Origin of the sequence: Veillonella parvula (genome assembly GCF_032550495.1) — a bacterium.
In the GTDB taxonomy this organism is placed as follows: domain Bacteria; phylum Bacillota; class Negativicutes; order Veillonellales; family Veillonellaceae; genus Veillonella; species Veillonella parvula_G.
On the sequence record NZ_JAWFZJ010000003.1, the window covers coordinates 1 to 115,343 of the forward strand.

Here is a 115,343-nt window from a genome sequence, read left to right on the forward strand (position 1 = left end):
TTAAGCCTTTCAATTCTTTCGCCAAGCGCAATTTCAATGTATCGGAACCGTCGGAAACAACACCGATGTTGTCTTCAGTCGCTAATTTGCTTTCATCGGAGATACCGCCCTTAACATTCACTTGATTGTTAAGTTTCTTTTTAATCACATTACCTGTATCGCCACCGTACAGCATACCGTCATTTAGGTTCGCCACTTCTTCGTTCGTGCCGTCCGGTTTTTGATACACAATGCGCGTAGTGGTCGTGCCGGCGGCACCGTCGACGCCCGGCTTGCCGTCACGGGTTACGGAAATATTCGTCGTAACACCGTCTTTACCGTTGATGCCGATCTTGCCGTCCTTGCCGTCTTTACCGGTAGCGGTAATCGTTTCGGTCTTAAGGTCTTTGCCGAGTTTCACATCAATGGTGCTGTCACCGTTCGCATCTTGGGAGATACTTGTAATGATGTTGGAATTATCCCCTTTCACGGATACCTTGGACCCCAATTTATTCGTTTTTTCGCCGCCTGTATTGGCATCGAATTTCAAGCCGTCATTGATAACTTTATCTAATTTAGATTTAGAGGCAACATCCTTAATCTTAACTGTTTCTTTACTACCTGCATGGTTTTTATCCTCTACAGTTAAGTCAACATCGCCGTTAGAATCAACTGTATAAGCACCGTCTGCAGCAGCTGCATTTTTCACCAAACGATAATCTGTAGCAGCAGCACCTTGACTCTTAACAACATCACTGATTTTTTTCAATTGATCTTCTGTAGCTGCGCGACCGCTTACAGGATTAGATGTATTTACATCCCAATCTTTATTATCAAGACCAGTCACATAGTTCTTAGTATCAGCGTGTTTACCCATTGTTACACCACCGGCTTTCACTGTATCTGTAGCTGTCAATGTTTGAACATTAAGATTTTTGTTCAATTTAACGCCGATTGTAGTATCATCGCCGGTTTGCGTAATTTCAGTAGTGATATTGTTATCACCATTGACTGTTACTTTAGAACCAAGTTTATTCGTTTTTTCAGCGTTATTATCAGCGTTAAAACGAAGGCCCTTGTTGATAAGTTCAGTTTTAGCATTACTGATATTAGTATTTAATTCGTTTTTAGCATCGTGTAATTGTCCGCCGTTTACAGCGTCTTTGCTACCTGCACCTACAGTACCATCAGCAACATTGGTAATTTTTTGATCGTTCGCATTGAGACCTGTTGAAGATACATAGGTCTTACCACCTACAGTCAAACCGCCGTTATTAATGCTCGTATTGCCGGCTGTTACGCTGTCCAAGCCGGTCAATGTTTTCGCCAATTTTACGTTCAATGTGCCATTGCCGTCGGATTCAACACCGATATTTCCATCGGACAATGCACCTGTGGCACCGCCTTTAACGGTGACGGTATCGCCTAATTTTCTGTTGCTCACAGCACCGGTATCACCGGCAAAGTTCAAGCCTTTATCAAGAGTTGTATTGATTATAGTAATACTTGATGTATTATTATCTTGTTGCGCCTTCGATGCAATATCTGTCAATGTAACTTGTTTTTTGTCGCCTTTATCATTTGCTACAGTCAATACCATATTTCCATTGCTATCAACCTTATATTTACCCTGGCTACCCGCTTCAGGATTTTCTACCAAACGGTAATCTCCCTTTGCTACCTCAGTAAATATATTACTCAAATCAACATTAACTTTGCCCGTATCGTTACGTTCCAGTGTCAACACTTTGCCGTCATTAGAAATACTGCCACTCGTAACATAGTTATTTTTCAATCCACTCACGTTCGCAGTCAATCCGTTTGTGCCGATTAAATTTGCGGCACCCTCACCATTTGCTTGATAAGTCGCTGCACCGCCAGTCACATACTTATCCTTCGCCGTAATGATACGGTTAATATCGCCAATATTGGCACCATTCGTCGTTACGTCTCCGCCACTAGCCACATTAACGATTTGTTTGTTTCCTGCATCAATGCCGGTTTTTACAATTTTAGGGCCTCCAGTGATCGTCACACCATCCGTGTTCATCACTGTATCACCAGCAGTCACACTAGTTAGGTCTTTCAGTTCTTTAGCCAATTTCACGTTCAATGTATCTGTGCCATTAGATACCACTCCAATATTGTTATCACTCAATTTGGATGTATCGGCTACGCCACCAACGATATTAGTTTGTGCCCCCAGTCTTTGGATAAACTTATTATCTGTAGCCCCCGTACCTTTTACATCTCCTGCATAAACTGTGCCCTTATTCACTTCCGTAGTCACTGCATACAGTTGACTGCCGTTAATAGCATCTGTAGATGTAGCGGAAATACGGCCGGCTGCTACATTGGTAACCGTCCGTTCCATACCTGTCTTACCTACGCTAACTGTGGAACCAGGATTTATACCTGCAAAGTTATGTACTACTCCATTAACTGACTCAGAGGCTGTTGCTACCGCTGCAGCAGTTTCAGAACCGGTGCCGAGAGCCACTGCATTTTCATTGGTTGCTTTCGCCCCAGTACCGATAGCGACGCTGTCTTTCGCACTGACCGAAGCACTTTTACCTATAGCTGTACCGTTTTCAGCAGTAGAAGAAGATCCAGATCCTATAGCAGTTGCATCTACTGCACTAGCATTCGTCTGTCTGCCAAGTGCCGTTGCCCCTAATTGTTTCGCGTTAGCTAGATAACCGACAGCCACGGACTGTCCAGTAGTAGCTTTTGACCAGGTACCGATAGACACGCTGGCATCATCTTCGGCCACTGCATTTGTCCCCATGGCGATACTCCATCTGCCCTTAGCCTCCGCACTCCCACCGATTGCATAAGCATAAGTATTAGTAGCTTTTGAATTATTTCCCATTGCTAACGAGGATACCTCAGTAGCGTGAGAAAGGCTGCCGATGGCTATAGCATAGGTTTTATCCGCTTTTGCACCTGCACCGATAGTGGTAGCATACTCTCCATTAGCTTCGGCTTTTGCCCCAATAGAGGTAGCATTTTTCCCTTGTGCCTTGGCTACACCACCAATAGCTGTCGCATTTTCCGCAGTAGATTGTGTTCCTCCACCGATAGCGGTTGAATATGAAGCAGAAGAATTACTATGCGCACCTAATGCCAAGGAAACCGGTCCAAGGGCCTGCGCATAACCGCCAATAGCTACATTATTTTGATCTGTGCCACTATTCGTGCCATTTCCCCATGATACCCCTGCACCAGTCCCCGCAGGATTTACTGCATTAGCAGTATTCAGTGGCAATAATGTACCACCTACTAGTGCCAAAATACATAAAAGTGTACCAACGCATGTTGTGCTTCTTCCATTAATTTTCCCGCGATTATTAGCAATTTCGGACACAACTACATAACAGTTTTTCACCCGATTCCAAATGACTTTATAAATTCGATTCATAATGTTCCTTTCGTACTACATTTTCGTTGCGTAATACCTATCTAACCTTATATAAAACTATAATAAAAATAAGAAGTAATAGATATAAAAATTATCTATACTTCTAATACAAACCAACAATATTCAGCATAACAAGTCAAATATTACACTTATTACAGATTGTTATCATATACTCATCTACTCGTATACCATATCAAAAAAAATCTATATTGTAAACAAATTTTTCATGTTTCATTCATTTTTATGGTTTATTTAACAAAATTAATAATTAGGAAATAAAATCTTCATCTTTTCGATACATTTATGCCATTAAATTTACATATTTGCATGTAACAATTTCAATTTATACATAACAAAAGCCGAGGCAATCTATGCCCCGGCTTTTATAAACACCATACATTCTAAATATTATTTAGTTATCAGTGTATTATCACAGAATCTAATGAAACTGTCCCTGATTCAATTACAATATTTAATTAAATTAGCGGTTTATTACTTACACCAGATCTTACTGAATTGTTGGTGCATTAATCGCTTTACGAAGATCCACTGTATGAAGTTCGTCCATTGCAGGAGCTGCTTTTTCATCCACAGTTTTCACGCGATTATTGCCGTCTTTCATAGCTTCGTTCAAGCTGAAGATAACCATTTCGTTCATGTAGAAACGCAATTCATCATCATGTACATTGGCTGTATTGCGATCCAAGATATCGATGATTTGTTGCGCATAGTCCAATTTAGCATCTTCAGATACAGTCACATGTTCTGTAAAGAACTGTTTGTAATCGTTGTACAAACGATCTAACGCCATGCGCGCATAGCTGTCATTTTTATAACGATGGCTCACGATGTACCAGCTACGACGAACGTTCATATAATACAATACATTATTGCGGTACCGTTCTTGCCCCTTCATAACGCGAGAGTCGTCCATGATATATTTGCCTTTTTGATCCAATTGGAATTGTGTAAAAGCATTCACTACGTCACGAACTTCTTCGCTAGGTACAGGAATGGCCACTTCTGCTTCAATTACGTTTAATGGTTCAGCTGGTTGTTCCGGCATCATCAATCGATCTTGAGCCGCATCCGCTTGACCTACCGCGCATACATAAGCCAGTGCCAATACAGGCATAAATGTTTTGAATTTCATACTTCCTCCTTATGATGAGCCGCCCCGGAAAGGGCGGCTTTCACAATCCTTACATGAGTGGTTAAGAACTCGAATATTCAGATTCGATTATTTTGTAAGACCTGCTTGTTGCATCAGCAATGCGATTTGAGCTTTCATTTCTTCATTATCGCGTTGTACTTGATCGTATTTAGCAGTTAACTCTAGATCATGTTGTTTCATACGTTCATTTTCAGCTTTCAATGCAGTCACTTCATCCTGCAATACATACGCGGAGCTGATAGGGCCGGCCTTATAACGTGCAGGAACCGCTTTCTTCGCATCGGAAGTACCGAATTTGTAGGATACGCCCGCATTAATCATGTTGTCATGACCGCCAAGAGATACGCCCATATGGAACATTGTAGATTCATTAGTATAGTGCGCCACGCCTACAGCTGCAGCGGTGCTGCCTTTATAATGACCTACAGCAGCCAATACTTGAGTTGGTTCCAATGGATCATATTGTAATGGTTTGAGGCCAGAAATAGCTGCACTAGTAGCACCTACATCAGCGATTTTACCATCCACGCTACGCATAGCACTGCTCAATTGATTTACGTTAACCGCATCAGTACCATCTACACCAGGGCCTACATTAGTAATTCTATTACCACCGTTATTGAGGCCGTCTTTAGTAAGACTTACAGCATTACCTTGAGCAGGTGTAATTGTCATACCGCCACCGTTCATAACAGTTGTATTACCAGCAGCATCCGTAGTCGTTACGGACTCAAGACCTTTCAAGTCTTTAGCCAACTTGATGTTATAGCCATCACCAGCAGCGTTTTTCACAACACCGATATTATTATCTGCCAAACGGTTCACATCAGCACCACCAGTAAGGTTCATAGTATCTCCCAATCCACGAACCACTTTACCGCTATCGCCAAGTTGGTCACCTTGGAATACACGGCCTGTTCTAGCCTTGTTGTTGAAGTCATCATTAACAGCTTTCAATTGATCTTCTGTCGCCGCACGACCAGGAACAGCTACAGGGTTTTCAGGATCCCAAGTTTTGTTATCCAAACCTGTTACGAAGTTGCCTTCTTTACCGTCGGAAGTTTGCTTACCTACAACTACGTCACCGGCTTTCACAGTATTTGCCGTTACAGAACCGTTGTTGCCGTCGATTTTAACTTGATTATCACCTTTACCGGCTGTAATCGTTCCTGCAGAGCCATCCAACTTAACTTCTTTATCGCCATTGCCGGCTGTAACAGTACCTTCGGAACCGTCAATCTTAACTTGTTTTGCTGGGTCTTGACCAAGAGTGATCTTATCGTTCAAGGCCATCTTGATAGCACCGTTATCAACAGAAGTTTTGATATTACCGTCACCTTTTAGGTCAATTGTTTCGCCAAGAGGTTTCTTCACGGAGTTACCGTCTTCTGCTTTAAGACCGAAGCCTGTGGATTTGATGTCTTCAATAGCTGTATGCAATTGACCGCCATTTACAGCGTCCTTGCTACCAGCGCCAATAGTACCATCAGCTACATTAGTGATCTTCTTATCAGCCGCATCGATACCCTCTTTTGTTACCTTAGGACCGTTTTCGATTGTTAAGCCATCTTTGTTGATAGTAACAGCTTTATTACCACCATCATTGATTTGCAAGCCGTCTTTAGTCAACTTAGTTGCTTCATTAGCGCCGTCCTTGATAGTAACGCCGTTTGTATCCATCTTAGTGTCGCCTGTTGTTACAGTGGTAGCTGTTACAGTGTCTACAGTGATGTCTTTTTTCAATTCTACCTTAACAGCGCCGTCGTCTACGGATGTTTTGATATTCGTGTCATCACCTTTAACTTTAACAGTTTCACCAAGAGCTTTTTTCACAGATTGGCCGTCTTCTGCTTCTAGACCGAAGCCTTTGGATTTAAGGCTTTCTACAGCATCATGCAATTGGCCACCGTTTACAGCGTCTTTGCTATCTTTTGCAACATTACCGTCTTGAACGTTTGTAATTTTATTACCAGCTGCATCGATGCCATCTTTCGTCATGGATGGACCATCAGTAATCTTCACGCCGTCTTTTGTAACAGCTATCAATGGATTACCTGCTGCATCATTAATAGTCATGCCTTCGCCGTTTACAACGGTTTTACCATTTGCACCATTAGCTCCGTTGTTGAAAGTAATGGAGTTCAAGTCTTTAAGGTCTTTTGCCAAACGAACATTGAGAATATTATTTTTGCTGATAACGCCAATATTGTTTTCAGTCAAATCAGCTTCGTTTGTTACGCCGCCCTTAATGTCCAATTGTTCATTAAGTTTTTTCTTGATAACGTCGCCGTTGTCACCACCATATGCCATACCGTCATCTTTGGTTGCCACTTGATGTGTCTTACCCTTTTCATCAGTGTATTTGATACGAGTGATTTCGTTACCGTTGAGGTCTGGATCACCTTTTTCAACAGAAATGTCAGCGCTATGGCCGTCTTTACCGTTAAGACCGATGTGACCTACGCCGTCTTTACCAGAAATAGATACAGCTTCTTTACCGTCCTTACCAGTCACAGCTACCTTGCCGTCTGTACCGTTATCAGGACCTGTAATGGACACGCCGTTCTTACCGTCTTTGCCAACTTTCACGGATTCAGCTTTAAGGTTTTTATTCATCTTTACGTTGATAGTTGTATCACCAGATGTTTGGTCTTGTGTGATGAAAGTTTTAAGGTTTTCGCCGCTGTAATCTTCGTCAGCTGCCGTGCCTTCACCTTTAATAGTCACTTTAGAGCCAAGCTTATTAGTTTTTTCTCCGCCTTGATTAGCATCGAATTTCAAACCTTTATTAGTCAATGCGTCTGCACTATCTTTGATTTTGTCATTTAAGTAGTCTACATTAACCGCTTCGCTACCATCGTTGCCTGTAGCATATGCCACATTCGTTACGTGAGTACCGCCTTGCTTATTGTTATATGCAGGACCTTCGTAAGTTACCTTGGATTTATCAGGATTACCAGTAGGATCCAAATCATACTTAACAGCGCGGTCATTCAATTTATCAAGTTTGGATTTAGAAGCAACGTCTTTGATGGTAACGGTTTCTGTTTTATCTGGATGATTCTTATCTTGTACAGTCAACGCTACATCGCCGTTCGCATCCACAGTGTAGTCTCCATTGGAGCCTGCTGCTTGATTTCTGATCAAACGATAATCAGTGGAGTTAGCACTTTGAGCATCCAACGCTTTTTTCAACTGATCTTCTGTTGCCGCACGACCGGATACAATCTTATCTGCATCCCAATCTTTATTATCAAGACCTGTTACATAGTTGCCTGTTTCGCTGTCGCCGGCCGCGTTGTTAACAGTTTGACTACCCATAGTAGCACCGCCTGCTTTCACAGTCTTAGCAGCCGTTACGGAATCAAGATTTTTAAGGTCTTTCGCCAATTGAAGTTCCAATTTGTTAGTGCCATCAGCTTTTACGTTGATATTGCCGGCTGCGCTCTTGAACGCTGCAGATTCAGCTTCAGTTACGCCTTCACCTTGTACTTTCACCAAGGAATTCAATTTTTGTTTATTCACAGTACCAGAATTGTTACCAGTGAATTGTAAACCGTCCTCCATAGTCGCAACTTGGTGTTCGCCGTTGCCGTCTTTGTAAACGATACGTGTAAGACCGTTTGTACCGTCTACACCTTTTTCGCCTTTAACGCCAGTAGCAGGATCATCGTAACCAGGTTTTACGGACAAGTCGATACCATTAGTACCGTTCACGCCGTTTGTTCCGGCAGGGCCTGTCAAGCCGATGTGGCCTACGCCATCCTTACCGGAAATAGAAACTGCTTCTTTACCATTTTTGTCAGTAACAGCTACCTTGCCATCTGTACCGTTCGCTGTGTCAGGACCTGTAATAGATACGCCATCCTTACCATTTTTGCCAACCTTCACAGATTCAGCTTTAAGGTTTTTATTCATCTTCACGTCGATAGTCGTATTGCCTGTCGCCGCATCTTGTTTGATAAAAGTTTTAAGGTTTTCACCACTGTAATCAGCGTCAGCTGCAGTGCCTTCACCTTGAATTGTAACAGTAGATCCTAATTTGTTAGTTTGTACGCCACCTACATTGGCATCGAATTTGAGACCTGTGTTAATCAAGTCATTCTTGGTATTCGTAATTTGATCGCCAAGGTCTTGTTTAACTTGATGTAATTGACCGCCGTTTACAGCATCTTTGGAGCCAGCCGCTACGTTACCATCTTTCAAGTTAGTAATTTTTGTACCGTTAGGACCTTCCAAAGTTACCGTATCTTTATCAGTTTCACCGTCATATTTCACGGAACGATCTTTTACTTTATCAAGTTCAGTTTTGGACGCAATATCCTTAATCGTTACAGTTTTAACATCACTGGATTTTTCGTCTTTTACCTTCAAGTCAACTTGATTGTTTTCAACTTTATAAGAGCCGTCTACCGCGTTGTTCGGATTAGCAATTAAGCGGTAATCTGTAGCACTTGCATTAGACGCTTTCAAAGCATCGCTAACCTTCTTAAGTTGGTCTTCTGTCGCTGCGCGTCCCTCTACATACGTAGGATCTGAAATGTCCCAAGTTCTATTATCTAAACCTGTTACAAAGTTACCAGTTTGGTTGCCACCTTTTTTATCCGCTACCGTATGATTACCTACAGTCGCAGTGCCTGCTTTCACAGTGTCGGATGCCGTTACAGATTGCAAACCAGTCAAGTTTTTCGCCAATTGCAATTGTAATTTTGTATTACCGTCAGCGCCGACAGCCGCAGAAGTAACACCGATATTATTACCTGTAGCAAGATCGGAAGCACTTGTTACACCACCATTGATGTCCACTTGTTTGTTAAGTTTTACATTAGATGTAGCACCCATGTCACCTTTGAATTTAAGGCCGTCGTTTAAGGTTGCCACTTCTTCGTTAGAGCCATCAGGTTTTTGGTATGTAATACGTGTTGTAGTTGTGCCAGGAGCGCCGTCTACACCAGGTTGACCGTCACGAGTAACGGAAATATTAGTTGTTACACCATCTTTACCGTTGATGCCGATTTTACCGTCCTTACCGTTTGCACCAGTAGCAGTAATTGTCTCTACATTAAGGTTTTTACCGAGTTTTACATCAATTGTGCTATCGCCGTTAGCGTCTTGAGAGATTTCCGTAATGATATTAGAGTTATCCCCTTTAATTGCTACTTTGGAGCCCAATTTATTTGTTTTTTCACCGCCTGTATTAGCGTCGAATTTCAAGCCTTTATCAATAAGATCTTGTTTAGTTGTATCAATTTTATTGTTTAATTCATTCTTAGTATTTGTGATTTGGTCACCAAGATCTTGCTTAACTTGATGTAATTGACCGCCATTTACAGCATCTTTAGAGCCAGCTGCTACATTACCGTCCTTCAAGTTAGTGATTTTTGTACCGTTAGCACCTTCCAAAGTTACTGTATCTTTGTCAGTTTCACCGTCGTATTTCACGGAACGATCTTTTACTTTATCAAGTTCAGTTTTGGACGCAATATCCTTAATTGTCACAGTATTAACTGTACCAGATTTATCGTCCTTCACTTGTAAATCAACTTTATTGTTATCAACCTTATAAGAGCCGTCTGCCGCATTGTTCGGATTAGCGATTAAACGGTAGTCAGAAGCACTTGCATTAGCCGCTTTCACAGCATCGCTCACAACCTTAAGTTGATCTTCTGTTGCCGCACGACCAGATACAAAGGCAGGATCAGTTAATGTCCAATTTTTATTGTCCAAACCGGACACAAAGTTACCATTCTGAGCAGCACTTTTGTTATCTGTTACAGATTGGGTACCCATAGTAGCCGTACCAGCTTTTACAGTTTTTGTAGCAGTTACCGTATTAACATTGATGTCTTGACCCAATGCAACCTTAATTGTTGTATCGTCGCCAGTTTGTGTAATTGTAGTGTTGATATTAGTGCTATCACCAGCTACTGTTACCTTGGAACCTAATTTATTTGTTTTTTCGCCACCATTATCAGCATCGAATTTCAAACCTTTATTAATAAGCTCTGTTTTTGTATTATCGAGTTCTGTTTTAGATGCGATATCCTTAATCGTTACAGTTTTCTTATTCGCAGGATTTTTAGCATCTTGTACAGTTAAGTCAACTTTATTGCCAGATACAGTGTAAGCTTTATCAGCAGCACCGCTGTTTTCAGTCAATTGATAATCTGGAGCGTCTACGTCAACTTTATATGTTTTATATGTACCGTCCGTACCTTCTGTAATCGTTGTGTTTTTACCAGCTACAACCTTTACTGCTTTTTGCGCTTCATCACGAATAACGGATTTACCATTGTCAGTAATATTGGACAAGTCTTTATTTGCCGCATTGTCGATTTTATTCTTAGTAGCATCAGTCAACGCCACATCGATTGTTTGGTTGTTAACAGATGTCGTAACATAAGAACCGTCGCCTTTTACAGTCAATGTTTGGTTATCCAATAAAACGTCGTTTTTACCAGTATTGCCAGCTACTTTCAAATTAACATTGCGCAATTGTGCCACGTTAACAGCGTCAGTATCCGCAGTACCTGCAGCCACGTTTGTGATTTGACGAGTTTTTGTACCGCCATCACCTACGGACACCGCACCCATAGTGGATGTCAACGCAGCGCCAGTCAATCCGCTATATCCGTTTGTACGGCTGTCTGCAGTTTTAACATTATAGCCTGCTTTGCCGGCCGCAACGGAAGCAACGGAATTCGCACCCAATGCAACGCCGTCATCTACGCTGGATTTAGCTTTATAACCGATTGCAGTGCTGTTCGCATTAGCTGCAGTCGCATCAGCACCGACAGCTGTCGCGAAGTTACCTGCTGCAGAAGTACGTACACCAGCTGCTGTCGCATTATTGCCTGTAGCACCTGTGTTATCGTAGTTCACATCAGCAGATGTGCCTTTAGCACTGAAGAAATTCGTTTGCGCCGCTTCAACAGCTTCTTTTACCGTATGGTACGTACTGTTCTTGATATTGAAATCAGGCGCTTTATATGTAGAACCATTCGCTTCATAGCCCATATATGTAGGACCTGCGATGGATTTTGCCAAGTTACTGTTTACAAATTTTAATTGTTTTACATTTGTTGCGTCAGTATCGTTTTCACCACCTGCCACGTTGATGATACGGCGTTCAGAACCTACGTTACCTACCGCAACTACACCATTTGCAACATTGTTGTTTTGTTGATTAGTGAAAGCAGAGTAACCATTAACCAAGGCACCTCTTACTTCCGTACCAGTACCCAATGCCAAGGAATTATTGGATTCTGCAACGGCATTTGTACCGATAGCCATGGAGTTAGTACCTGTAACAGTAGCACCAAGACCGATAGCTGTCGTATTAGTATTGTTTGCTTTCGCTTCTTTACCGATTGCAATGGCACCATCTTTAGATGCATTAGCCGCACCGCCAAGTGCAAGCGCATCAGCACCCAAGGATTTTGCATTACCACCTAATGCGATAGAGTTGGATAATTTGGCTTGGGAAGAACTACCCATAGCGATAGCATCAGCACCAGCAGCATTAGAGCTACTACCCATGGCAAAGCTGCTTACACCACTTGCATTGGCACTTTTACCCATCGCTACCGCATTTTGTGCGGATGATTGCGCCGTATTACCGATAGCAAAGGCATTCTCTGCACTAGCATTAGCACTATAACCCATAGCTACCGCATTAGCGCCACCAGTACTGGATGAAGAACCGAATGCCATAGAATCAGCTGCAGCAGTAGATGTTCTCGCCTTTGTACCAAATGCAAGAGAACGAACACCTTCTGTTACGGTATTACCATTGGCATTATATTGTGCACTAGGAGTACCATGTTGTTGACCAGGTAATTTTATAGTTTCTGCTGCACCGATTGCAATGGATTGATCCGCTTTTGCTGTAGCAGAATAACCCATGGCGAAACTACCATTACCCTTTGCCCAAGATGCAGTACCTAATGCTGCGGAGAACTCACCTTCTGCAGCGGATTGACGCATCATAGCCAAGGAGTTAAATCCGCTCGCCTTTGTAGCTGTACCAAGAGCCATAGCAGATGGTGATAAAGCCTGAGCATAATGACCTAAAGCAAAAGAAATACCACCTGTGGCCTGAGCATAGTTACCGATAGCTAAACCGGAATAATAAGTTGGATTACCAGCTTCCTGAATATTTGTATTTTTACCGATAGCAATGCCAGCAAAACTATTTTCTGTATAGTTACCTCTATCTGTACCATTGTACAAATGACTGTTATCAAATGGTGTCAGGTTCCCAGGGTTTTGATAATTGTATAAATAACTACCTTCACTATAAACTACATTACCAGTAGCATAACCAGCGCCATTTACATCATTAATCGTCATAGCAGTATATGTAGCAGCATTAACTGTAGTAATATTACCACCCATTAATAATGCAGCCACCGCCATAACTGCACTCATACGAGCCCAGGTTGTACCGCTTTGTACGGATTTCACCTTGCCGCCACCTGTTTTTACAATTTCAGATACTACTACGTAGCATTTTTTTGTCTTACTCCAAATAACATTATAAATTCGATTCATAATTATCCTTTCTTACCGAAAACTCAGTAAAACACACCACTTGTGTTGCATAATATTGCAAAGATAATAAAAAGAAGAAGTATAAAGATTAATTATCATCTACACTTCTTACGCCAAATATTAGTATTCCAAATTACGAACTGAATACTATAATTATTCATGATTCTTCATCATATACTCATCCACGGCAATACAATATCAAAAAATTTCTATCTTGTAAACAACTTTTTTCATCTTTTCTTCATTTTTGTCGTTTATTTATTTATAATTTAATACTTTTTAATTTTAAGAAAAAGAATCTTCATCTTTCCTATCATTTATTACGATAAATCCACATATCAGGATATAACGATTATTGTACTTACGTAATCAATTTCATATTTTTAGACGTTTCAATTTAACGCTTTCATAAATAAGATAATTTTATATACAGAAGAATTATCATCTACAGGTACACGAAAAAGCCGAGGCCCTAAAGCCTCGGCTTTCATAATATAAATCATATATATAAGTATTCTATTTTTTATTGACCCTTACACGTTCAATAGTTGGTTGTCCTTCATGATTCTTGGCAATAGTATCCACACGGAATAACGCCATTTCAGGACCAAATTCAGATACGAGGCGATCATCGACAGCAACACCGTTTTGAATAGCTCGGTACACAATTTGAGCAAATTCATAGCGGGTCAACATACGATCTCCTCCGAATGTACCATCAGGATATCCTTCTACAAGACCACGTCGAGATAGATCGCTAACCGCCGCATATGCCCAGTGATTATTCGGCACATCAGGGAATAATGTGCTGCGGTCTGCTTTCATATTCGTTCCGGCCAATCCATTCAAAAGAGCAGTCAACTTTTGAATCTGCGCATTTTGTACCGCTACAGTTTTCTTAAGTTCCAAAACTTCCTTACCGATGGCTACACGAGAACGAGATACATTACTGTGAGCACCTACTTTCACAGACATACCGGCATTCACAACGGTTTCGCCATTACCGACAGTGGATCCTACACTAAATTGCAAGTCCTCATTCGGTCTGTAGAAAGCCCCCAATGCAGCGGCATTACCGTCATGGTAATGGCCATACCCAGCAGCAAAGTCCCATTTTGCATCAGGATCGAAATCCAATGGATGCAAGGCGGCAAGTGCAGCCGCTCCGGCCACAGATTTGTTAACCTTTTTATCGAGACGAGCCACATTCCGCCCCATATTGGTTACATCCTGCTTGATATTAGTAATGTCACCCTGAATATTAGTTACATTCTGTTTAATGTTTGTCACATCACCTTGTATATTGTTAATATTTGTTGTGTTATTTGTAATCTGGTTCGTTATATCGTCAGATAGGCTTACCTTATAATCTTTGGTCGTTCCGTTCGTCGTAGTTGTCACATTAATATGCTTACCTGCACTGACGGTAGTGGAACCGTTCGCATTCACTTGATTTTGCAACTTTTTGAGCTGTGCCACATTCACCGCATCCGTATCCTTTGTGCCGGCTGCTACGGATGTAATCTGACGCGTAATATTATTATTTGCATCACCGACAGATACGGCCGATTTAGTCGCCTTCCACGTAGAATCCGTATTCGTGGATTGTGCTTTTGTGCTCGGATCATACCCAACAGATCCAGCCGCCACAGTAGCCTTCGATTCGCTGCCCAATGCAACGCCACCCTCTACGGTTACATTCGTATTATGTCCGACAGCGACAGCATTATTAACAGATGTCGTAGTCTTGCTGTCTGTGGAACCGATGAGAACTGCATGATTGGCATCTTTCACCTCACGATTATCCCCCATTACAAGACTATTCTTAGAATTAGTCACCGTATTTTCAGACCCTATTACGGTCGTATTAAACACCTTATCCGCCGTATTGTGAAAGCCCGTCAACATGGTATTCGTACTTTCATTGCCTTTAGAGCCAGTCAATGTATTATTGACACCCATAAGTGCGGAGCGAAATGTATAATCCGCCTTATTACCGCTACCAAATGCCATAGTAGAACCGCCACCATTAGAATTTTTGACAGCAGAACGTAATTTCTCAGCTAGTTCTTTAGCGGAATTACCTCCCGAACTTGGCGCTGAAATATCGGCTACAGAATTCGTTATTTCATTCCCAGCACCAAAAACGAGAGATCCATTGGAGTTAAAGGTTCGATTGGCAGTGCCTACGATACTATTTGCAACCCCAGAGTATTGAGAGCTAGCACTTGCCGATTCAATACTATTTAAAGACCCTGTAATAGTAGCACCAAAATTCTTAGTGGCATCAGCGGTAGTGGTAGGATAACCTGAAGAGGCAATCGAATAAGCCCCTACAATAGAAGAAAACAAACCATTAGAATAACTATTCGCTCCTATAGTTGTGGAAAATAAATGTCCATTATTATTTTTGGTATTAGAACTATCTACATCCACATCACCTAATTTTCCTTTATAATTATGGGTCCCCAACATAATACTGCCAGAACGAGCATAGGTGTTTTGACCAATAGCCATTCCGGTTACCATCTTTTCAGGATTTTTTGGGAGCCCGAAAGGTATACCAAAAAGATTTTTGTATCCAGCCTGATTAAAATCAAACGCTCTTTCCATTCCGCCTACCATATTTTCGACGAATGAATTCGCACCTATGGCAATGCCGCCACCTTGATCAATATAATTATTAATATGTGCCTTTCCACCAATTACAATATCACCTGTGGACGGCTGTCCGACACCACCCGAATACTCTATAGTAGCCCCTTTACCAATGGCTACGTTTTCCGCCTTTGGTGCATTGCTACCCGTACCGATGGCTACACCGTTACCGCTACCCGGTGCCACATCCACCGCTCCGGCCACATATAGGCTCGATAACAACACACCATTAATCAACACCGATAATATAAGTTTACGCTTGCTCATTTTATCCTCTCCAATCCCTAATGAATTCCACGTGTAACTTATTCTTCATTATATTTTCATGAATATTGTGCCACTCTTTTTCTATTTTGTAAACAAAATAAATTTTTATGAATTAATGTATAAAAAAAGGAACTGTCTTTTCATATCAGATGACAATCATCTGATATGATAAAACAGCTCCCTATGTTGCTTTTATCTAAAAAATAAATATGGATTCTTATGCTACTTTTATCAAAATAATAAATATATATATATCAATCTATCAATCAACGTGCACCGTATGTTGGCGGCGCACATTTTCTAGCATATTCGCACGAACCGATGCTTTTGCATCCGATCGATGGTTACCACCAAACCATGCCGTATCAACCCCGGCTAGACGGAACATGATTTTTCCGTACGGACTGCCATGCTCATGCTCGGGCTTATTATAGCCCATGTCCACGGAAATCCTCGGCGTGAGCTGCAACTCCGTACCGATACGCAAGCCATGCTTATCCTCACTACGCCGCAACTGCCAACGATAGGCTTCCATGTACACGCGCGCCCAACGGGCATTCTTAAAGCTAGTCCCATATTCCGCAGTATATCCGTTAGACACGCTCTCCAAGCGTGTCGCACCGTCAAGGGAACGCTCGCTGGACACACCGCGATACCAGTTCATGCGAAATGCACCGATACCCGATACATACTCCAGCCCGACACTCATGCGACTGTGATTACCTCTGAACCGATGGTCATAAAACAGATTACCACCGTAATAATGGTCATCGTTCGCTGCGATTCGGCGATAGCCGATACCCACATTCGCCGTCGTTCCTGTATCCGCTGCATTCGCCAACCTCTCCTGTGTAAACCACACATGACGAGATGTCTCATCATAGTAACCTAGTGGTTGCAATGTTTCCACACCGTACAAGGGCTTCCAGTTTTTCTGAAAGCGCAATGACACGACGGTTCTCTGCATCCACGGTTTTGCCTTCGATCCGTGCATTGCGGAATGAACACCAGTCATAACCACCGCCTGCAACGCAGAGTTGACTGCATCCGTATCGGAATAACGAGTCGTCTTTTTATCTGTGGAGTCCGGCATCTCCAATCCGCCCTGACCGATGACATGATCTGGAGTATGAGACGAATTAACATGGAATGTATCTGAGTCGTCAGATAAGGCGACCGTACTTTCACTATGAACTTGTTTTACCCTAGTCCCCTGTATAGGCTGCTCTGCTTTACTTACCTGCTCCCCCGATACAGGCATGACAAACATATAAAGGGCACTCATCAACACGATTATATATTTCATTACACACTCTTACGTACAAACACACTTTTCATTACGCACATAATTATTTATTTAATTATGTACTTAATACGTCATTACACACGCCGATGACTCATGATTTTATCATGAACAAAACATGAAATTATTTCTATTTTATATAAATATATAGAGGCTTGTCAATGCATATAGAATGCAATGTATACATATAAAATGCTAGAATACAATTTATAGAATAAATAAATATTTAAATTTTATAAATATGTGTCAAAGGTTTCTTATTAACTATAAATACCTATAGAATATATTGTATATTTATTGGAATTATGTGAATATTCTATTTACAATATACCTTTTTGGTATTATAGTAGCCATGTAAGTCTTTTTATGAAAGTTTTGTGAAAGTTTGTTTGTACACAAAGGAGTGTATACGATGAGTAAGAAACGTTTTGTATTAGCAAGTGTTGTAATGGTAGCTTTGTCCGCCTCAGTTTATGCGGCGCCGGTCAATATCGTTGATAACAACGGTAACATCGGCAAGGAAGGTCAAACTTTCACCGCAGGAACAGGCGGCAACATCACCCTCGGTGAGAATGCCGGTGCGGCGAACGGCAAGGGTAAGAATGTTAATGCGCAAGGTAATAACATAGCCTTAGGTGCAGCTGCTGGGGCCGGCTCATCAGGCGGCGGCAATATCAACCTTGGGGCGAAGTCCTTCCGAGGCAGTACTGGCGATTTTAACGTAACCGTCGGTTTCGCCGCAGGTAATGCAAGCCAGTTGACGAACTCCATTGTCATGGGGACTCAATCAGGGGAAAACTCCGCAGGTGATAAAAACGTGTGGATTGGTAATTTTCAAGGTGCTAACAGTAAGGCCAGCAATTCTGTAGCCATCGGCTCGAATTCAACAGTAAACGGTCAGTTCGACCTTGCCGTAGGGCATTATGTGAATGTAAAAGCCGCAAAAGGTTTGGCTGTAGGCTCTTATAATACACTATCAGAGAAAGCGACCGCATCCGGTGTATTCGGCCAGGGCGAATACGGTAAAACAGCTATTGATGCAGCCAATTCTTACAGTATAGGTAATTACAACCACATTTCTGGAGAGAACACCTTTGTTCTCGGCAATAATGTGACTACCTCTCTAAAAAATGGCGTTGTCCTTGGCAATGATTCCGCTGACGGCGATGTAGTCGGTACAGCAAGTCATACCTTTGAAAATGGTACTACCGTCAACTATGCCGGCACCGCCCCTGTATCAACAGTATCCGTAGGGGCTAAGGGCAAGGAACGGACGATCACCAATCTCGCAGCAGGTCGCGTGAGTGCTACCTCTACAGATGCGGTCAACGGATCCCAACTCTACGGCGTTCATCAAATGATTGATACCCTTGGTAAAAGTACAAGTCAACAGCTTAATAATTCTATTAGCACTATTGAAAAATCTGTACAACATGTATCTCAAGAGGTACAACGTGTTGAGTCGGAATCCAATAAAGGTGATGCTCGTGCCGCTGCATTAGCTGCATTACATCCATTACCATATGATCCGGATAATCGCGTTCAATACATGGCGGGCTACGGTCATTATAAAAATGCAAATGCAGTAGCTCTAGGTGTAGGCTATTATCACAAAGATAATCTTTTACTCACCACAGGGTTTACGATGAACAATCACGTTATGGCCAATGTAGGTATCACCTATAGACCAGGAAAGTCTTTGTCTACTGCTATGTCCCCTGCCTCTTATAACGCACTAGAACAACGCGTACAAGCATTAGAAACTCAAAATAAAGATCTACAAGAAACAGTAAAACGCTTGGTAGACAAACTTGAAAAATAATAAGATCCCTTTATGGTAGTCCTATAACTACTTTCACACAAGCACACTAAAACCAAAACACAAAAAGCTGTACACACAGTCGATTTTGAACTACCTTTGATGTTACATTGGTTTTAACATCAAAGCCGTTCAATCAAATCTATGTATGTACAGCTTTTATGATTATTTATATGTAGTTATTATAATACTGTATTTCATCTCAATTTGACGATATATATTTTTATCCCTATAATATAGGTAGATAGCCAAGCGAGTAGTCACGTCGGGCTCATCTCGAAACTTAATAGAAATTAGGAAATGGCCTTTTCGTTTTATCTAGCTACCAAGCGGTAACGAAGGGCTATTTGCTTTTTTTAAAACAAATAAGTGCTACTAGTGCTCCGAAAGCGATGACAACAGCCATTACTTGAAGCAGGAGCATGATTAGTTCATAATCACTCATAGACACCCCTCCCTTCATTAACGAAGAGAGGCCCAACCTCGCTGACTATCCTAATCCAATTATATATAGAACATATAAGCGAGTCCATAAGAATCTATAAATAGAAATATACAAAAATATATAATAAAAAGCAAAAGAAAAGGCAGAGATTATATAACATGTCCTCCATTACTAGATGTTCAGTAATGGAGGACATAGCAATAATTCCTGCCTTTTTTGTTTATCTACGAGCCACGCGCATGGCCGCCATCATGCCTGGCGACTTCCAAACAGATTGGCCATTATCTGATACGAGTTTATTATTATCGTAAAACACGTCTGCATTGTAATAGTTGTCATCACTAGATGTTACTTTATAGCTAAGACCTGCTGTAGTGTACACTGTAAAGTTGAGTATATCCCCCACTCGTTTTACAGAGTCTTGATCCACATACCAGCTATTACCAAGATACGTCGTAGCATACACATCTTGACGAGCTTCTACATCGTTTGTGCTAATGCCAATTAATACAAGCAACGCCGCTAACATATATAAGAATTTACGCATTATAATTACCTCCCGTTTTATGGTAAGAATACTTATATATTATACCAAAAAACACCGATAATCGCATTATAATGGCAGTACTTTCTCAACCCTTAACTGAATTCGCTCGAGGCTCGGCGTGATTGCTTTCATCACAGGTTTTTCTATGAAAGCTAACCGCACATAGTCTACAATCATACCGATGACAAAAATAAGCACTACTACAAGAATAGCATACAGAGGTAATAGTATTGAATCATAGTACTGATACGTTGCCAATACATTGTCCCACATGTAATGAAGGAATAGCTTATTATCATGCAATAGGTATATGCCAAAGGTAGTAGATGCTACCGCATTAATCCAAGGACGATAAGTGATCTTTGCTTTCAAAAAAATAATAAATAAGCCAATGCCTAATATCAATTGAAAGAAGCCATAATCATTTTGCGTAAAGTAGAAAATTTGTTTCATATATGCTGGATTCGTCATGGCTAGTACATCGACGAGGATGTCCCCTAAAAAGGCCCCTACAAAGCCTATGGCGGTAAAAATAATACCTATTTTCTTTGTTATATGTGAGCCGTGCAGCTTGATGTACGCCCCCATCGAATAGAATACAATAAAGGAAAAAATATGTTTAAATCCAAAGGTAGTATGCGGTACATTAGGCCACAGATTCAGCACCGTCGGTATTAAGAACCAAATTACTGTGGAAACCACTAGGAGCATAACGTAGTATGTATGCTGCAGCCAATGAAGTACTCGATTAATAATAGGCGTTAATAAATAGAGTACTAAAAAGTTCTGGGCGAACCAACTCATGGCACCAATAGGCAATAGCGCAAGCATCATATTCCTTGACGTCACCGTATCGAGTCCTAAACCCATAGCTACGCCCAGCATGGCAATGCTGTAAATCCAAATCTGCCCTACTAACTTCGCAAACTTGTGCAGCTTAAAACTACTAGAAACCATAAAATAGCCTGTTATCATAACAAAGGCGACTACACCAGCCTTACCTCCAAGTCCAAATACTTGGAGAAACACCTTATTAAACGTTAAATCTGGCGTAAAGGGGAAACAACCGTGCACGCTGAAATGGTGCATAATAATTAGTATCATCGAAATGATACGCAACAATTCAATATTGCTCGCTCTCATTCTCTATACCTCATATTCTTCCTCTTAAACTATATGAATACTACGCCAACTAGTAACTACCTAGATGACTTGTATACATCATAAAATACATGAAATATATGAGAATGTTGTGACAATTTTTACACATAAAAAAGACAGCTGATATAATCAACTGTCCTTACAAATTATATATTACCAAGTTACTCTAATATACTTGTTTTTAACATATACGATTCGGTACGACTATTTTTACCCTTATGAGATGTTCTTCTCATATTTTATATAATCAATTAAATTTCTATATCCTGTTACCATGTTAATCTTGGGTTTCCACCCTAACGACTGGATTTTTTCACTATTTAGAATAAATTTTACATCATGTGCATATCCATATTGATTGGCATTATCTGGTATATCAAATACCACGTCTATTTTACCCCTAGCGACTTCTTTTGCTACTAAATTTGCAATATCTTTGATGCTTCTTGTTTCATTACTATTACATATATTGTATGCTTCTCCACATTCTCCTTTAATCAGTAATAGTACCAAAGCGGAAAGTACATCAGTTATATAACAAAAGTTTGATACAGATTGTCCTTTGGTATGTAAAATAATATTTTCATTATGTATAACACTTTTAGCAAACTGCATAGATACACGATTATCTAAAAGTGAAAGACCTGGGCCAAAACATTGTGCAACACGAGCAATACAAACGGGTACATTATATTCATGAAAATACGCACTACAATAACATTCACAAATACGTTTACCTTCAGAATACGAACTTCTAATATCTAAATGATCAATATAACCTAAATCATCTTCAGTCATATTTTGATAATCTACCTGCTGAATACCATATTGCTCCATAGAAGATAAATATACAATTTTTTTAACTTTATTCTTTGTTGCATATTGCAAGACATCTAATGTTGTACTGATACTACCATTTAACGTTTCAACTGGTTGTGTAACAAAAAACTTAGATGTAGTAGGTGCCGCTGTGTGAAATATATAATCAACAGAATCATTACATGCAGCAAGGCCATTAGTAATATAGACTAACTGTTCTGAATTCTTAAGGTTAGAGAACAAAGCCTCTGCCTTTTCTATGTTTCTCACGGAACAAATAATATTAATATCTGTTCCATATTTCACATTACTAACTAAAAACAATTGGGTGAGCATAGATCCTATGAATCCGGTCGCTCCCGTTATCAAAATAGTTTTCCCTGAAAGTTTAGATAATAAAATATGAATATCTTTAACAGTGCGTTCCAACTCATAAGATAAAATATCATTCATAAACATTAGCCCTCTACTGTTTTAAAATATTCATATGTTTTTATCAACCCATCATGTAAATTATATTTTGCTGTAAATAAAAGTTTTTTTTCTGATTTATCAGTTGCTAAAACAGAATCTCTAATATCGCCTAATCTAGGTTTATCATAAACTACCTCTATATCTTTACCGCTAATATTTCTAAACTCATCCACTAGCAAATTGACGGAACTTGAGATGCCAGTACTTACATTATAAATACCTGTAACCTGGTGTTGTATACCTAAAATATTAGCTTCAACTACATCATCCACATATATAAAGTCCCTTGTTTGTTTTCCATCACCATAAATAATAATAGGAGAGCCTTGTACAATCGCTTTAGCAAAAATACTAATAACGCCACCCTCTCCACCATTACCTTGTCGTGGACCAAACACATTAGAATAGCGATAACATATATATGGTAATCCAAAAGCTTCATGATAAATACGAAGATAATGTTCTGTAGTTAACTTTGTTAATCCATAAAATGAAGATGGATTTCCAATCATTTCCTCATTTAATGGTAATGTATCCAAATTACCATAAACCGCTGCAGAAGATGGCATCAAAAACTTTTTAACATCTAGTTTTACTGCTGCATTAAGTAAATTAATTAACCCCATCAAATTAATATCACAATCTAACATTGGATTGCTCATAGATGTGGAAACTTCAGTTTGTGCAGCCTCATGAAATATATAGTCTGGACGAAATTCTTCAAGGACAGAGTATAACTTTGGATCTCTAATATCCAATTCTATGAATTGTGCTTTCGAATGAACAAATTCTTTATTTCCTGTATATAAGTTATCAATAACCTGTACAGTATGACCATCCTCTATTAAACGATCAACTAAATGGGAGCCAATAAACCCAGCCCCACCAGTTACAGTTATTCTCATTATTATCCCCTTCTTATAGCCTACTTTTTATTAAATCAAGATAAAACTTTAATTCTTTACTTCTAATAAATAATATTCCCCATGCCACTATTATAAAGATGCTATTACATACAACCCCCAGTAAAAGCCCAAACCAACCACTATCCAAAGCAATAAACTGTGATAAGTATTTACTGAAATAAACTAATATAAATGTAATTAGAGTATAACGGAAATAAAGTTTAAAATAACTAACCAAAGACCAACGTAATCCATATTTAAACAAAACATATGGTTCAACTATAAAAGGCATACAAATCGTACTAATAAACATAGCCAATAACACGCCCCAAACATCAAAATATTGAACCAAAACAATGGAAGATCCTAAATTTATTAAGGCCTCTATTAAGGACATATATCGATTTTGCCAAAAGAGCCCCATAGCATCTTTAAATACTAAGACGCCTTTACGCATAAACATTAGATAGAAGTTGATGACCATCCAAAGCACTATACTTTCATCAAAACGATAGTTATTTCCTAGCCAAATGGTAATAAATGGATTTAACAAAAGGTACAAGTTACTACAGATAAAACAAGCCAAATAGGCTGTCATAAATTCTAATCTCTTGAAAATGACTAATTTATGAGCATCATCATGAGACTCATTCAAATTTCCTACAGATGCCTTTAGTGCATTAAATACTTGATCAGACAACTTATCGATACCATTAATAATCAAATAATAATTCGTATATAACGCAACAGCACTTAAACCTACAAATTTTGATAAAATAATATTTGATGTTCCAAAAACAGTAACACCACCAATTTTATGAAGTATTAAAGCCTTTATATTTCTAATAATACTTTGGTATATATCTTTATTTAAAGGCTGAATATTTTTTTCATTTAAGAACGAATATAAGTGATCGGCTTTTCTAGCTATTAAAAAATTCTCAGAAAAGGTCATACATATACGTAGGATAATATATACCCAAAAACTATGAGTTAAAATGACTAAGGCAATTTGGAATAAACTTCCTATCAGTTGAGTAATCCCTCTGTAATAGTTAGCTATATATTGTTTTTGGTCAGCTATAAGCAAGCATTTTTTATAAGAGTAAAAATAACTAATACCCGTATCAACAACAAAGAGTAAAAAGAAAATATTTAAATACGCAATATTAGGAGGTACCTTTATAAGATGTTGAACAAAAGGCGATATACATAATCCTAAGAATAGAATAAGTGTACCAATATAAATATATGCTTTTTTAAATATTCTCATGATTGATTTTGCTGTTTCTAAATCATGATTAGCTAAAGGAGCATATAAACTAAATATAATAGCTGGACCAATGCCCAATTCAGTAAGAGATAACACCGTCAAAATATTATCAAATAAACCATTTAAGCCTAAATATTCAATAGATAAATAATATAGTAATACAAAACGGATAATGAACTGTAATACCATATTAAATCCATATACAATTAACGTGGAATTTATGTTCTTAATTGCACTAACTGTCCGCATAATATCAGCCTACAATCCCATAATATTGAGGCTATTTTTTACTTCTAAATAAGCCTTAAATGTATAAAAATCAATAGGTGTTGTAATCTTAATATTCTCAGCTGGTCCTATTACTGTAAACAGTTCAGTCCCATAAAACTGCATCATAGATGCCGAATCTATGAACTCCAAGTTTTCAGATCTTGCTTTTTCATGTGCCTTATAAATATCTTTTAAATAGAAGCATTGTGGAGCTTTAGCAAGTAAACATTCATCTCGAGAAATTATTTTCCCTACATGAGAAAGCTCATTATCTTTTAAAACAATAGTTTCTATAGCTTGTGAAACAGTAATGGCATTGCCATATGTTTTTGTGGACGATATACACGTATTAATTAGCTCATCAGAAATAATAGGTCTAACCCCATCATGTAGTAAAACTATACTATCTTGATCATATATTCTTGAAGACTCTTGAATTCCAAGATAAATTGACTCTTGCCCTGTTTTTCCACCTGGAATAATCGATTTGACTTTATCCAAACTATACTTTTGTACTAATTTACTAACCTCTCCAATAATAGACTCTAATACTACCAAAACAATTCCATCAATATTATCATTATTTTGAAAGTGTTCTAGCGTATACACTAATATTGGTTTCCCATTAACTTCTAGCAATTGTTTCGGTGTGCCAGTTGAACTCATGCGTTGTCCAGTTCCTCCAGCAAAAATAATACCTATATTCATGCTATACCCCTATACATTAAATCTCATATGCTCTAATACTTGATATTTTACGTTTACCTTCTGGCGGTATTTCCATATAGTTACGACCATATAAATTACTTAAATATGCATCGTAACATGAAAAAACATCTAATTTTAAATCTCTAAACTCTATAGGGACACGTTTTTCAAAAGCATCCTTTACCATACATTCAGCTTCACCATAAACGCCCCCAGTAATAGCGCCTACATAATCAGAAGTATTATAATCATACTGTTTTGCTAATTGATCTAATTTATGAGCCCAATATTTATATCCCACACATTTAGCAAAAATAATTAATATAGACTTGATAAATGCTCTACTAAATGATTTACCATGACCTAATTTAGCATCGCACAATTCGAGCATTTTACTATAAACTTTACGTTTTTTATAGATACTAACAACTTCATTTTTATCATTTGGTAATCCATCAACAGGCATAATATCCATAAATAAAAACTGATTAGCATTACTGTACTCATCTTCAATCTTGATATCAAGCTTTTCTAATCGCGCAAAAGGATATTTTGAGTTATTACGTTCAATAGATCTAAGCAGGTAATTGCTATGAAAAACCTTTGGAAATATAGTAATTAATTTTTCATAATCTGGTCGACTTAAACAAATGTCTATATCATCATCCCAAGGAATAAAACCTTTATGCCTAATGGCCCCCAATAATGATCCTCCTGATAGCGAATATTTAATATCATTCTCTTTACAAAAGGAATCAAACTCTTTAAGCATTATATATAAATGATCTTGAATTTCAGATATAGTCAACATTATAAAAATCCCCTAATTTTCAAACCATACTAACTTCATTTGTCGTATAAATTCATCTTCTGACCAGTCTTCAATGCCGAATCTAGGTATAGAAAATGGATTAGTATTAGAATGAAGCTGTGCTCTTTTAGTACTAACTGAATATGTGAATCCTAGATCTTGAACAATTTGTTCTGTCACTTGATCAAAACTTTCTTTATGACCAAAAGGATACGCAAAAATATCTATATCCGTGTGTAACAAGTTCTCTAAAAAAAGCTTAGAAGATTGTATTTCATGTATTTGTTCTTCTCTACTAATTTGTTTCAACGCTGGATGATGACTAGTATGCGCTCCTAATGTGATTAACTGACTTTGATATAACTCTATTAACTCCGATGAGGTCATAGTCCTATTATTAGGATTAACTTTTAATCCATAAGATTCATACCATCTGTCTAACATCATATCTCTTTCATTAGGATGTAGAGAAAAAAGCATATGATGTAACGTATAAAAACTATGTAATCGCTTTTTATCATCAGATACATCAAATATATATCTTTGATTTAATATATCTAACTCAATTGATTCTCGTAGATTTTTATTTTCGAATAAAACAGTTTCTAATCGGTCCCACCAAAACTCTTTACCCGTATCTACACCGCCAGATGTTATAAAAATCGTCGCTGGGACTTGATACTTTTTTAAAATTGGAAAGGCATATTTGTAATTATCATAATATCCATCGTCAAAGGTAATAATAACAGATGGTTCCTTTATATCATTACGTTTTAAATCATTAAAAGTTATTACATTGTAGTGATTTTTTAAGATTCGAATATGTCTTTCAAAATTATCAGGAGTTACATTAATATTAAATAAATCACGATTCAAATGATTAACTCTATGATAAAGTAAAACAACTACTGGCTTATCAAAAATATTATGGATTAAATTGATTGGAGCCAATCTTTTTCTATAGATAGATCGAATCCATGGTAGATTCTCTTTTATATAGCCTTTAAAACTCATTGTTTTCCCTTGTATATATTTTCAATCTTCTTTATAGCAACACTGGAGTCATAACCTAACTCTTTAATTCTAGCTCTATAATCAATATATTTATTCTTACCAAATTTAGATATAATCTCATAAGCCCATAGTTTAGGATTATCAATTGGTAGAGTACTACATAAATCAGTTAACACAGCCTCTTGTGTAATCGTATCAGATACTAATATTGGTATACCTAATGCTTGAGACTCAATAGCAATTAGGGGTAGCCCTTCAAATAAAGAAGGTAATATCATAATATCTATAGCTTGCATAATATCCACAGTGTTATTTACATACCCCATAAAAATAACCTTGTCAGATATAGCTGCTGATTTTACAAGACTTTCAATCTTATGACGTTCTACACCATCCCCCAAGAGAAATAAATAACTATTAGGATTTTGTTTTAATACCTCTTTAAATATATCGATAATAAAAGGATGATTTTTAACAGGCGTAAAACGACCAATATGTCCTACTACCAATGCATCCTTAGGAATGTTGAATTTTTGTCTAACCTCCAACCCTAGATTTATATTTCTATCATATAAATCTAAATCAATCGCATTATGTAATAAATAATATGAATCACTATCTATACACTTTCTAGGAAACATCCATTCTGAGGCCTTAGTAGAGCAACCTATATAAGTATCAACCAAATAAGGTAATAAAAATCTTCCAACCTTATGTAATCCTGTCTTTAGAAAGCGTACGATTTTTCGATTATCATCTATACTAGAGCTATGCGCATGTAAAATAATAGTTTTAAATCCAGCTAATTTAGCAATCAAAATAGGAATAATATTGACATAAGATTGATGAAAATGAATGATATCTTTACCTTCAGAAAGCAGACACTTCATTTTTTTATAGAACTGAATAATATGATATGGTCTACTAACCGTCTCTACATTATAATTTACATCAAAATTTTGAGGGTCATCATAACTCAGTAGTGTTAATTCAAATTCTTTTTTATCAATCATTCTATATAATTGAAGAATATAAGATGTTAAACCTCCCATATCTTTATCTATAGGAAGTTCTATTACCTTTATCATAGTCAGTATATTATCTCCCAAATAATTTACGTTTTAAAAATAATCCACCTTTTTTAATCCAATTTTGAGGTTCCATGAAAGATACATTTTGTTCTTTATAGTTAATATTATTAGCTTCAATCCATACATCAAGCAAGATTTCGCTAACAAAGCCATAGATACGTGCTTCATATGTATCATAATCAGAAATATCAACACGTTTTTCGATTTCTTCTAAGATGGAAAACATCCATTCACAGTATTGATCAAATAAATCTCTACGCATCACGAACATGTTAAACATATGAGCCCAAGTGCGATTGCATACCTTTGTGAAAGCAGCGCTATATTCGGGATATTTTTCAGCGATGATTTGCTCTGCTGCATCTAGTCCTGAGCTATGGTGGGCATTATTATAGTGAGAACGATTGGACTCAATATAATATTTACGCTTATCTGCTACTACTACAGGATATTGTGAAAGCAGATTCTCCCATTCTGCTCCCGTTAAAATTTGATTCTTTTTGTCCTCCACAGAGCGTACCTCTTTACGTGTAAAGTAACGTCTGTAATGAACGAGACCAATATAATCCGCATCAAGATTTTTCCACGCCCAATAGAGACCCGTCAATTCACAGTAATTAGCATTCTTTGAAGATATATTATCTCCTGTATGATCCCCTGTATAACCAATATCAGCCTTACCTTCTCGTCCTACATGAATCGGCATATAAACAGAATCTTCAGGCATCCAATATTGTTTATGTGTTGCTACTAAAATCTTAATATTCACTAATTTCATCCACCTTATTACGATATGAATTTCTCGTACATACTAATGCATAACCAAACCCTAATAATATCCAAAAATAATACAGTTCATTTAAAGTCGTTCCTATCCCTGTCAACAAAGACTCTATATAAGCAATTGTAAAAAATATGATCCATATATCTTTTGGATTTTTAAATACATAAATAAGCAATCTAACTAATAGGAATACAATAGGTCCCATAAACAATACAAAACTTATGATCCCTGTTTCCGATAAACGAGAGGTATATTCTCCTAACATGGGAATAGAAATATTAATAAGGCCCTTATTTTTAATATTTTCAATCCACATTTTTACTTCCGCACCATTTAATGTATCTTCATCTAAATGATTCAAAACATATGGGGTACGTAACCCTTGTCCAATTCCTAATAACGGATTTTCTTTAAATATATTCAAATCAGCCTTCATAACACCATATCTTTGGTTATTACTACGACCACCTTTTTTAGATAAAGACGTAATATTATTTTCTCCATAAGATGTAATTTCATTTGCAACCTGCTGAGTTGAAATATTTTTAATTGTTGTACTAGTTGTACTTTTAGTAGAAGCATCTTGTACATAAAGAACATTAGATGTATATACTATATTTCCTACAAAAGCTAAAAGACCTATTAAAGTTACAAGAACTGTATGTATTATAAATTTTTTGTTTCTAAATTGAATACAAAGCGCAAATACTAGCAATATGTGATCTATGATAAAAAAAACAGTTGCCGTTCTACTATTAGCTAATAAGGTAATCATCTCTAAAAGCAATAGAATAATGAAAGATAATCCTACCAACTTTTTATTCTTAGATGTAAAAATAATACTCCATATAAAAGGAATTGTGATAACTGCATAAATCCCCAAAAAGGATGGTTCGGGAAATAGAGACCTAAATTGTAATTCTGGCCAAAATAATGGTGGCCACCATGTATTATTAATCTCAATAGCATGAACAATAGGTCTTATGTATGTTAATAATGAAAGTGCCCATTGCTGTTTATCAAAATAAAATAGTTCAACAACACCAAAAACAACAACTAGACTAGCAGAAATCAATGAACCCTTACTTACTATTTTCAAAATTGTTTCCGAGCGATTTTTATACCAATAGAAAATCAAATAAGAAAATCCAAATGTAAAAATAAGTTGAGTCAAAGAGTTCTTTAAAACTCTAAAGCAAAAATGAATGACCGATAATGTATATTCACTCACAGTTTCATTAAATATGAATTGAATTATAGCTTCCAATTTATGATTCATATAATTAGTGCCAGGAACTAAATCATAATAAGGGAAATTAATCAAACCATGAACTAAAGATACAGCAATACTGAAACCTAAAAGAGCTATATATAATAATTCTTTCCAATATAAATGATATTGACGTAGACTATGTCTTTTTAGCCATACACTATATACTAAACAAATAAATAGTGTATAAAATGATGCTTTTGCTGAAAACTCACCACCTAAAAAACCTATTCGTAAAGACATGGGGATTACAGGAAATATTACAAATATAAAACTTAATCCTATTAAACTATCAATATATTTATTACTAGACATATACTCTCATCCTACTACTCTCATCTTATCATTTCAATTTGATTAACTTGGAATTACCAAAAACCCAAGAAGTTATTTTATATCTATCAAAAAACTTAACAATAAATATAGGCACTATTGTACTAATCATACAAGATAAAATTAAACACACCATAATATTATCAATAGACAGGTGCTTAAATATAGTTCTCAATGGCCCAGAAAAATATAAATGTAAAATATAGATTCCCAAAGAGTAACGACCACAAATATTCCAAATAGTAACCCACTTTATATTCTTAAACTTAAAAAATAGAATAGATAAAAAAACAGAACCTGATATAGCACATATAAACTTTAAAATATTATGCACTTCAATATAAGGAAATGTAATGACTGCCAGAACAATACTAATAAAACCAATACCATTCAACTTATTACAAATAATTGTCCTGAGTTGATCCTGATACATACATAATACTGATCCTAATGTAAAATACACCCCTCCATAAATAATTAGATTAATAATCTTCAATAATCCATGAACAGGTGGCATAAAAAAATACAAACATAGAAATATAATAAAGACTATTGTAGGCTTTATTATAGATTCAAATATAGGAATAGCTACAAAAAGCCAAATCAATACATACAAGAACCATAAATAAGAAAGAGGAGCTATATAAATGTGCATTAAATCAACTAGATTAAAATGATCACTCATTTGGATATTCCCATACAATGTTGCATAATATTTAGATAACCAAAATACAACCGAGAATAATAAATACATAGGTACCATGTTTAAAAACTTATTAGAAATTTTTTTTAGTAGACCTGTATTTTTTCGTGCCCATGTAAGCTTATATAAAAAACCACTAATCAAAAAAAACAACGGCATGTGGAAACTATAAATAACATCATATACAAACTGTAAGCTCCATTGATATTCTGTAAAAGTTTCTGCACGAATATAACCAAGAATAACATGACCAACAACAACTAAAAATATAGCAAAACCCTTTAGCGAATCTAGCCACTCAATTCTCATTCCTGAAACTCCTTATTACATAGTGCTAAAGCACTAGCAATGACCTTATCCATATCGTAATATTTATATTCCCCTAAACGACCACCAAAGATTACATTAGAAATCGCTTCAGCCTTTTTAACATATTTAGAATATAAATCTAAATTCTTTACGTCATTGACTGGATAATACGCTTCCTCACCGATTTTCCAGTCCTTTGGATATTCTTTTGTTACATACGTAACAGGCTGTGTACCAAACTCAAAATGCTTATGTTCAATGATACGAGTATACGGAATCTCTCCTTCCGTATAGTTCACCACCGCAACGCCTTGATGATTTTCCTCTTCGAGACGCTCTGTTTCAAAGTGAAGACCACGATATTCTAATACCCCTTCAGAATAACCAAAGTATTCATCTATAGGGCCTGTGTAGATAATCTTATCTGCCAAAGATTCGTATTCGTTCCGATGTTTGAGGAAATCTACACCTAAGCGGACTTCAATTCCCTCTAACATGCGTTCAATCATCTTGGTATAACCACCCATAGGAATACCTTGGAAGCGATCATTAAAATAGTTATTATCATATGTATAACGCACAGGTAATCGTTTAATAATGAAAGCTGGTAACTCTGTACATTTACGGCCCCATTGTTTTTCCGTATACCCTTTGATGAGCTTTTCGTAAATATCCATACCTACAAGACTAATAGCTTGCTCTTCTAAGTTCTTTGGCTCCCCTAATATAGCAGCTCGTTGTTTAGTAATGATATCTTGTGCCTCTTTTGGAGTTCGAATATTCCACATTTTAGAGAATGTATTCATATTGAACGGCAAATTGTACATCTCGCCTTTATAGTTTGCTACAGGACTATTTACATAGTGATTAAACTCAGCAAATTGATTGACATAATCCCACACATATTTCAAGGATGTATGGAAAATATGAGCACCATAGACGTGAATATTGATATCATCTTTGCTTTCACAATATAGATTACCTGCTATGTGATTGCGACGGTCGATGACAAGTACAGATTTACCACGCTTGTGCGCCTCATGAGCAAATACAGCACCAAATGGGCCTGCCCCAACTACTAAATAATCGTATTTCATTAATAGGCCCCTTTCGATTTAGCAACAGCCAATACAGTTTTCAACAGATATACAATATCGATCCATACAGACCAATTATGCACATACCAAGAATCCATGAGAACCCGTTCTTCATAGGTGGTATCACTGCGACCACTTACTTGCCAAACACCAGTAATCCCTGGTGGTACAAGGTAAAAGTCATTAATATAATCGCCGTATTTTACAATTTCATCTCGAACAATAGGTCTTGGCCCTACGAGGCTCATGTCTCCAACGAGAACATTCCACAACTGTGGCAATTCATCAAGACTTGTCTTTCGAAGAAATTTACCGATTCTTGTAACGCGAGGATCATCCTTTAATTTAAAATCTCGTTCCCATTCTTCACGAGCAGCTGGATTATCTTTTAGATATTGCTCCAAAGCCTCTTGTGCATTTGGCACCATAGATCGGAATTTATAACAAGAAAATGATTTCCCACCTTGACCAACACGTTTATGACCAAATACGATAGGTCCTGGAGAATCTAAGTAAATCAATATAGCAATGATAGCGAAAATTGGTAAAATCAAAATGCCACCACATACAGTAGCTACGATATCAAAAATACGTTTAAAAATACGATTAGACTTGCGTGCTAGGTTATTTTGCACACGCAATACGACGGCTTGTTCTTCCATCATGCCACGTGCTGTAATATTACTGGCTGGTAAACCGAATAATTCAGGAACAAAGGCCACACGTTTTACTAATACTTGTAATCGATTAATCAAGGATACTAATTTTTTAGACTCAAGTCCGGGAGCACAAATCAGTACTGTTTGAACTCCTGTATCTTTAATAACGCTTTCTACATCTTTAAAAGCCCCAAGGCATGAGTATTCTTTAGCGATGGATGATGATTTAGGATTATCATCTACATAACCAATAATTTTATAGGTAGTAATTGGCATGCGATCTAAAGACCTTTTTACAAGTTCTGCAGTCTTCCCCGCCCCAACGAGAAGGATTGGAATTGTTAAATATCCTGCTTTTGAAAGTATTTTTCCTACAATAAAACGCTCACTAAAGATAAATACGAGCATACATATATAAGCAAAGGCAACAAATAAACGAGATACATCATTAATTACATGGCCCGTGTACATTAGAACAATCGATACGACAACCCCTATAGTAATGCTGCGAAATAAATTTTTCATCGTATCCCAATAAGGTGTTACCACAGAATAAGCATTATTAAGCAGCAAGATAGTTAAAAATACGATAGGCACAACACCATATACGTAAATTTCTTCTACCTTAAAATTTGAACTTACCGGTAAAATTGATAAGTTTAAACGCAAATAATAGGCTGCTAATGTCCCCAAAACAATAGCTATATAATCTGCTATAAGCACTATGAGCTTACTAATAAATAACTTTTTATTATTGTTATTACAGATGGAACTATTCATACTAATACCCCAAATTATAAAAAAAGATTGTTTTCTCAATATATTTTCAAGAAAACAACCTCTCTATCATACGAATACAATGTACCAATATTTACATATATTGTATCATATTTAAATATGTAAAACTATAAAAAACATAGATTTCACCTATCTTTTATGTAGTTATTTATTCTTTAAGTCTATTTAAATCCTACTTAATTGTCTATTAAATGGTAGTTAAATACCTTCCAATACAGTTATATGATTCTCAATTATCTCTTAATTGAAGCATCGTAGCTAACATAAAATACATAATGCGCATTCCTGATGAATTATCTAAAGTATATTCTATTTGGCCAAATATAAATACATAGCAAATAACGGCAATCATAGCGCAAAGACTATAAGGATCTCGTTGCTTAACCCAAACCACAAAATTATCAACGATAATAGATCCATAAAAGATGAGAACCCCTAGTAGACCTAACAGACCTACCTCACCAAGAAGTTGAATAAAATTATTATGAGCATGATATAAATGTTGATTTTCCGTTGGTAACCGATATGATGCTTCATATATAGTACGCCACTGTCCAATACCAACACCTGTCACAGGATGGTCTTTAAACATATTGATGGACGATGTCCACACATCAAAACGCCCCCGGTTAGAAGCATCTGTGGTCGTATTAGTAATGGACTCAAATCTGGCTACATATTGTGGTTGTGTACTAAATCCCCATACGATACCACCTAATACAACAAGAACAGCAACTACACACCCAAATCGTTTTAGTATATATGGCAAGGATACGATAGGTACCATAATCATATTAAAGAGCCAAGATCCTCTACTTTGATTGCCATACATGCCAAAACCAACACAGCCCAGTGCCCATAAAGCGGATGCTTTCACATAGCTAGGAAAGGCCGAATCTAATAAAATGACGCAGAAAATTGGTACTAGCATAACCATGAGGCCTGATATGGTCAACACGCTACTGCCAAATCCCCAGCCTCTATCGGTCATTCCCGAAACATGTTGATAAAAGGCTACTAAATTATCGATACCAAAATCCACAAAAAATACGGCAAGCATCGTAAATAATGTTTTCTTATCACGAATACACAAGGCGATAACGAAAAATACAGGAATCCGCCACAGCCAAACATTGATAAATTCAGGTAATCCTACAGCTATATTGTTCGTTAGTACTGCAGAAGGCAATAACAATAAAAACATTAGAGCAAACGTTTTACTATATTTTTTAACATAGGACGGAACATATAGGTCATGCCTATGTTTCCAAATATAGAAAATACTTAACAAAATGGCAATAACATAAAATACTTGACCAGCTGCCATGGATAGCCTTGTAAAGCATGCCATCAACGTAATCATAATGGCAATCCACGACTCTAATCTTACACTTGATAATACCCCCATATTAATTCTCCCTTACATATAAACTACAAACCTTACATAGTACCCCTTATACATGTATAATGGATTTAATTAATGCACGGTGACTGTAGTCCTCATTTGCATTCATTAAACCTTGATTATATTTCTCTTTATGATGCTGTAAATTCTCTACAAACGTTTGAATCCCCTGTCTGATGGAATGTACATCATCTAAATTTAAATATTCCCCAATAGAATACTGTTCTAATACCTCGGGATTAATTTCTGGAGATATAAGAACAGGTTTGTGAAAGCCAATAGCCGTAAACAGCATAGCTGCCCAGTGATAGCGATATCGTTCAGCCCCATACGGCAATAATAGAGCATCTACACTCAATAAAGCTGTATCCCAGTCTTTCCCAATCAGACTGGCATGGATGAATTTAATATTACTATACTGGCTATATTTCTTGATGATAGACTCAAATAATATCCCATCTTCAGGCTTTACCGTTGCCCCTTGAACGACGAGTTGTACCGAGTCATCATAATTAAGCGATACAAAGGCATCTATAAAGCGCTCAATATTTTTCTCTTTTCTAAACTGACCAAAGAAGCCTAATTTTATCGGTTTATTCGTTGATATAGGAGTTTCCAAATTAACACCTATACAAGTTGTAGAGTTCGCATCTTTTTTGTCTTGTATACTAGTATTGCCTTGTGTAAAACAATTTCCTTGTTCTCCATTCAATTCACTCGATGGCAAGAACACAGGAGGCAAAATTTTACGAACTCTCGGTAAATCAGGGCGCAACATATCATCGCGCAAAGAGATAACATCAAGATATATTTTTTTATACGCATTAGCTCGATGGGCTTGCTTAATAAACCGATCCATTTCGCCCTTACCAATGCCATGAAAGATAACGTGTACTGCTGCCTTACTGTCCTTTAATGGCGTGTCTAACAAAGCTTTAATATAACGGTATGTCCCTGTGGGAATGATTAAAGCATCTATATTATGTTCTTTAATTTTTTCTGCTGCTGATGTGAACCAATTACGGCGACGGCGTTCTCGTAAAATGGATAAAAACGGCTTCTTCCACTTAGACGCTCCCGCATAGGTCACTACTTCTCCCCCTTCTAAGTACACTATATCTACTCCATAGTCTACTTTGAAAGGAAAGTTCTCCGGCACGAATAGTACTGGCTCATGACCTTGACGCTTCAGTTCATTGATGAGGATGCGATCAAACTCCACCTCATGACCAGCAGGCATGACAATACTTTCTAAAATTGCTACGCGCATAGCACACCTCTAGGCCCTTATGTACGGCTTTATGTTTTCTTGAATCATAGCCTCATACTCATCTAAAAGAGCATAGCGATTGCGATATTGGCTACGTTTTTGTGATTTAATCTCTTCCATAGGTTTGCGTTCTTCTTCAAGAGGAATGGTAAAGTAATTTGGATCGGATTCCAATACTGTACCCCCAATATCCTCCCACAAAGTATCTAAGATAGCTACCTTTGCTTTATTACCGCGCACCATATGGGAATTTGCATAGAATCCTTCATCAGATACGGCAAGTATGGATTCTACTTGCGCAGCACGACCAATTTCACGAATCAAGAAAGTAATAAAGTTCTTAGGACGATAACCATACATCTTTTTCGTAATCTTCTTAGCTCGCTCAAGTCCATCTTTATAACCTTGAATAGTACCGATAACAAGAGTTCTCTCTCCGTTATGGCCTTTAGCAAAGCGAATATTTGCATGGTATACGCCCTTATCTTCGAGCAAGAGCATAACCGTCAAGAAGCCTTCCTTACGTTGTCCCGGCTCATAATATAGATGAGCCGACATATCGAGCTCATCGGAACACCAAAGGGTAATACCTCGTTTTTTATCGAAATAATCAAACTCCGCTTCGTCTACATACATGAGCTGAACCGCTTCATCCGTAAACACCTCTTGTAAGATGGTGAAATGCTGACGAAGAGCTTCCAAACGCCATTGTGGCGTAGAGTTCTTAATCAAAAACATACGGCTCATCAGTTCATAGAGACTAGGATGTTTTTCCAACAGCTTTGGATCTGGAGTATAAGATTTAAAGAAGGTTTCAAATTCCGTAACCGTTGAGTCATGACGACAAGAGCGCATTGTATGTAAGAAGGTTCGTCTCGTTTCACGCCATGTGCGCTTACCATATATAGTACGGCCTATATGCCAATGTTTTCCAAAATTGCCTAACATAATGCTCCCTCTATTACAATTTACCCTTGGATTTTAGTAAATAGTAAAACTTTACGTATTTAGTCATCGTGTAAAAGTAGTGATTAACGGACAAAATAAAGCCCATCTTCCCATCGAGAATACCGCCTTGTAAGAAGTACACCTTGATAAAAGCCCAGGTAGGACGCAGAATTATATCCTTGATAAAAGAACAGCTTTTACCATTATCACGATATTTTTCGGCAGATAATGTGGTATAATTGTTGAATTTATTGAAATATTGATGCCAATTATCGTAGGTATAATGGTACATCGGATGTTGTAATTTTTCTGTTGGATACGGCGTAATAATCGCAGGATGCACGTAGCCTTCTACATAGCTACCCTCTTTAGGCATGAGGCGAAGCACATAGTCTGGACGCAATACACCATGTGTAGCGTGGTTATGATGGAATTTATTGCGCCGTTGAATCCAATACGCTTTATTAGGTTCGTTTACAACGATAGCTTGAATTTCTTTCGCTAGAGGCTCAGAAATGCGCTCATCCGCATCAAGGAATAAGATCCAATCAGATTTCGCTTGTTCAATGCCAAAGGTTTGTTGCGCACCCCAATCGCCATTCATGGCGTGTTGCACAACACGAGCACCCATTTCTTCAGCAATTTTTGCAGTATCATCGGTACTGAAATCATCGATAACTAAAACTTCATCGGCAAACTGCACAGACTCAATGCAGTCATGAATATTGTGTTCTTCATTTCTCGCTAAGATTATTACAGATACAGTTGCCATAGTTTCACCTTTCAATTACGAACGTACTTGTTTTGCTAAGTACGATAAACGAGCCCCTATTTTATGAATCCAATCGGCACGGCCAAAGGACCATAAAAAGAGCTTATATTTAGAATTTAATAGCTTGTAGGATTCATCATTGCGATAAGTTTCAATCATTTTTTTACATTTATCGTAATACACTTGATTACCCGTTGGCTTTGCATAATAAGCCGTTAAACAGGATAATACAGCTTTCATCAATAAGCTATTACAATCATCAACATATGGTAATTGATGATCTATAGCATATTGCAAGCGTTCCTCGTAACCGAGCACAAAATCCCATCGAGATTTAGCATCAAAAGAGGTTTGAGTTATGGAATTTGGATTGAGTCGATAGTAATAGTAACAACGATTGATATGACCCACCCGATTGGCATTAGCTACATATAGATAGGATGTAGCAGTATCCTCGAATTTTCGACCTACAGGAAAACGCACATCACCGATGGCACTGCGTTTATATAATTTACTCCAAACCGCCACAAAACAATCATGCATGGCTAATCGCAAGGCATCCTCTTTCTCATAAATTTCTAATTGACCATCATTGCAACCTTCGATAATATCGCCACTTTTATCTCTGAAAGCAGTAAACTCAATTATATCAAGATTATGCTCTTTTAAGAGTTTTAACATATCTTCATAGAGGGTGAGCCCAATGTAATCATCGGAGTCTACAAAGGCAATATAGTCACCATTAGCCGCTTCTATCCCCGTATTGCGAGCCGCACTAAGACCGCCATTTTCTTGATGAATGACCTTGATGCGTTCATCATAGGCAGCATACTGATCGCAAATATCACCGCTCGTATCTTTAGAACCATCATCTACTAAGATGATTTCCAAATTCATATACGTTTGGTTTTGAATGGACTCAATACATTCTGCAACATAAGATTCCACATTATAGACGGGTACAATGACCGAAATTAACTCCATTCCATGCTCCTCTTAACCATGCACTAGCCATATAACTAATGATTACATAAGCTTAGTATTATATACAAACAGCTCAAACCAAGTTATCACTTACTTAATTGAATGAATCGATTCTTTACGTAAATAAACTAAAAAAATGTTATTGAATAGTATTTCCATGCTTAATACGCCACGCCGCAAGTTCCCGCATATTTTTAATCATATCCCCATAGGATTGAGGCATGCTCGCACTTTGTTCTAACACTTTGCCATTTTTATCGAGATATAGTCTATGATTAAATACAAATTCCTCTTGTGTAAACAAGCTTGGTACCATCGCTTCATAGGTTTGACCAGGTCGGCCTACCAATTCCGCTAAGGTTGGAATGATTTGAATGCTCATGCCGAACGCATTAGGCGCAAGCCAATCTTTATGAATGCCGCGACCATAAAAAATAATAGGAATAGTAGATGCCACATTAGGGCCTACTTCACGAGCAAAGTTAAAGCGTTCGCTATGGTCACCTGTAATGACGAAGAGTGCAGAAGGATCTGCTATTTCTTCGCGAGCGATAAAATCACCCATTACGTGGTCTGCGTACCAAATATGGCCCATTTCGTTCAATTGCTTATCGTTTTCTTCGATAGAATCTGGCAAATGCCCTTTTACCTTATTCACATCGTAGCCTTCCTTACCCACATTGATGCTATACGGTGGATGATTAGAAGTGGTCATGATAACATTGAGAATTTTTTCCCCTCTATGTTGATCCATGTAGGCAGAAATAGCTTTAAATAAATATTTATCGCCTACACCCCAAGCGTTGCCGTCTTCGCTTGGCATTTCAGAGGCATCGTGGAATTCATCGAAACCTTGAGATAAAACAAAGTTTTTAACATTTTGCCATGTGCTAAAGCCACCGTACCAGAATACAGTCTTATAGCCTAGCTTTTTCATAACAGGACCAATACCTAAACCATAAGGCTCTTTGAAACTTTCACCTTCATAGTTAGGATATAGCCCTGTGTCAGGCATACCCGTCAACAAACCATTAATGGCCGGCATCGTGCCGGTGCCTTGGGCGAGGGCTAGCTGCGTGCTCATCGCTTGAGGGCTAGCAGCGTATTTACGACCTTGTTCAACGAGGTACGCTCCAGGCTCGTTATATTCAGCGAGGAACGGCCACAAGCCATAGGATTCTCCAAGAACGAGGTTTATGGACTGCGGTTGATCCGCTAATCGTTGTGTCGTAATGGTTCTCGTAAAAGAGCCGTCAAAATTTGTACCGTTAAACTTACCACCAACGGCAGTGATTTTTTCGTTTAGCTCTTGAGGCGTTAAATTGATAACCTCAAGCTCAGCCGTCCGTTTTGCAATACTTTTAACACGATAGAGAGCCTGCACATCGTCGAGGATATTCTCATTCAACAGATTGGAACTGAGGCGGGCTGCACTTTCCCAGTTAATGGAATTTGTATAGCTGAAAGCACCGCCAAATCTAAAGAATAGACCTAATACGCCAATAGCGACAGTCAACCCAATGCCCGTCATCCATTGTGTTTTCTTCGTCTTAGGATACCAAGTAGTACAAAGTCGTCGATTATCTGCAGAATCACTATTTCTTACAGTATCCGCATCATCACCATTCCTTAGATCATCAGCGTAGTCACTATATTTCTTCGTGTTCCACGCTAAAAAACGAACTAGGAACCAGCAAAGAGCTGCGCTCAATACAACGGCCCCAATAATGTACATGAGGGCATTATATTCGTTGATTGCTGTATTTACAATGGCGCCGATATCATCGTTTTTGCCATTGATGAGCATCGCATTGTAAGAGGAGTTGAAGATTTTATAGAACGGAATGCGTCCCAGAAATAGGAATGTCAACAGTACAGTCGCAATGGAATAGAGGACCTGTTTAATGCGCAATGACGGCCATTTGGGTACAAAGGTATGCACCAACGTACCCCCTAAAAAGCCCAGTAAACACAAAGAACCGACGGTCTTGAGACTCAATCTAAATCCTAACCATAAGGACGTAAGGATATTCTCCATCGTCACGGAAGCCAGTTGTGATTGAAATACTGCAAGAAACACGATTCTAAATGCAGTCAACAAAGCAGAGAAAAAGATAAATACCTTAATCTCTGTTCGTATGCCTTCAAATAATCGCTGCCATCGGTTCATCATTAACCCCTAACTGTTGTATCCTATAACTCTAATTATTAACCTAACACTAAACTTAACTATCAGCCTAACTGATAACCTAGCTAGTATGTTAGAAAAATAACTATATTGTTACATGCATAACAAAACTACATAACTATACTGCCTAAATGATTAATAAAATATCATAAACTACATATATATGGTACACATATTCTACGTAATATGTTACGTAATATTCTAGTAATTACATAACTATCAATTATCTTGGATATTTCTTACATTTAGGACCTTTACATCGTTTGCATTTACCGCATCCACGGTCGATAGTCTCAGCACCTGCTGATTTTTTCGCACTAGCACTCTCCTTGACCATCTTTTCAGAGGCCTTACTATTCCATACGGAAACTATCGATTCTGCTTTTTTGCGGATTCATCTTTTTTGGATTTTTGATCCTTTTTCTTGTCTTTCTTCTTATCTTTTTTCTTGAAAGTATCCGCTAAAAAGACTGTTTTTAACTTATCGTTTAAGATTTTAAGCTTCTTTTCAGCCTTGTCTTTCTTTTTCTTTAACTTTTCTTCGGCTTTATAAAGCTTATCTTCTTTATGCTTCTTGTGTTTTTTATCTTTCTTATCTTCTTTAGACTTCTTATCTTTCTTAGATTTCTTCTCTTCCTTGGACTTTTTGTCTTCTTTAGATTTCTTATCCTCTTTAGCTTTTTTGTCTTCCTTGGATTTTTTATCGTCCTTAGATTTCTTGTCCTCAGAACCGTTGATACGCGCCCATTCATCGTCAACGCGTTTTAATTTCTTTTTAAGAAGCTTTTCCATCTTCTTATTTGTTTTATCAGATTCTAAACCGGCTTTACCAAATAACAAAGCATTCACCGCCGTGTATGGATCAATAGACGACATATCCTCATTATCCACTTTAGCTTCCTCTGATTTCTTATCTTTCGAAAATTCATCAAGACCATCTACATTTAACTCTTCATTTTCATCTAAATGATGAATTGCTAAGCTTTCAACGCCTTCTAATGGTTTTACATCAAGGTGCTCAATCGCAGTATCTTCAAAATCTGCCATTTCCTTACCGGAGCTTTCACCGAAACCAGTAAAGAGACCACCTATAGATTTTAATTCATTCAATTTAATATGATTCATACCCACCGTAGAATCATGATGCACAGGAACGTCAGATAATTGTATCTGTTCCATAGCATATGCATCATCACTGTGACTAACACCCTTGCCAACTCCAGATGTATTAGAAATGACAATATCTTCCTTATTGTCACCTAGCACATCGCCAAATAAATCTTCTTCTAAAGATTCGTAAGAATGCAATAGAGCCATACGTTTTTGAACATCTTCAATTTGATTCCACAAATCAACGAGAGAAGATGTATAATACACCCGTTCCTTTACTTCTAAATAAGCTTGGTAAACGATAGCCAATTCGGACTCATTAAGGCCTTCCTCTGCACCAATTTCTTCAATCATTTGTTGAATCTGTTGATCTCGGTCATATCGTTTAATTAAAGCTTTACGAATGCGTTCAATCAACATTGTATCGATGAGTTCCATATGCACCTCCTGTATTCAATACACTCAGTCCTATCCGCTACATTAGCGTATACGAATCAATGTATAGAACCATAAAAATGAATTGATTTTATAATCTCTAATATATTATTATAGCAGAATTTATCTGCTTTTTCCTTAATAATATGTGTAAAAGTTCCTTAAAAATAGAATAAAACCTCAATTTGAATACGTTCCAAATAGTATGCATTTCATACTACTAAAGCACTATTCAAACCGAGGTTATTTAAGTTACATAAATGTCTTTAAAGGTCTTAAATTATTTCATTATAAAAGTATTAAATTACTGCACTAAAACAAGTTAACGGAATAGACAAGAATTCGTTCTTTTGCATCACTTACTTCAAAGAGATCACTACAATCAATAGGTTGCTCTTGTTCCAAGCGCACATGGTTATTTAAAAAGTTCTCCACCTCTTCATTAACATAGTAGAAAAATAACTTAATCTCCCGAGGGTTATGATATAGCGAATCAAAGATATTTCCTAATACCCGCTTAATCGTATGGAGTGCAAAGGGATTAAAGAAAAAACATCGATCAGCCTGCTCAGGTAACTCGTAGAGAGCCGCATCATCGTGTACAAAAGACACGCGATGGCGCGCTGCTGGACTTTCACCATTAATCAAAGCCTTTTCATATAGCCGTTCATCATATTCGATGCCTATAGAATGACAGCCCGTTTGGTAAGCCATGAAAATACTAACTCTACCCTTGCCACTGCCATAGTCAATGAGGGTATGTTTCTTGCGAATATGACCACTATTTGCCAAACGCTCCAACACGCAATAATCCGTCGGCTCGTACGGATGATGCTCCGTATCGGAACGACTATCGTCGCGGCCTGCTGTTTTAATTTGTAATACATTTTCCCAGTCTTGCTCTATTGCCATCTATGTAATCCTATTATGAAGCCTAAATTATATGACCTAATACTGATATTAATCTTAATTTCTATACATACTATACCCTTATTAGGGTACTATTTACTAGTCCAGTAACACCTATAGTATATAACAAAAGCATCCACATCGGGTGCTTTTGTTATATGAAACACTTATTAATGCCGATATGGTATACTAGGAGTAATATTTCTATTATTCTCATGTGCAGAATTATATGTCATTAAAAAGGAGTATCTACTTACATGGACAGTGATCTGACCTTAGATTTTATAATTATCATCGTATTAATCATCGCGAATGGTTTATTCTCTATGACGGAGTTAGCCATCGTAAACGCTAAAAAACGTAAGCTTGAAGAATTAGCTGAAGCAGGCAATGAACGCGCGAAAAAGGCCTTTGAATTGGCAGAGAACCCAAATGATATGTTCTCCACGATTCAAATTGGCATTACCCTCGTTGGTATTTTAACTGGCTTGTATTCTGGTGCCACCTTCTCTGGTCCTTTAGAAGAAATATTAACTGCTAATATTCCAAGCATTGAACCGTACGCAGCCTCAGTGAGCTCCTTCCTCATCGTTGCAATCATCACTTATTTATCCCTCGTTATAGGAGAGCTCGTGCCAAAACGATTAGCCTTAAATAGCCCTGAGGGCATCGCTGTGGTGGTAGCAAAACCGATTTATTGGCTCTCTGTAGCCCTAAAACCAATCGTTAGCTTTCTTGGCATTTCCACAGAATTCCTCTTAAAAATATTAGGCGTTACTGTAAAAGAAGAAGCCCCTGTTACAGAATCTGAAATTAATAAAATGCTTACCGAAGGCGTTGCCATGGGTGCTTACGAAGAGGAAGAACCTATCCTCGTAGAAAATATCTTCCATCTTGCAGATATGAACGCAGGTGATATAATGACGCCTCGTACACAGCTCAAATGGATTGACCTAAACGGCACGGAAGATGAAATCATGGAGGTTCTCAAGAATGCCAACCATTACCGCATTCCTGTAGGTACCGATTCCTTGGATGAATTAAAGGGTCTCATTACCGTATCCGACGTATTAGTTCAAATTATGCAGCGTCATAGTGAAAGTTCCATTCACGATATCATCAAAGCTTGTTTGAAAGAACCTGTTCTCGTTCCTGAATCCATTTCACTCATGAAATTATTGAACGTCCTACGTACAGAAGGCGTTCATGAAGCAATTATCCTCGACGAATATGGTGGTTTTACTGGTCTTGTCACCTTACATGACATCATGGAGGAAATCGTAGGCCTTATGCCTTCCGGTGAGGAAGAAATCAAGGAAGAAGAAAACAAGATCATCGAACGCGATGGTGCATGGCTCGTAGATGGCCTTCTCAACGTAGACGAATTTAAAGAATTCTTTCACATCGATCAAGAATTACCAGGCGAAGAAGACGATTTGTACAAAACTATGGGCGGTCTCTTAAACGTTCTCTTCGGCCGCATTCCAAAGGAACTAGACAAAACAAAATGGAACGGCTATACCTTTGAAGTTATCGATATGGACCATACTCGTATCGATAAAATCCTTGTAACCTATGAAGAACCTATCGTAGAACAAGAAGAAGAAAAATAAAGTTCAAACTATATATAGACAAGTGGTAAAGAAGTGAGTTCTCTTCCTATGAACTGTACCCCAAAAATTGGACATATTTTTGAATACAGCTCAATCAATAGAGGACTCACTTTTTTGATACATTTTTGTATCCATAAAATAAGTAATACATATACTATCAAAATATATAGATTACTTTAAAAAATTATCACCAATTATATACATTAAGTATATAATTCTTTTATTTTCTGCATAAAGGCTAGAACTTTCAACATAAATATAGTATTATTAAATTGTATAAAATATATAATTAAACCTAATATAGAAATAATAGCTAATTTAGAAATAATTGCTATCCTAAAATAAGTTCAATAAAATATAAAGTCCTATGATCATTTTGTATAGTGTATTTCATAGGACTTATATGTGGTAGTAAAAGGAGAGATTCTATGAATCAACGAATCATAGCAACCATAGGCGCCCTATTAATAGGGACCGCCATCATAAGTGGTTGTGGATCAGAAAAGCCCCCTGAAGATACAAGTCTCAAGGTGCGCACCATCACTATAGGTGAAGAGTCTGGAACTACTGATGCTGGCTATGCAGGCACCATTCATAATAAAACAGAAACAAATTTAGCCTTTCAAATTGGAGGGCGTATCATCAATAAATTTGTAAATGTTGGTGATGTCGTGCAAGCAGGCCAAGTCATTGCTCAAATCAATGGTTCAGATACATCAGCTCAGTTGCAAAATGCTGAAGGTGCTGTAAAAGCTGCTCAATCGGCCTACGAATTGGCAGAAACCAATGCTAAACGATACCGCGAACTCTATGCACAACAAGCGATTAGTAAATTGCAATTAGACCAGGCTGAAAACCAATTGAATGCCACATCTGCTCAATTACAACAAGCACAGGCAAGCCTTAATTTGAGCAGCAATCAAAATAGCTATACTAATTTAACGGCCCCTGATACAGGTATTATTACAGCTTTCAATATTGAAGCAGGACAAGTCGTAGCAGCCGGTCAAAGCGTTGGTACCTTAGCGGCCGGTCACGACCCAGAAGCAGTCATTGCCCTTCCTGAACAAGAATTGAGTAAAATTCATGTAGGAAGCCCTGCTACTATTACCTTCTGGGCTCTACCTAATGTAACCGTGCAAGGTGTAGTACGTGAAATTTCACCAGTTCCTGACCCTGTAGCCAGAACGTATACCGTAAAAATTACCTTGCAAAATGCGCCTAAAGAGGTACAACTAGGCATGACGGTCAATGCTAATCTATCTACCACAGATAGTACCAATATTTCTATCCCATTGACAGCTCTTGTGAAAGACTCTAACGGTAATAATGCGGTCTATATCATCCGCGATAAGAAGGCTCATCTTGTGCCTATCAAGACTGGTGAGTTCGGTAAGAACTCCGTCATCGTCACATCTGGTTTAGCTAAAGGTGACATTGTCATCACCGCAGGTACCCAACAATTACAAGAAGGGACGGCGGTTAGTCAATGAAACAATTTAACTTAGCCGAATGGGCTCTTAAACACAAGTCCATTATCTACTACTTTATGGCTGTGCTCCTCACCTTCGGTATCTTCTCATTCACCCATATGGGACGCATGGAAGATCCTGATTTTACGATGCGCACCATGGTGGTCGGTGTTGCTTGGCCGGGGGCTTCTCCACAAGAAATGTCGGATCAGGTAACGGACAAACTCGAAGAAAAACTACGCGACCTTCCTGGTGTAGATTATACAAAATCTTTCACAGATGGCAGCAAATCCGTTATTTATATCAATTTAAGAGAGGATTTGCCATCCGATAAAATTCGTCCCGCTTGGGAAGAAGCGCGGAATATGATCAACGACGAATGGAAATCATTGCCTGCAGGCGTTCAAGGACCGACCATCAACGACAGGTTCGACGATGTATATGGCATTATCTATGCCATCAGTGGTGATGAGTATTCGTACGAAGAAAAACGACAACAAGCAGAAGACTTAAAACGTCAGCTTTTATCTGTGCCTAATGTTAAGAAAATCAGCCTCATTGGGGTTCAACAGCAAACCCTCAATGTAACCATAAACAAGGATAAACTCGCATCCTATAAAGTCAGTACACAACAGCTGTTAACAGCGCTTAAACAGCAAAGTATGATGGTTCCAGCTGGTGTGATTACAACAGATACAAACAATGTATATCTCCGCGTCAACGGCCTATTCGATAGTCCTCAAGCGGTGCGGGATATGCCAATCCGCATCAATAACCAAACGTTGCGCCTCGGTGACATGGCCGATGTAACCATGACCTACCAAGACCCTAGCGATCCACAGTTTTATTACAAAGGCAAGCCAGCCATTGGCATCGCTATCTCCATGGATGCAGGGGCTAATAATATCGAATTCGGCGAAGCTATCGACAAGAAGCTCGGGGAATTACAGAAAACGATTCCTGCCGGCCTCGAACTCAATCAAGTATCGAATCAGCCACATATCGTTAAGGAATCCATCGGCGATTTCTCTCAATCCTTATTTGAAGCTATCGCCATCGTATTGCTCGTAAGCTTTGCATCTCTCGGCTTACGAACCGGTATCGTTGTAGCCCTCACTATTCCGGTCGTTGTGTCTACGACGTTCATCTTGATGTATGAAAGCGGCATCTATCTACATAAGGTTAGTTTAGGTGCCTTAATCCTAGCTTTAGGCCTCCTCGTAGACGATGCCATCATCGTTGTAGAAATGATGAGTGTTAAGCTCGAAGAAGGGTGGGGACACTTTAAATCGGCTACCTTTGCTTACCAATCTACAGCATTCCCAATGCTATCTGGTACGCTCATTACCTGTGCAGGCTTCTTGCCATTAGCATTGGCACAAGGTATGGTAGCAGAGTTTACAAAATCCCTATCCATCGTTGTATTTATGGCACTTATTCTATCTTGGTTTGCCTCTGTTCTCGTCAGCCCTGTATTGGGTTATAAAATCATCGAAAACAAGGCTCCCAAGCCGGAATCGGAATGGACTAAACGAGACCGTATCATGCACAAGCTCAATGTGACCTTCTATGATAAGTTTGAAAAACTATTACATTGGGCACTAGGACATCACAAGGTAGTCTTATTGGCTACTCTAGGTGCCTTCGCTTTATCCTTGCTTTCACTACCGTTGATTAAACAGGAATTTTTCCCATCATCAACGCGTAATGAAATTATTGTATCCATGCAATTCCCTCAAAGTTCGTCCATCGAGTATACTGCTAACCAAGCAAAAATCATTGATGAACATTTGCAAGGTGACGAACGTATTTCAACCTTTACTTCGTACATTGGACAAGGTTCTCCGCGTTTCGTCCTCACCTTGGAACCTGAATTGCAACGAAATAACTTCTTGCAGTACGTTATCGTTACAAAATCCTTAGAGGATCGAGATAAACTGTATAATGAATTAACGTCTTATTTAAATGAAGAATTTCCTTCAGCCCTCGTAAATGCTCAATTTATACAAATTGGGCCTCCATCTAAGTACCCTGTTATGCTCCGCATAGCAGGTCCTAATCAAAAAGTGGTAAAAGAAATTGCCAACCAAGTAAAAGCAAAAATGCAAGACGATAAAGACTTACAAAATATCGCCTTTGACTGGCCAGATACAGAACCTGTAGCCAATATTCACATCGATCCAAACAAGGCACGTTTACTCGGCATCGATAGCTACGCTGTATCCTTGCACTTACAAAGTCTATTATCTGGTACTAAGTCTGGTGAATACTACGAAGGGAACCAAACCATTCCTGTTACCTTCCGTTTAGGTGACAACGAGCAACATAACTTAAGTGCTCTTTCATCCTTGCCAATTCAAACAGGCAATGGTTCCTACGTACCTCTTAGCCAAATTGCAACTATTACCATGGCTCAAGAGGATGGTATTATCTGGCATCGCAACATGATGCCAACCATTAGTGTTCATGCGAATGTAAAAGCAGGTGTCTTGGGTAATGCGAAAACGAAAGAGATTTACAAATCCTTACAAGACATTCGCGATTCCTTGCCTACAGGCTATTCTATTGACCTAGACGGCGCCGCTGAAAAGAGCGAAACAGCCGTTCAAAAGCTATTAACACCAATGCCAATTATGCTCTTTGTAATCATGACAATCCTCATGTTCCAATTAAAGCGTATCGCCCTCATGGTAATGGCTCTACTCACTGCTCCATTGGGGTTAATCGGTGTTGTATTAGCACTCAATATTACGAGAACGCCGTTAGGCTTTATGGCTATTCTAGGGATTATCGCCCTCTCGGGTATGATCATCCGTAACTCCATTATCTTATTAGACCAAATCGAAATCCACAAGGCAGAAGGACAAGAACCTCGTGAAGCGATTATCAACTCCGCTACACTTCGTTTCCGCCCTATCATGCTCACCGCTATCGCAGCGATTTTAGGCATGATTCCTCTCATGGGATCTGTATTCTGGAGCCCATTAGCCATCGCCTTTAGCGGCGGCTTACTAGTGGCAACGGTTCTAACACTCATCGTATTACCTGTCATGTATGCAAGCTGGTATAAGATAAAATAACTAATATTTAGCTAATAAAATATATAATATTAATCTAATGAAATGTCTAATATTTTTCTAACGAAATATCTAATATTTACATAACATCATAAAATATAGCATTAGCTAGTAACTTTATTTCCTTAGTAAAAATCCCCTAATCGTTGTGAAAGTTTACACTTAAACATCGATTAGGGGATTTATATTATTTATTATTAAACTACTACAGCTGTACCATTGCATGTAATCATAAGCATGCCATTTTGTGCACCTACTGTGCTGTATTGGAAGGATACGCCAATAATAGCATTAGCACCCAATTTAGAAGCTCGTTGAGACATTTCGTCGAGAGCTGCTTTGCGCGCATTCATCAAAGAATCTTCATAGCTACCGCTACGACCACCAACAATGTCACGAATACCGGACATGAAATCTTTTACAAAGTTACGGCCTTCTACGACTTCACCAAATACAATACCTTTGTACTCTTGTACAGGTTTGTTTTCAATATGCATAGTTGTAGTAATAATCATAATTGTATCCTTTCTAATTGACTACAATATATTTTGATTTATTATAACAAGACTTTTAGAGAAAAACAAATATAAATATAGCTTTCACATAAAACAATTACATATTGTATCTCCAAAAATTACATACTATATATCAAAAATTTACATATTATACATCAAAAAAAGACCTGTTCACTACTTTCATAATGAACAGGTCTAATTTTATATTTTTATCTATCAAAATCGCGGTCTAAGTTAACTTCTTTCAACGGCACAACTTTAGTTTTGTTGATGTATTTGTAACCAAGGTACACTGCGAAGAAGATTGGCAAGCCAATATAGGCAACGGATACGCCGTACCAGTCGATGGTATCACCTGTGAAAGCGGAGTAGTTTTGACCAGCAATGATGATGACACAAAGAATAAACGCCAAGATTGGGCCCACTGGGAATAACCACGCTTTGTATGGCAATTCACTAAGATCTCTTCTTTGAGCAATGAAAGCGCGGCGGAAACGATAATGAGATACTGCGATACCAACCCATGCGATGAAACCGCATAAACCAGAGATATTAACAATCCATGTATAAGCTGTACCTTCGCCAATAAAGCTTGTAAGGAATGCAAATAAACCGATTGCTGTCGTTAAGATTAACGCAGGTACTGGAACGCCGCGTTTATTTAACTTAGCAAAAATTTGAGGTGCTTGACCTTCTTTAGCAAGCGCGTACAGCATGCGCGTAGAAGAGTACAAACCAGAGTTACCAGCACTCAATACAGCTGTTAAGATAATAGCATTGATAAAGCTAGCAGCAAAGGCAAAACCAAAGCGGTCAAATACGAGTGTAAATGGAGAAATAGATACGTTCTCTACACTAGAGTTCAACAAATTTGGATCTGTGTACGGAATCAAGAAACCGATAACCGTGAAAGCACCGATATAGAACAATAGAATACGCCAAAAGATTGTATTAATCGCTTTTGGCACGTTCTTTTCAGGGTCTTCCGCTTCACCAGCGGCTACGCCGATAAGTTCAGTACCTTGGAAGGAGAATCCTGCCACCATAAAGATTGCGAGGATAGATTCCCAACCACCTACAAATGGAGCTTCTCCTACTGTCCAGTTCGCAAATCCTGGAGATGTGCCTCCAATGCCAAAGATAAGCATAAAGCCACAGAATAGGAATACGAATACGGTAATCACCTTGATGCTAGAGAACACATATTCACTTTCACCAAAGGAACGAGTAGATAAATAGTTCAAACCGAATAAAATGAGCAAAAACAGAGCAGACCATACGATGGCAGGCACATCAGGGAACCAATATTTCATGATGAGCGCCCCTGCTAATACTTCAGCAGCCAAGGTAATAGCCCAGTTAAACCAGTAGTTCCAACCTAAGGCAAACCCAAAGGCAGGATCTACATAACGTTTTGCATAAGTCCCGAAGGAACCTGGAATTGGTAAATATGTGGCCATTTCCCCAAGAGATGTCATAAGGAAATAAACCATGATACCTATGAGGCCGTAAGCTACAAGAGCACCACCAGGGCCAGCTGTACTTACGACTTCACCACCAGCAACGAATAAACCTGTACCGATAGCACCACCCAAAGCGATCATATTCATATGACGTGCCTTTAGGGAACGTTTTAGGTGTTGATCTTTGTTAGACGTAAACTCTACGTTATTATTATGATTATCAGACATGGGTCACCTCTTACAAATCTAGATTACGCACGTATTTTGCGTTATCTTCAATAAATTTACGACGAGGCTCTACCTTATCACCCATGAGGACCGTAAAGATTTTGTCGGCTTCGATAGAATCTTCTAAGCTAACTTGTAGAATCGTACGATTTTCAGGGTTCATCGTAGTTTCCCATAATTGTTCAGGATTCATTTCACCTAAACCTTTGTAACGTTGGATTGTAGTACCATCGCGGCCTACTTCATCAAGTTTAGCAGTCAACTCTGCATCAGAGTATACATACCAATGAGATTTACCCTTCTTGATTTGATACAAAGGTGGTTGAGCAATATAGATATGACCTTCCTCTACCAATGGTTTCATATAGCGGTAGAAGAATGTTAATAACAAGGTACGGATGTGAGCACCGTCAACGTCCGCATCTGTCATGATGATAATCTTGTTGTAACGAGATTTTGTAATATCGAATTCATCGCCAATACCTGTACCAAAAGCGGTAATCATAGAGCGAATTTCGTTATTAGCCAAAATCTTATCTAAGCGTGCTTTTTCTACGTTAAGGATTTTACCACGCAATGGCAAAATTGCTTGGTAACGACGATCGCGACCTTGTTTTGCAGAACCGCCCGCAGAATCACCTTCGACTAAATAAATTTCAGTCATAGATGTATCTTTTTCGGAACAGTCCGCCAATTTACCAGGAAGGCTAGATACTTCCAACGCATTTTTACGACGTGTTAGGTCGCGGGCTTTACGAGCGGCCTCACGAGCACGGCTTGCCATCGTTGCTTTTTCGATGATTTTCTTCGCATCTTGAGGATGTTCTTCAAAGAATGTTTTAAGACCTTCTGTAACGATAACATCTGTAATACCTTTAACTTCGCTATTGCCAAGTTTAGTTTTTGTTTGACCCTCAAATTGAGGTTCCAACACTTTCACAGATACGACAGCCGTCAAACCTTCACGTACATCCTCACCTGAAAGATTGGACTCATTTTCCTTGATCAAACCAGATTTACGGCCATAATCATTGAGGGTACGAGTCAAAGCAGCACGGAAACCAGATAGATGTGTACCACCGTCAATAGTATTGATATTATTTACAAAGGACAACAAGTTTTCGCTATAGCTATCGTTATATTGCAATGCCACATCTACCACAACGTCATCTTTTGTATTTTCAATGTTGATAACAGTTGGATTAATTGCTTCTTTATTTTCGTTCAAGAAGGTAATGAAAGAAATCAAACCACCTTCATAGTGGAAACTTTCAACACGAGGTTCCTCTAGGCGCAAATCGCTCAATGTAATGCGAAGGCCTTTGTTAAGAAATGCCAATTCTTGTAAACGCATTTTCAATGTATCAAAGCTGAATACGGTAGTTTCAAAGATTTCTGCATCTGGCTTGAAAATAACTGTAGTACCAGTTCCTGCAGCCTTGCCGATTTCGTGCAACTCGGAAGTTTTATGACCACGAGCAAAGGAAATCTCTTGAACAATGCCATTTTGAGATACTTGAACCTTAGTCCATTCACTCAACGCATTAACTACGGAAATACCTACGCCATGAAGACCACCAGATACCTTGTAGCCGCCACCGCCGAATTTACCACCTGCATGCAATTTCGTTAATACTAACTCTACCGCAGACATACCAGATTCATGCATCCCTGTTGGAATACCACGACCATCATCGACAACAGTAACACTGTTATCTGGATTGATGGATACTTCGATATGTGTAGCGTAACCAGCAAGCGCTTCGTCTACAGAGTTATCTACAACTTCGTATACGAGGTGATGCAAACCACGAGCAGACGTACTACCAATATACATCCCTGGGCGTTTACGCACCGCGTCTAGACCCTCAAGAACCTGAATATTCTGAGCGCCATAATTTTGTTCAGGCATGAAACAAACTCCTCCTAACAATCTATCATACTGTACTTGATTGAAATAAAGTGACAAAACATGTACAGGATTAAACTTTATCTCTTTATTATACTATAAAACTCATCAATCCGTCTCATTAAAGTCTTAATACTGATACCAGATCCATACACACAAGCATCAGTGACCACATATGTCTTGATTTGCTCCTCTGGCACCATGGCTATATATTCTAGCGTTTCATAGTGATGAATAGGACTTTTATGGGACTTTCCGCCCTTGGCATGCACCATCGTAATGATGGATTCTATGGGCACGGAAATGGTATCTCCAATATGAACGTACATAAGAATGCCCCCTCTACTTTTCTAATGTCCCATTAAGAGCATCAATTTTGCGCTGTTTCTCTTCAGCTAGGAACTTTGATCTATATTTATTACACAAATTAATAACATGCTGATCCGTTAGCTCATCAGGCTTCTTATGGGTGATGAGCATGGCCACCATAAACATATGACGGCGATTGATGGATCCTTTATAAATCTTATCCAGATAAAAGTATATGGATTCCCGCATCGCTTCTGCAAAGTCTGGGAAGGTACACTGTATAAATTGCTGACAGTCGCTGTATTTAAAGTATGGATACTTTCTAATAACCGCCTTAATCTCCTTGATATGAGCCCGATGCAATTCATATTCACAAGTAGGACAGATTTCTTTTTTAGATTCCATGTGCATGCCACATCGCTTACAACGATGATACCCATGCTGCTCTAAATATATTTCACGCTTTCGAGCCGTAATTTGTACTTTTCTGAAAGCAGCTCGTAATTCTTCGTTATCCGTTTGTTCTAAAGATTTATCGATGGCGTCTACATCTTCTTTTGAAAGTACGATATTAGCAAAATTAATACGTTTTGTAATAATCTGTTCATCAGGAATCGTGAGAGACGTATTAATTTCTACTTTCACATAGCTCTGACGTTTCATGATGAATCGAATATCGGTGATTACCTCATGGCGGTAATACTTGTTGATAGCCTCGATGATACGTCGTTTTTGCATCTGTAATTCCTGCATCCACATGGAATTATCTGCACTGATAACCATGTCTGGAGGCTTGATAGACACAATTTTCGTATGATCGGCGATGACATCGCCTACTACATCGCGCCACTTGTGAACGAGGGTATTTAATTTATATTGTTCCAGTAAATTCAGTTCTGCTAAGGCCTTTGGTAAACAAAGATCAAGGCTGTCCATACTGAACCTTTCCTCCTTCACAAGAAATAAATTGAACAGATTTCAAATCTTTAAAATCGTGAATATCTGTAGTGGTAATAAATGTTTGAATTCGTTTATGAATAAACTGCAATAAATTCACTCGTCTCGACTCATCAAGTTCGCTCAATACATCATCCAAGAGAAGAACTGGATATTCTCCTACCTCTGACTTGATAAACTCAAGTTCACTCAACTTTAAAGACAATACAGCTGTTCGTTGCTGACCTTGCGATCCAAATTTCTTTAAATCCATAGCATCGGAAAAGAATTTTAAATCATCGCGATGAGGACCTACACTAGTGCTCAAACGATGACGATCTTGCGACAACGCTGCTTTGATGCGTTCGTAAAAGCCTTCCTTTGTATATTCTAATGAACCATTGTCCATATACGGCTGTTCATAACCAATGGTTAAATTCTCAAGGCCACCTGTCAATTTACGATTCATCAAATCGATGAGCAAATTGATTTTTTTTAAGCTTTCTAATCGTTTCTTTACGATAAAGCTCGCCATATCTGCTAGCTGCAAATCCCATTCTTCAAGAGGAATAGTATTCTTTCCTCTATATTCTTTTAGAACTGCATTTCGTTGCTGTAACAGCCGATTGTACTGCATCAATTGATGATAGTAAGTAGCGCTAGTCTGAGATATTTCCATATCAAGGAATCGCCTACGTCCCGATGGAGTCCCCTTGATGAGCTGTAAATCTTCAGGACAGAAGATAACTGTATTTAATGTACCAATCAGTTCTTTTTGAGATATTTTTGTTTCATTTAATCGAATATCCTTAGGGCCTTGACGGAATAATTTAATATTTACCTTTTGAGGCGTATCTTTTTTCTCGAATTTTACAACTATGCCTGCTTCTTCAGCATTGAACATGAGCATATCCGAAGTATCGTTAGTACGATGGCTTTTACCAATCGTACCAACATAAATCGATTCGAGGATATTCGTCTTACCAGCCCCATTGGTGCCGTGCAGAACGATAATCTCAGGATTAAACTGTATCTGTACATCCTTATAATTACGAAACTGAAATAACTGCAGTGAGTCAATTCTCACCGATTATGCCTCCTCTTGTGTAATCACGAGGTCTACATCAAGACCTTCACAAGAAATCACATCACCAACGCGGCATTTCTTGCGTTTTTCTGTTACGACCTGACCATTCAAGGTAAGGATGCCTTCATCGATGAAAGATTTAATTTGACCACCTGTTTCAATGATACCTTCTAACTTCAACAACTGATCAATTTGAATGTACTCCGTATGAATGGGTACCTGCTGTTGCTCTTTCATAACGTTCTCCTAAAGTGATAAAGGTTAAGCATTTGTGCGAACTGGTGTTACTACGTATGTATAGTTCGGATTATTGTCTTGGCGAATGACAACAGGACCGTTTTGTTTTAAGAACAAGTGGATGTTGTCGCCTGTGCTGTGACGCAAGATGTCAGAGATGTAGCGACCATTGAAGGAGATTGTGAAAGGTGTGCCTTTAAATTCAACAGCTACGTCTTCTTTTGCCATACCGATTTCAGTATTTTGAGTAGACAATGTGACATTACTTTCAGACCAATCATAACGAATTACATTATAGCTGATGTCTTTAGCCAACAAGGATACGCGATCAACAGCACCAGCAAATTCACGGCGATCGATTACAGCGCTAGAATCGAATTGAGAAGGAATTACCTTTTCATATTCAGGGTATGTACCTTCAATTAAGCGAGAAATAATATAAATAGATTCAAAATTGAATACGATTTGTGTGCGATTCCAAATGATATTGATCATAGCTGGATTATCTGTTGGTAATAAACGAGATACTTCAGCCAACGTTTTTGTTGGAATGATAGCACGCATTGGAGTTGTTGCTGGTTCATCGATGGTAATTTTTTTAACAGCCATACGGTGTGTATCGGTAGCAACCATAGTCACTTCGTTTTCTTTGATTTCAAGAAGAGCACCGGTAAATACAGGACGATCTTCGTCAGTAGCTGCTGCATAGTTTGTTAAATCGATGAGTTCTTTCATAGCAAAGCTATCGATGTTTACATGATCTTGGTCGTGAATTTGTTCCACCAAGGAAAAATCATCTGGATGTAATGTTACAAGGTTGAATTCGGAAGACCCAGATGTAATTGTCAAAGAATTTCCGTCTTCTGGTTTGTAAAGTTCAATAGTATCACCAGGTAATTTGCGAATTAATTCTTGGAAATAGCGGGAACCTACTACTAAAGTACCAGGTTCTTTGATATCTCCATCGATGGTTAAGCGAATGCCGAGTTCAAAGTCGTTACCTTGCAATTCTACTTGACCATTTTTTGTAGTCATGTAAATAGCGCCTGGTAAGTTGGAACTTGTTTTATTTTGAGATACCTTTTGCAATACGTTGATTGCTTTTTGGAGATTTGCTTTAGGGAATGTAATATGCATATGTTACTCCTTTATAATTTTTATATATTGTAAAAGCACTAATAATTACTTGCTTTGTTTGTAATATTCAATGTTTGCTATCGTAGATGCTCTATAGATATTCTGCGGTAGATCTATTTCTACTGGTTTTTTGATTGTTTGTTAGTTTTAGTAGTAGTAATAGTAGGGGCCTGTTTATATGTGTAAAAGTGATTTGAAGCCACTAACTGTGTGAATTATGGGTTGTGTATAACTATGTTGATAGTTTGTACCTACTTATCCACATATTAACATCAAAGTATGAGTTTTAGGATATCCACAAAGTTATTCACCATATATCCACAGAGTTATCCACAGGTTGTTAATTTCTGTTTAATTTCTGCAACCATTCGTTTAGTTTCTTCGTTTTTTTCAATTTCCTTCGTTATTTTATCGTACGCATGGAGAATTGTCGTATGGTCACGAGAGAAAGCTGCTGCGATTTGTGGATAGCTTTCATTGATCATATCGCGGCATAGATACATGGCGATTTGCCGTGGGAATGCGAATTGGGCTTTCCTTTTTTTGCCGAGCAAGTCTTGCTTTTTAATATTGAAATAAGAACTTACAAAATTCTGGATGCTTTCAATATTAACCATGTTTACCTCTTCTGTGTGAACGAGGCCCGCCAAGGCGTGTTTTGTGTATTCTAGGTCGATAGATTCTAGACGTTGATCGATGGACGCTGTACCGATGAGCTTGGTGAAAGCACCTTGCAATACGCGGACGTTTTCGCTGAATTGCAATGCTACGTAGTTGATAGAGTCATTATCGATGCGAATAATGCGGTTCTTTTTATATTCTCGTTCAAGCAGTGATCTGAAGATGGCGATGCGCGTTTCTAAATCTGGATTTTCCATTGTTGCAATGTAGCCAGCTTGGAAACGAGAGCGAAGACGATCTTCGAACTGCTCCATATCGTTTGGCATCGTATCAGAGGTAAGTACGATTTGCTTGTTATTATTTAGTAATTCATTGAACGTATTAAATAGCTCAGTTTTCGTACTTTCACGGCTTTCAAGGAATTGAATATCGTCAATCATGAGAACATCGATATTGCGGAACGTGTTGCGGAATAATTTACCTTGGTTGCGCTGCAATGTTTCGACGAAAATATTCATAAAGTTTTCGCTTGTAATGGACATGACCTTCATATGTGGATGATGTTCCTTGATGGCATTGCCGATGGCGTGCATCAAATGCGTTTTACCGAGGCCTGAAGGTCCGTAGATAAAGAGCGGATTATAGTCTCCACCAGGGAACTCAGCTACATTTTGAGCAGCCCCAAACGGAATGCGGTTCGCGTTGCCCGTTACGTAGTTATCAAAACGATACGCTGGATTGAGATTGGATAACGATAAATCCACAGGTACATTGTCAGACTGCAATGTTGGCAATGTTTCTGCTGTTTTCTTCGGTGCCGCTACCATTGGCTCGTCTGGAATATCCACAGGCGCTGGCGCGCGATCGATATAGATAGGCTCTTGATAGACCGGTGTGTAAAACTCCTCTTGATAAGCCTTTTCCTCTACTATAGGTGGTAAAGGCATTGGAGGTGCTATAACTGGCGTATCGATGAGACTTTCATCAACAAAGGTAGTATCTATACTCTCTTGATTAAAATCGAATAAAACCATATCTCGAGGAGAGCCGATGACTGTGGTAATCGCATCTTGTAAAGCTTTACTAATTTGCGGCTGCTGGTCGATTAAGTTTTTTACAAATGTTTGCATGACCCCAATATGGATCGAATGACTATCGAGAGACATGGGAATCAACGATGACGTGACGCGCAAATACAATGCGTCAGGTAAATGTTGCATATTCTTTTTCGCCTCAAGCAATATATGTTCCCATATATTATTTAAATCAAATGACTGCATGACGTGCCTCTTGTGAATAACTATTGCGATAAATGTGTATAACTTTAGGAATAATGTGTATAACCATTGTAAAAGCTGTGGAAAAACATATTATTCCTGTGAATAACTTGTGTATAACCTGTGAATAAGTAAAAATAAAAGTCTATTTTATATAGATAATTACTGACTTTTTAGTTTTTATAGATTAAAAGAGAAAAAATGTGGATAACCTCGAAAGTTATCCATCAAAAACTTATAAAAATATATAATTTTCCCTAATTTCAAGTATGATTGTACCAAAAAATCACTAGTTTGTCATTTATTCTGTGGATAACTTTTGGTTATCTGAAGGAAATGTGTTAATAAATTAATAATTATTTCATTATTTGTTCATCAATTACTTTTGGGGGAGGAATGAAAACTACTTTTATCGCTCCATTCTAACGCAAGTCGCTCAAAAAGTAGTTTTCATTCCCCTCCTCCAATAAGATAATTTTTATGATTATTATACACATAGATGGAAAAGTAATTGATGAACTTAACAGCATCAACCTTCAGATAATCAAAACTAAATGATCAATAAAAATGACAAACTAGTGATTTTTCTAAGCGGGAGTGTTAGGTGTAGATATGGATTTTTGACCGAAACGTGTCGTATGGAGGGAGAAAATCACATCTATTCCTCCCCCTGGAAACGTAACATAGGTCCCTATCTCCTTCCCCAGAGGATAAAAGGTAAAATTTGAACACATCCTTAGATCCGTATTCTGAAAGACTTTTATTAGATTGGTATAAAAACTGATACTACTTTTTATACTGGTGGTAGGTATATTAGTAGTCATTAGAGTGTGTTAGGAGTAGGGATAGATGTGGATTTTTGACCGACTTACGTGTCGTATGGAGGGAGAAAACCACATCTATTCCTCCCCCTATAAAAGTAGTATCAGTTTTAGTTCTATCGGATTTAAGTAAAATCTACATGAAAGTCTTTCAGAATAGCCCTAAATGATTGACAAATTTACGTTTTACCTCTATAATTACCCTGTTATGGTATAAGTAAAACAATACAGAATGACGAGGAGGTGTTTTACTAATGAAACGTACTTACCAACCAAATACTCTTTGGAGAAAACGTACCCATGGTTTCCGTGAACGCATGAAAACTATTGGTGGCCGTCTCGTTTTGAAAAGAAGACGTGCAAAAGGCAGAAAACGCTTATCTGCATAATATAATAGCTGTTAGGCAGGAGAAAAAACTTGGCGCTGCTGCCAAGTTTTTCTATTCTTAGGACTTAAGGACAATGCATATGGATTATTGCCTTGATAAAGCAAGACGACTGACGCACAATAATGAATATCGCCTTGTGTATAAGCACGGAAAATACGAAGTAGGCCGTATGTGTGTACTGTATCGTATGCCCGTGGCAAAGCAACCTACGCGCATTGGTTTTGTAACAGGCAAAAAGGTTGGTTGTGCAGTGGAGCGCAACCGAGCTAGACGCCTGATGAAAGAGGTATATCGCCTCAATCAGCATGCCATTCGCGAAGGGTATCATATCGTAATTGTTGGACGTGGCCCTCTGAAAAACGCTACCTACGAAAAAGCGGAAAAGGAGATTTTGTATCTCTTGCGGAAAAGCAAATTATTGATACAAAATAATAAATAGGACCACAAGTTAGAGGCTTTGGTCCTTTTTGTGTATATGGAGGTTTCCATGAAACGCTGTATAACCATGCTTTTACGACTTTTAATTAGGTTTTATCAGCTCGCCATATCTCCCTTAAAACCTGGATGTTGCCGTTATTATCCGACATGTTCCACATATACTCTGCAGGCCATCGAAAAATATGGTCCTTTGAAAGGTAGCTGGATGGGTTTAAAACGCATTCTTCGCTGTCATCCTTTCCATAAGGGTGGCTACGATCCAGTTCCCTAACCCACGTGGGATTAGGCTGGATGCGTTCTGTGAAAGTTACTTTCACAAAAACCATCGAGCACAGTTTTGGAAATACCTAAGCATCTGTATGGATGAAATTTAGACCATACCATAACGATATATAGATGCGCAAAGGACGATTTCGGACTGTATGAAAAAGGAGAAACAATGGACTTTTTAAGTGGTATTTTCCAACCTATCGTTGATTTAATGAGCACATTGGTAACCTATGCGTTCCAATTGACTCAAATGATAGGTTATCCAAGCTACGGTGTGGCTATTATCCTTTTAACAATCGTTATTAAAGCGATTTTGGCACCACTTACTGTTAAGCAAATCAAATCCATGAAGGCTATGCAAGAATTGCAGCCTCGCATGAAACAATTGCAAGATAAATACAAAAACGATCCTGCAAAACTGCAAGCGGAAATGGGTGCATTGTACAAAGAAATGGGCGTTAACCCATTGGCTGGTTGCTTGCCATTGTTGGTACAAATGCCATTCTTGATCGCGATTTATTGGGCTTTGAAAGATTACCCATACGATCCAAACTTTGTACAATTCTTGTGGTTGCCTAGCCTTGGCGATCCAGATCCAATGTATATCTTACCTATTTTGAGTGCATTATCCACATGGGTTATGTCTCGTCAAACTAGTAATGGTGCAACTGGTGCAGCTGCGCAACAACAAAAGATTATGACAATCTTTATGCCTTTATTCATTGGTTACATTTCTTTGAGCTTCCCATCTGGTCTCGTTATCTACTGGGTAGTTTCTAACGTATTCCAATTGATTCAACAGCATTTCATTTACAAAAATTTGAACGCTAAGTAGGAGGCAATTATGGAATTTATCGATGTATCTGCTAAAACCATTGAAGATGCCATTGCTAAAGGTGTAGCTCAATTAGCCGCTGAAGGCCAAGAATTGGTAGAAACTAAAGTCTTAGAACAACCTTCTAGTGGATTTTTAGGCATTGGTCGTAAACCAGCAGTTGTTCGCTTATTCTTCACTGCTTTGGCTCAATCTGCTACTGCAAAAGAAGTAGCTAACGTAGAAGAACAATCTGTAGCTATTGCTTCCGAACCAGTGGCAACAAGCGAAACAGAAGTACAAGATATAGCAGTTGAAACTTCTGAAAGTACTGTAACGGAAAAACCTTCTAAAAAAGAACTTTCAAAAGAAGATCAACAAGAAATTGCTGAAAAAGGTAAACAATTCCTAGATGATATGTTTACACAAATGGGCCTCACTGTGGTTATCGAAAAGATGATGACCAAAGACAAGATTACATTCCAAGTACATGGCGAAGATTTAGGTATTTTGATAGGCAAACATGGTCAAACCTTGGATGCTATTCAATACTTAACAAATCTCGTGGCTCACAAGGATGTATCTGGCCACTGCCATATCGTGGTAGATGTGGAAAACTATCGTTCTCGCCGAGAAGAAACATTGGTAAATCTCGCGAAACGTTTGGCTTCTAAGGTGAAACGTAACCGTCAAAAGGTTTCCTTAGAACCGATGAATGCTTTTGAACGTAAAATCATTCATACTGCCCTTCAAGGGGATAAAAACGTTGTTACCAACAGTGAAGGGGATGAACCATTCCGTCACGTTGTGATTTCGTACAAAAAATAAAATATAGTAGTGCAGCTTTCAAGTAACTGATATCCTCGGTTGCTTGAGGGCTGTTCCCTTTATTCTTTAGGTTATGGTGAAAGCTAACCTAAGTTAATCTTCGCATGCAAAGATTAGTTTAGTTTAACTTTCACAGGCGAAGAACATATACAAAAATAAATACTAGATAATCGAAATACGGAGATATGTATGTATATAGATGATACAATAGCGGCCATTGCGACACCGCCCGGCATCGGTGGGGTTGGTATTATTCGGGTCAGCGGCAAGGATAGTTTTCCTATTGTAAATAGCCTGTTCAAGAGCGTTGGCACCGTTCCTTTGATGGACCGCCAAAATAGAACGATACAATATGGGACCATTGTGGACCCTGCAACTAACAAGACCATCGACGAGGTTCTTGTGTTATTAATGAAAGGTCCTCATTCCTACACGGCAGAGGATGTAGTGGAAATTCAGTGTCACGGCGGCATTGTACCGGTTCGACAAATTTTGAAACTCCTCGTCAATCACGATGTGCGCATGGCTGAGGCCGGTGAATTTACGAAGCGTGCCTTTATGAACGGACGTATCGACCTCACCCAAGCGGAGGCGATCATTGATATTATTGAAGCGAAAACGGAGGACTCTCTCTCCCTCGCTGTGGCACAGCTAGATGGGACTGTTTCATCCTTTGTGAAAGATGTGCGAGAACAGCTCATCGCCATGATTGCTCATTTAGAGGTAACCATCGACTATCCTGAGGAGGATATCGAGGACGTAACGAGCCAAGAGGTTCGTGATCAATTACAGCCTATTTTGAAAGCCATGGATGATCTCTTGTCCACAGCGAATACAGGTCGCCTCATTCGAGATGGTATTACGACGGTTATTGTGGGTCGTCCAAATGCAGGTAAATCGAGCCTCATGAACGCTCTTTTGCGCGAAAACCGCGCTATCGTAACGGATATTCCGGGGACGACGCGGGACAGCATTGAAGAATATATGACCGTAGAAGGCATTTCTCTACGCCTCATCGATACGGCAGGTATTCGGGATACACAAGATACGGTAGAAGCCCTTGGCGTGGAGCGTGCTCGTGATTATATCAACAAAGCAGACATCGTGCTCTGCGTTATTGACGGATCTACTCCGTTAAATCCTGAAGAAATCGAAATTTTGACCTCTGTGAGCGGTTTAAACACCATCGTACTCCTTAATAAGTCCGACGTGGCACAAGTCGTTACAGATGAAAATATTAAAGAACATGGGAATTTTACAGCTATTGAACGCATTAGTGCTAAAGAAGGGGAAGGCTCTGCAGTTCTCTCTAAATGGGTACAAGAACTCGTCTATGGCGGTCGCGTAAAACAAGACAACAGCGCCATGATTAGTAACGTGCGCCACATTAGCCTTATGGAACAAGCAAAGGCACAAGTCGAACAAGCCCTCTCCTCCATCGACATGGGCATGCCAGTAGACTTTGTAGCTACCGACCTGCGCAGTGCCTGGGAACTACTAGGCGACATCACAGGCGATACAATCCGAGAATCCATGATCGACGAACTATTCAGTCGTTTTTGTCTAGGGAAATGATTTAAACTTTCACAATAAGATAAGTAACAAATATAAGGAAATTAATATGTACACAGTAGATAATTATGATGTCATCGTCATCGGCGGTGGTCATGCTGGTTGTGAGGCGGCTCTCGCTACTGCTCGCATGGGTCATCGCACGTTGATGGCGACCATCAGTTTAGATAATATTGCGCTTATGCCGTGCAACCCTGCCGTGGGTGGTCCTGGTAAAAGCCATCTTGTTTACGAAGTTGACGCATTAGGCGGTCAAATGGGTATTAATGCGGATGCTACGGCTATCCAAATGCGTATGCTCAATATGGGTAAGGGACCTGCCGTTCATTCTTTGCGCTGTCAATCCGACAAGATTAAATATCAACATTTGATGAAACAAACATTGGAGAATACAGATAATCTCAATGTTAAGCAAATCATGGTGACAGAGCTTAAGGTGGAGGATGGCAAGGTCACAGGTATCGTTACGGAGCTTGGTGAATTTTATGGCGCCAAGGCTGTTATTCTTTGTACAGGGACCTATTTGAAAGGTAAAATCCTCATCGGCGATATCGATTATGTGGGCGGTCCAAATGGTCAACGCGTAGCGGAACATTTCTCTCGATCCTTGCTCGATAATGGTGTTGAATTGATGCGCTTTAAGACGGGTACACCAGCACGTGTAGATAAACGTACTTTAAATCTCGATAATATGGTAGTTCAAGAAGGCGATGCACATCATCACGCATTTTCTTTTATGGATGAATGGATTAACCGTAATGAAGACGTATGTTGGTTGACGTATACTAACAAAGAAACGCACGAAATCATTCATAGCAATATTCATCGAGCTCCTATGTATAGTGGTAAAATCGAAGGCGTAGGTCCTCGTTACTGCCCTTCCATCGAAGATAAAGTAGTGCGCTTTGCCGATAAAGAACGCCATCAATTATTCGTAGAACCAGAAGGTACGGGTATAAATGAAATGTACGTTCAAGGCATGAGTACATCCCTTCCTATGGACGTACAATATGCATTCTTGCGTACTATTCCAGGCCTTGAAAATGTAGAAATTATGCGCCCTGCCTATGCTATCGAATACGATTGCTTGAATCCAACGCAATTGACACCAGCACTTCAAGTGAAACATATTGAAGGTCTCTACTCTGCGGGTCAAGCCAATGGTACATCTGGCTATGAAGAAGCGGCTGCTCAAGGCCTCATGGCTGGTATCAACGCAGCATTGTGGCTTGAAGGTAAAGAACCGTTTATCCTTGCTCGTTCTGAAGCGTACATCGGTGTTCTCATCGATGATCTTGTAACAAAAGGTACAAATGAACCGTACCGCATGATGACAAGCCGCAGTGAATACCGCTTATTGCTTCGTCAAGATAATGCAGACATGCGTCTTACGGAAAAAGGCCGTGCAATCGGTCTTGTAAAAGATGATCGTTGGGATAAATTTACAGCTAAAAAAGCTGCTATCGAAGAAGCAATGGACATGTTACGAAATACACCTGTCAATCCATCCAAAGAAACACAAGCTTTGCTTGAAAGTTTAGGTACAGCACCTATTAGAACAGGTATTCACGCTTATGATTTAGTAAAACGTAACGAACTCTCTTATGCCGTCGTAGCCGATGCATTTGGTTTGAAACGCTATACACCTGATGTAGAGGAAGCTGTCGATATTTCCATTACCTACGAAGGTTACATCAAAAAGCAAATGGAGCAAGTCGATAAGGTTCGTAAACTAGAAGAAAAAATTCTTCCAAAAGAATGGGACTATACACAAATAAAGGGTATTTCCCTTGAAGCTCAACAAAAGCTCAACAAAATTCGTCCTCACTCCATCGGCCAAGCAAGCCGTATCTCTGGTGTATCACCTGCGGACGTATCTGTTCTGTTGATCCAACTCGAACAATACAATAGAAGTAAATAAAAATAGCATGTAATAACATGCATTTTATATGAACTTTTTAGAAGCTATTTCTTATAGATTTTAAAAGATATTTCCTATAGATCTTATTGTCCTATACATATTAGACAATTCATTAGGTGTACTTATGAAAGAAAAATATGATGTGCCTATAGCACCTCAGTCTGAATTTGTTTCGTACATGATGGAGCAAATGAGCCATTTTGGCTTGCCTTGTACGGAAGAGCAAGCCAAAGACTTTTACATGTATTATGCGCATATGATTGAAACAAATAAATATCTCAATCTAACGGGTATTACGGATATGAAAGAGGTCGTGGTTAAGCACATGATTGACTCCCTCTCCTGTTATGATTCTGAAATTATCAAATCTGACATGACGATTATCGATGTTGGTACCGGTGCAGGTTTCCCTGGTATTCCATTGGCTATCTATGACCGTAGCCTCAAGGTTACCCTGTTTGATTCTTTGAAAAAGCGGCTTACCTTTTTGGAATCGGTTATAGATGAACTAAAACTGACGAACTGTACTACCTTACACGGACGTGCGGAGGATTTGAGTCATCAAGATTACCGTGAAAGCTTTGATATTGCTACGAGCCGTGCCGTGGCACGCTTGCCGATTCTTTTAGAATGGACTGTGCCATACGTAAAAGAAGGTGGATACATAGTTGCTTTAAAAGGAGCTATCTACGAAGAAGAAGTGAAAGAATCTAATAAAGCCCTTAGCACACTAAAAGCTACTATCGAAGAAGTAAGAACCGTTACTTTGCCAACCTTAGAGGATAAACGAGCAATCGTATATATAAAGAAAATTGGAAAAACACCAAAACAATATCCACGAAAACCAAAAGAAATCAAAGACAAACCGTTAGTATAGCAGTTAATGATTTAGGCGTAGAAACTAATATAAATTAATATAACTAAACCCCATGTTACATTGCTACATAAAGAAAAAGAGGATGCAAATCATAGATCTGCATCCTCTTTTCCTTTTCTTAGTAACGAATTAGTTTGTATGCCCTCCCCCACTCTATATCTATTAAATGATATCGTTTACGACAAAATTATATATTTTGTTCACTATATGAGGCGGAGATAAAGATACATATAACACCTTTCCCTAAGAACGACTTAGTTCACTATGGAGGTCGTGGGAAAGGTGTTATATGTTAATCTCAGAATGACTTTATAGGTGATCAATAATATATAATGTTGTATCGATATCATTTAAAGGCATAATATGTACGCCTGCTGCCATTTTCTTGATTTGTTCAAGTGTTTCAATCGCAATTTCTGTACCCGCTTCTTTACCACCTTTTTCCATGCGGTCCAATATTTCTTGAGTAAGATTGATTCCAGGCACTTTTTCATGGAGGTATGTAGCCATTTTAAAGCTTTTAAGTGGAATCAAACCGAGCATGATAGGTACATTGAATTCAGACATCTTGTCAATGTAGCGTTTTGCCTGTTCTAAATCGTAAATTGGTTGTGTTTGTACAAAGTGAGCGCCATTTTGAATTTTAGCAGCTAATTTTTGGCGTTCAATCTCTAAATCTGGAGCACCAGGATTACCAGTGGCACCGATGTAGAAGTTCGTAGGTGCATCTAGGTCATTACCTGCCAGGTCTTTGCCTGCATTTAATGTCTTAGCGATGTTAAGTAGTCCCATACAGTCGACTTCAAATACGGATTGTGCAAATGGATGGTCCCCATTATCTGGTTTATCACCAGTGAGTGTTAAAATATTATGCACGCCCAATGCTGCTGCACCGAGTAATTCAGATTGCAATCCGATAATATTACGGTCGCGGCATGTAAGGTGGAAAATAGTTTCAATTTCTTTGTTATGTTGTAACAAATAAGAAAGAGAAATTGGGCTCATGCGCATTTTGGACATAGGGCTATCAGCGATGTTGATAGCATCGACCTTCCCTTTCAAACGGGCTGCTTGTTCGAAGGTCTTTTCTGCAGAACTGCTTTTAGGAGGATCCAATTCAACAGTAATGGTGAACTGTCTTTGTTGATGTTTTTCTCGTAATGTCATCATGTACCTCGTTACTATACATTATTTTTCTAGTGTTTCAAAGAAGTCATTGGCGTGGTTAACAGCAGCGATGCCGTCTTTAGCGTAGATATCTGCACCTGCTTGGTCTGCGTAGTCTTGAGATACTACAGCGCCACCAACCATGACCTTAGTTTTAAGGCCTGCTGCACGGATAGCAGCGATAGTATTGTCGATTTGTGGCATGGTAGTCGTCATCAAGGAACAGATGCCAACGAGGGCAGCTTTGTTATCTTTAATGGCTTGTACGATAACTTCTGGGTCAACGTCCTTACCCAGGTCGACGATTTTGTAACCATTGTTTTCGAGCAATGCTGCTACGATATTTTTACCTAAATCGTGGATGTCGCCTTTAACTGTAGCCACGACAACGGTGCCTTTATCTAAGCTTTCACTAGCAGGAATAATTTCTTTAATGGTGTTGAAAGCAGCCTGCATTGTTTCAGCAGCAAGCATTACTTGTGGTAAGAATAATTTACCAGAACCAAACTTATCCCCCACTACGTTCATCGCTTCCGATAAGCCTTTTTTCGTAAGATCTAATGGATCGATACCATCTGCTAAGGCTTTTTTTACAAGATCAATGATAGCTTCTTTTTCGCCTTGTTCTACACATGCGCGAATATTGGCTAAAGGATCATTACTATCGAAGGATTTTTTATCTGGCCCTTTAGGAGCAGAGTTACCAGGAGCGGTAGTTTCGTCTTCATAGCCGTATTCTTTAATAAATTCAGCAGAACCTGGGTCCCAGCCTAGTAAGGTAGTACTAGATACAAATGCTTTTTTTGCTGGATAATTGAGTGGATTCATAATCGGTGTTGTTAAGCCACATGCGAGGGCCATTGTTAAGAATTGGCCGTTCAAATAAGGACGTTGAGGCATACCGAAGGAGATATTGGACAAGCCCATTACTGTTGGGAAGCCAAATTTTTCTTTATATAATTGTAGCGTACGCAATGTTTGGCGTGCACTATCTTCACCGCTGGCAAGTGTTAATACCAATGGATCGAGTAATAAGTCATGTGGTTGAAGACCATAACCGTAAGCGCGATTTATGATGCTTTCAGCTAAAGCAACGCGGTCCTCTGCTTTTTCAGGTAAGTCACCACTACAGATTGGCAAGCAAAGCAATGCTGCACCATACCGTTTAGCCAAAGGCATTACGTGAGTAATAGACTCCTCCTCCCCATTTACGGAGTTAATGAGGGCACGACCTGGATAGTTTTTAAGAGCTATTTCCATAGCTACTGGGTCTAATGTGTCAATGGATAATGGTGTTTCTACGAGCATGGATAACTCGAAAATGGCGCGTTCCATTAAGGGTGATTGATCCATGCCGGCTACACCCATGTTTACATCTAGGATATCTGCACCTGCCTCTACTTGGTCTAAGGCATCCCGTTTTACACGGATGAAAGAGCCATCGCGCAATTCTTGAGCAAGGACTTTACGGCCAGTTGGATTAATACGTTCGCCAATGATAAGTGGTTTTGTATGATGGCCTAACTCTAAAAGTTTAGTACGGCTTGTAATAATTGTTTTAGGTGCAATGTGGGCGCGTTCTTTTGGCGTATGAGCTTTCACAGCATCGGAAATAGATTGAATATGAGCTGGTGTTGTACCACAGCAGCCGCCAACATAGCTTGCACCAGCATCAACAATTGGAAGCATCAAAGGCCCCATCTCTTCAGCTGAAAGTGGGAATACAGTTTGTTTATTTATTAATTGAGGCATACCGGCATTTGGCTGACAGCTTATTGGTAAATTTGTAACGCTTGCAATCTCTTCGATAAGTGGTGTAATTTGTTCAGGTCCAAGGGAACAGTTGATACCAATGATATCAGCCCCTATAGCTTCTACGATAGTAGTTGCTACTGCTGGTGGTGTACCTGTAATAGTACGACCGTCTTCACTAAAAGAAAATTGACAGATGATTTGTACATCATCTTTTGTCTTCCCTGCTGCTTCACGAGCATCTAAAGAGGCTAATAAAGCGGCACGCATTTCCTGTACGTCGATGATAGTTTCAATGATAATAAAATCAACGCCACCTTCGATTAATGCTTCGGCTTGTTCACGATATGTATCATAAATGGAGTCAAAGCTCATATTGCCTAATGGTTGTAAAAAACGACCTGTAGGTCCCATAGAACCTGCTACACGAGCAGTTGGTTTAGTCTCTGCAATGGCTTCTTTTGCTACCTTCACAGCTGCAATATTAATTTCTCTTACGCGATCCTGTAAATCATAATCTTCTAATTTAAGACCACAAGCACCGAATGTATTGGTAGTGATTACATCACTGCCATGTTGTAAGTATTGAGCATGAATATCCTTTACTACTTCTGGTCTTTCAATATTAAATAGCTCTGGACAATAGCCTTCTTCTAAGCCTGCCGCTTGAAGCATTGTGCCCATAGCACCGTCAAATATATACATAAACATCTTCCTTTAACATCCTAAATTACAATGTTTCACGTGAAACACTATTGTATTGGCTGCCCCTTCATGGCAATACCAGAAATGTCGGCAGTAGTTTTACTACCTTCCTCTTCTCCCCCATCTTGGGTGTTGACTGTTGCTTTCTCTGGTAATTTTCGAGATGCACAGTTTTGTTGTGAACAAGATGTACAGCCTCGTTTAGTTTTAATATCTTCGTTTGCTGGCATTAAACCGATGATAGCCGTTACAGACTTACGTGGGAATAATAAATAGTTCTCTGTTACTTGTAAGCCAATCATCTCTGTTTTGATGATTTTAGCTAATTGTGGTTGGATTTCTAGTGGCCAGTTGCCATAACCAGGGCTAAAACGCCAAGTTGGCTTATAGCCTTGTTTTTTAGCAATTGTATTGATTACTTCGTTTACCTGATCAGCTACCTGTTCTACAGCAGTTGTGGCTGCTGCATCAAGTAATAAGCCTACCGTATAGTTACCTTGTTTAAATAACTGTTCACTACGAATTTCTACATCTTCTCCAACTGTTACGCCTAATACGTATACTTTAGTAGATTTTTCTAGATGCTTTTCGATGATAGACCCTTCAATTTTAAGCGGTGGATTGCTTAAAATTGTTTTTGTTTCTGCATCGTAATCATATTCTTGATATACACCCCTAGGTGTAGCCAATAATTGGATTTCCTTACATGCTTCGTCAACATAGTTTTGTGGGAAATCCTCAGCGTGACGAAGTCCTGCGTATCGTTTTACTTCTGCTTTGTCGATGGCAGGAAGCATTCCGTTATAGATGGGCATAGAAACGCCTCCTCTTCAAAATAAAAAGCTCTGCGTATCCGTAGAGCGTGTGCTTACTGTTATCAATTGTATATATAGATCTTATAAAGTGATTTTTCTAGACTCTTAAGATTATCAATCTAATTACTATCTAACTAATAGTATATAGATATGAATAATACCTGTCAAAGTATATGGGGCCTGTATTCTCATATAATTTAGTAGTATATAGGTATAGTTTAAAGTTATATCAAAATGATTTTTGTTCATAAAAGTTATTGATGATGAAGGTTTTATATGTTTAATGTTAACCATAATGTTTCACGTGAAACAATTTATTAAATATAATCTAATAATTTGTTATGAGTATATAAGTATATTAATATTAGTTCATTACATTTCGTATATTATTGTTATATATAATGTTACCGATCAAAAGTTGATTACTTTATACCTTTCGCTGATGGTGTTGTTCTATAAATAAAAAAATGATATAAAATAGTTTTGTATATATTTGTCTATTGGTATAGATTTATATTAAGGCAATAATTTTTTACTGTAAAATTTTTTATTAATTCTATAACTTAATTTTACGTTAGATTTTAATCCTTAAATGTTTCACGTGAAACATTTAATCGTAAAACTTATAAAACATTTGATGTAATTTTTCTTATTTTGTGTTGTACTATATAGTAAAGGAATAAATTGCTATGTTTCACGTGAAACAATAAAAAATAAGTGTTGTAATTATATTAATGAAGTTATTTACCTATAAGTTTATGTGCGTAATATAAATGTAAGTGGGAAAAATGTAGTAGATAAATAAAATAATATAGTAGATAAAAAATTAATGAGAATTTGATTTATAAATACCGTAATTAGCATTGTTTTATGTTATAATGGAAAAGAAATATTTTGAACGAAGATGTGAGGTGAATTAAGTGGGCAAAGTTATAGCTATTACTAATCAAAAAGGCGGTGTTGGTAAAACTACAACATCAGTAAATTTGAGTGCTTGTTTAGCTGATGCAGGTAAAAAAGTATTACTGGTTGATTTGGATCCACAAGGTAATGCTAGTTCTGGGTTAGGTATTGAAAAGGATGATTTAGAGCTCTGTGTGCATGATGTTCTAATTGATGGAGAACCAATTGCTGATATTGTACAACCTACAATGCTTGAAAACCTATTTGTGGCGCCTGCAACAATTCAACTAGCTGGTGCTGAAGTAGAACTAGTTTCCGTTGTTTCACGTGAAACAATGTTGAAAAAAGCATTAGCGTCAGTACGAGATACATATGATTTTATCGTCATTGACTGTCCACCATCTCTCGGGTTATTAACATTAAATGCCTTCACTGCTGCTGATAGTGTATTGATTCCGATTCAAAGTGAATTTTACGCATTGGAAGGGGTTAGTCAATTAGTTAAAACGATAACAATTGTACAACAAACATCAAATAAGGATCTTGAAATTGAAGGCGTGCTATTGACTATGTTTGATGGCCGCACAAATTTATCGATTCAAGTAGCCGATGAAGTAAAAAAATTCTTTGGCAATAAAGTATATAAAACAATTATTCCTCGTAATGTACGTTTAAGTGAGGCACCTAGTTATGGGGAGCCAATCATTGTATATGATCCAAAATCCAAAGGTGCTGATGTATATACGAAATTAGCTAAAGAAGTAATTAAAGCATCTAAAATTAAATAAGCACTAAAGATAAATAAGTACTAAAGCTTAATAAACACAAAAGCGAAGCAAGTACCTAAAGGTAATAAGTATCTGTTATATGTATGTATCTAATGCTAAGAATATTAGTTTTTGGTGGTTTGCGTGATTTACATATTTTAAATTTGTAAATATTTGTAAGGCCGAGAGAGGTTAGTTGTATGCCAAGAGAAATTAAAAGCAAAAAAAGCAAAACGTCTGGATTGGGGAAGGGCCTTGAGAATTTAATGAAGGTCGACTCTGTAGAGTCTGTATTGCCTGAAAAGGAGATACATGAACTGCCAATTTCTGAGTTAGTTCCAAATGTAGATCAACCGCGTAAAAGTTTTGATGAAGATAGTCTAGCTACCTTGGCTGAATCAATCAAGAATCTTGGTATTTTCCAACCGATTGTAGTTCGTAAACAAAAGAATAAATACCAAATTGTAGCTGGTGAGCGCCGTTATCGTGCTGCTATGATTGCTGGATTGAAAACAGTACCAGTTATTGTTAAAAAATATAATACCGAAGAAATGACAGAGGTTGCTCTTGTAGAGAACTTACAACGAGAAGGATTAGATCCTATTGAAGAAGCATTGGCTTATCAAGGATTGATGGATACTTATAAGCAAACGCAAGAAATGATTTCCGCTCGTCTTGGCCGTAGCCGTTCATATATAGCTAATATGGTTCGTCTTTTAAAATTATGTGATTCTGTACAAAAGGATCTTATCGAAGGTGATTTGACGGTTGGCCAAGCTCGTCCATTATTAGCGTTAAGAAGCGCAGCTCAACAAATGGAAGCAGCTGAACGTATTAAAGAGGGCGAGCTAAGCGCTAGACAAGCAGAGGCCCTTGTTAAGTCTATGCAAAATAAATCGTCTAAAGCAAAGGCTGGTAAACCTCAAAATACGGCAGAAGTTCGTGCTCTAATGGACCGTTTAAAACTAAGCTTAGGATCCCCTGTGAATATTAAATTCCGTGCAGGTAAAAAGGTACAAGGAAAAATTGAAATTGCTTTCTCCTCTGAAGCTGAATTAGAAAGACTTATTGCATATATGGATGGGCAAGATCAAACAGAAGATGCGGAAACAATAGAGTTTAGAGTATAATTGGCTAGCAAAAGCAAAAGCAAAAGCAAAAGCAAAAGCAAAAGTAATAGCAATAGCCGTAACACCAACAATAATAGTAACGATAATAATAACAACAATAACAATAATAACAGCTATAGCAATTGTAATAGTCGTAATAATAACAATTTGAGGTAAAAGTGTAGTCTACGGGCTGCGCTTTTACTATATGTAAGAGATTTATTAAATAATAAGATAAGATGTAAGACGTTTTATAATATATTTTGTAATATATGTGAAGGTTAAGTAACAAGGATAGGTTATGGAACAAACACCTAAGGCAAACCGCATACATATTGGCTTTTTTGGCCGTTGTAATGCCGGTAAGTCTACATTGATCAATATGTTAACTGATCAGCCTGTATCGTTAGTATCCGATGTGGCAGGGACTACAACAGATCCTGTAAGCAAAGCTATGGAAATCTTGCCACTTGGCCCTGTGGTGATTACTGATACTGCTGGTATAGATGATACAACTGAATTAGGTGCATTGCGCATGGAGAAAACAGAAGAGGTCGTGAAAAAGATTAATTTGGCTGTTTATGTGCTTCGCACCGATGAAGAGCCAACCTCCGACGATATGTACTGGTTAGGTCTTTTGAAACAAAATAATGTACCTGTTGCACTTTTCATTAATGAGATTAATGCGGCGCCAAACAATTTAACGGAGTCTAAAGCTAGTATAGGCAGAGATATACTGGGAGAGCGTTATATAGCAGATCATACGGGTTTATCTGAATTGGTTACTGTCATTGGTTCTGCTGACTTCACATCTGATGCTAAGCGCTTAGAGTTGCTTGATTTACTCGGGGGGGTAACACCACTTGATGTAGAAGGGGAGCAAACTCTTTTACAAGGTTTAGTTGAAGAGGGGGATACAATTATTCTTGTATGTCCTATCGATAGTGCCGCACCAAAGGGGCGACTCATCTTGCCACAGGTGCAAACTATCCGAGAAATTCTCGATTATAAAGGCTTAGCATTAGTCTGCCAAACAGAAGAATTACCGGCTATGATTCACTCTCTTAAGAATCCACCTAAAATGGTAATCTGTGATTCCCAAGTTTTTGATCGGGTTGATGAGTTGACCCCCGATTCGATTCCGTTGACGTCTTTTTCTATTTTGATGGCACGGTTCAAGGGAAAATTACAGGATTTAGTAACTGGTGTTAAGGCTATTAAGAATCTGAAAGCTGGTTCCAAGGTGCTTATCAGTGAAGGTTGTACACATCGTCGTCAATGCGATGATATTGGGACTGTAAAAATACCCAATCTTTTAAAGAAGCAAGGCTATACAGATTTACAGTTAGAATTCACTAGTGGGGGAGCATTCCCTAAGGATGTATCACAGTATGATTTGATCATCCACTGTGGTGCTTGTATGCTAACACGCCGTGAGGTGTTACGTCGTATAGAATGCGCTGTTGTACAAAGTACACCCATTGTAAATTACGGTGTACTCATAGCAGCTCTACATGGTATACTAGAACGAGCAATAAGCCCATTTGTTGACGAACTAGAGGGCTAATAAATAGCCTAATAAATAGCATTGTAATATGTATGTAACACATACATTTAGATATACATTACATACTTGTTATATACATTGTTATATAGCTATCGTTTATCTATATTAGATATATTAAATATATTAAATTAAATTGCATGCAGTCATTTAACTTTCACAATAGGAATGGTATAATTAACTGTTGGAGTTTTGATGATTGTATAGGAAGGAAAATACATGTTCGAATCGATTCAACCGTGGATAGGCATGGTTACCATCGTTCTTGTTATAGTGTTATTCGTATATTGTGTAATCTTACACATTCGTTTAGGTAGCTTGAAAAAGAAATACGATTTCTTTATGCAAGGGGAGCATGGTGCGAGCCTAGAGCGTAAATTATCTGTAGAGGTCAGTGAAATTCGCGATGCTGCGAAAGGCCTTGAGTCCTTGTTATCCGAGCAAGTGGCAATTCGCAATATTCAGAGTAATACGATACAAAAAATTGGCTTTATTAAGTATAATGCCTTTGAAAATATCGGAAATGATCTGTCCTTTGCGCTTACCTTGCTAGATGGCAACAATAATGGTATCTGTATCTCCAGTATTTACGGTCGTAGCGAATCTCGTATTTTTAGTAAACCTATTGTGAAAGGTAAAAGTTTAGTAAGTCTTTCACAAGAAGAATTAGAAAGTTTGAACGAAGCGTTGGGTGAGCGTACCAATGAGGAAGCGTTGACGAGCGCTATCGTCTCGAAATAAGGAAGTTTTATGTTGAAAATACCGGCATTCATTTCAAACAAAGTTGAAAGAAATGGTGACAACTGCATATTGACATTAACTACCAAGCAAGCGAAACTCGTTGCCATTATTGGTTCCGTAGTATTGGTCTTGGCATTGGTACTCGGTATTTGGGGCATCGTGCGCCAAGCTGAGATTGTGCAATTACGTCAACAAACGCAATTGCAATCGGAACAGTTGAAATTGTTACAACAAAAAACAGAAGTTCTGGATAAGAAAATTCAAAACTTAAATCAAATTAGTGAAGAGAATAAGCAAATGCTGAAGGGCGCTGAATCTGGCACACCAGCTCAAGGTGGCGGGGATGGTAGCGACCCAAAGCAGGAAGCCGCTGATAATAGTGAAGCACAGACGTTAACAGCGGCACAATTATCGGCTCGACTATCCAAAATGGATAAGGAAGCACAAAAATTGCTTGTTAGTTTCTATACGATGCGCAATATCCTTCGCGATGGTGGCGCACAAGATTTGATGGCATTACAATCCATCAATTTCTCCGCTGGTTCTGGTGGTGCTGTGAATAGTACGACACCTAGTATTTGGCCAAGTAAGGGCGTTATTACATCTCCATTTGGTAGCCGTGTTGACCCTGTTACGGGTGCTATTGGTGCATTCCATGAAGGTATCGATATTGCCGATGACTATGGTTCCCAAATCGTGGCTACTGCGGCAGGGGTGGTAACCTTTGCGGGGTATACAAGCGGCGGTTATGGTAATCTCGTTGAAATCGATCATGGCAATGGCTTTGTTACCCGTTATGGCCATAATAGTGCCGTATTGGTAACGGTAGGGATGAGCGTGAAACAAGGTCAAACCATAGCTTTGATGGGTAGTACTGGTAAAAGTACGGGTGCCCACGTTCACTACGAGGTACGCCTTAACAATACGCCTGTAGACCCTATGATCTTCTTACCAATTAGCAATTAGAAATATAAAAGCTTATATAAGACCTAAAAAGAACTTGTTATGCGTGCATATGCGCTTATAGCAAGTTCTTTTTCTTTCCTTTTGTATATATATATTGTAAAATAAAAGTATATGAACGGAGGTATATCTATGAAGGCCTATGTACAAGTTTATACCGGCGAAGGCAAGGGCAAAACAACTGCCGCAATCGGCCTAGCCATTCGTGCCATCGGCGCTGGCAAGAAAGTCCTCTTCTTACAATTTATGAAATCTAAAGTATATAGTGAGCATACTATTTTACCTACCTTAACAAATTTAACCTTAGAAACTGTGGGCAAGCCATTCTTTATCATCAAAGAAGGGATGAAGAGTAAGGATGAACTTGCTAAATGGGGCGATGAAGTCGTTGTCTTTGAGTCTGGTAATCCTCCGAAGGATTATGTAGCGCTCATCGAAAAAGGCTATGAACGTGCACTCGCTGCTATCAGCAGTGGTGAGTACGACCTCGTTGTACTTGATGAGTACAATATGGCTCTCTTCTTTGAACTCATTACATGGGATAAAACTAAAGCTTTACTCGATGCTCGTCATCCAGAAACGGAACTCGTATTTACGGGACGTGGGGCTCCTCAAGAATTAATTGATGAGGCCGATCTCGTAACGGAGATGAAAGAGATTAAACATTACTACCTACAAGGCGTAATGGCTCGAAAAGGCATTGAAAACTAATCATAGGAACACCTAAGGAGGTGATGTGGTTGAGTACAGTGGCTATTGTGGCCCTCGTTATTGTGGCCATCATTGTAGCACTCATCTTGACTATCCTACTGGCACCAATCACATATAGCATCGAAATTGATGGGCGGACACCATATCGTGGCGAGCTGCGCATCAAATGGCTGTCGCGCGTATTTTCACTCCACTTAGCGTACATTCAAAATAAACCATTTTTTAAGGAATTATACGTTTTAGGTGTACTTAAGATCGGTCCTGTGAAAGACTATGAACAATGGCTTGAAAATCGTGTAGATGAAGAATATCAAAAGGTAATGGATGATGACGGCGACATATCACAGGCAGAAGCTTTTGCAAAGGCTATGCAAGGAGGCGGACAAGGTCCAACTGCAAGCTCTAGCGGCACAAGCTTTGATGACTTGAAGAGCGCCCAAGGCTCCAATACAATCTTTGATGATGACGAATCACCAGGGGCGGGGAGCGCACCTAGGGCAAAGGAGCGTATTGAGCGACCTGATGCGGTTTCTAAGGATATGGATGCACAAGCTCGTGCTGAGCGGTATGATTCGATACAACAGGATCCAACGGCTCATATTCAAGATGATGATGAAGTAATAAGTCATGTTACTTTCAATAGTGACGGATCTATCAAGGAAAAGGTATTTACAAAGGTAAATGATATTAAAACGACTGTGAAACAACGTTTTGGAAAGCCTGATCCCAATGATCCGGTAGCATCATTCAAGTCTGAAATTCCTACATTCTGGTTCATGAAACACTTGGGAAATATAGAGTTGTGGCGTCAGATATTCCTTGTGTCGAAACGATGCTATAACCACTCTAAACCACGTGATATGGCTATAGAGGGCCGATTTGGTATTGGTGATCCGTATCGGATGGGGCTTATTGCATCTATGTTGTATAGCATTTGGCCTGAGCAAGCAGAGTCTATTGAGATAGATTATGTGAACTGGGTAGCTGAAGGCAGCGGCCATATTAAAGGTCGTATGATTCTTGCCGTATTGGCGTGGTATGGTACTAGATTCTTGGTATCTAAACCTATGCGTTCCCTATTGGGTGAAAGTGCTCGTGTCTTCTGGGTTAAACGGAAGGAAGCCAAGCAACTAGAAAAGCTAAAAGCCGAACAGGGTCAAACAGCGTAAGGATATATAAAGTCAATTGAGTATATGAGCTGTATTATTATAGCTATAATACTTTCACAAAAAGCGGAGGTACTGTGATGGAGAACAGTAATGTAAAAGAGAATTTGGAAGTCCTATTCGAGAAGTTTAAAAATATGATCAAAGTGGAAACTGTAGTTGGTGAAGCTGTGCAAATTGGCGATACTACACTCGTTCCATTTGTTGATGTAACCTTTGGCTTCGGTACTGGTACAAACCACTGCACAGCCAATAAGAGCCAAGAATCTGGCGGCGGTGGCGGTGGTGCCAAAATGGAACCAAGCGCAATCCTTGTTATTAAAGGTGACCGCATCGAATTGTTCAACATTAAGGGCAACCCTTACAGCAGCAGCTTTGATCGTCTTATCGGTTTGGTACCTGATCTCGTGTCCAAATTGAAATCCGATAAATACATCTATTTAAATGATGAACAATAATTCGGTGAATAATAAACCATAATTTGATGACAAATTATAAATAATTGGTGAAAGTTGAAATGCCCACATGTGTGTTCTGAATATGTTTGTATCGACTGCTTTAAGGGTCTCAGAGTATGCTTGTGGGTATTATTTTAAGTTCTAATAACTTTCATAAGTGGTTCATAGGGCTTTATTATGCTATTTATCATAGTCTTGTGAAATTTAGCAAGATTTGCTATAGTAAAAATAGTACACTATTGGATTGTATAGTGACACTTTTAATCGAGGAGGATTTCAGATGAAATTATCTAAAAAATTGACTACCTTAGCTATCGTTGGTGCTATGTCTGCTACTGCTGCAGTAGCAAGTGCTGCTAACATTGGCTTAGTAAATATGAGCCAAGTAGTAAATAGCTACCCTGGCTACGGTGCATTAGATATGAAAATGCAACAAGTAGACGCTCAATACCGTCCACAAATTGAAAAAAAAGTACAAGAAATTGAAAAGATTAAAGACTCTGCACAAGCAGAAGCAGAATTCAATAAAACTGTAGCTCCATTGCTTCAAAAAGAAAACGAAGAAATCAATAAAATTGCTCAACCTATGATGCAAGCAATTCACAATACTGTTGAAGCTATTCGCGTTGAAAAACAAATGGATGTAGTATTGGATGATCCATACACAATTCGTGCTGCTGACGCTAACAGCAAAATCGAAAACATTACTAACGAAGTAATTAGCCGTCTTAAAAAATAATAAGCACAAAACCCCCTAACTGAGGAATCAGCTAGGGGGTTATTTATTAAAATACATTTTAATAAATTCGATAAAGGAGTGAGATTTAATGAAAGATTTTAAAGTATTAGCCACAGAGCGGTATTCGGTTCGAAAATTCGATACTCGACAAGTGGAGCAGGAGAAGGTAGATATGTTACTAGCAGTCGCTCGATTAGCACCTACGGCGCACAATTATCAGCCGCAAAGACTGCTTGTGTTAAATACTGAAGATAGCTTAAACAAACTGAAAGATTGTACAAATGGTCATTTTAATGCACCGTTGGCAATTATCGTTTGTTACGATAATACGGTGAGTTGGAAGCGAGAATACGATGATGCGGATATGGGGGTTGTAGATGCTAGCATTGTGGGATCCCACATTATGTTTACCGTAGCCGATATAGGTTTAGGCACAACGTGGATTGCTCATTTTGATCCTGCTAAAGTACGCAAGGCATATAACTTGCCTGATAATATCATTCCTGTAGCTATCTTCCCAATTGGTTACCCTCATCCAGACTGTGTTCCTGCACCAGGCCATACGAAGCGCTTTGATGTGAGTGAATTTACAACCTATAATTCCTTTTAAAAGAATATTTTTTAGACTATGTATTACTCTATAAGTATTTAATAACTATGGATATAACTGAACTATTGAACAGTTCTATAAAACTTAATAACTATATGATTTCTCTTTAATACATACTCCATATAAAAAGGACAGTTGCTTGTATCAACTGTCCTTTGGTATTTTATTCTGGTTTATGAATGAGGTTTACAACGAATTCGCTGTCTTCTACGAGTGTAGCTTGGATGTAGTTGTCGCCGTTGAATTCCAATACTTGGCCTGGTACGAGTACATGCTCTTCAGTTTCATTAAGAAATACTTGTACTTTACCTTTTACAACTGTAAAAATGACATTAGCTTCAGGGTGGTTATGTTTTTCCACCTTTTCACCAGCCTTGCCGCCTTTTTTTACGATTACATAGTTAGGACCTTGGAATAATAAACCTAATTCTTGATTAACTGTGCCTGCCATAATGGACCTCCTAGTTCTAATTTTTATATTGAAAGTTTAATGTAATACATACTATGTTGTATATCTATCTTATAATTGTATTATAAATGATATTGTTTATCAATGCTGTGCTTATGGCTACAGTTTCGAAAATAGTTAAGCTATTGTATAATTTATATAAAAATAGGTATGAAAAAAGGAGCGTAAGTTACGCTCCTTTTTCAGTACATATATCTGAGAGTAGATAGTTTATATTATTTTTTACGAATGGTATATAAACGTGTGCCGTTTTCTTCTGTTGTTACAAGTTCAAATGCTGGATCGATAGCTTTTACAAAGGCCTCGAACCATGTTTGGTAAGCTAATGCCATGAATTTAGGGTCAACGCCCGCTGTACGCCAGTAGCCTGCTTGTAATCTGTGGTCGCCAACCCAGGTAAATTCGTCAGGGCTTTCAGAAACCACTTGGTCACCACCATCGCAAGGCATGCCATTTACGTAGAAGTTTTGTAACGCATTGTAAATCGCTGGTGCAGTGTGTTCTTCAAGGTTATCTTGAGCCACAACGCCACATGCTTGGCCTTGTACTGCAAAGGCATCTAGAATAGCGGTTACTACGTGTACTGCTTCATCGCCGGAATTTGTGTCGAGCATATCTTTGATGAAAGCTGCTTCACGAACGGAAGCAATGTTGATTTGGTTAGCTAACCAGCCGTGAATATTGCCATGGTCGATGATATTTTCCAAGGGAATGCTTGGATTAATTGGCTCACCGTATGTATCTACGGAGATGGAGTGTAGTTCCTCCGCCAAATCATCAACAACTTTAGAAGTTTTTTCTAAAATCAAATTTTCACGCTCAACGAGCAATTGAATTTTGCGATATAACCAGTAATGGATGTGACCTAAGAATGCGGACATATTAAGCTCCTTTTCGTGCTGTTTCTAATTTCTCTACTAAATCGTATACATTAAAACCGTGGATTTCTGCGGCTTGCCATAATGGCTCAGCTGTTGCAGATGGGCAACCTAGGCAGCCCATACCAATACCTTGTAATACAGGTACAACATGTGGGTAGGTTTCAACGATGTCGCGAATAATTGTGTCTGGAGTGATAGGGGAACCTGCTTCGAGACGTGGTGCTTCTACTTCAGGATCGTTACCTTGACCAGGCAAGAACACAGCTGGTTCTTCGGATTTGCTTTCAGCTGGAGCCCCTTCAAGGTCGCCCAATACAGCTGCTTTGAAAGCCTCTAAACCAATGCGGTCGATGAATTCGCCCATGCGTTCGATTTGTGCGTTTTCTTTATAGTATGCGATGATTCGATCAACTAATGCAAGAGCTTCTTTTTCTGTTTTAACTTCTGCGATGAGGTCGCCGATGCGAGGATGCGCACCGCCGCTACCGCCAGCGTATACATTCCAACCATCTACAGTACCGATAACGCCCACATCTTTCATGCGGCTTTCAGTACAAGAGTTTGGACAACCGGACACACCGATTTTCATTTTACTTGGCATTTCAAGAGATAAATATTTGCGTTCGATTTGCATGCCAAGGTGTACGCTGTCTTGTTTAGCGCGTTTACAGAAGGTAGTACCTGGGCAGATTTTTACGCTGCGCACGCGGTTGGACACAGTGTATGCTGGCTCCATGCCAAGCATTTCCCATGCTTTATCTACGTCTTCTGCTTTCAAATTCGTAATCATAATGCGTTGGCTGCCAGTTAATTTGAGAACAGCGCCGAACTCATTCGCTACGTCGATATATTTTTGTAATTGATCTGGTTGAATGAAACCTGCAGGAACGCGAGGTGTAATTGCATAACGGCGTTGACCGTTTTTTATGCGTTGTAAATTTGCTGCAATTTGTGCCATATTAAATCCTTTCTCGAGCCCTCTCTGCGGAGAATAGTGGCTAAAACTACTTAGTTAATCTATAAAACTCTTTATATATTAATTATTTACGCCCTAGGGTTTTGTGAAAGCTTCGCACATATATACGGACAAGTGGGATGAGATCAACTAGGCGATGCCTCATCAAAACCCGGCGTAATGATCAGTATGGGTATTTAGAATACTGACCCGACGCTCTTAGTATAAACCATTTTAACAAACAATAATGTAACTCAAGCTACAAAAATAGAACTTTTTTAATATTAATTATTGATTGTTTACTAACTATCATTATATACGATACTGTTTACAGATGAAACCCAAGGTTACATATCGTATAATAGACATATAGAGTGTTCTTGATGTAGGAGAAACGATGAAAGTCCTTTACGATACTATTTTAAAAGCAACATACATAGGTCGCCCGAATCGTTTTGTGGTGACTTTAGATTTGAATGGTGAAAGTGTACTCGCTCATTTGCCAAATCCTGGTCGCATGTGGGAGCTCTTGTTTACGGGGGTAACGATGTACATCGTGCCTCACGACAAGCCGGATGCGAAGACGAAATACCGTGTGGTAGGTATCGAGCGCGATGGCGTTGTTATCATGCTCGATACAAACTACAGCAATGATGTAGCGCAACATTTGATTGAAAATAAATGTATCCCTGGTTGGGAGGAGTGGCGCGTAGTGAGACGGGAGTATACGGTTAAACTACACGGCACATCATCTCGCTTTGACTTGCTCCTCACCAATGATAAGGGGGATGAGTTTTTACTAGAGGTTAAATCCTGTACCTTGTTCTCCAAGACGGGAGCCATGTTCCCTGATGCTATTACAGAGCGAGGCCGCAAGCATTTATTGCATCTGAAAGAATTACAAAACGAAGGCTATCACACGGGTGTTCTATTCCTCGTACAATGGGACCAAGCGCAGTGGTTCTTGCCAGATTATCATACGGATTTGGAATTTGCCAAAACCTTTAAAGAGGTGGCACCTTCATTAGATTGGAAAGCTGTGGCTGTGGCGTGGGATGAGACTTTCACCATGCCTACGGTGACACATGAATGTTCCTATCCTAGTGGTATCCTCGACACAGAGGCTCATGATAGTGGCGTGTATGTGATGGTCATGCACCTCGATCACGATCTAGATCTCGAAATCGGTTCTAAAGGGATGATGCATTTCAAACCTGGTTACTATATGTATGTTGGTTCCGCGAAGGCAAATTTAACGAAACGCATTGAACGTCATAAACGAAAACGGAAGAAAATGCATTGGCATCTAGATTACTTCCGCGGTTACTGTGAAATGATAGCGGGCTTGCCGATTCGTACTAGTGGGAGGCCGCAGGCTATGACAATTTCTGCTCAGGAACGGCGTGAAGGTAAACTCTCTGATGATTCGGCTGCTCGTGAAAGCGCAGATGTAGATTTAACCAAAATTGACGTAGAATGTGCTCTCGCTGATGCGGTGCGGGCTATTGCGGAATGGAATGTACCGAACTTTGGGTGCAGCGACTGTGAGTGCAACAGCCATCTATTCGGAATGAGCGAAAATCCGATACATAATCAATTCTTTATGAATGTAATAGAAAATTACAGGATGAATATGCTAGATGAACTAGTTAATAGGTAATTATTATTGATGGGGCCCGAGAACTATATACGTAATTAATTAAAAAGTGCTATTACCTATCTCTTCGCTCCATAGTGACCTAAGTCGCTCATCAATAGGTAATAGCCCTTTTTAATACGCTAGTTATAAAGGTGTCCCATCAATAATAATATAGTCCTATCCATAGTTATCCCAGCATATTCATTCTATAGTTTTTACATAGAGAGAGGGGAGGTTTTGTGTATGAGGTTGTTTAGGTATGTGTTGTTAGGTATCGTTGGTGTTTGTAGTGTAGTGTTGAGTGGTTGTTCTTTCATTTGGACGACGGAGAATGGTGATCCTGCGACACCAGAGGATATCAAGTCTAGCGTGGAGAAGGAGTTTTCGGTTGTGCATCCGAATCTTGTTCTTCAGTCATCTGTGGTGGAGAAGGAGAAGCCATTCCAGCGAAATGTGTATGTGTTTTATGATGAAAGTAATGGTATTTCCTTTACTACAAATTCTGTAGTCAAGTGGCCAACATTGCCGGCCCCTGGTGGTGAGCGAAAAAATGATGCGAATTTTATGTATTCACAAGCGTATTTAGTTCATTTGAATGGTTCGTTAGTGGAGCGTGCTAAGCAGTATGGCATGCGGATGGCGACGCACAAGGAAGCCTTGGAGTTAGCTAAGTCTAAAGCGACACGTGTGGCAGGTACTAATAAGATATCTTTATTCACATATGATGAGATTATCTTTGTAGACGAATCTGTAAAGGGTAAAGATATTCTAACCTTTATGAAATCTATATATAGTTTGTATAAACCGCAAGACAACCCAGCGTTATTGCACCCTCCTTCTGATAGAAGCGTAGGCTTTTATTATCTACCAAAAGGAGAAGCGGACAAAACAAAAGCTAAGTATTTGATCGCCTTTCGATTTATGGCAAAAAATGATTGGAAAGAAACTATGCTAACAGGCATTGGTAGTACTGGTAATGACACTTCGGCTGTAGAACGAGATTTTGTTAGCATTTTAGATCATATGATACAACATGCGGCTCATTAAATAAGAGATAGAGGTTATTATATTTTATAGAATTAATTACAGCTATGCAACAGTTGTACAATTGGGCCATGTAATGGGAAGAAACTTTTACAAAATATAGCGTTAAAACTGCAAAAATGCTATAATTATATGATGAATTAGTATCAGTGTTAGTAAAATGAGGTGAGATTGTGGCAGACCAACAATGGTCCCACGGGAATATTCATCCCGTTCAGATTGATAAAGAAATGAAGAATGCGTACATCGATTATGCAATGTCCGTAATCGTTATGCGTGCGCTTCCAGATGTGCGCGATGGCTTGAAACCAGTACATCGTCGTATTTTGTATGCAATGCACGAAACAGGCATGACGCCAAATAAACCGTACAAGAAATCCGCTCGTATCGTCGGTGACGTACTCGGTAAGTATCATCCACATGGTGATAGTTCCGTTTATGATGCGACGGTTCGCTTGGCGCAAGATTTCAATACGCGCTACCTCTTGGTGGACGGCCACGGTAACTTTGGCTCTATCGACGGCGATAGTGCCGCTGCGATGCGTTATACCGAAGTACGTATGGCGAAGATTACAACGGAAATGCTTGCCGATATCGACAAGGAAACTGTTGATTTCATGCCGAACTATGATGAAAGCTTGCAAGAACCAACTGTATTGCCAGCGAAGATTCCTAATCTTCTCATCAATGGTTCCAGTGGTATCGCCGTAGGGATGGCGACAAATATTCCACCACATAACCTCAACGAGGTATGTAATGGCCTAGCGATGCTCATCGACAATCCGGATGTGACGGTAGATGAATTGATGACCGCTATTAAGGGTCCAGATTTTCCGACTGGTGCACTCATTCTGGGCCGAGAAGGCATCAAAAAAGCGTACTCCACAGGCCGTGGTAGCGTTAAAATGCGTGCTCGTGCAACCATCGAAGAGATGTCCAAGGGCAAGCATAAAATCGTAGTGACTGAGATTCCGTACCAAGTGAATAAGGCTCGCGTCATTGAAACCATTGCGAACTTGAGCCGTGATAAGGTCATCGATGGCATTACAGCACTTCGCGATGAATCTGACCGCCAAGGTATGCGCATCGTTATCGAATTACGGGCTGACGTGCAACCAGACATCGTACTTAACAAATTATATAAACACACTCAACTTCAAGAAACATTCGGCGTGATTATGCTAGCCCTCGTGGACGGACATCCTCGTGTATTGAATTTGAAAGAAGTATTGGGTTATTACTTAGATCACCGTCTAGATGTAATCGTACGCCGCACTCAATTCGAGCTTAACAAAGCAGAAGCGCGTGCTCACATCTTGGAAGGTTTGTTGATCGCCCTCGACCACATCGATGAAGTGATTGCTACAATCCGCAGTTCTCAAACTGACGAAATTGCACGTAACGCATTGATGCAAAAATTCGGGCTTTCAGAAAAACAAGCGGTAGCCATCCTCGATATGCGTTTACGCCGTTTAACAGGTTTGGAACGCGAGAAAATCGAAGAGGAATACAAGGAATTATTGGCATTGATCGAAGATTTGAAAGCTATCTTGGCTAGCGAAGCGCGTCAACGTCAAATCATCAAAGACGAACTCGATGATATGAAGAAGAAATACGGCGACCCTCGTCGTTCTGAAATCACCATCGACACATCCGACCTTGATGTAGAAGACCTCATCGCTGACGAAGAGATGGTGATTACCTTGACTAAGCAAGGTTATATCAAACGGATGAACGCGAACGTATATCGCAACCAACATAAAGGCGGCGCTGGCGTTATCGGCATGAAGACGAAGGAAGATGATTATGTAACGCAAATTATGCATGTGCGGACCCATAATACATTGTTATTCTTCACATCTACAGGCCGTGCATATCGCCTCAAGGCATACGAAGTGCCGGAAGCAGGCTCTCGTAACTCTCGCGGTACCGCTATGGTTAACGTATTGCCACTCGCGGTAGGCGAATCCGTTACGACTATGATCGACCTTGAACGGGTCCATGAAGATGTAAATTTATTCATGGTCACTGAGTTCGGCGTTGTAAAACGTACAGCTATTGAAGAATACCGCAATATCCGTCGTTCTGGTCTCAATGCGATTAATCTCGACGAAGGCGATCGTTTGATTTCCGTTAACGTAACGACTGGCAACCAAGACATCTTGATTGGCACTAAGTTGGGTATCGCTATTCGCTTCAGCGAGCACGATGTGCGCCTCATGAAACGGGCAGCTCACGGCGTGCGCGGTATTAAATTAAATGCAGGCGACGTGGTTGTAGGCGCTGGTGTTCTTAATACTGATGAAAGTGAAGCACAAGTGTTTACTATCTCTGAAGAAGGTTTTGGTAAACGCAATGATGCGGAAGCTTATACATTGCAAAAACGCGGTGGTAAAGGCTCTAAGAACTTCAAGATTACTAACAAAACCGGCGATGTAGTAGCCGTAGAGGTTGTTCATAACGATGACGAAGTCATGCTTATCTCTGAGCAAGGTAAAATCATCCGCTTCAATATGAATGACATCGCTGTGAAGAAGGGCAAAGCTATCTCTGGTGTGAAAACACAAAACCTCGACGAAGGTGATAAGGTAGCTAGTATTGCTGTTATTCCAGGCGCTGAAATCGAAGAAGAAGTAGAATAATATAAAACACTATATAACTATTAAGTAACCATGGGCGATCATCTTAGATGGTCGCCTCTAGTGTTGAGGAGTTTAAAAATGAAAAAATGGCTAGCTGCTATGTTTGCAGCAGGAGTTTTCTTTGTAGGTGGCTTTGGTCAAGCTAGTGCTGCTGACTGGTACTATATCGATGCTGATGCTGACGATGCGGCATGGTTTATTGACAACTCTTCTGTATATAAAACAGATGATGCGGCTACAGTACTTGTTAAAATTAACAATGTAGAAGGCTTTACATATATCTACACAGTACGGATCGATCGCAAAGAAAAAACATGGACAGAACTTGATACAACAGTATATAGCAATGCTGGTATAGCATTGCTATCCAGTAAAGAAGCACAAAAACCTACGAAAATTGAACCAGATACCATGGGGGCGGAAGTTATGCAGGCCCTATGGGGTAAATAATCCTTCTGTGAAGGGATGCCAATTCTAGACTGTGTGTTTAGATAGTAGGCCCAACACTGCTATGAAAGCCTCCAAAGCGAGCTAAGTCGTTTTCATAGCAGTGTTGGGCCTTTTCTTTACTAAATTACCTTAGCATTAGTATTGGCATCCCTTAACTGCTAATATTCTTTTATCCCATAGGGCTCTGCATACCACCCTCTAGGGAAAAGTGATCTAAGTCGTTTTCAGAATAGTTCGGGGCTTTCTATATTATTAGTACTTTTACAGGGCGAATATCCATATTCAATCGTGTCAGATTCATTTTTTCATACAGAGAGAATATTCCAAGGTGAGTGTGTTTTTGTTTTAGGTAGGTATGTTATTGAATAGATATGACAAAGAGGCTGTAATTAAAACTTAGTTTTAATTACAGCCTCTGGATTAGATTGTATTAACTATTATGATGGGAAAATTTAAATACTTCTTTTAAACTTATAATAACCAGAATTAGTGTAATTCCCCATCCAATTCGAGTTGCTAATAATAAATCATTTGACCAGATATTTAAGCAAGTTGCACCAATAGCTGAACCGATTGAAATCGCAACATTTTGCAGCATTCGTTGCAAAGCTCCTGTACTTCCTTGGATTTCCATAGGACTGGCTTGCATAATACTGGCAATATTAGCAGGTTGAAAGTATCCTCCACCAATACCGTAGATGAATAATCCTAATGTTAAGAGTTGATAAGGCCAGTTAGGATTGATCAGTAAGAGAAAAATCAAGGATATGATAATAATACTTAGACCAATATGGCTAAATAGCTTATTTTTATTGCCGTTATTGATTTTACTGGATATTCTTGAAAAAAGCACCAGCCCTGTAGGAGCTCCTAGAACAAGAAATCCAGTTTGCCCCACTTCTAGATGATATGATTGTTCAAAAATGAAGGGGGGAAGTAAAAAGATCATTGCAGAGGCAAAGCCAAAAGTAACTGTTTGAAAAAGGTAAGAGATTACTTGAGGATTATTTTTTAATCCTTTGATATCGATAAGTGCGTGTTTGTTATTAAGTTCCACATAGTAAAATATAATTCCGAGCAACAAGCTAGATAGTATCAGGATTATACCAACTACAAATAGATGTGATTTGTTTAATAAAGATAATCCTAATAAGAGAGAAACTAACATGAGAGTGTTTATAGTAATTCCAAGCATATCTAATTGTCGGTTGTTGTTTTTTTCGGAGAGTTTATTGAGAAGGAAATTATTACATGCAATTCCGAGAATTACAAAAGGAATATTTATCAAAAAAATAAGTTGCCAGAAACTTAACGAAAGTATGATCCCGCCTAAAGAGGGCCCTAGAATAGGGCCTAAACCAATCATAATTCCGAGGATACCAATAGAGCTATTTTTACGTTTTTCAGAAACTAAAGTTGTAATTAGTGCGGCAGAAGTAGCTTGTAAAGCAGCCGCTCCTATGCCTTGAAAAATTCGTCCAATAATTAATAAACTGATATTGTTAATTAAGCCACAAAATAAAGAACTTAGACCAAAAAGCACGAATCCTAAATACGAAATTTTTAATTTTCCAAATTTATCGCTTAATACGCCTAAAGGTAGGATAGAGATAGCTAAAGCTAAAGTATAACCGGTTATTGTGAAGGCTGCAATATCAGTTGAAGTTTGAAATTGTTCTTTTAAAAAGGGTAATGCTATATTGATAATTCCTGTATCGAGAGTGGATAATAACATTCCCATACCTGCAACAATTGTTATGAGTAGATCTTGCAATTGTTTATTCATAAAGATTTCTCCTTTTCTTTAAAACTATTAAGTATAATATAATAAGTCTAAAGTCTATAATCAAACGATTCAAAAAATATCGAATCGTTTAGGAGGATGTTTATGTCTATTACAATTCGGTTTAGCGATTATGCTTTGGAAACAAATGAAACGTTAATACAAAGAATACAATTTGTGTATTCCCCTTTAAATGAACTTTTTAGAAGTTTACATGTGCTTTTAAATCCGCGCCATCATGGAACTAATATTGATTGGGTGATTGAGATACAAGATAAACTTACTGAAGAATTTTATGAGAATCTTCATTATTTCCAACTTTTTTATGAACTGGGGGTCTCTCCTATTTTACTTTGTAATTTTCGTTATCATATGACAACGATTGAAGAGGAAATACAAAATTTAAAGAAATTTCTGGTTAATTATCCGACTATTCAATTAATTGAGTATTTGGAGAGAATAATAGATGATAGAGAAAATGCCTTTATTCCAACATTAGCAAAAGGACTAGAGTGGAAAGATTTTTCTTTAAATGAAAATGATCAATTGCTTAAAGATTTGAAGCGAAATGCTACAAGTGTTTATAGGAGACTTTTTTCTTTTATTGATTGGTATAGAAAATCAATTTTTGATGATACTTGGAAAGAAAAATCAATTGAGCAAAAGCTTTTAATTGAAATACAAAAGCAATCTTCATTTTTGAGGGAAAAAGGTTTTATAGAGATGTTTAATCATTTACAAATTGATCGAATCCATTGGGAAAAAGGAGCTTTAGCTATTATTAAACCTTTTAATCAAGAGGTTTATTTAAAGGACAGTGACTCTATTATGTTGTTACCAAGTTATTTTATTTGGCCGCATCTGTTTGTTGAATCTTTTAATCAAGGAATTGCTATTACTTATGATATTGCGGAGCAACCAAGTTATTATAACTCCACACCGGAGGGATTAGTTACTATTTTTAAAGCCTTGAGCGATTCAGTGCGGTTGCAAATTATGAATTATGTTTTGGAAAAACCAAGTACGACACAGTCTTTAGCGCAAATTTTATTAATGACTGAATCAAGCGTATCGAGACACTTACAAATTTTAAAAGACGCAAAGTTATTGAAAGCAAGAAAAGTGAAGAAGTTTGTTCTATATGAACCGACAGAGTTAGTTACTCAACTTATGCCGAATTTCTATCGCTTCTTTCGAAATTAAGAGAAGATGAATTACCATGTTGTGGGTTGATAGAGATAGTTTTCATATAACATTTAGTTTTTCCTTATATACTAGTTTGTATATTTTTATATTTTCTTTGAGAGGTATTAATATGAAAAAAACATTGGCAGCTGTTTTGGCAGCAGGCGCATTATTAATCGGCGGTATTGGTAGTGTTGATGCGGCTAATTGGTATACAGTAGGCACAGATAGCAATGGTGTTACTTGGTCTATCGACAATGATTCCGTTAAAAAAGATGATAAAAAAGCGGTAATGGATATTAAAGCTATGGACTATGAAGGTTACCATTACATTGTGACTGAAGAGTTTAATCATAAAAAACGGGAAGTTAAGGATCTTAAGGTGACTCTTTATAACCCACAAGGTTATGTTGTGAAAGAGGAACAAGTTAATAAAAATAGCCGTAAAGTTGAGCCAGGTACGCCTGCGTACGCTGTATTCCAACTTATTTGGGGCGGTAAATAATTGAATCCTACAGACGAGTACACTATTGCTTAGTACCGGCTTGTCTAGATTGAATGATTTTGTGAAAGCTTCACACACGCACGTTCTTTTAAAGAGCGTGCGTTTTTTTATGTATATTATAATTTTGTTTTAGCTCTTATAGTATTAACAATTAAGCCATTAGTTTTTATAGTGCTAATAAGTAAGTCACTTATTAAGGCACATTAGTTAATGCCCTTAAGATAGATGAATTATTCATCTTTCTATGTTAAAATGTGATTTAAAGTACACTTTTTCAGAGGTTTTGTGCAAAAGTGTAACAATTCTACATAGTATAAACTTTCACCATAGCGTATACTATAGGTAAGATGCAGAAGTATGGCTTGGGCGTAGTGCTCCGTAGTTTGGCATATTTCGCCCCAATAGGTTTGGTAGTTATAGTTTGTTAGAGGAGGTCCTCATGTCTCAATACGAATTTATCGATAAACGCGTGCCGATTGCACTCGACAATCCATCCATTTATCACGACATTTCCAAGTGTAAAAACTGTACGTTATGCCGTCGCGCTTGTGCGGATGTAATGAGCGTTCTTGATTACTACGACCTTGATGCAAACGGCGATGTGCCTGTATGTATTCATTGTGGTCAATGTGCCGCAGCATGCCCATTCGACTCCATGCATGCTAAATCCGAGCTTGAAAAGGTAAAAGCAGCCCTTGCTGATCCTGAGAAAATCGTCGTAATCCAAACAGCGCCAGCAGTTCGTGTATCCATCGGTGAAGGTTTTGGTTATGAACCAGGTACATTCTTGGAAGGCAAAATGGTTGGTGCCTTGCGTAAACTTGGTGCAGACTATGTAGTAGATACTAACTTTGGTGCGGACTTAACCATTATGGAGGAAGCATCCGAGCTTGTGGAACGCCTTAAAAATGGCGGTCAAATTCCTCAGTTTACAAGCTGTTGCCCAGCGTGGGTACGCTTTGCGGAAATCTATTTCCCTGAATTGATTCCTAACTTGTCTTCCACACGTTCTTGTATCGCTATGGAAGCGGCTATGATTAAAACGTACTTTGCAGAGAAAAAAGGCATCGATCCTCGTAAGATCGTATCCGTATCTGTAAACCCTTGTACGGCTAAAAAAGCAGAAACGAAACGGGAAGAAGAAAATGCAGCGGCTCGTTACCACAATGACGAATCTCTTGGCATGGACACAGATATTTCCATCACAACTCGTGAATTCATCCGTTGGATTCAAGAGGAACATATTGACTTCAACACAGTAGAAGAATCTCAATTCGACGACTTAATCGGCATGGAAACTGGCGCATCCATCATCTTCGGTAACACAGGTGGTGTTATGGAAGCTGCGATGCGTACGGCTTACAAACTCATCACTGATAAAGAGCCACCTCCATATGCGTTGACTCACCTCGAGGACGTTCGCGGTATGGAAGGCGTAAAAGAGGCAACTGTTCAATTGGGTGATGACGTAACATTGTCCGTTGCCGTTGTTCACGGTGGTAAAAATACACGTGACTTCTTGAATGCATTGAAAGATAGCGGTAAACACTACGACTTCATCGAAGTTATGGCGTGCCCAGGCGGTTGTATTGGTGGCGGTGGTCAACCGCGCACTAAATTGCCTCAAGCAGTTAAAACTAAGGAAGCTCGTATCGGCGGTCTTTACGAAGCTGACGAAAACTACAAATGGGTTGCGTCCTATGAAAATGAAGAAATCCAAACATTGTACAAAGATTTCTTGGGCGAACCATTGGGCCATAAGGCACACGAACTTTTACACACACACTACACAGACCGCAGCGCGGTTCTTGGTACTCGTAAAGACGTAACACCTGAAACATGCCCAACATCCCCTAAATTCAAAGGCTAATGATAGCTGATTGCTTAAATATGGTGCAGGTTAGTATTGACGATGTGCTAGTAAAGAAAGAAAAATTTAAAGGTTAATAATAGTCGATTACTCAAACAGCAGGCTGTTATAAAGTAATCAAATGCCTATACACTCATAGTAGCGTTAGCTATTTAGGGTATACAACATAAAATGAAATCCTACGGGTCATGAGTGACTTGATACTCACGTAGCCTTTTGTTACAGTGCGGTCACTTTTTAAACGATTCGTAGGATTTTTTTATATAATTATTCAAAATTCACATATTTTTACTGTATAACTTTATTATAATAATCCAGTATAAAAAAAATTATTTTATTATGAGGAAAAGATGAATCATTTAGTGTATAATATAAAAATATACTGTACGGATCAAGAGGGGACTTATGGGTGTTGCATTGGGAGAGCAACATAGAAAGCCCATAATATTCATAATATTGCGTAAGCATTAAGGAGCTTTTAGGAGAGATGAACCAGTTTTTTCGGCGGGTCCTGAGTGGCCTTGCCTTACTAGTTGCTGTCGTTGGTACAACTGGATGCCAACATGAGAGTCAGGCAGAACAAGAAACGGTACGAACCGTATCGTACCGTGCCGTCCTGGAGTCCAACAAACCCGTGTCTGAAAAGGTGGACACTTGGATTGCGGCCATGTCTCAAGAGGATAAGGTAGGGCAGCTGATGATGATCAGCCTTCATGGCAGTACGATAGGACAATCCCAAAAGGATGTAATTCGAAAATACCGTGTCAGTGGCGTTATGCTAACGAATGAAAACCTTATTAATAAGAACCAAGTGAAAACTTTCACCAGCGATATTATGCAAACGGCGATAACCTCTAGCATGGTGACACCCTATATTGCGGTGCATCGTGATCGCATATTGCATGGGAATGAAAGCTTCTTGCGGTTGCCGAAGCCCAATCGATGGGGGCAATTGCCTATGGATCGTATCATTAATTTGGCCACGCGATCTGCTATTGAAATGCGGGATATGGGCTTTAACTTGGTTATTGGGCCTAATGCTAACCTTGGCGTACCGAATATGTCCTATACATCTGACCCCACGTGGGCAGGTCACATAAACCTTGCCATGGTGGAGCGTTACCAAATTAATCATATGTGGTCTGCTTATAACTACTTTCCGGCAGTGACCTTAGGGGATGCATCCTTTGGATCTGCTAATGAGGCGAAAGCGTATCTCAGCAATAATGATGTAGCCGTCTTTAAACGGCTCATTGCACAGACGACGGCGAATAGCTATATGCTTGTGATGAGCCACATTCAGATTCCCGCTATCGATAACGAACACTTGGCGAGTTCCTCTAAGCCGATTATAGACGGTTGGCTTCGCAAGGAGCTCGGCTATAAGGGTATCGTTATGACGGACCGTATCGATGTGGGTGCGTTGCAATCCAACCAAAAGATAGGCGATTACGCTGTGGCCTCTATTTTAGCGGGCAGTGATCTCATTCTTGTTGATGCGGATACGATTCATATCGATGAAGTCCATCGTGCGCTGACGCAAGCGGTGGCGGATGGAACGATTACGACGGAGCGCCTCAATGAATCGGTTAAGCGCATCTTATTGATGAAAATGCAAACGCAAATTGATCCATAAGATATTTAAGAATATCAGATTTTGTAATCAGAAATTTACGAATTAGATATTTACAAGTTAGAAATTTACCATTAATAGACTTAGTATAAGAAAATTCAGTAATAATTTAATATACTTAACATGCAAATGACGTGCTATACCTTTTAGGTAGCACGTCATTTTTAAACTATATAGTTTAAAATCTATAGGTTAATGTGTATAGCTTATAATGTATAACTTATATAACCACGCCTTATAGGATATATTGATATCAAAGGTATATGAAAATAAAGTGATCAAAAGACCTTTTATGATGGTAAGGCAACACGTATCGCATGAAAGCTCTAATTTGATGAGTAAAAAAATTAACATAATAAAAAGCTATGTTAACTATATGAAAAAAAGTTTAATAATGATTTAAAATTATGATATAATAATTTCCGTAAATAGTTGGAGGTGAGTATATGAATTTTGTGGGACGTGCTGAAATTATAGAGCGTATCCAGTCCCGAATTGCAATGGGCCAAATGAGTTTATGTGTTGTATATGGTCCTCATCGCAGTGGTAAATCCTATGTGGCTTCGCAACTTGTACGCCGTCATAAGGCGATATATTTGGCGGGGCGCATGGCCAATGAATCAGTCCATGTAGCTGATATAAATAGAGCTCTTGAGGCACGTTTTGTTCCTGCTAATGCTCAAGATACATTCGAGCCTGTAGAGAGTTTGCAGCAGGCCTTTGTGAGGCTTTTTGAAAGCAGTGTGAAAACACCTCAGACTGTGGTGATTGACGATTATCCATCCTTGGTGGAAGCAGTTCCTCAGTTTCCCATTCACTTGCGCGATTTGTTAGATACCTACAAAGATACGAGCCGTTTGAACATCATTTTGATGGCTAATGGTCTGGAACAGCTCGATGGCCGCATCATTGGCGATCGCAGCCTCATTGGGCCTTTCGTGTCCGAATATCTTGAGGTGAAACCATTTTCCTTGGTTGATATGAAATCCTTGGGACTTCACTATGCAAAGGATGATTTGCGCACCGTCTTTGCCGTAACTGGTGGGTTACCTGCCTATGTGCAATACTTTGATAATGGTGAAAGCATCGATACGAATATTATTAACTTGTTCTTCTCAGTAACGGGAGCTCTCTTTGAAGAAACACAATATATTTTGCATCGAGATATGAAAAATATAACCGGTGCCAATGCTATTTTAACGGGTCTTGCTAGCTTGGAAAGACCGTACTACGTGGAGCTTTTACAAGAAAGCCAAATTAAAAGCGGTACCTTTACATCCCGTTTGAACGATCTCATGTCTATGGGGCTCGTAGGTCGTATTCAGGCAAGTAGCCGTGGGAACGCAAAGTACGCGGATTACCATTTCACGAACAGTATGTTCCATTTCTGGTATCGCTATGTATATAAATACTGGGGCGATATCGTGCGCGGTTATGGCGCTGATGTATATTATAATCATGTAAAACCGCAGCTAAATGACTTTGTCCAAGCCGCGTGTATTGCGATTTAATCAGACAATCTCAGATTGAATACTACTATCTAAAGATTGAATACTATTACTCAATGATAGTATATTTCCTCTAAAAAATGACACCACATTATGTATGTGGTGTCATTTTTGGTAATTATCTATTTTCAGCAATTACCCTTTGAATCGCATAGGTACGGTGTACTATGGATAGAAATTAAGGTTCAAATATAACAGAATATAGGGAAATTCCAAGGAATTGCTGATTTGTCAAAACACTCTTTCCGCGGTATTGTGTACATAAGCGCTATGCCATGGCAGGAAAGGGGATTTATGTTATACACAAACGAAGAACCTTTAGTACAAAGAACATGTATTAAAACTGCGAACTTACAACATGACAACTATCAGTCAGAAACGTTAGAAACACAGGCATTATCATCTCATTCTTTACTATCAAAAGCTAATGAGTCTAAGGAAAGTATTCCAGAGGAATTGAAATTACAAACCCTCGTCTGTGGGCATCAAGTTTTATCGTCCTTGTCGGACAAGAGCCTCGTGTCCATCTGTCAAAAGCCGAATATGCGGATTCAGACGGTAGGGTATCAGCCGTGGTCCGCTGATGAGCTTCGTCATGATGCGGCACAAATCGAGCTTTGTCGCAGGTATCGACCGCTCATCTTGCACTATACGAATCGCATGGGAAACCGCGAGTTCTGCGAGGACGTAGAGAGCTATCTCTGGGCCATCCTCATAGAATCGATTTATAGCTTTGATTTGAACGGGGCCGTACCGTTCCCAGGCTTTGTGAAAGCTGGCATCATGTACGGTTACATGCGGTACTGGAAACGTGAACGATTGCGTTATCGCCGTGAAATTCACATCCCAGATCGCACCACCGATGATGGAGAAGTCGCTTTTGGCATGGATATTTTCGCATCTGGCGAAAATGTGGCGGATATGGTGATGAGTGCCGATGAAGAGCATAGACTGCGAGCGCGCCTTGTGTGGGCTTTAGGTAGACTATCGCCTGACCAACGAGACCTACTGCGCCGTGTCTACGGTGAGTGCCAAAGCTTGGTATCGGTTAGTGAAGAACTGAACTGCAGTCGCCAAGCCATCCAACGGCGCCACGAACGAGCCATTCGGAAGCTGCGCAGGTATTTGAGTACGGACTTTACAGACTTGCGTGTGCATTAGTTATTATAATTTAATTTCTTATTTATATTCTATATATTGCATATTTCTTTTAATCTCGATTAACAAATATACATAAAATATGCAATTCTCAATTTAAATGAGAAAATAATGACACATCAAGGTATATATAACTTTTACAAGATCATAAAGTCATTAAATATACGTAAATTTCTATAGTTTTGTATATATATTTACAAATTATACAGGCTGATATACAATTAAGTCAGCAGCAGATTAAAGCATGCTAATCTGCTTTCACAGAACACGTGTTCATTGTATTGTTGAAAGGAATGTTCCTGATTAGATTGGAGAGGATTCCATGGCAATAGATGATAAACTAACAGATTTGATGGCCGCTCGGCTATCTAAGGGAGAAGACTTGGATTTGATCTATACGAATCCAAAGAATCACATTGTTTGTTTTATTCCTACCTATCAACCTAGTGGTGGAGACAGTACGAAGTGTTATTTTGTGGATGGACGCGAAGAAATGGTTCATTTGCCGATGCGCACGATTACGCGAGAGCTGGCGATGCAGGAAGGGCTGAGACCCAATTACATCATGACCAGCGATGGTCGACGCAGCAGCTATACCGCACCTAAGACCTATGGTCCGCATCTAACCTTTGCTCATATTAAATGTCGCCGCCCTATCGGCAAGGACGTGGTGTACGGCCTCTTTAACGTGGCTATACCTTATGAATATATCGTTACGGAAGGTCCGGAACCCGATACGAGCTATATTCATGTGGCGGACTTTGCACCGATCTTGGTGTACCAATCCCCGCGTCATGTTAAACACAAACTGAATGAAGCGATGTTAGAACACTGCAACTACGTGCGAAAAATGCTAGCCCGCATCAAACTTAGCCAAAACCCTCAAGTCGTGGCCGAACTATTTATCGCCTGGAGAGACCTAACGAGATAATTCGTTGGACGGTGAAAGTAGAAATAGGAGGGTGGAGAGAAATTTGGAAAAGGAGGATAGGCGTATAAGAAAATAAATGAAACTGCGGGAGCAGATGAATTATTAAAAATGAGTTACATATGGCACCTCAATAGAGCTACCTTATATAAGGTAGCTCTATTTTCATATATTTTTCATTAATGCTAGTGATGTGCTATAATAGACCTAGATTTAATCTTTGGAAAAATAAATCTGCGCCGTTGTGATAGTGGCGCGGTTAAACGACATTATTTTAGCTCGGTAAAGTGCCTTTCGGAGTGGATTTACAATCTCCGCCGTTTTTGGTATTTTAGAACCAGTAAATATCTGTTGTTTCGAAGACAGGGTTAAATTAAATAATCCCCTGATGGGGACGGAAACGCTTTTTAATAAAAATTATTGAAAGGCTAGGCGGACTATCAAGTTAAATTAAATAATCCCCTGATGGGGACGGAAACCTAGATACTATCTGTTATTTAGACATTTTCTTTAAGAGTAGGTTAAATTAAATAATCCCCTGATGGGGACGGAAACACTTTATACAGGTGATTAACCTTGATACACCGCCTAACCACTAGTTAAATTAAATAATCCCCTGATGGGGACGGAAACATTACTCTTTTTCTTCAAGCTGTCATGGTACGCTTCCTTCCAGTTAAATTAAATAATCCCCTGATGGGGACGGAAACCTTGTATCGATTGTTTTCTTGATAGTTGCCATAATGTTCACCATGTTAAATTAAATAATCCCCTGATGGGGACGGAAACCAGCATAGAGTTTGCATACTAACCCATTATCGGATACTGCTTGGTTAAATTAAATAATCCCCTGATGGGGACGGAAACATTATACTCTTATAATTAGTAATATCAGCTAATTTCTTAATTGTTAAATTAAATAATCCCCTGATGGGGACGGAAACAGTTGGCGCTTTTAAAACTCACTTGTTTATTTATTTACTAAAAGTTAAATTAAATAATCCCCTGATGGGGACGGAAACTTATTCGTAAATATGAGTTGCAATAACTTGATTGTTGTTGTCGTTAAATTAAATAATCCCCTGATGGGGACGGAAACTTAAAACTACCGTGTTTGCGTTCAAAGCAGTAGCCTTTTAAGTTAAATTAAATAATCCCCTGATGGGGACGGAAACGGGGCTTTGGTTTATGTAGACTCGGAAGGGCGAATTATGGAGTTAAATTAAATAATCCCCTGATAGGGACGGAAACGGGGCTTTGGTTTATGTAGACTCGGAAGGGCGAATTATGGAGTTAAATTAAATAATCCCCTGATAGGGACGGAAACCAGCTTGGAATAATTTAATTAAAAGGTCTTTTTCGTTTTGTTGTTAAATTAAATAATCCCCTGATGGGGACGGAAATTCTTTCATGGAGTTTTTACCAACTTTCCAACCATTGCTTTCGGTTAAACTAAATAATCCCCTGATGGGGACGGAAACGAATGCTTCTAATAAACAATTCAAAGAATGGTTACAAGAAAAGTTAAATTAAATGATCCCCATTAGGGGACGGAAACATTAACATAGAATTTTGAGCCTTCATTTCTGCTAGATTTTGTTAAATTAAATGATCCCCATTAGGGGACGGAAACTAATAATCCAAGCGGTTACGCATACATACACGACGGCATTCCGGTTAAATTAAATAATCCCCATTAGGGGACGGAAACATAATAATACTCTTTTAAATTAACGCATATGTAGGTCTATATCGTTAAATTAAATAATCCCCATTAGGGGACGGAAACTCTACCGCGTTGCGGTGCTTATAACTAATCGGTACGTTTATTGTTAAATTAAATAATCCCCATTAGGGGACGGAAACATCCATTGTATCAAATTAACGTATATACAGATATAAACATATAGTTAAATTAAATAATCCCCATTAGGGGACGGAAACCTTCTCTAGTCAATGTGGTTCAACCCCTTAATGTAATTCATATGTTAAATTAAATGATCCCCTGATGGGGACGGAAACTAAATTAATAAGGCTTTTAGCAAACATCACCATTTTATCTTTAGTTAAATTAAATGATCCTCTGATGGGGACGGAAACTAATCATCTGCTTTGAAATTCATATCTATTAGCAACCTTAGTTGGTTAAATTAAATGATCCCCATTAGGGGACGGAAACTTTAGCATATCTTGGTATCCATGCGCCATGCGGTTATTTTGAGTTAAATTAAATAATCCCCTGATGGGGACGAAAACTCTAATTCAGATGAATTAATTTTGATTGATTCTCCCATGCATTGTTAAATTAAATAATCCCCATTAGGGGACGGAAACGTTATCTGGATCCCAAATAGCACCATCTTCTGCAAAGGCAACTCGTTAAATTAAATAATCCCTATTAGGGGACGGAAACAATTGGTCGTCAAGGTCGCACCCCATATCATAGGCTAATGAGTTAAATTAAATGATCCCCTGATGGGGACGGAAACCAATTAACATATAGCCCATTATTCCTCGTCCTCCTCAAGTTAAATTAAATAATCCCCTGGTGGAGACGGAAACTGCTAAAATAGCCATAAACATTTCATTTTGTGTTTGCATAGCGGTTAAACTAAATAATCCCCTGATGGGAACGGAAACTTACGTTCCATACAGTATTGTTTAATGTCAGAGATAGTTGGTTTGTTAAATTAAATGATCCCCATTAGGGGACGGAAATCACAAAGCTTCAGTGTAGATACTAGCGAAAACTAAGCGAGGGTGGTTAAATTAAATAATCCCCTGATGGGGACGGAAACAATTTATTGCTTTCTTTTCTTAGATTTTCCACCTCGCTTTGTAGTTAAATTAAATAATCCCCTTACGGGGCCGGTTCTTATGTCAAAAACTCATATAAGTACAAAAATATAGCCAGTATATTCTTTTTAGTGAATATACTGGTTTTTTTGTATAAATCGGATGGTTTTTCTATTGGTTTTAAACAGAAATGAATATATAATGAAGTCAATAGGTTTTTTATTTCTTATGTAGAGTTTGGAGGCGATGTGATGGGTAAATGGGATGCACTGGTAAAGGGTGCATTGCTTCATGATATCGGCAAAGTCGTGTATCGAGCTAATCAGGGAACCGATGCACATTCTAAGCGCGGCGCTGCTTTCATTGAGCCCTATTTTTCCGATATGGGCTTAAAGCAAAGTATTACTCATTGTTTGAAGTATCATCACGGGAAAGAGCTTAGTGCAGTTCAACTAAAAAATGATGATTATGCATACATTGTGTACGAAGCGGATAATATTGCTGCAGCTGTAGATCGTCGAGATCTTGAGGAAGGTGAAAATACCTCTACACAGAAGTTTGATAAAGAGTTAGCGCTTCAATCAATCTTCCGTGTATTTGGCGGTAAAACTAGTACTCAACCCTTACAGTATTATCTACGTGGCATTGATGTGTCGGACCATTTTAATTATCCTGAAAGTGATAAAACTATATGTGCATCAAGTGATAAATATAAGGCACTATATGATGTGTTAGTACAGAACTTTCAGCAACAACCAATAGATAAGATGTCCGTTAATGAGTTGTTGAGAATTTATGAAGACACTGTGTCCTATATGCCATCTAGTACGGCAACAGATCAAGCCAATGATATCTCTTTGTATATGCACTCAAAGATAACAGCAGCTGTGGCACATAGTATGGTGCATTATTTTGAGGAGCAAGGTATTACTGATTATAAAGAATACTGTTATCAGAATTCTAAAAAGTTTCGCGAAATGCCAGCGTTTCGATTAATATCTGGAGATATTTCTGGCATTCAGAATTTTATTTATACGATTCCGTCTAAAGGTGCATTGAAATCATTACGTGGTCGCTCATTCTATTTAGAAATTTTGATGGAACAAATTGTAGATGAGCTATTAGATGCATTGCAGTTAACTCGGGCAAATCTTATTTACAATGGTGGCGGTCATTTTTATGTATTGGCTCCTAATACAACAAAAACTTGTACTGCTATTGAATCTATGGAAAAATCTATTAACGAATGGTTCTTAACCGTATTTGGTACTAAATTGTATTTAGCACTTGGTTCTGCTACAGCAACAGCTGCCGAGTTAATTCAATCGCAACGTACATTATTCCGCAAGGTGAGCCAATCTGTTGGTGAGGCTAAGGCTAAACGATATTCTGAACAACACCTAACAGATCTATTTAATCCAAATAGTACGTATAATACAGTTCTTCATGGTGAGCGAGAATGTTCCATTTGCCATACTTCAACAGCAATACTATCGCCTTATGGTAAGGATACCGATGCTGAGGCTTGTCCAATTTGTAATGGCTTGTATCGCTTAGGGGAACAGATTGTTGACAGTCGAGATACGGTCTTTGTATTAGCTAGCCCTAATACGAGTGATGATAGTGAAAGTATCCCTAAGGTTGAAGTATATGTTAATAATTTGAATAGTGATGCGGATAATTTGAAGTTATATCTTTATGTGGTCCCTGAAGCATCATTACAGAAGTTTGAATCTAGTCATGAGATTTTTAGAATATACTCTAAGAATACAGCTAAAACTGGACATAATGTATTCAATCGTATTTGGTTAGCGGATTATGTAGCACGCAAGGATAATGGTCAAGTTTATGAATTTGAAGAACTTGCCGCATCTAGTGGCTTAGGGGATGATAAAGGTATTAAGCGACTTGGTGTATTGCGAGCAGACGTAGATAACCTTGGTGCTGCCTTTATCGGAGGCTTTATTTCTGAGGGCTCTGATAAATTTAAATATGGTACTTTATCACGATATGCTGACTTATCTCGTGATTTGGCAATGTTCTTTAAGGTTGCCGTTAATAAAATGGCTCAAGGTGATGTGCAAGGTTTTGGTAGATCTGTTACACCATTTACTATTTGGGCTAATAAAAAAGTTACGACTAGAAAAATTCACGTTATTTATTCCGGTGGTGACGATGTATTCCTTGTTGGTGCATGGGACGAATTGTTAGAATTAGCAATTGATATTCGTGAAAAACTGGCAGAGGTTACAGATAATAAAATTACTATGTCTGCTGGATTAGCCTTATTTTCTCCATCCTATCCAATAAGCCAAATGGCAGCGATTACGGGCCTACTTGAAAGTGTTGCTAAAGACAATGATGGCAAAGATAGTATTGCCTTGTTTGGGTTTGAAACAAATTCAAATGGTGAAGAGCGTATATGTCGTCATGTGTATAAGTGGGAGGAGCTCATTGATAATGTAATAGAAGACAAACTTTATACACTAGATCAATTGTTTGTTATTCCGGGGATTAATGAGGCTCAACCATCAAAACTGAAATTAGGGAAAGGTTTAGTTTATAAGTTGATGGACTTATTACAAGGAATTTTAAATGATAGAGTACAGGGGAAGCATATTAATGTAGCTCGTATTCTTTATTTATTAGCCCGTTTAGAACCTAAGAAACATGATCCTGCGTATGGATCATATAAAAATTTTGTTACAGCAATTCATACTTGGATTCAAACAGAAGCAGATTGTAAAGCATTATTAACAGCTTGCAACCTCATTGTTTACTATATGCGTGAGACGAAGTGAGGACAACTATATGGCACAAGATACATTTAATTGGAGTTTAGACCTTGTTAAGGTGGCTGAGGCCGTTATTAATAAGTTAGATAAGAATAAAAGCGGTAGTGCTTTTTTATTAAAATATGCACAATTACGTAAAATTTTATCTAGTGTAGTAGCAATTAAAAATAAACTGAGTGTTGCTCAACGAAGAAGCAAAGCTTTTGATAAGTTACCTGATGATATTGCAATGGATGTACGTTTTTTAAAAACTACACTTTTGTATCAAGCTGGTCGTATTGAAGAGTCTGTTGGTCGTGGTAAAAAAGTTTATCCAGTAAAGCAATTGATTGATATTAGTAAGCTTTTAAATATGATTGAAGATATTGGCACAGATGTTAAGCGTTTTGATTTACTATGTAAATATGTAGAGGCTTTAGTAGCATTCTATAAATATCGTTCTGTAGAGTTATCTCAATCACCAGAACCGGCATTTAATACTAATCAAAATAATCGTCCATCATTTGGTAACCGATAATAGGAGGAGCTTAACATGGAGAGCAATGATAAATTAAAATCTTTACGTGGTAAATTACTAATTACAGGTACTATTAAACTAGAAACGGGTATGCATATTGGGGCTAGTAATGATTTTGCACCTATTGGCTCTGTTGATACACCATTCATTCGTGATGTAGTTACTCAAGAGCCAATTATTCCTGGTAGTTCTATTAAAGGCAAATTACGTACCCTACTAGCTAAAAGTCATTGTAACGATTATATAATGAATGATATTAAAGAGGATAAAGAAGAAATTAAACGTTTATTTGGCTCCGTAAATCCTGTAAAACCAGCTCGTTTACAGTTTTATGATTTATTTATCACAGATGAAACTCGTCAACTGTTTGCTAATATAGAGACAGATACTTATATGGGTGAAATCAAGTTTGAAAACACTATTAATCGTGTTGATGGTAGTGCTAACCCTCGTCAAATTGAACGTGTTCCAGCAGGTACTGTATTTACATTTAAAGTTGCATATAACATTGAAAATGAAGCCGAAGTTACTGAAGATATGAAGATTTTACAAGAAGGTCTTGCATTACTAGGTATCGACTATTTGGGTGGTCATGGGTCTCGCGGCTACGGTCGTGTAAATATTTCTATTGATGATGTGAAGCCAGCAGGTAATAGTGCTATTAATACGCAGGATTTATTAGATATATTAAGAAAGTAGGTTGTTATTATGAACTACTATCTATATCCATTGCGTTTTCTTACACCGGTACATTTCGGGGATACCTCAGAAGGCGGTAGTTTAGAAACTATTTCTCTTACATTAGGCTCTGATGCACTATTTGGTGCATGTTGTCATGAAATCTGCCATGATACAGGTTTATTACAATCTTTTATCGACTCTGTAAAAGATCAACATATTGTACTATCTAGTTTGTTTCCGTACTGCATAGATAATGGGGAATATCAATTGTATGTACCTACACCTATCATGCAAATTGATTCAAAAGAGCTGCCTATTACAAGTTTCGCAGAGACAAAACGTGTAGCGACAGAGCAAAAGAAGATTAAGAAGATTGAGTATATCCGAGCATCACAGCTACAAAATTTTAGTCAGTATATAGAGGCCGATATTTCACAAAAATATATGCCTACCTTTGGTGCTAAACAAACATCTGCGCAGGTAAATATGCGTGGAGAAATGAGCCGACCATATTATGTGGGCAACTATCAATTCATGTCACATACGGGGTTATACTTTATTGCTGGTTTTAATGACGATGCAAGCCGGGAGTTATTTGAAGGCATATTTGAAGTTTTAGGACTATCTGGTATTGGTGGTAAACGCAGTGGTGGTTATGGGAAATTTGAGTTAGCTGACAATCCTATTAAACTAGAAGTTCAAGATATCTATAAAGATATTTCTGCTTTATATGCGTTGATTCATAATAAGCAAGGAAACATGATGTGCATTAGTGCCTGTGTTCCGACTAGTGATGAAGTGGCTACTTTAAAACAAGGTTCCTATAAATTACAAAAGCGTGGAGGCTTTGTAGGGGCTGCTGGAACTACGACTCAAGTAAAACGTAATTCCTATTATGTTGTTAAGGAAGGCTCTGTTTGTCCAAAAGCATTAGTAGGACAAATGCTTACTATTACGGGGGATACTTTACCTCATCCTGTATATCGTAATGGTATGGGCTTATGGATTGGGGTGGATTATGAGTAATCGTATAAATCATGCACAACTATCGCTCACTATTGTGAGTCCTACCAATATTGGTGGCCCTGAAAAGCTAACGACTAAGGACTATATGTACAATTACGATGCTGGTGAAGTATATCTTCTTAATAACTACGAGTGGTTTCGCTTTTTAGCACGTCATAATAAATTAGCAGAGTTTGAAGCATATATGCAGGATGAGATGGTGAGACCAAATGGTCGAACTATGTATGATTGGGCTAAAAATGCTATTGGTGCATCTCAATTAACAAAAGATACATTAGGTTCTGCTATTGGCTCTATTATGAAATCATCGATATATAATAAAGGGCGTAAAAACTCATTGAATGATATTACGCCTCAGATTCGTGGAGCCAATGGGGATGTTTATATCCCTGGTAGTTCTATTAAAGGTGTTATTGATAGTGCTATTGTTTCACATATACTCCGTAGAGATGCCAGGTTTAGAGCTACAGCGCAACAAAAACTAAAGGAAATTTTACAGAAATATAGAGATTTCCAATATGATAAGAAGCGTTGTAAACGTGAAATCGGTTCTGTATTACGAGAAGTGAACAAGTTGATTGATCGTAATATACAAGTACTATTCAGGAATTCAGAAAAGAGAGTTAATGGTATTTTAGCTAGTGCTTTTCGAGGTGTTTCTGTTTCTGATGCCATGCCTATGGGTGCGATTCAAACAGAGGTACTAAAGAAAGAGGACTCTTGTATTGATGAAGATGGCACTCACGCTATTTCGGTACATCGTGAGTGCATTTTACCAAATCAGAAGTTCTCCTTTACAGTAACTCTTGATACGGCTATGACTAAAGAAATAGGGATTACTAGTATCGATCAAGTGTTAGATATTTTACAGGAAGATTTTGATGCTACTCATAAGTTATTAGCCTCTAAATTTAAGAAAGTAAGTCCATCTATTTTTAAAGCTCTAGAGCCAGCTAATGCTTATATTGGCAGTAATACAGGCTTTGTTCAAAAAACTATTATTATGGCTGCTTTCACAGATGATGAAAAAACAGGAATTGATATTATTAAAGCCATTTTAGATGTAAATTTTCAAAAGGCTAAACATAATAGTAAGGATAAATTTATGGCACCACGTGCGATTAAATTAGTGAAGTGGAATGGCAATTATTATGAGATGGGAGGCATTCATATTGGCAGATAATGTTGAAATTATGGCCATTGAGTTAGGAATAACAGCAGACCCATCGATTAAAATTGTGCAGTCCATAGGTAGCGTGCTACATGGCGTCTTAATGGAGTTAGTGGGAACAGAATACGCAGGTCAGTTGCATGAAACGGGCCTGCGTCCTTATAGCCAATATATCTATTTTGATAAAGAAAAAGGTCAATATGTTTGGCGCCTTTCTGCTGTAACAGCAGAGGCTGTTGAGCGTATATTGCGACCAGCACTAAATATGCCTGAAAAGATTTTTTTGAAACAAAAACGAGGGCATATTTATATTCAAGATAGAACCATTTTAGAGGAAACCTCTTATGAAGCATTAATGGCTAAGTTTTGGAGTGGTGAAGCAGAATATGCGCAGGCTAAATTGCGGTGTGTGACTACAACAAGCTTTAAAGTAGATCAACAATATACAATCTTCCCTGAAGCCTTTCGTATCTATCGCTATTTATTGCGTCAATGGAACCAGTTCACTACGTTTGAAATGATGGACTCTGAAGATTTATTAGCTGCACTTGAATCAGCTGCTTTCATTCGCGACTATAATTTGCGAATGGGCATGTATGGTTTAGAAGGGGTTAAAATCCGTGGTTTCCGTGGAGAGATTGTTATGCAATTTAAGCGAAATTTAGTGATGCAACGCATCTTATCTCTATTGACCTACTATAGCCAATTCACAGGGCTTGGAATTAAGACCGCATTAGGTATGGGTGGCGTACAAAGTGAGGTAGTACAATGAGAATTCTCTATACCCCAGTAGGGGATACAGATCCTATTCGTGGTTGCTATGATGGGGGGATGCTTCATATTGTGAGGCATTATAATCCAGATATGGCAATCCTCGTATTGAGTAAGGAGATGGAGCAAAAGGAAGCATCTGACAGTCGATTTTCTAAGGCTTTAAAACATGTGAAAGCTGATTTAGATATCAAGCTTATATGTACCGGTCTTGAAGATGTACATCGTATTGATACTTTACAACCGTTTGTTGACCATTTCTATGAGATGCTTTCAGAGTATCCTGATGCAGAGATATTGATAAATTTAAGCTCTGGTACACCTCAAATGAAGTTAATTATGTCTTATCTCAGCGTAGAGCATGATGCGGTACGAGGTATACAAGTCGATAGTCCTCAAGGTGGCTCTAATCGTTCTGAGCCAGCAGTTAATGATGACGAAGATATTGAAATCGTTATTGAAAATAACTTTGATGATCAAGAAGACACTGAAAATCGATGCCATGAACCTCAGATGGGATATATTAAGCGTAATAATCTTAAACAATCTCTCCATACTCTTATTAATAGCTATAAATATAAAGAGGCTATAAGTCTTTATGAGCATTATAAAAAAACATTTACCGATGAATTAGATAACGATATTTTAGCATTACTTGAACATGGAAAGTTGCGATTAGAGTTAGAATATAAATTAGCTTTAGAGAAAATCAATAGGGTAGGTGACTTATCGTTAAAATCTGTATTTACTGATTGGAAACGGATAAAATTACATGAGTTTTTAATGCTTATGGAGGTTCGTTTAAAACAGGGGCAGATTGAAGACTTTATTTTAAAAATTACTCCTTTTATGTATGAGTTAATGTTGTACTATTTTTCCACGACGTATCATGTGAAGTGGGATGAATTTGAAAAATGGACTCCTGGAGGCCCTCGTACTGATATGGTAAGTTTTAAGGAAAAACACCCACAGCTTTATTCGTCATGGTATGCACATACTAAAACACCACAATTTAATGAGATTCAACTCTCATTGAATCATATGTTACATATGTTAGAGGATCAGCCAAATGTTAATCCTTTATTGTTAAAGCAGTTAAATGATATTCGTCATATCGAAAGAAAAATACGTAATAAAATTGCTCATGAAGTTGTTGTGTTGACAGAAGTAGAAATTTGTAAGTCTGTTAGTATTAAATCTTTGCAGTCTTTTTTAGAGTTAATTCAAACTGTATTTTCAACTATAATGAATCCATCAAAACAAAATGAATTAATCTACGACACCATCAATACATATGTATTAGAACAAATTCAATAGTGTGAAAACTCATTAAACTGAATAATTTCATAGATTATCATCTTTAGACCCAAATTGATTCCTTAGCGTATTCATTTGTATAAAAGGAGGCGACTATATGTCATCCTTATATGTTACAGAAGCAGGATCGTTTATCAAGCGTGACGGTGGTCATGTTGTAGTTGGTCGTAATAATGAGGTATTGTTCGAGGTTCCTTTAGAGCGAATCGAAGATATTACTGTCTTTGACTCAGTATCTATAACAAGCTCATTGGTAACTGATTTTATTGAACGTGGCGTACCGATTACATGGCTATCTGGTTATGGCAAGTATTTTGGTACTATAATCAATACGAATACTATTGACATTAACAAACATAAGAAGCAATTTGATCTGTTAGATGATAATGCATTTAGAGTGGCTATGTCACGTAAAATTATTCGGGCAAAGGTGCGTAATCAGCTGACTATTCTTCGTCGCTACGCACGCAACTTGGAAGAGGATATTAATATAGATGTACAGATCGCGAATATTAAATCTGTACGTAGTCATATTGGTGAATGTATGCGTGTATCTGAACTCATGGGCTATGAAGGGCTGATAAGTCGTCTTTATTTTGAAGCACTCGGTAAAATTGTGCCATCTGCCTTTGCTTTTACAAAACGTACAAAACAACCGCCTCGAGATCCGTTTAATGCCATGCTCGGATTAGGTTACAGCATGCTGTTTAATGAAATCTTAGCTGGTGTTATTAATGCAGGTCTCCATCCATTTGTAGGAGTCATGCATAGCCTAGCTAAAGGTCATCCAGCCCTCGCATCTGACTTAATTGAAGAATGGCGGGCGCCAATTATAGATTCTATGGTGCTATCTATGGTGAGCCGTAATATGGTAGATTTATCCGAATTTGATAATTCTGATAAAGGTTGCTACCTGACAGCAGAGGGGCGTAAGGCATTTCTAATGGCCTATAATAAGAAAATTCGTTCTGAAAATCAATATATTGATGATCGTAAAAGCTATCGTGAATCTATCTATAAACAGTGCAAGCAATTTGCTAGTGCAATTATACACGAAGATGTAGATTTGTATACGCCATTGGAGATTCACTGATATGAAAAAGTTTATCGTCCTAGTTATCTATGATGTGGTGGATAATAAAACGCGTAACCGTCTTGTTAAATGCCTGGAACGTTATGGCGTTCGTGTCCAAAAGTCTGCGTTTGAAGCATTGCTTAATAGGAAACAATATGATGCTATGATGCGGCGAGCTAGTAAGATGATTAATCCTATAGAGGACTCCTTACGAGTCTATGTCCTTGATGACATTATAAATATCTATACTTGGGGTATTGGAGAACGTAAGGAACAAGACTGTATCGTACTTTAAATATAAATAGTTACTCTCGATTAATACTGTTACGATGTAGAGGTGTAATTAATAATAATAGAATCATTAATATTGGTAAAAGTATTTCAAGACTTGATGTTTTATATTGATGATTCTATTATTGTATTATCTATTTTCTTATATGATATAATGGGTCTAGAATTTAACTTCTGATAAATTAAATCTGCGCCGTTGTGATAGTGGTGCGGTTTAACGGCGTTATTTTAGCTTGCTAAAGTGCCTTTTAGGATCAATTTGCAATCTCCGCCGGTTTTTGCATTTTAGAACCAGTAAATATCTGTTGTTTCAAAGACAGGGTTAAATTAAATAATCCCCTAATGGGGACGGAAACTTTTCATCCACGTTACAAGTATAGAGTTTATCCACTAAAGGTAGGTTAAATTAAATAATCCCCTAATGGGGACGGAAACAATTCCTCCATTATTAAAAATAACCAATTATGAGAATTACGAACGTTAAATTAAATAATCCCCTAATGGGGACGGAAACTCGTGGATAATGGAGCCTCTTCGTAGCGGCAGGCTTTTCCTGTTAAATTAAATAATCCCCTAATGGGGACGGAAACGATTTGGAGATTTTGGACTCTTTCACTGCACTTTCATAACCAAGTTAAATTAAATAATCCCCTAATGGGGACGGAAACCTACCCAATTTGGATTACTATTAATCTAGTCAACCCTTGTCTTGTTAAATTAAATAATCCCCTAATGGGGACGGAAACGCTACATCTGATACTGTGTAAACTAAACTTTCAACCTCTTTCATGTTAAATTAAATAATCCCCTAATGGGGACGGAAACTGAATTTATTTTATAGGAGAGTATTATAAAATATTTGTTATTCAATGTTAAATTAAATGATCCCCTGATGGGGACGGAAACAGAATAGCAATAACTGCAACTATGTTTTTTACATTTATTAAAGTTAAATTAAATGATCCCCTGATGGGGACGGAAACTCAGCTGCAGTCTTGGGAATCATAAAGTGCATTCCGTTTACATGTTAAATTAAATAATCCCCATTAGGGGACGGAAACATGGATCCAATAATCCATATGGACGCCGCCCATTTTAAAGCAGGTTAAATTAAATAATCCCCTGATGGGGACGGAAACCCACCATAAGGGTGAGCAACATATACAAGTCTCTTTTTCATTTTGTTAAATTAAATAATCCCCCTGATGAGGACGGAAACATAATTACGTTAGGTTTGGTACGTAATTACGTGCTTGATTAGTTAAATTAAATAATCCCCTATGGGGACGGAAACTGTCAAGCGTCATGAATAGCATTTTTTCAAAGCCGTTGGTGAGGTTAAATTAAATGATCCCCTGATGGGGACGGAAACTTCCATGGATTATAAGTGTATACATGAGCCGTACCATCTGTATGTTAAATTAAATAATCCTCATTAGGGGTCGGAAACGAATTGGCTTGTAGCATTTTATTAGTGATGATGTTATTGTCAAAGTTAAATTAAATAACCCCTTTTAGGGGACCGAAAGGCACTACCTTATTATTGTAGGTAGTGCCTTATGTATAATCTAAGGGTTTAATTGTTTTGTATTATAAATACTTAAGG

85 protein-coding genes and 1 CRISPR repeat array are annotated in these 115,343 nt (G+C 38.4%); of the genes, 42 read left to right on the plus strand and 43 right to left on the minus strand.

Features of this window, described 5'->3' with window-relative positions; genetic code table 11:
• From E6X37_RS06460 to E6X37_RS06480, 5 genes are all read right to left on the minus strand, one after another.
• Positions 1-3,400: ESPR-type extended signal peptide-containing protein (locus tag E6X37_RS06460; RefSeq protein ID WP_316581154.1), on the minus strand; the 3,400-nt coding region annotated here is incomplete at its 3' end.
• A 508-nt stretch (positions 3,401-3,908) separates the two neighbouring features.
• Positions 3,909-4,553, minus strand: coding sequence for a hypothetical protein (locus tag E6X37_RS06465; protein ID WP_195213434.1), 645 nt, complete (start codon positions 4,551-4,553; stop codon positions 3,909-3,911).
• 87 nt (positions 4,554-4,640) lie between these two features.
• Positions 4,641-13,127: a YadA-like family protein gene (locus tag E6X37_RS06470; protein WP_316581155.1), complete on the minus strand. Its 8,487-nt coding sequence runs from the start codon at positions 13,125-13,127 to the stop codon at positions 4,641-4,643.
• 516 nt (positions 13,128-13,643) lie between these two features.
• Positions 13,644-16,052: an S-layer homology domain-containing protein gene (locus tag E6X37_RS06475; protein WP_058948376.1), complete on the minus strand. Its 2,409-nt coding sequence runs from the start codon at positions 16,050-16,052 to the stop codon at positions 13,644-13,646.
• A gap of 262 nt (positions 16,053-16,314) precedes the next feature.
• On the minus strand, positions 16,315-17,358 hold the full coding sequence (locus E6X37_RS06480; RefSeq protein ID WP_038125593.1) for an inverse autotransporter beta domain-containing protein: 1,044 nt from the start codon (positions 17,356-17,358) through the stop codon (positions 16,315-16,317).
• A gap of 409 nt (positions 17,359-17,767) precedes the next feature.
• Between E6X37_RS06480 and E6X37_RS06485 the strand changes: the two genes are divergently transcribed.
• Positions 17,768-19,177, plus strand: coding sequence for a YadA-like family protein (locus tag E6X37_RS06485; RefSeq protein ID WP_155086611.1), 1,410 nt, complete (start codon positions 17,768-17,770; stop codon positions 19,175-19,177).
• 662 nt (positions 19,178-19,839) lie between these two features.
• Here E6X37_RS06485 and E6X37_RS06490 read toward each other — a convergent pair.
• The 22 genes from E6X37_RS06490 to E6X37_RS06595 form a co-directional block, all read right to left on the minus strand.
• Positions 19,840-20,166, minus strand: coding sequence for a hypothetical protein (locus E6X37_RS06490; RefSeq protein WP_004692910.1), 327 nt, complete (start codon positions 20,164-20,166; stop codon positions 19,840-19,842).
• A gap of 66 nt (positions 20,167-20,232) precedes the next feature.
• A complete protein-coding gene (locus tag E6X37_RS06495) occupies positions 20,233-21,309 on the minus strand; it encodes an acyltransferase (protein WP_278622239.1) in 1,077 nt (358 codons plus the stop codon).
• Between the two features lie 234 nt (positions 21,310-21,543).
• Positions 21,544-22,599: an NAD-dependent epimerase/dehydratase family protein gene (locus E6X37_RS06500; RefSeq protein WP_278622240.1), complete on the minus strand. Its 1,056-nt coding sequence runs from the start codon at positions 22,597-22,599 to the stop codon at positions 21,544-21,546.
• Positions 22,600-22,604: 5 nt separating this feature from the next.
• A complete protein-coding gene (locus E6X37_RS06505) occupies positions 22,605-23,525 on the minus strand; it encodes an NAD-dependent epimerase/dehydratase family protein (RefSeq protein ID WP_278622241.1) in 921 nt (306 codons plus the stop codon).
• Positions 23,526-23,538: 13 nt separating this feature from the next.
• Positions 23,539-25,047 (minus strand): lipopolysaccharide biosynthesis protein, encoded by a 1,509-nt coding sequence (locus tag E6X37_RS06510; protein WP_278622243.1) that lies wholly within the window; start codon positions 25,045-25,047, stop codon positions 23,539-23,541.
• A 9-nt stretch (positions 25,048-25,056) separates the two neighbouring features.
• Positions 25,057-25,776, minus strand: coding sequence for an IspD/TarI family cytidylyltransferase (locus E6X37_RS06515; RefSeq protein WP_278622244.1), 720 nt, complete (start codon positions 25,774-25,776; stop codon positions 25,057-25,059).
• Positions 25,777-25,792: 16 nt separating this feature from the next.
• Positions 25,793-26,587 carry a LicD family protein gene (locus tag E6X37_RS06520; protein WP_278622245.1) on the minus strand — a complete coding sequence of 265 codons (795 nt, stop codon included), beginning with the start codon at positions 26,585-26,587 and terminating at the stop codon, positions 25,793-25,795.
• A 12-nt stretch (positions 26,588-26,599) separates the two neighbouring features.
• Positions 26,600-27,601, minus strand: coding sequence for a polysaccharide deacetylase family protein (locus E6X37_RS06525; RefSeq protein WP_278622246.1), 1,002 nt, complete (start codon positions 27,599-27,601; stop codon positions 26,600-26,602).
• Positions 27,598-28,689 carry a glycosyltransferase gene (locus E6X37_RS06530; RefSeq protein WP_278622247.1) on the minus strand — a complete coding sequence of 364 codons (1,092 nt, stop codon included), beginning with the start codon at positions 28,687-28,689 and terminating at the stop codon, positions 27,598-27,600. The genes E6X37_RS06525 and E6X37_RS06530 overlap by 4 nt, the downstream gene beginning before the upstream one ends.
• A gap of 10 nt (positions 28,690-28,699) precedes the next feature.
• Positions 28,700-29,461 (minus strand): DUF4422 domain-containing protein, encoded by a 762-nt coding sequence (locus E6X37_RS06535; protein WP_215676000.1) that lies wholly within the window; start codon positions 29,459-29,461, stop codon positions 28,700-28,702.
• Positions 29,451-31,061, minus strand: coding sequence for an O-antigen ligase family protein (locus E6X37_RS06540; RefSeq protein ID WP_215676002.1), 1,611 nt, complete (start codon positions 31,059-31,061; stop codon positions 29,451-29,453). Before E6X37_RS06540 ends, E6X37_RS06535 begins: the two co-directional genes overlap by 11 nt.
• A gap of 28 nt (positions 31,062-31,089) precedes the next feature.
• Positions 31,090-32,091 (minus strand): acyltransferase family protein, encoded by a 1,002-nt coding sequence (locus E6X37_RS06545; RefSeq protein ID WP_118091633.1) that lies wholly within the window; start codon positions 32,089-32,091, stop codon positions 31,090-31,092.
• A complete protein-coding gene (gene glf / locus E6X37_RS06550) occupies positions 32,088-33,188 on the minus strand; it encodes a UDP-galactopyranose mutase (RefSeq protein ID WP_316581156.1) in 1,101 nt (366 codons plus the stop codon). The genes E6X37_RS06545 and glf overlap by 4 nt, the downstream gene beginning before the upstream one ends.
• Positions 33,188-34,627, minus strand: coding sequence for an undecaprenyl-phosphate galactose phosphotransferase WbaP (wbaP, locus tag E6X37_RS06555; RefSeq protein WP_118091635.1), 1,440 nt, complete (start codon positions 34,625-34,627; stop codon positions 33,188-33,190). The genes glf and wbaP overlap by 1 nt, the downstream gene beginning before the upstream one ends.
• Positions 34,628-34,874: 247 nt before the next feature.
• Positions 34,875-36,053, minus strand: a complete 1,179-nt coding sequence (locus tag E6X37_RS06560) for an O-antigen ligase family protein (protein WP_316581157.1) — start codon at positions 36,051-36,053, stop codon at positions 34,875-34,877.
• A gap of 46 nt (positions 36,054-36,099) precedes the next feature.
• Positions 36,100-37,320 (minus strand): glycosyltransferase, encoded by a 1,221-nt coding sequence (locus tag E6X37_RS06565; protein WP_316581158.1) that lies wholly within the window; start codon positions 37,318-37,320, stop codon positions 36,100-36,102.
• A gap of 9 nt (positions 37,321-37,329) precedes the next feature.
• Positions 37,330-38,268: a VirK/YbjX family protein gene (locus E6X37_RS06570; protein ID WP_287517419.1), complete on the minus strand. Its 939-nt coding sequence runs from the start codon at positions 38,266-38,268 to the stop codon at positions 37,330-37,332.
• Between the two features lie 13 nt (positions 38,269-38,281).
• The gene (locus E6X37_RS06575) at positions 38,282-39,040 is read right to left on the minus strand and encodes a glycosyltransferase family 2 protein (protein ID WP_187002420.1); all 759 of its coding nucleotides are present in this window, start codon (positions 39,038-39,040) and stop codon (positions 38,282-38,284) included.
• 15 nt (positions 39,041-39,055) lie between these two features.
• Positions 39,056-40,024, minus strand: a complete 969-nt coding sequence (locus tag E6X37_RS06580; protein WP_316689701.1) for a glycosyltransferase family 2 protein — start codon at positions 40,022-40,024, stop codon at positions 39,056-39,058.
• Positions 40,025-40,163: 139 nt separating this feature from the next.
• Entirely contained in the window at positions 40,164-42,197 is a 2,034-nt protein-coding gene (locus tag E6X37_RS06585) for an LTA synthase family protein (protein WP_316581160.1), read from the minus strand.
• A gap of 384 nt (positions 42,198-42,581) precedes the next feature.
• Positions 42,582-43,760: a transcriptional regulator gene (locus tag E6X37_RS06590; protein ID WP_316581161.1), complete on the minus strand. Its 1,179-nt coding sequence runs from the start codon at positions 43,758-43,760 to the stop codon at positions 42,582-42,584.
• A gap of 309 nt (positions 43,761-44,069) precedes the next feature.
• Positions 44,070-44,669, minus strand: a complete 600-nt coding sequence (locus E6X37_RS06595; protein ID WP_278457892.1) for a class I SAM-dependent methyltransferase — start codon at positions 44,667-44,669, stop codon at positions 44,070-44,072.
• A gap of 254 nt (positions 44,670-44,923) precedes the next feature.
• Between E6X37_RS06595 and E6X37_RS06600 the strand changes: the two genes are divergently transcribed.
• The 3 genes from E6X37_RS06600 (at position 44,924) to E6X37_RS06610 (ending at position 50,831) form a co-directional block, all read left to right on the plus strand.
• Positions 44,924-46,279, plus strand: a complete 1,356-nt coding sequence (locus tag E6X37_RS06600; RefSeq protein WP_195213419.1) for a hemolysin family protein — start codon at positions 44,924-44,926, stop codon at positions 46,277-46,279.
• A 428-nt stretch (positions 46,280-46,707) separates the two neighbouring features.
• Positions 46,708-47,772 (plus strand): efflux RND transporter periplasmic adaptor subunit, encoded by a 1,065-nt coding sequence (locus E6X37_RS06605; RefSeq protein WP_195213418.1) that lies wholly within the window; start codon positions 46,708-46,710, stop codon positions 47,770-47,772.
• Positions 47,769-50,831 carry an efflux RND transporter permease subunit gene (locus tag E6X37_RS06610; protein WP_316581162.1) on the plus strand — a complete coding sequence of 1,021 codons (3,063 nt, stop codon included), beginning with the start codon at positions 47,769-47,771 and terminating at the stop codon, positions 50,829-50,831. The genes E6X37_RS06605 and E6X37_RS06610 overlap by 4 nt, the downstream gene beginning before the upstream one ends.
• Before the next feature lie 194 nt (positions 50,832-51,025).
• On the opposite strand, the gene E6X37_RS06615 is transcribed toward E6X37_RS06610, so the two are convergent.
• The 9 genes from E6X37_RS06615 to dnaA all read right to left on the minus strand — a co-directional run bounded on the left by E6X37_RS06615 (position 51,026) and on the right by dnaA (position 60,550).
• Positions 51,026-51,343 (minus strand): YbjQ family protein, encoded by a 318-nt coding sequence (locus tag E6X37_RS06615; protein WP_004692937.1) that lies wholly within the window; start codon positions 51,341-51,343, stop codon positions 51,026-51,028.
• Positions 51,344-51,552: 209 nt separating this feature from the next.
• Entirely contained in the window at positions 51,553-53,034 is a 1,482-nt protein-coding gene (locus E6X37_RS06620) for an amino acid permease (protein WP_316581163.1), read from the minus strand.
• 10 nt (positions 53,035-53,044) lie between these two features.
• Positions 53,045-54,946, minus strand: a complete 1,902-nt coding sequence (gyrB, locus tag E6X37_RS06625; protein ID WP_316066480.1) for a DNA topoisomerase (ATP-hydrolyzing) subunit B — start codon at positions 54,944-54,946, stop codon at positions 53,045-53,047.
• Positions 54,947-55,023: 77 nt separating this feature from the next.
• A complete protein-coding gene (locus E6X37_RS06630; protein WP_058948347.1) occupies positions 55,024-55,272 on the minus strand; it encodes a hypothetical protein in 249 nt (82 codons plus the stop codon).
• Between the two features lie 13 nt (positions 55,273-55,285).
• Positions 55,286-56,188 (minus strand): DciA family protein, encoded by a 903-nt coding sequence (locus E6X37_RS06635; RefSeq protein WP_316581164.1) that lies wholly within the window; start codon positions 56,186-56,188, stop codon positions 55,286-55,288.
• Positions 56,175-57,275 (minus strand): DNA replication/repair protein RecF, encoded by a 1,101-nt coding sequence (gene recF / locus E6X37_RS06640; RefSeq protein ID WP_316581165.1) that lies wholly within the window; start codon positions 57,273-57,275, stop codon positions 56,175-56,177. Before recF ends, E6X37_RS06635 begins: the two co-directional genes overlap by 14 nt.
• A gap of 3 nt (positions 57,276-57,278) precedes the next feature.
• Positions 57,279-57,512, minus strand: a complete 234-nt coding sequence (locus E6X37_RS06645) for an RNA-binding S4 domain-containing protein (protein ID WP_004692943.1) — start codon at positions 57,510-57,512, stop codon at positions 57,279-57,281.
• 24 nt (positions 57,513-57,536) lie between these two features.
• Positions 57,537-58,649 (minus strand): DNA polymerase III subunit beta, encoded by a 1,113-nt coding sequence (gene dnaN, locus E6X37_RS06650; RefSeq protein WP_004698016.1) that lies wholly within the window; start codon positions 58,647-58,649, stop codon positions 57,537-57,539.
• A gap of 326 nt (positions 58,650-58,975) precedes the next feature.
• A complete protein-coding gene (gene dnaA / locus E6X37_RS06655) occupies positions 58,976-60,550 on the minus strand; it encodes a chromosomal replication initiator protein DnaA (RefSeq protein WP_316581166.1) in 1,575 nt (524 codons plus the stop codon).
• Positions 60,551-61,622: 1,072 nt separating this feature from the next.
• Between dnaA and rpmH the strand changes: the two genes are divergently transcribed.
• From rpmH to rsmG, 8 genes are all read left to right on the plus strand, one after another.
• Positions 61,623-61,757, plus strand: coding sequence for a 50S ribosomal protein L34 (rpmH, locus tag E6X37_RS06660; protein ID WP_004692946.1), 135 nt, complete (start codon positions 61,623-61,625; stop codon positions 61,755-61,757).
• 79 nt (positions 61,758-61,836) lie between these two features.
• Positions 61,837-62,196, plus strand: a complete 360-nt coding sequence (gene rnpA, locus E6X37_RS06665) for a ribonuclease P protein component (RefSeq protein WP_278460830.1) — start codon at positions 61,837-61,839, stop codon at positions 62,194-62,196.
• A gap of 48 nt (positions 62,197-62,244) precedes the next feature.
• Positions 62,245-62,466, plus strand: coding sequence for a membrane protein insertion efficiency factor YidD (gene yidD, locus E6X37_RS06670; RefSeq protein ID WP_012865047.1), 222 nt, complete (start codon positions 62,245-62,247; stop codon positions 62,464-62,466).
• Between the two features lie 168 nt (positions 62,467-62,634).
• A complete protein-coding gene (locus tag E6X37_RS06675; protein WP_004692948.1) occupies positions 62,635-63,300 on the plus strand; it encodes a YidC/Oxa1 family membrane protein insertase in 666 nt (221 codons plus the stop codon).
• Positions 63,301-63,309: 9 nt separating this feature from the next.
• On the plus strand, positions 63,310-64,107 hold the full coding sequence (gene jag, locus E6X37_RS06680; protein WP_316689702.1) for an RNA-binding cell elongation regulator Jag/EloR: 798 nt from the start codon (positions 63,310-63,312) through the stop codon (positions 64,105-64,107).
• Positions 64,108-64,296: 189 nt separating this feature from the next.
• Entirely contained in the window at positions 64,297-65,682 is a 1,386-nt protein-coding gene (gene mnmE, locus E6X37_RS06685) for a tRNA uridine-5-carboxymethylaminomethyl(34) synthesis GTPase MnmE (protein ID WP_316689703.1), read from the plus strand.
• A 46-nt stretch (positions 65,683-65,728) separates the two neighbouring features.
• Positions 65,729-67,600 carry a tRNA uridine-5-carboxymethylaminomethyl(34) synthesis enzyme MnmG gene (gene mnmG / locus E6X37_RS06690; protein WP_316689705.1) on the plus strand — a complete coding sequence of 624 codons (1,872 nt, stop codon included), beginning with the start codon at positions 65,729-65,731 and terminating at the stop codon, positions 67,598-67,600.
• 124 nt (positions 67,601-67,724) lie between these two features.
• The gene (rsmG, locus tag E6X37_RS06695) at positions 67,725-68,477 is read left to right on the plus strand and encodes a 16S rRNA (guanine(527)-N(7))-methyltransferase RsmG (protein WP_287529208.1); all 753 of its coding nucleotides are present in this window, start codon (positions 67,725-67,727) and stop codon (positions 68,475-68,477) included.
• Positions 68,478-68,786: 309 nt separating this feature from the next.
• On the opposite strand, the gene E6X37_RS06700 is transcribed toward rsmG, so the two are convergent.
• The 3 genes from E6X37_RS06700 to E6X37_RS06710 are packed head-to-tail and all read right to left on the minus strand — an operon-like array spanning position 68,787 to position 72,916.
• Positions 68,787-69,644 (minus strand): methylenetetrahydrofolate reductase, encoded by an 858-nt coding sequence (locus tag E6X37_RS06700; RefSeq protein WP_316689741.1) that lies wholly within the window; start codon positions 69,642-69,644, stop codon positions 68,787-68,789.
• Positions 69,645-69,665: 21 nt separating this feature from the next.
• A complete protein-coding gene (locus E6X37_RS06705) occupies positions 69,666-72,101 on the minus strand; it encodes a homocysteine S-methyltransferase family protein (protein WP_316689706.1) in 2,436 nt (811 codons plus the stop codon).
• A 47-nt stretch (positions 72,102-72,148) separates the two neighbouring features.
• Entirely contained in the window at positions 72,149-72,916 is a 768-nt protein-coding gene (locus E6X37_RS06710) for a hypothetical protein (RefSeq protein WP_004698043.1), read from the minus strand.
• Positions 72,917-73,836: 920 nt separating this feature from the next.
• Here E6X37_RS06710 and E6X37_RS06715 point away from each other — a divergent pair.
• The 10 genes from E6X37_RS06715 to E6X37_RS06760 all read left to right on the plus strand — a co-directional run bounded on the left by E6X37_RS06715 (position 73,837) and on the right by E6X37_RS06760 (position 82,647).
• On the plus strand, positions 73,837-74,607 hold the full coding sequence (locus tag E6X37_RS06715; protein ID WP_287506698.1) for a ParA family protein: 771 nt from the start codon (positions 73,837-73,839) through the stop codon (positions 74,605-74,607).
• Between the two features lie 179 nt (positions 74,608-74,786).
• Positions 74,787-75,716 carry a ParB/RepB/Spo0J family partition protein gene (locus tag E6X37_RS06720; protein WP_287506696.1) on the plus strand — a complete coding sequence of 310 codons (930 nt, stop codon included), beginning with the start codon at positions 74,787-74,789 and terminating at the stop codon, positions 75,714-75,716.
• A gap of 280 nt (positions 75,717-75,996) precedes the next feature.
• Positions 75,997-77,262, plus strand: a complete 1,266-nt coding sequence (gene hydF / locus E6X37_RS06725; protein WP_287506694.1) for a [FeFe] hydrogenase H-cluster maturation GTPase HydF — start codon at positions 75,997-75,999, stop codon at positions 77,260-77,262.
• A 216-nt stretch (positions 77,263-77,478) separates the two neighbouring features.
• The gene (locus E6X37_RS06730; protein ID WP_004694397.1) at positions 77,479-78,000 is read left to right on the plus strand and encodes a DUF4446 family protein; all 522 of its coding nucleotides are present in this window, start codon (positions 77,479-77,481) and stop codon (positions 77,998-78,000) included.
• A gap of 9 nt (positions 78,001-78,009) precedes the next feature.
• On the plus strand, positions 78,010-78,966 hold the full coding sequence (locus E6X37_RS06735) for a M23 family metallopeptidase (RefSeq protein ID WP_077707865.1): 957 nt from the start codon (positions 78,010-78,012) through the stop codon (positions 78,964-78,966).
• A 129-nt stretch (positions 78,967-79,095) separates the two neighbouring features.
• Complete coding sequence (locus E6X37_RS06740) at positions 79,096-79,674, plus strand: cob(I)yrinic acid a,c-diamide adenosyltransferase (protein ID WP_004694402.1); 579 nt, start codon at positions 79,096-79,098, stop codon at positions 79,672-79,674.
• Between the two features lie 29 nt (positions 79,675-79,703).
• Positions 79,704-80,843, plus strand: a complete 1,140-nt coding sequence (locus tag E6X37_RS06745; protein WP_278604939.1) for a hypothetical protein — start codon at positions 79,704-79,706, stop codon at positions 80,841-80,843.
• A 77-nt stretch (positions 80,844-80,920) separates the two neighbouring features.
• The gene (locus E6X37_RS06750) at positions 80,921-81,298 is read left to right on the plus strand and encodes a GerW family sporulation protein (protein WP_004698027.1); all 378 of its coding nucleotides are present in this window, start codon (positions 80,921-80,923) and stop codon (positions 81,296-81,298) included.
• Positions 81,299-81,578: 280 nt separating this feature from the next.
• The gene (locus E6X37_RS06755) at positions 81,579-82,037 is read left to right on the plus strand and encodes an OmpH family outer membrane protein (protein WP_004698051.1); all 459 of its coding nucleotides are present in this window, start codon (positions 81,579-81,581) and stop codon (positions 82,035-82,037) included.
• An 88-nt stretch (positions 82,038-82,125) separates the two neighbouring features.
• Positions 82,126-82,647 carry a nitroreductase family protein gene (locus E6X37_RS06760; RefSeq protein ID WP_287506690.1) on the plus strand — a complete coding sequence of 174 codons (522 nt, stop codon included), beginning with the start codon at positions 82,126-82,128 and terminating at the stop codon, positions 82,645-82,647.
• A gap of 163 nt (positions 82,648-82,810) precedes the next feature.
• Here E6X37_RS06760 and E6X37_RS06765 read toward each other — a convergent pair whose 3' ends face one another.
• The 3 genes from E6X37_RS06765 to E6X37_RS06775 all read right to left on the minus strand — a co-directional run bounded on the left by E6X37_RS06765 (position 82,811) and on the right by E6X37_RS06775 (position 84,955).
• The gene (locus tag E6X37_RS06765) at positions 82,811-83,098 is read right to left on the minus strand and encodes a cupin domain-containing protein (RefSeq protein ID WP_004694414.1); all 288 of its coding nucleotides are present in this window, start codon (positions 83,096-83,098) and stop codon (positions 82,811-82,813) included.
• Positions 83,099-83,331: 233 nt separating this feature from the next.
• Positions 83,332-83,997 carry a hypothetical protein gene (locus E6X37_RS06770; protein ID WP_119563120.1) on the minus strand — a complete coding sequence of 222 codons (666 nt, stop codon included), beginning with the start codon at positions 83,995-83,997 and terminating at the stop codon, positions 83,332-83,334.
• Position 83,998: 1 nt separating this feature from the next.
• Positions 83,999-84,955, minus strand: a complete 957-nt coding sequence (locus E6X37_RS06775) for a DUF1858 domain-containing protein (RefSeq protein WP_004694418.1) — start codon at positions 84,953-84,955, stop codon at positions 83,999-84,001.
• A 394-nt stretch (positions 84,956-85,349) separates the two neighbouring features.
• On the opposite strand from E6X37_RS06775, the gene sfsA reads away from it, so the two are divergent.
• The 4 genes from sfsA to E6X37_RS06795 all read left to right on the plus strand — a co-directional run bounded on the left by sfsA (position 85,350) and on the right by E6X37_RS06795 (position 90,727).
• Positions 85,350-86,612 (plus strand): DNA/RNA nuclease SfsA, encoded by a 1,263-nt coding sequence (sfsA, locus tag E6X37_RS06780; protein ID WP_287506687.1) that lies wholly within the window; start codon positions 85,350-85,352, stop codon positions 86,610-86,612.
• Between the two features lie 222 nt (positions 86,613-86,834).
• Entirely contained in the window at positions 86,835-87,638 is an 804-nt protein-coding gene (locus tag E6X37_RS06785; RefSeq protein WP_287518052.1) for a hypothetical protein, read from the plus strand.
• Positions 87,639-87,808: 170 nt separating this feature from the next.
• On the plus strand, positions 87,809-90,277 hold the full coding sequence (gene gyrA / locus E6X37_RS06790) for a DNA gyrase subunit A (protein WP_039965176.1): 2,469 nt from the start codon (positions 87,809-87,811) through the stop codon (positions 90,275-90,277).
• 78 nt (positions 90,278-90,355) lie between these two features.
• A complete protein-coding gene (locus E6X37_RS06795) occupies positions 90,356-90,727 on the plus strand; it encodes a hypothetical protein (RefSeq protein ID WP_004694430.1) in 372 nt (123 codons plus the stop codon).
• Between the two features lie 430 nt (positions 90,728-91,157).
• Here the strand turns inward: E6X37_RS06795 and E6X37_RS06800 are convergent, their stop codons facing one another.
• A complete protein-coding gene (locus tag E6X37_RS06800) occupies positions 91,158-92,513 on the minus strand; it encodes an MFS transporter (RefSeq protein WP_004698075.1) in 1,356 nt (451 codons plus the stop codon).
• Positions 92,514-92,615: 102 nt separating this feature from the next.
• On the opposite strand from E6X37_RS06800, the gene E6X37_RS06805 reads away from it, so the two are divergent.
• From E6X37_RS06805 to cas2, 16 genes are all read left to right on the plus strand, one after another.
• Positions 92,616-93,713, plus strand: a complete 1,098-nt coding sequence (locus tag E6X37_RS06805) for an ArsR/SmtB family transcription factor (RefSeq protein WP_004694435.1) — start codon at positions 92,616-92,618, stop codon at positions 93,711-93,713.
• A gap of 112 nt (positions 93,714-93,825) precedes the next feature.
• A complete protein-coding gene (locus tag E6X37_RS06810) occupies positions 93,826-94,200 on the plus strand; it encodes a hypothetical protein (RefSeq protein ID WP_004694437.1) in 375 nt (124 codons plus the stop codon).
• A 439-nt stretch (positions 94,201-94,639) separates the two neighbouring features.
• Positions 94,640-96,070 carry a [FeFe] hydrogenase, group A gene (locus tag E6X37_RS06815; RefSeq protein ID WP_038125620.1) on the plus strand — a complete coding sequence of 477 codons (1,431 nt, stop codon included), beginning with the start codon at positions 94,640-94,642 and terminating at the stop codon, positions 96,068-96,070.
• A gap of 487 nt (positions 96,071-96,557) precedes the next feature.
• The gene (locus E6X37_RS06820) at positions 96,558-97,706 is read left to right on the plus strand and encodes a glycoside hydrolase family 3 N-terminal domain-containing protein (protein ID WP_008714589.1); all 1,149 of its coding nucleotides are present in this window, start codon (positions 96,558-96,560) and stop codon (positions 97,704-97,706) included.
• 443 nt (positions 97,707-98,149) lie between these two features.
• Entirely contained in the window at positions 98,150-99,214 is a 1,065-nt protein-coding gene (locus tag E6X37_RS06825) for an ATP-binding protein (protein ID WP_118091177.1), read from the plus strand.
• 291 nt (positions 99,215-99,505) lie between these two features.
• On the plus strand, positions 99,506-100,372 hold the full coding sequence (locus tag E6X37_RS06830) for a sigma-70 family RNA polymerase sigma factor (protein ID WP_118091178.1): 867 nt from the start codon (positions 99,506-99,508) through the stop codon (positions 100,370-100,372).
• 319 nt (positions 100,373-100,691) lie between these two features.
• Positions 100,692-101,300: a hypothetical protein gene (locus E6X37_RS06835; protein WP_004694448.1), complete on the plus strand. Its 609-nt coding sequence runs from the start codon at positions 100,692-100,694 to the stop codon at positions 101,298-101,300.
• Positions 101,301-104,344: 3,044 nt separating this feature from the next.
• The gene (gene cas10 / locus E6X37_RS06840; protein WP_118091179.1) at positions 104,345-106,894 is read left to right on the plus strand and encodes a type III-A CRISPR-associated protein Cas10/Csm1; all 2,550 of its coding nucleotides are present in this window, start codon (positions 104,345-104,347) and stop codon (positions 106,892-106,894) included.
• Between the two features lie 10 nt (positions 106,895-106,904).
• Positions 106,905-107,405, plus strand: coding sequence for a type III-A CRISPR-associated protein Csm2 (csm2, locus tag E6X37_RS06845; RefSeq protein WP_118091180.1), 501 nt, complete (start codon positions 106,905-106,907; stop codon positions 107,403-107,405).
• A 15-nt stretch (positions 107,406-107,420) separates the two neighbouring features.
• A complete protein-coding gene (csm3, locus tag E6X37_RS06850) occupies positions 107,421-108,104 on the plus strand; it encodes a type III-A CRISPR-associated RAMP protein Csm3 (protein ID WP_316689707.1) in 684 nt (227 codons plus the stop codon).
• Between the two features lie 9 nt (positions 108,105-108,113).
• Positions 108,114-109,112, plus strand: coding sequence for a type III-A CRISPR-associated RAMP protein Csm4 (csm4, locus tag E6X37_RS06855; protein WP_105087285.1), 999 nt, complete (start codon positions 108,114-108,116; stop codon positions 109,110-109,112).
• Positions 109,105-110,295 carry a type III-A CRISPR-associated RAMP protein Csm5 gene (csm5, locus tag E6X37_RS06860; protein ID WP_118091181.1) on the plus strand — a complete coding sequence of 397 codons (1,191 nt, stop codon included), beginning with the start codon at positions 109,105-109,107 and terminating at the stop codon, positions 110,293-110,295. The genes csm4 and csm5 overlap by 8 nt, the downstream gene beginning before the upstream one ends.
• A complete protein-coding gene (cas6, locus tag E6X37_RS06865) occupies positions 110,285-111,055 on the plus strand; it encodes a CRISPR system precrRNA processing endoribonuclease RAMP protein Cas6 (RefSeq protein ID WP_118091182.1) in 771 nt (256 codons plus the stop codon). The genes csm5 and cas6 overlap by 11 nt, the downstream gene beginning before the upstream one ends.
• Positions 111,052-112,371: a type III-A CRISPR-associated CARF protein Csm6 gene (csm6, locus tag E6X37_RS06870; protein ID WP_118091183.1), complete on the plus strand. Its 1,320-nt coding sequence runs from the start codon at positions 111,052-111,054 to the stop codon at positions 112,369-112,371. Before cas6 ends, csm6 begins: the two co-directional genes overlap by 4 nt.
• Before the next feature lie 97 nt (positions 112,372-112,468).
• The gene (gene cas1 / locus E6X37_RS06875) at positions 112,469-113,464 is read left to right on the plus strand and encodes a CRISPR-associated endonuclease Cas1 (RefSeq protein WP_008714629.1); all 996 of its coding nucleotides are present in this window, start codon (positions 112,469-112,471) and stop codon (positions 113,462-113,464) included.
• A 1-nt stretch (position 113,465) separates the two neighbouring features.
• Complete coding sequence (cas2, locus tag E6X37_RS06880; protein WP_008714631.1) at positions 113,466-113,741, plus strand: CRISPR-associated endonuclease Cas2; 276 nt, start codon at positions 113,466-113,468, stop codon at positions 113,739-113,741.
• Positions 113,742-114,058: 317 nt separating this feature from the next.
• Positions 114,059-114,876: direct repeats of the CRISPR family, unit length 35 nt; unit sequence GTTAAATTAAATAATCCCCTAATGGGGACGGAAAC.
• The last annotated feature ends 467 nt before the right edge of the window (positions 114,877-115,343 follow it).

Excerpts from the sequence above, each read along its gene's own strand:
- E6X37_RS06590 (WP_316581161.1), bottom strand. The coding sequence starts at position 43,760 with ATGGAACTCATCGATACAATGTTGATTGAACGCATTCGTAAAGCTTTA.
- E6X37_RS06495 (WP_278622239.1), bottom strand. The coding sequence starts at position 21,309 with ATGAGAGCGAGCAATATTGAATTGTTGCGTATCATTTCGATGATACTA.
- E6X37_RS06830 (WP_118091178.1), top strand. The coding sequence starts at position 99,506 with ATGTTATACACAAACGAAGAACCTTTAGTACAAAGAACATGTATTAAA.
- cas10 (WP_118091179.1), top strand. The coding sequence starts at position 104,345 with ATGGGTAAATGGGATGCACTGGTAAAGGGTGCATTGCTTCATGATATC.
- E6X37_RS06720 (WP_287506696.1), top strand. The coding sequence starts at position 74,787 with ATGCCAAGAGAAATTAAAAGCAAAAAAAGCAAAACGTCTGGATTGGGG.
- E6X37_RS06635 (WP_316581164.1), bottom strand. The coding sequence starts at position 56,188 with ATGGACAGCCTTGATCTTTGTTTACCAAAGGCCTTAGCAGAACTGAAT.
- E6X37_RS06515 (WP_278622244.1), bottom strand. The coding sequence starts at position 25,776 with ATGAATATAGGTATTATTTTTGCTGGAGGAACTGGACAACGCATGAGT.
- csm3 (WP_316689707.1), top strand. The coding sequence starts at position 107,421 with ATGGAGAGCAATGATAAATTAAAATCTTTACGTGGTAAATTACTAATT.
- E6X37_RS06620 (WP_316581163.1), bottom strand. The coding sequence starts at position 53,034 with ATGTCTGATAATCATAATAATAACGTAGAGTTTACGTCTAACAAAGAT.
- yidD (WP_012865047.1), top strand. The coding sequence starts at position 62,245 with ATGAAACGCTGTATAACCATGCTTTTACGACTTTTAATTAGGTTTTAT.
- E6X37_RS06805 (WP_004694435.1), top strand. The coding sequence starts at position 92,616 with ATGTCTATTACAATTCGGTTTAGCGATTATGCTTTGGAAACAAATGAA.
- hydF (WP_287506694.1), top strand. The coding sequence starts at position 75,997 with ATGGAACAAACACCTAAGGCAAACCGCATACATATTGGCTTTTTTGGC.
- dnaA (WP_316581166.1), bottom strand. The coding sequence starts at position 60,550 with ATGCAGTCATTTGATTTAAATAATATATGGGAACATATATTGCTTGAG.
- E6X37_RS06610 (WP_316581162.1), top strand. The coding sequence starts at position 47,769 with ATGAAACAATTTAACTTAGCCGAATGGGCTCTTAAACACAAGTCCATT.
- E6X37_RS06605 (WP_195213418.1), top strand. The coding sequence starts at position 46,708 with ATGAATCAACGAATCATAGCAACCATAGGCGCCCTATTAATAGGGACC.
- E6X37_RS06470 (WP_316581155.1), bottom strand. The coding sequence starts at position 13,127 with ATGAATCGAATTTATAATGTTATTTGGAGTAAGACAAAAAAATGCTAC.
- cas2 (WP_008714631.1), top strand. The coding sequence starts at position 113,466 with ATGAAAAAGTTTATCGTCCTAGTTATCTATGATGTGGTGGATAATAAA.
- E6X37_RS06505 (WP_278622241.1), bottom strand. The coding sequence starts at position 23,525 with ATGAGAATAACTGTAACTGGTGGGGCTGGGTTTATTGGCTCCCATTTA.
- mnmG (WP_316689705.1), top strand. The coding sequence starts at position 65,729 with ATGTACACAGTAGATAATTATGATGTCATCGTCATCGGCGGTGGTCAT.
- E6X37_RS06675 (WP_004692948.1), top strand. The coding sequence starts at position 62,635 with ATGGACTTTTTAAGTGGTATTTTCCAACCTATCGTTGATTTAATGAGC.
- E6X37_RS06750 (WP_004698027.1), top strand. The coding sequence starts at position 80,921 with ATGGAGAACAGTAATGTAAAAGAGAATTTGGAAGTCCTATTCGAGAAG.
- E6X37_RS06710 (WP_004698043.1), bottom strand. The coding sequence starts at position 72,916 with ATGCCCATCTATAACGGAATGCTTCCTGCCATCGACAAAGCAGAAGTA.
- E6X37_RS06540 (WP_215676002.1), bottom strand. The coding sequence starts at position 31,061 with ATGTCTAGTAATAAATATATTGATAGTTTAATAGGATTAAGTTTTATA.
- E6X37_RS06795 (WP_004694430.1), top strand. The coding sequence starts at position 90,356 with ATGAAAAAATGGCTAGCTGCTATGTTTGCAGCAGGAGTTTTCTTTGTA.
- E6X37_RS06490 (WP_004692910.1), bottom strand. The coding sequence starts at position 20,166 with ATGCGTAAATTCTTATATATGTTAGCGGCGTTGCTTGTATTAATTGGC.
- E6X37_RS06760 (WP_287506690.1), top strand. The coding sequence starts at position 82,126 with ATGAAAGATTTTAAAGTATTAGCCACAGAGCGGTATTCGGTTCGAAAA.
- E6X37_RS06520 (WP_278622245.1), bottom strand. The coding sequence starts at position 26,587 with ATGTTGACTATATCTGAAATTCAAGATCATTTATATATAATGCTTAAA.
- cas1 (WP_008714629.1), top strand. The coding sequence starts at position 112,469 with ATGTCATCCTTATATGTTACAGAAGCAGGATCGTTTATCAAGCGTGAC.
- E6X37_RS06755 (WP_004698051.1), top strand. The coding sequence starts at position 81,579 with ATGAAATTATCTAAAAAATTGACTACCTTAGCTATCGTTGGTGCTATG.
- E6X37_RS06770 (WP_119563120.1), bottom strand. The coding sequence starts at position 83,997 with ATGTCCGCATTCTTAGGTCACATCCATTACTGGTTATATCGCAAAATT.
- E6X37_RS06735 (WP_077707865.1), top strand. The coding sequence starts at position 78,010 with ATGTTGAAAATACCGGCATTCATTTCAAACAAAGTTGAAAGAAATGGT.
- E6X37_RS06820 (WP_008714589.1), top strand. The coding sequence starts at position 96,558 with ATGAACCAGTTTTTTCGGCGGGTCCTGAGTGGCCTTGCCTTACTAGTT.
- E6X37_RS06600 (WP_195213419.1), top strand. The coding sequence starts at position 44,924 with ATGGACAGTGATCTGACCTTAGATTTTATAATTATCATCGTATTAATC.
- rnpA (WP_278460830.1), top strand. The coding sequence starts at position 61,837 with ATGGATTATTGCCTTGATAAAGCAAGACGACTGACGCACAATAATGAA.
- E6X37_RS06575 (WP_187002420.1), bottom strand. The coding sequence starts at position 39,040 with ATGGCAACTGTATCTGTAATAATCTTAGCGAGAAATGAAGAACACAAT.
- jag (WP_316689702.1), top strand. The coding sequence starts at position 63,310 with ATGGAATTTATCGATGTATCTGCTAAAACCATTGAAGATGCCATTGCT.
- csm5 (WP_118091181.1), top strand. The coding sequence starts at position 109,105 with ATGAGTAATCGTATAAATCATGCACAACTATCGCTCACTATTGTGAGT.
- dnaN (WP_004698016.1), bottom strand. The coding sequence starts at position 58,649 with ATGCATATTACATTCCCTAAAGCAAATCTCCAAAAAGCAATCAACGTA.
- E6X37_RS06815 (WP_038125620.1), top strand. The coding sequence starts at position 94,640 with ATGTCTCAATACGAATTTATCGATAAACGCGTGCCGATTGCACTCGAC.
- E6X37_RS06570 (WP_287517419.1), bottom strand. The coding sequence starts at position 38,268 with ATGTTAGGCAATTTTGGAAAACATTGGCATATAGGCCGTACTATATAT.
- mnmE (WP_316689703.1), top strand. The coding sequence starts at position 64,297 with ATGTATATAGATGATACAATAGCGGCCATTGCGACACCGCCCGGCATC.
- csm2 (WP_118091180.1), top strand. The coding sequence starts at position 106,905 with ATGGCACAAGATACATTTAATTGGAGTTTAGACCTTGTTAAGGTGGCT.
- E6X37_RS06835 (WP_004694448.1), top strand. The coding sequence starts at position 100,692 with ATGGCAATAGATGATAAACTAACAGATTTGATGGCCGCTCGGCTATCT.
- E6X37_RS06525 (WP_278622246.1), bottom strand. The coding sequence starts at position 27,601 with ATGAGTTTTAAAGGCTATATAAAAGAGAATCTACCATGGATTCGATCT.
- E6X37_RS06565 (WP_316581158.1), bottom strand. The coding sequence starts at position 37,320 with ATGCGCGTAGCAATTTTAGAAAGTATTGTCATGCCTGCTGGTCATGAG.
- glf (WP_316581156.1), bottom strand. The coding sequence starts at position 33,188 with ATGAAATACGATTATTTAGTAGTTGGGGCAGGCCCATTTGGTGCTGTA.
- E6X37_RS06615 (WP_004692937.1), bottom strand. The coding sequence starts at position 51,343 with ATGATTATTACTACAACTATGCATATTGAAAACAAACCTGTACAAGAG.
- E6X37_RS06775 (WP_004694418.1), bottom strand. The coding sequence starts at position 84,955 with ATGGCACAAATTGCAGCAAATTTACAACGCATAAAAAACGGTCAACGC.
- E6X37_RS06475 (WP_058948376.1), bottom strand. The coding sequence starts at position 16,052 with ATGAGCAAGCGTAAACTTATATTATCGGTGTTGATTAATGGTGTGTTG.
- E6X37_RS06510 (WP_278622243.1), bottom strand. The coding sequence starts at position 25,047 with ATGCGGACAGTTAGTGCAATTAAGAACATAAATTCCACGTTAATTGTA.
- E6X37_RS06700 (WP_316689741.1), bottom strand. The coding sequence starts at position 69,644 with ATGACATTACGAGAAAAACATCAACAAAGACAGTTCACCATTACTGTT.
- E6X37_RS06530 (WP_278622247.1), bottom strand. The coding sequence starts at position 28,689 with ATGATAAAGGTAATAGAACTTCCTATAGATAAAGATATGGGAGGTTTA.
- E6X37_RS06810 (WP_004694437.1), top strand. The coding sequence starts at position 93,826 with ATGAAAAAAACATTGGCAGCTGTTTTGGCAGCAGGCGCATTATTAATC.
- E6X37_RS06585 (WP_316581160.1), bottom strand. The coding sequence starts at position 42,197 with ATGATGAACCGATGGCAGCGATTATTTGAAGGCATACGAACAGAGATT.
- E6X37_RS06480 (WP_038125593.1), bottom strand. The coding sequence starts at position 17,358 with ATGAAATATATAATCGTGTTGATGAGTGCCCTTTATATGTTTGTCATG.
- E6X37_RS06545 (WP_118091633.1), bottom strand. The coding sequence starts at position 32,091 with ATGAGAATTGAGTGGCTAGATTCGCTAAAGGGTTTTGCTATATTTTTA.
- wbaP (WP_118091635.1), bottom strand. The coding sequence starts at position 34,627 with ATGAATAGTTCCATCTGTAATAACAATAATAAAAAGTTATTTATTAGT.
- E6X37_RS06580 (WP_316689701.1), bottom strand. The coding sequence starts at position 40,024 with ATGGAGTTAATTTCGGTCATTGTACCCGTCTATAATGTGGAATCTTAT.
- rsmG (WP_287529208.1), top strand. The coding sequence starts at position 67,725 with ATGAAAGAAAAATATGATGTGCCTATAGCACCTCAGTCTGAATTTGTT.
- csm4 (WP_105087285.1), top strand. The coding sequence starts at position 108,114 with ATGAACTACTATCTATATCCATTGCGTTTTCTTACACCGGTACATTTC.
- E6X37_RS06800 (WP_004698075.1), bottom strand. The coding sequence starts at position 92,513 with ATGAATAAACAATTGCAAGATCTACTCATAACAATTGTTGCAGGTATG.
- E6X37_RS06630 (WP_058948347.1), bottom strand. The coding sequence starts at position 55,272 with ATGTACGTTCATATTGGAGATACCATTTCCGTGCCCATAGAATCCATC.
- sfsA (WP_287506687.1), top strand. The coding sequence starts at position 85,350 with ATGAAAGTCCTTTACGATACTATTTTAAAAGCAACATACATAGGTCGC.
- E6X37_RS06500 (WP_278622240.1), bottom strand. The coding sequence starts at position 22,599 with ATGAATGATATTTTATCTTATGAGTTGGAACGCACTGTTAAAGATATT.
- rpmH (WP_004692946.1), top strand. The coding sequence starts at position 61,623 with ATGAAACGTACTTACCAACCAAATACTCTTTGGAGAAAACGTACCCAT.
- E6X37_RS06785 (WP_287518052.1), top strand. The coding sequence starts at position 86,835 with ATGAGGTTGTTTAGGTATGTGTTGTTAGGTATCGTTGGTGTTTGTAGT.
- E6X37_RS06560 (WP_316581157.1), bottom strand. The coding sequence starts at position 36,053 with ATGGGGGTATTATCAAGTGTAAGATTAGAGTCGTGGATTGCCATTATG.
- E6X37_RS06645 (WP_004692943.1), bottom strand. The coding sequence starts at position 57,512 with ATGAAAGAGCAACAGCAGGTACCCATTCATACGGAGTACATTCAAATT.
- E6X37_RS06705 (WP_316689706.1), bottom strand. The coding sequence starts at position 72,101 with ATGTATATATTTGACGGTGCTATGGGCACAATGCTTCAAGCGGCAGGC.
- E6X37_RS06465 (WP_195213434.1), bottom strand. The coding sequence starts at position 4,553 with ATGAAATTCAAAACATTTATGCCTGTATTGGCACTGGCTTATGTATGC.
- E6X37_RS06740 (WP_004694402.1), top strand. The coding sequence starts at position 79,096 with ATGAAGGCCTATGTACAAGTTTATACCGGCGAAGGCAAGGGCAAAACA.
- E6X37_RS06730 (WP_004694397.1), top strand. The coding sequence starts at position 77,479 with ATGTTCGAATCGATTCAACCGTGGATAGGCATGGTTACCATCGTTCTT.
- csm6 (WP_118091183.1), top strand. The coding sequence starts at position 111,052 with ATGAGAATTCTCTATACCCCAGTAGGGGATACAGATCCTATTCGTGGT.
- E6X37_RS06765 (WP_004694414.1), bottom strand. The coding sequence starts at position 83,098 with ATGGCAGGCACAGTTAATCAAGAATTAGGTTTATTATTCCAAGGTCCT.
- E6X37_RS06825 (WP_118091177.1), top strand. The coding sequence starts at position 98,150 with ATGAATTTTGTGGGACGTGCTGAAATTATAGAGCGTATCCAGTCCCGA.
- gyrB (WP_316066480.1), bottom strand. The coding sequence starts at position 54,946 with ATGCCTGAACAAAATTATGGCGCTCAGAATATTCAGGTTCTTGAGGGT.
- E6X37_RS06485 (WP_155086611.1), top strand. The coding sequence starts at position 17,768 with ATGAGTAAGAAACGTTTTGTATTAGCAAGTGTTGTAATGGTAGCTTTG.
- E6X37_RS06595 (WP_278457892.1), bottom strand. The coding sequence starts at position 44,669 with ATGGCAATAGAGCAAGACTGGGAAAATGTATTACAAATTAAAACAGCA.